The organism is Streptomyces sp. NPDC047108, assembly GCF_040643575.1.
Taxonomy (GTDB): Bacteria; Actinomycetota; Actinomycetes; order Streptomycetales; family Streptomycetaceae; genus Streptomyces.
Genome location: NZ_JBEYUP010000001.1, coordinates 684,304 through 798,030 on the forward strand (window position 1 = coordinate 684,304; position 113,727 = coordinate 798,030).

At 71.6% G+C, this 113,727-nt stretch carries 98 protein-coding genes, 1 tRNA gene, 1 pseudogene and 1 riboswitch (1 of these 101 only partly in view); of the genes and pseudogenes, 48 read left to right on the forward strand and 52 right to left on the reverse strand.

Annotation, left to right across the window (positions count from 1 at the left end):
- Both ABZ822_RS02995 and ABZ822_RS03000 read left to right on the forward strand, forming a co-directional pair.
- Positions 1–942: the 3' portion of a tetratricopeptide repeat protein gene (locus tag ABZ822_RS02995; protein WP_360846097.1), read on the forward strand. The gene continues 1,074 nt to the left of window position 1, outside the view; only the last 942 of its 2,016 coding nucleotides appear in the window; its start codon lies beyond the left edge, outside the window; it ends in the stop codon at positions 940–942.
- Between the two features lie 158 nt (positions 943–1,100).
- Positions 1,101–1,174, forward strand: a tRNA-Met gene (locus ABZ822_RS03000).
- 168 nt (positions 1,175–1,342) lie between these two features.
- Here ABZ822_RS03000 and ABZ822_RS03005 read toward each other — a convergent pair.
- A complete protein-coding gene (locus ABZ822_RS03005; protein ID WP_360846099.1) occupies positions 1,343–1,759 on the reverse strand; it encodes a Fur family transcriptional regulator in 417 nt (138 codons plus the stop codon).
- 155 nt (positions 1,760–1,914) lie between these two features.
- Between ABZ822_RS03005 and ABZ822_RS03010 the strand changes: the two genes are divergently transcribed.
- Positions 1,915–3,381, forward strand: a complete 1,467-nt coding sequence (locus ABZ822_RS03010; RefSeq protein ID WP_360846101.1) for a catalase — start codon at positions 1,915–1,917, stop codon at positions 3,379–3,381.
- A gap of 209 nt (positions 3,382–3,590) precedes the next feature.
- Here ABZ822_RS03010 and ABZ822_RS03015 read toward each other — a convergent pair whose 3' ends face one another.
- Together ABZ822_RS03015 and hisN are read right to left on the reverse strand one after the other, a co-directional pair.
- Positions 3,591–3,992: a CBS domain-containing protein gene (locus tag ABZ822_RS03015; protein WP_360846103.1), complete on the reverse strand. Its 402-nt coding sequence runs from the start codon at positions 3,990–3,992 to the stop codon at positions 3,591–3,593.
- Between the two features lie 195 nt (positions 3,993–4,187).
- A complete protein-coding gene (gene hisN / locus ABZ822_RS03020) occupies positions 4,188–4,988 on the reverse strand; it encodes a histidinol-phosphatase (protein WP_360846105.1) in 801 nt (266 codons plus the stop codon).
- A gap of 154 nt (positions 4,989–5,142) precedes the next feature.
- Between hisN and ABZ822_RS03025 the strand changes: the two genes are divergently transcribed.
- Complete coding sequence (locus ABZ822_RS03025; protein WP_360846107.1) at positions 5,143–5,838, forward strand: TetR family transcriptional regulator; 696 nt, start codon at positions 5,143–5,145, stop codon at positions 5,836–5,838.
- An 84-nt stretch (positions 5,839–5,922) separates the two neighbouring features.
- Here ABZ822_RS03025 and ABZ822_RS03030 read toward each other — a convergent pair whose 3' ends face one another.
- From ABZ822_RS03030 to ABZ822_RS03045, 4 genes are all read right to left on the reverse strand, one after another.
- Positions 5,923–6,246, reverse strand: coding sequence for a multidrug efflux SMR transporter (locus ABZ822_RS03030; protein ID WP_360846109.1), 324 nt, complete (start codon positions 6,244–6,246; stop codon positions 5,923–5,925).
- An 87-nt stretch (positions 6,247–6,333) separates the two neighbouring features.
- Entirely contained in the window at positions 6,334–7,341 is a 1,008-nt protein-coding gene (rsgA, locus tag ABZ822_RS03035) for a ribosome small subunit-dependent GTPase A (RefSeq protein WP_360846111.1), read from the reverse strand.
- Positions 7,342–7,354: 13 nt separating this feature from the next.
- A complete protein-coding gene (gene aroA / locus ABZ822_RS03040; protein ID WP_360846112.1) occupies positions 7,355–8,725 on the reverse strand; it encodes a 3-phosphoshikimate 1-carboxyvinyltransferase in 1,371 nt (456 codons plus the stop codon).
- A 99-nt stretch (positions 8,726–8,824) separates the two neighbouring features.
- Positions 8,825–9,538, reverse strand: a complete 714-nt coding sequence (locus ABZ822_RS03045) for a M50 family metallopeptidase (protein WP_360846114.1) — start codon at positions 9,536–9,538, stop codon at positions 8,825–8,827.
- Between the two features lie 96 nt (positions 9,539–9,634).
- Here ABZ822_RS03045 and ABZ822_RS03050 point away from each other — a divergent pair, with 96 nt between their 5' ends.
- Complete coding sequence (locus tag ABZ822_RS03050; RefSeq protein ID WP_360846116.1) at positions 9,635–10,459, forward strand: SOS response-associated peptidase; 825 nt, start codon at positions 9,635–9,637, stop codon at positions 10,457–10,459.
- A gap of 211 nt (positions 10,460–10,670) precedes the next feature.
- Here the strand turns inward: ABZ822_RS03050 and aceE are convergent, their stop codons facing one another.
- The gene (gene aceE / locus ABZ822_RS03055; protein WP_360846118.1) at positions 10,671–13,358 is read right to left on the reverse strand and encodes a pyruvate dehydrogenase (acetyl-transferring), homodimeric type; all 2,688 of its coding nucleotides are present in this window, start codon (positions 13,356–13,358) and stop codon (positions 10,671–10,673) included.
- 618 nt (positions 13,359–13,976) lie between these two features.
- Positions 13,977–14,600, reverse strand: a complete 624-nt coding sequence (locus ABZ822_RS03060) for a GntR family transcriptional regulator (RefSeq protein WP_360846120.1) — start codon at positions 14,598–14,600, stop codon at positions 13,977–13,979.
- A 179-nt stretch (positions 14,601–14,779) separates the two neighbouring features.
- Between ABZ822_RS03060 and ABZ822_RS03065 the strand changes: the two genes are divergently transcribed.
- The 7 genes from ABZ822_RS03065 to def all read left to right on the forward strand — a co-directional run bounded on the left by ABZ822_RS03065 (position 14,780) and on the right by def (position 22,426).
- A complete protein-coding gene (locus ABZ822_RS03065) occupies positions 14,780–15,436 on the forward strand; it encodes an alpha/beta family hydrolase (protein ID WP_360846122.1) in 657 nt (218 codons plus the stop codon).
- A 258-nt stretch (positions 15,437–15,694) separates the two neighbouring features.
- A complete protein-coding gene (locus ABZ822_RS03070) occupies positions 15,695–16,363 on the forward strand; it encodes a sigma-70 family RNA polymerase sigma factor (protein WP_360846988.1) in 669 nt (222 codons plus the stop codon).
- Entirely contained in the window at positions 16,360–16,719 is a 360-nt protein-coding gene (gene rsrA / locus ABZ822_RS03075; protein WP_360846124.1) for a mycothiol system anti-sigma-R factor, read from the forward strand. The genes ABZ822_RS03070 and rsrA overlap by 4 nt, the downstream gene beginning before the upstream one ends.
- 294 nt (positions 16,720–17,013) lie before the next feature.
- Positions 17,014–18,495 carry an HD-GYP domain-containing protein gene (locus tag ABZ822_RS03080; RefSeq protein ID WP_360846126.1) on the forward strand — a complete coding sequence of 494 codons (1,482 nt, stop codon included), beginning with the start codon at positions 17,014–17,016 and terminating at the stop codon, positions 18,493–18,495.
- A 395-nt stretch (positions 18,496–18,890) separates the two neighbouring features.
- Positions 18,891–20,270 (forward strand): HD domain-containing protein, encoded by a 1,380-nt coding sequence (locus tag ABZ822_RS03085; RefSeq protein ID WP_360846128.1) that lies wholly within the window; start codon positions 18,891–18,893, stop codon positions 20,268–20,270.
- A 329-nt stretch (positions 20,271–20,599) separates the two neighbouring features.
- Positions 20,600–21,583, forward strand: a complete 984-nt coding sequence (locus ABZ822_RS03090; RefSeq protein WP_360846130.1) for a hypothetical protein — start codon at positions 20,600–20,602, stop codon at positions 21,581–21,583.
- Between the two features lie 195 nt (positions 21,584–21,778).
- Positions 21,779–22,426, forward strand: coding sequence for a peptide deformylase (def, locus tag ABZ822_RS03095; RefSeq protein WP_360846132.1), 648 nt, complete (start codon positions 21,779–21,781; stop codon positions 22,424–22,426).
- Between the two features lie 345 nt (positions 22,427–22,771).
- On the opposite strand, the gene ABZ822_RS03100 is transcribed toward def, so the two are convergent.
- The 7 genes from ABZ822_RS03100 to ABZ822_RS03130 form a co-directional block, all read right to left on the reverse strand.
- Positions 22,772–23,806 (reverse strand): ribonucleotide-diphosphate reductase subunit beta, encoded by a 1,035-nt coding sequence (locus tag ABZ822_RS03100; RefSeq protein ID WP_360846134.1) that lies wholly within the window; start codon positions 23,804–23,806, stop codon positions 22,772–22,774.
- Positions 23,806–26,253 (reverse strand): ribonucleoside-diphosphate reductase subunit alpha, encoded by a 2,448-nt coding sequence (locus tag ABZ822_RS03105; protein ID WP_360846136.1) that lies wholly within the window; start codon positions 26,251–26,253, stop codon positions 23,806–23,808. The genes ABZ822_RS03100 and ABZ822_RS03105 overlap by 1 nt, the downstream gene beginning before the upstream one ends.
- A gap of 142 nt (positions 26,254–26,395) precedes the next feature.
- Positions 26,396–26,526: riboswitch (cobalamin riboswitch) on the reverse strand.
- 297 nt (positions 26,527–26,823) lie between these two features.
- Positions 26,824–27,342 carry a GNAT family N-acetyltransferase gene (locus tag ABZ822_RS03110; protein WP_360846138.1) on the reverse strand — a complete coding sequence of 173 codons (519 nt, stop codon included), beginning with the start codon at positions 27,340–27,342 and terminating at the stop codon, positions 26,824–26,826.
- 172 nt (positions 27,343–27,514) lie between these two features.
- A complete protein-coding gene (locus ABZ822_RS03115; RefSeq protein WP_360846140.1) occupies positions 27,515–29,134 on the reverse strand; it encodes an ATP-binding cassette domain-containing protein in 1,620 nt (539 codons plus the stop codon).
- Positions 29,135–29,517: 383 nt separating this feature from the next.
- Positions 29,518–29,724 carry a YbdD/YjiX family protein gene (locus ABZ822_RS03120; RefSeq protein ID WP_360846142.1) on the reverse strand — a complete coding sequence of 69 codons (207 nt, stop codon included), beginning with the start codon at positions 29,722–29,724 and terminating at the stop codon, positions 29,518–29,520.
- On the reverse strand, positions 29,721–31,934 hold the full coding sequence (locus tag ABZ822_RS03125; protein WP_360846144.1) for a carbon starvation CstA family protein: 2,214 nt from the start codon (positions 31,932–31,934) through the stop codon (positions 29,721–29,723). Before ABZ822_RS03125 ends, ABZ822_RS03120 begins: the two co-directional genes overlap by 4 nt.
- A 149-nt stretch (positions 31,935–32,083) precedes the next feature.
- Entirely contained in the window at positions 32,084–32,857 is a 774-nt protein-coding gene (locus ABZ822_RS03130) for a GntR family transcriptional regulator (protein WP_360846991.1), read from the reverse strand.
- A 307-nt stretch (positions 32,858–33,164) separates the two neighbouring features.
- Here ABZ822_RS03130 and ABZ822_RS03135 point away from each other — a divergent pair, with 307 nt between their 5' ends.
- From ABZ822_RS03135 to ABZ822_RS03160, 6 genes are all read left to right on the forward strand, one after another.
- Entirely contained in the window at positions 33,165–34,466 is a 1,302-nt protein-coding gene (locus ABZ822_RS03135; RefSeq protein WP_360846146.1) for a sugar ABC transporter substrate-binding protein, read from the forward strand.
- Positions 34,467–34,722: 256 nt separating this feature from the next.
- Positions 34,723–35,679 carry a sugar ABC transporter permease gene (locus tag ABZ822_RS03140; protein WP_360846994.1) on the forward strand — a complete coding sequence of 319 codons (957 nt, stop codon included), beginning with the start codon at positions 34,723–34,725 and terminating at the stop codon, positions 35,677–35,679.
- Positions 35,676–36,575 carry a carbohydrate ABC transporter permease gene (locus tag ABZ822_RS03145; protein WP_360846148.1) on the forward strand — a complete coding sequence of 300 codons (900 nt, stop codon included), beginning with the start codon at positions 35,676–35,678 and terminating at the stop codon, positions 36,573–36,575. The genes ABZ822_RS03140 and ABZ822_RS03145 overlap by 4 nt, the downstream gene beginning before the upstream one ends.
- A gap of 9 nt (positions 36,576–36,584) precedes the next feature.
- The gene (locus ABZ822_RS03150; RefSeq protein ID WP_360846150.1) at positions 36,585–38,126 is read left to right on the forward strand and encodes a glycoside hydrolase family 3 N-terminal domain-containing protein; all 1,542 of its coding nucleotides are present in this window, start codon (positions 36,585–36,587) and stop codon (positions 38,124–38,126) included.
- 43 nt (positions 38,127–38,169) lie between these two features.
- Positions 38,170–39,240 (forward strand): SIS domain-containing protein, encoded by a 1,071-nt coding sequence (locus ABZ822_RS03155; protein WP_360846152.1) that lies wholly within the window; start codon positions 38,170–38,172, stop codon positions 39,238–39,240.
- A gap of 360 nt (positions 39,241–39,600) precedes the next feature.
- Positions 39,601–41,070, forward strand: a complete 1,470-nt coding sequence (locus ABZ822_RS03160; protein ID WP_360846997.1) for a PAS domain-containing sensor histidine kinase — start codon at positions 39,601–39,603, stop codon at positions 41,068–41,070.
- Between the two features lie 292 nt (positions 41,071–41,362).
- On the opposite strand, the gene ABZ822_RS03165 is transcribed toward ABZ822_RS03160, so the two are convergent.
- Both ABZ822_RS03165 and ABZ822_RS03170 read right to left on the reverse strand, forming a co-directional pair.
- The gene (locus ABZ822_RS03165; protein ID WP_003983230.1) at positions 41,363–41,620 is read right to left on the reverse strand and encodes a WhiB family transcriptional regulator; all 258 of its coding nucleotides are present in this window, start codon (positions 41,618–41,620) and stop codon (positions 41,363–41,365) included.
- A 318-nt stretch (positions 41,621–41,938) separates the two neighbouring features.
- Complete coding sequence (locus tag ABZ822_RS03170; RefSeq protein ID WP_360846154.1) at positions 41,939–42,907, reverse strand: diacylglycerol kinase family protein; 969 nt, start codon at positions 42,905–42,907, stop codon at positions 41,939–41,941.
- Positions 42,908–42,985: 78 nt separating this feature from the next.
- Here ABZ822_RS03170 and ABZ822_RS03175 point away from each other — a divergent pair, with 78 nt between their 5' ends.
- A complete protein-coding gene (locus tag ABZ822_RS03175; protein WP_360846156.1) occupies positions 42,986–43,420 on the forward strand; it encodes a hypothetical protein in 435 nt (144 codons plus the stop codon).
- A 198-nt stretch (positions 43,421–43,618) separates the two neighbouring features.
- Here the strand turns inward: ABZ822_RS03175 and ABZ822_RS03180 are convergent, their stop codons facing one another.
- The 3 genes from ABZ822_RS03180 to ABZ822_RS03190 form a co-directional block, all read right to left on the reverse strand.
- The gene (locus ABZ822_RS03180) at positions 43,619–44,563 is read right to left on the reverse strand and encodes an RNA polymerase sigma factor SigF (RefSeq protein ID WP_360846158.1); all 945 of its coding nucleotides are present in this window, start codon (positions 44,561–44,563) and stop codon (positions 43,619–43,621) included.
- 20 nt (positions 44,564–44,583) lie between these two features.
- A complete protein-coding gene (locus ABZ822_RS03185; protein WP_360846160.1) occupies positions 44,584–44,997 on the reverse strand; it encodes an anti-sigma regulatory factor in 414 nt (137 codons plus the stop codon).
- A 240-nt stretch (positions 44,998–45,237) separates the two neighbouring features.
- Positions 45,238–45,498, reverse strand: a complete 261-nt coding sequence (locus tag ABZ822_RS03190; RefSeq protein ID WP_360846162.1) for a UBP-type zinc finger domain-containing protein — start codon at positions 45,496–45,498, stop codon at positions 45,238–45,240.
- 95 nt (positions 45,499–45,593) lie between these two features.
- On the opposite strand from ABZ822_RS03190, the gene ABZ822_RS03195 reads away from it, so the two are divergent.
- The gene (locus ABZ822_RS03195) at positions 45,594–47,183 is read left to right on the forward strand and encodes a Na+/H+ antiporter (RefSeq protein WP_360846164.1); all 1,590 of its coding nucleotides are present in this window, start codon (positions 45,594–45,596) and stop codon (positions 47,181–47,183) included.
- Positions 47,184–47,419: 236 nt separating this feature from the next.
- Here ABZ822_RS03195 and ABZ822_RS03200 read toward each other — a convergent pair whose 3' ends face one another.
- Positions 47,420–48,319: a pyridoxal-phosphate dependent enzyme gene (locus ABZ822_RS03200; protein ID WP_360847000.1), complete on the reverse strand. Its 900-nt coding sequence runs from the start codon at positions 48,317–48,319 to the stop codon at positions 47,420–47,422.
- Positions 48,320–48,653: 334 nt separating this feature from the next.
- Complete coding sequence (locus ABZ822_RS03205; protein ID WP_360846166.1) at positions 48,654–48,887, reverse strand: hypothetical protein; 234 nt, start codon at positions 48,885–48,887, stop codon at positions 48,654–48,656.
- Positions 48,888–49,259: 372 nt separating this feature from the next.
- Between ABZ822_RS03205 and ABZ822_RS03210 the strand changes: the two genes are divergently transcribed.
- Positions 49,260–50,300: a family 2 encapsulin nanocompartment cargo protein polyprenyl transferase gene (locus ABZ822_RS03210; RefSeq protein WP_360846168.1), complete on the forward strand. Its 1,041-nt coding sequence runs from the start codon at positions 49,260–49,262 to the stop codon at positions 50,298–50,300.
- A 309-nt stretch (positions 50,301–50,609) separates the two neighbouring features.
- On the opposite strand, the gene ABZ822_RS03215 is transcribed toward ABZ822_RS03210, so the two are convergent.
- Both ABZ822_RS03215 and ABZ822_RS03220 read right to left on the reverse strand, forming a co-directional pair.
- Complete coding sequence (locus ABZ822_RS03215) at positions 50,610–51,659, reverse strand: hypothetical protein (RefSeq protein WP_360846170.1); 1,050 nt, start codon at positions 51,657–51,659, stop codon at positions 50,610–50,612.
- A 58-nt stretch (positions 51,660–51,717) separates the two neighbouring features.
- A complete protein-coding gene (locus tag ABZ822_RS03220; RefSeq protein WP_360846172.1) occupies positions 51,718–52,962 on the reverse strand; it encodes a putative glycolipid-binding domain-containing protein in 1,245 nt (414 codons plus the stop codon).
- 343 nt (positions 52,963–53,305) lie between these two features.
- On the opposite strand from ABZ822_RS03220, the gene ABZ822_RS03225 reads away from it, so the two are divergent.
- A complete protein-coding gene (locus tag ABZ822_RS03225; RefSeq protein ID WP_360846174.1) occupies positions 53,306–53,719 on the forward strand; it encodes a YciI family protein in 414 nt (137 codons plus the stop codon).
- Between the two features lie 189 nt (positions 53,720–53,908).
- Positions 53,909–55,165, forward strand: coding sequence for a sigma-70 family RNA polymerase sigma factor (locus tag ABZ822_RS03230; protein WP_360846175.1), 1,257 nt, complete (start codon positions 53,909–53,911; stop codon positions 55,163–55,165).
- A 183-nt stretch (positions 55,166–55,348) separates the two neighbouring features.
- On the opposite strand, the gene sodN is transcribed toward ABZ822_RS03230, so the two are convergent.
- The gene (gene sodN / locus ABZ822_RS03235; RefSeq protein WP_360846177.1) at positions 55,349–55,744 is read right to left on the reverse strand and encodes a superoxide dismutase, Ni; all 396 of its coding nucleotides are present in this window, start codon (positions 55,742–55,744) and stop codon (positions 55,349–55,351) included.
- 149 nt (positions 55,745–55,893) lie between these two features.
- Here sodN and sodX point away from each other — a divergent pair.
- A pseudogene (sodX, locus tag ABZ822_RS03240) lies at positions 55,894–56,337 on the forward strand (nickel-type superoxide dismutase maturation protease); the annotation flags it as partial.
- Here sodX and ABZ822_RS03245 read toward each other — a convergent pair.
- A complete protein-coding gene (locus tag ABZ822_RS03245) occupies positions 56,271–56,945 on the reverse strand; it encodes a CGNR zinc finger domain-containing protein (protein WP_360846179.1) in 675 nt (224 codons plus the stop codon). The pseudogene sodX and the gene ABZ822_RS03245 sit on opposite strands and share 67 nt — an antisense overlap.
- 102 nt (positions 56,946–57,047) lie before the next feature.
- Between ABZ822_RS03245 and ABZ822_RS03250 the strand changes: the two genes are divergently transcribed.
- The gene (locus ABZ822_RS03250; RefSeq protein WP_360846181.1) at positions 57,048–57,824 is read left to right on the forward strand and encodes a class I SAM-dependent methyltransferase; all 777 of its coding nucleotides are present in this window, start codon (positions 57,048–57,050) and stop codon (positions 57,822–57,824) included.
- Between the two features lie 140 nt (positions 57,825–57,964).
- On the opposite strand, the gene ABZ822_RS03255 is transcribed toward ABZ822_RS03250, so the two are convergent.
- The 3 genes from ABZ822_RS03255 to ABZ822_RS03265 all read right to left on the reverse strand — a co-directional run bounded on the left by ABZ822_RS03255 (position 57,965) and on the right by ABZ822_RS03265 (position 60,691).
- The gene (locus tag ABZ822_RS03255; protein WP_360846183.1) at positions 57,965–58,726 is read right to left on the reverse strand and encodes an amino acid ABC transporter ATP-binding protein; all 762 of its coding nucleotides are present in this window, start codon (positions 58,724–58,726) and stop codon (positions 57,965–57,967) included.
- Positions 58,723–59,667 carry an amino acid ABC transporter permease gene (locus ABZ822_RS03260; protein WP_360846185.1) on the reverse strand — a complete coding sequence of 315 codons (945 nt, stop codon included), beginning with the start codon at positions 59,665–59,667 and terminating at the stop codon, positions 58,723–58,725. The genes ABZ822_RS03255 and ABZ822_RS03260 overlap by 4 nt, the downstream gene beginning before the upstream one ends.
- A gap of 61 nt (positions 59,668–59,728) precedes the next feature.
- A complete protein-coding gene (locus ABZ822_RS03265) occupies positions 59,729–60,691 on the reverse strand; it encodes an ABC transporter substrate-binding protein (RefSeq protein ID WP_360846187.1) in 963 nt (320 codons plus the stop codon).
- A gap of 503 nt (positions 60,692–61,194) precedes the next feature.
- Here ABZ822_RS03265 and ABZ822_RS03270 point away from each other — a divergent pair.
- Positions 61,195–62,403 carry an NADP-dependent malic enzyme gene (locus ABZ822_RS03270; protein WP_360846189.1) on the forward strand — a complete coding sequence of 403 codons (1,209 nt, stop codon included), beginning with the start codon at positions 61,195–61,197 and terminating at the stop codon, positions 62,401–62,403.
- 198 nt (positions 62,404–62,601) lie between these two features.
- On the opposite strand, the gene ABZ822_RS03275 is transcribed toward ABZ822_RS03270, so the two are convergent.
- Positions 62,602–62,766, reverse strand: coding sequence for a hypothetical protein (locus tag ABZ822_RS03275; RefSeq protein ID WP_360847096.1), 165 nt, complete (start codon positions 62,764–62,766; stop codon positions 62,602–62,604).
- On the opposite strand from ABZ822_RS03275, the gene ABZ822_RS03280 reads away from it, so the two are divergent.
- The 3 genes from ABZ822_RS03280 (at position 62,758) to ABZ822_RS03290 (ending at position 64,463) form a co-directional block, all read left to right on the forward strand.
- On the forward strand, positions 62,758–63,132 hold the full coding sequence (locus ABZ822_RS03280; protein WP_360847002.1) for a DUF4345 domain-containing protein: 375 nt from the start codon (positions 62,758–62,760) through the stop codon (positions 63,130–63,132). The two genes, ABZ822_RS03275 and ABZ822_RS03280, sit on opposite strands and share 9 nt — an antisense overlap.
- 10 nt (positions 63,133–63,142) lie before the next feature.
- Positions 63,143–64,105 carry a zinc-binding dehydrogenase gene (locus tag ABZ822_RS03285; protein ID WP_360846191.1) on the forward strand — a complete coding sequence of 321 codons (963 nt, stop codon included), beginning with the start codon at positions 63,143–63,145 and terminating at the stop codon, positions 64,103–64,105.
- A 127-nt stretch (positions 64,106–64,232) separates the two neighbouring features.
- The gene (locus tag ABZ822_RS03290) at positions 64,233–64,463 is read left to right on the forward strand and encodes a hypothetical protein (RefSeq protein WP_360846193.1); all 231 of its coding nucleotides are present in this window, start codon (positions 64,233–64,235) and stop codon (positions 64,461–64,463) included.
- Between the two features lie 113 nt (positions 64,464–64,576).
- On the opposite strand, the gene ABZ822_RS03295 is transcribed toward ABZ822_RS03290, so the two are convergent.
- From ABZ822_RS03295 to ABZ822_RS03325, 7 genes are all read right to left on the reverse strand, one after another.
- Positions 64,577–65,647 carry a helix-turn-helix transcriptional regulator gene (locus tag ABZ822_RS03295; RefSeq protein ID WP_360846195.1) on the reverse strand — a complete coding sequence of 357 codons (1,071 nt, stop codon included), beginning with the start codon at positions 65,645–65,647 and terminating at the stop codon, positions 64,577–64,579.
- On the reverse strand, positions 65,647–66,531 hold the full coding sequence (locus tag ABZ822_RS03300) for a DUF4097 family beta strand repeat-containing protein (RefSeq protein WP_360846197.1): 885 nt from the start codon (positions 66,529–66,531) through the stop codon (positions 65,647–65,649). Before ABZ822_RS03300 ends, ABZ822_RS03295 begins: the two co-directional genes overlap by 1 nt.
- 194 nt (positions 66,532–66,725) lie before the next feature.
- The gene (locus ABZ822_RS03305; protein ID WP_360846199.1) at positions 66,726–66,905 is read right to left on the reverse strand and encodes a DUF6104 family protein; all 180 of its coding nucleotides are present in this window, start codon (positions 66,903–66,905) and stop codon (positions 66,726–66,728) included.
- Between the two features lie 313 nt (positions 66,906–67,218).
- A complete protein-coding gene (locus ABZ822_RS03310; protein ID WP_360846201.1) occupies positions 67,219–71,043 on the reverse strand; it encodes a multifunctional oxoglutarate decarboxylase/oxoglutarate dehydrogenase thiamine pyrophosphate-binding subunit/dihydrolipoyllysine-residue succinyltransferase subunit in 3,825 nt (1,274 codons plus the stop codon).
- A 238-nt stretch (positions 71,044–71,281) separates the two neighbouring features.
- Positions 71,282–72,367: an ATP-binding protein gene (locus ABZ822_RS03315; protein WP_360847005.1), complete on the reverse strand. Its 1,086-nt coding sequence runs from the start codon at positions 72,365–72,367 to the stop codon at positions 71,282–71,284.
- Positions 72,368–72,429: 62 nt separating this feature from the next.
- Entirely contained in the window at positions 72,430–73,176 is a 747-nt protein-coding gene (locus ABZ822_RS03320) for a response regulator transcription factor (RefSeq protein WP_360846203.1), read from the reverse strand.
- Between the two features lie 93 nt (positions 73,177–73,269).
- Complete coding sequence (locus tag ABZ822_RS03325; RefSeq protein WP_360846205.1) at positions 73,270–73,989, reverse strand: spermidine synthase; 720 nt, start codon at positions 73,987–73,989, stop codon at positions 73,270–73,272.
- Between the two features lie 636 nt (positions 73,990–74,625).
- On the opposite strand from ABZ822_RS03325, the gene lon reads away from it, so the two are divergent.
- Entirely contained in the window at positions 74,626–77,037 is a 2,412-nt protein-coding gene (lon, locus tag ABZ822_RS03330) for an endopeptidase La (RefSeq protein WP_360846207.1), read from the forward strand.
- Positions 77,038–77,373: 336 nt separating this feature from the next.
- Here the strand turns inward: lon and ABZ822_RS03335 are convergent, their stop codons facing one another.
- Both ABZ822_RS03335 and ABZ822_RS03340 read right to left on the reverse strand, forming a co-directional pair.
- Entirely contained in the window at positions 77,374–78,966 is a 1,593-nt protein-coding gene (locus ABZ822_RS03335) for a HAMP domain-containing sensor histidine kinase (protein ID WP_360846209.1), read from the reverse strand.
- Complete coding sequence (locus tag ABZ822_RS03340; RefSeq protein ID WP_360846211.1) at positions 78,963–79,685, reverse strand: response regulator transcription factor; 723 nt, start codon at positions 79,683–79,685, stop codon at positions 78,963–78,965. Before ABZ822_RS03340 ends, ABZ822_RS03335 begins: the two co-directional genes overlap by 4 nt.
- Positions 79,686–79,865: 180 nt before the next feature.
- Here ABZ822_RS03340 and ABZ822_RS03345 point away from each other — a divergent pair, with 180 nt between their 5' ends.
- Positions 79,866–83,336, forward strand: a complete 3,471-nt coding sequence (locus ABZ822_RS03345; RefSeq protein WP_360846213.1) for an efflux RND transporter permease subunit — start codon at positions 79,866–79,868, stop codon at positions 83,334–83,336.
- Between the two features lie 93 nt (positions 83,337–83,429).
- A complete protein-coding gene (locus ABZ822_RS03350) occupies positions 83,430–83,864 on the forward strand; it encodes a hypothetical protein (protein WP_360846215.1) in 435 nt (144 codons plus the stop codon).
- Positions 83,865–83,962: 98 nt separating this feature from the next.
- Here ABZ822_RS03350 and ABZ822_RS03355 read toward each other — a convergent pair whose 3' ends face one another.
- Together ABZ822_RS03355 and ABZ822_RS03360 are read right to left on the reverse strand one after the other, a co-directional pair.
- The gene (locus ABZ822_RS03355; RefSeq protein WP_360846217.1) at positions 83,963–84,745 is read right to left on the reverse strand and encodes a lysozyme; all 783 of its coding nucleotides are present in this window, start codon (positions 84,743–84,745) and stop codon (positions 83,963–83,965) included.
- A gap of 144 nt (positions 84,746–84,889) precedes the next feature.
- Positions 84,890–85,732, reverse strand: a complete 843-nt coding sequence (locus ABZ822_RS03360) for a lysozyme (RefSeq protein ID WP_360846219.1) — start codon at positions 85,730–85,732, stop codon at positions 84,890–84,892.
- A gap of 195 nt (positions 85,733–85,927) precedes the next feature.
- On the opposite strand from ABZ822_RS03360, the gene ABZ822_RS03365 reads away from it, so the two are divergent.
- Positions 85,928–86,368 carry a MarR family transcriptional regulator gene (locus tag ABZ822_RS03365; RefSeq protein WP_360847008.1) on the forward strand — a complete coding sequence of 147 codons (441 nt, stop codon included), beginning with the start codon at positions 85,928–85,930 and terminating at the stop codon, positions 86,366–86,368.
- 77 nt (positions 86,369–86,445) lie between these two features.
- Here ABZ822_RS03365 and ABZ822_RS03370 read toward each other — a convergent pair whose 3' ends face one another.
- On the reverse strand, positions 86,446–87,924 hold the full coding sequence (locus ABZ822_RS03370; RefSeq protein WP_360846221.1) for a glycosyltransferase family 39 protein: 1,479 nt from the start codon (positions 87,922–87,924) through the stop codon (positions 86,446–86,448).
- Positions 87,925–88,225: 301 nt separating this feature from the next.
- Positions 88,226–88,996, reverse strand: coding sequence for a hypothetical protein (locus tag ABZ822_RS03375; protein WP_360846223.1), 771 nt, complete (start codon positions 88,994–88,996; stop codon positions 88,226–88,228).
- A gap of 435 nt (positions 88,997–89,431) precedes the next feature.
- Here ABZ822_RS03375 and ABZ822_RS03380 point away from each other — a divergent pair, with 435 nt between their 5' ends.
- The 5 genes from ABZ822_RS03380 to ABZ822_RS03400 all read left to right on the forward strand — a co-directional run bounded on the left by ABZ822_RS03380 (position 89,432) and on the right by ABZ822_RS03400 (position 95,381).
- On the forward strand, positions 89,432–92,455 hold the full coding sequence (locus tag ABZ822_RS03380; RefSeq protein WP_360846225.1) for a nitrate- and nitrite sensing domain-containing protein: 3,024 nt from the start codon (positions 89,432–89,434) through the stop codon (positions 92,453–92,455).
- Positions 92,452–93,003: a roadblock/LC7 domain-containing protein gene (locus ABZ822_RS03385; RefSeq protein WP_360846227.1), complete on the forward strand. Its 552-nt coding sequence runs from the start codon at positions 92,452–92,454 to the stop codon at positions 93,001–93,003. The genes ABZ822_RS03380 and ABZ822_RS03385 overlap by 4 nt, the downstream gene beginning before the upstream one ends.
- Entirely contained in the window at positions 93,000–93,413 is a 414-nt protein-coding gene (locus ABZ822_RS03390) for a DUF742 domain-containing protein (RefSeq protein ID WP_360846229.1), read from the forward strand. Before ABZ822_RS03385 ends, ABZ822_RS03390 begins: the two co-directional genes overlap by 4 nt.
- Positions 93,414–93,492: 79 nt before the next feature.
- The gene (locus ABZ822_RS03395; protein ID WP_360847011.1) at positions 93,493–94,068 is read left to right on the forward strand and encodes an ATP/GTP-binding protein; all 576 of its coding nucleotides are present in this window, start codon (positions 93,493–93,495) and stop codon (positions 94,066–94,068) included.
- Between the two features lie 62 nt (positions 94,069–94,130).
- Complete coding sequence (locus ABZ822_RS03400) at positions 94,131–95,381, forward strand: styrene monooxygenase/indole monooxygenase family protein (RefSeq protein ID WP_360846231.1); 1,251 nt, start codon at positions 94,131–94,133, stop codon at positions 95,379–95,381.
- Between the two features lie 132 nt (positions 95,382–95,513).
- On the opposite strand, the gene ABZ822_RS03405 is transcribed toward ABZ822_RS03400, so the two are convergent.
- Positions 95,514–96,662, reverse strand: a complete 1,149-nt coding sequence (locus tag ABZ822_RS03405; RefSeq protein WP_360846233.1) for an NlpC/P60 family protein — start codon at positions 96,660–96,662, stop codon at positions 95,514–95,516.
- A gap of 570 nt (positions 96,663–97,232) precedes the next feature.
- Here ABZ822_RS03405 and ABZ822_RS03410 point away from each other — a divergent pair.
- Entirely contained in the window at positions 97,233–97,643 is a 411-nt protein-coding gene (locus ABZ822_RS03410) for an ATP-binding protein (RefSeq protein WP_360846235.1), read from the forward strand.
- A gap of 615 nt (positions 97,644–98,258) precedes the next feature.
- Positions 98,259–99,140 (forward strand): RNA polymerase sigma factor SigF, encoded by an 882-nt coding sequence (locus tag ABZ822_RS03415; protein ID WP_360846237.1) that lies wholly within the window; start codon positions 98,259–98,261, stop codon positions 99,138–99,140.
- A 97-nt stretch (positions 99,141–99,237) separates the two neighbouring features.
- Here the strand turns inward: ABZ822_RS03415 and ABZ822_RS03420 are convergent, their stop codons facing one another.
- The 3 genes from ABZ822_RS03420 to ABZ822_RS03430 all read right to left on the reverse strand — a co-directional run bounded on the left by ABZ822_RS03420 (position 99,238) and on the right by ABZ822_RS03430 (position 101,365).
- Complete coding sequence (locus tag ABZ822_RS03420) at positions 99,238–99,504, reverse strand: hypothetical protein (RefSeq protein WP_360846239.1); 267 nt, start codon at positions 99,502–99,504, stop codon at positions 99,238–99,240.
- 10 nt (positions 99,505–99,514) lie between these two features.
- Positions 99,515–100,234 carry a TetR/AcrR family transcriptional regulator gene (locus ABZ822_RS03425; protein WP_360846241.1) on the reverse strand — a complete coding sequence of 240 codons (720 nt, stop codon included), beginning with the start codon at positions 100,232–100,234 and terminating at the stop codon, positions 99,515–99,517.
- A 195-nt stretch (positions 100,235–100,429) separates the two neighbouring features.
- Positions 100,430–101,365, reverse strand: coding sequence for a diiron oxygenase (locus tag ABZ822_RS03430; protein ID WP_360846243.1), 936 nt, complete (start codon positions 101,363–101,365; stop codon positions 100,430–100,432).
- 212 nt (positions 101,366–101,577) lie between these two features.
- Here ABZ822_RS03430 and ABZ822_RS03435 point away from each other — a divergent pair, with 212 nt between their 5' ends.
- Positions 101,578–102,711 carry a ferritin-like domain-containing protein gene (locus tag ABZ822_RS03435; RefSeq protein WP_360846245.1) on the forward strand — a complete coding sequence of 378 codons (1,134 nt, stop codon included), beginning with the start codon at positions 101,578–101,580 and terminating at the stop codon, positions 102,709–102,711.
- 114 nt (positions 102,712–102,825) lie between these two features.
- Here the strand turns inward: ABZ822_RS03435 and ABZ822_RS03440 are convergent, their stop codons facing one another.
- On the reverse strand, positions 102,826–103,116 hold the full coding sequence (locus tag ABZ822_RS03440; protein WP_360847014.1) for an SH3 domain-containing protein: 291 nt from the start codon (positions 103,114–103,116) through the stop codon (positions 102,826–102,828).
- A 350-nt stretch (positions 103,117–103,466) separates the two neighbouring features.
- Here ABZ822_RS03440 and ABZ822_RS03445 point away from each other — a divergent pair, with 350 nt between their 5' ends.
- Positions 103,467–103,955, forward strand: a complete 489-nt coding sequence (locus ABZ822_RS03445; protein ID WP_360846247.1) for a GyrI-like domain-containing protein — start codon at positions 103,467–103,469, stop codon at positions 103,953–103,955.
- 146 nt (positions 103,956–104,101) lie between these two features.
- Here ABZ822_RS03445 and ABZ822_RS03450 read toward each other — a convergent pair whose 3' ends face one another.
- A complete protein-coding gene (locus ABZ822_RS03450) occupies positions 104,102–105,337 on the reverse strand; it encodes an extracellular solute-binding protein (protein WP_360846249.1) in 1,236 nt (411 codons plus the stop codon).
- 399 nt (positions 105,338–105,736) lie between these two features.
- On the opposite strand from ABZ822_RS03450, the gene ABZ822_RS03455 reads away from it, so the two are divergent.
- On the forward strand, positions 105,737–108,532 hold the full coding sequence (locus ABZ822_RS03455) for a SpoIIE family protein phosphatase (protein WP_360846251.1): 2,796 nt from the start codon (positions 105,737–105,739) through the stop codon (positions 108,530–108,532).
- A gap of 117 nt (positions 108,533–108,649) precedes the next feature.
- Positions 108,650–109,129 carry a VOC family protein gene (locus ABZ822_RS03460; protein ID WP_360846253.1) on the forward strand — a complete coding sequence of 160 codons (480 nt, stop codon included), beginning with the start codon at positions 108,650–108,652 and terminating at the stop codon, positions 109,127–109,129.
- Positions 109,130–109,432: 303 nt separating this feature from the next.
- Here ABZ822_RS03460 and ABZ822_RS03465 read toward each other — a convergent pair whose 3' ends face one another.
- Positions 109,433–110,062 carry a DUF4232 domain-containing protein gene (locus ABZ822_RS03465; RefSeq protein ID WP_360846255.1) on the reverse strand — a complete coding sequence of 210 codons (630 nt, stop codon included), beginning with the start codon at positions 110,060–110,062 and terminating at the stop codon, positions 109,433–109,435.
- Positions 110,063–110,377: 315 nt separating this feature from the next.
- Here ABZ822_RS03465 and ABZ822_RS03470 point away from each other — a divergent pair, with 315 nt between their 5' ends.
- The 3 genes from ABZ822_RS03470 to ABZ822_RS03480 all read left to right on the forward strand — a co-directional run bounded on the left by ABZ822_RS03470 (position 110,378) and on the right by ABZ822_RS03480 (position 112,135).
- Positions 110,378–111,208 (forward strand): endonuclease, encoded by an 831-nt coding sequence (locus ABZ822_RS03470; protein WP_360846257.1) that lies wholly within the window; start codon positions 110,378–110,380, stop codon positions 111,206–111,208.
- A 260-nt stretch (positions 111,209–111,468) separates the two neighbouring features.
- The gene (locus ABZ822_RS03475; RefSeq protein WP_360846259.1) at positions 111,469–111,711 is read left to right on the forward strand and encodes a DUF6411 family protein; all 243 of its coding nucleotides are present in this window, start codon (positions 111,469–111,471) and stop codon (positions 111,709–111,711) included.
- Positions 111,712–111,820: 109 nt separating this feature from the next.
- A complete protein-coding gene (locus ABZ822_RS03480) occupies positions 111,821–112,135 on the forward strand; it encodes a hypothetical protein (protein ID WP_360846261.1) in 315 nt (104 codons plus the stop codon).
- Between the two features lie 24 nt (positions 112,136–112,159).
- Here ABZ822_RS03480 and ABZ822_RS03485 read toward each other — a convergent pair whose 3' ends face one another.
- Positions 112,160–112,585, reverse strand: coding sequence for a DUF6003 family protein (locus tag ABZ822_RS03485; protein WP_360846263.1), 426 nt, complete (start codon positions 112,583–112,585; stop codon positions 112,160–112,162).
- 306 nt (positions 112,586–112,891) lie between these two features.
- Between ABZ822_RS03485 and ABZ822_RS03490 the strand changes: the two genes are divergently transcribed.
- Positions 112,892–113,359, forward strand: coding sequence for a Pycsar system effector family protein (locus ABZ822_RS03490; RefSeq protein WP_360846265.1), 468 nt, complete (start codon positions 112,892–112,894; stop codon positions 113,357–113,359).
- Positions 113,360–113,727 lie beyond the last annotated feature (368 nt).

Below are 113,727 nucleotides of genomic sequence, written 5' to 3' on the forward strand. Positions count from 1 at the left end.
GCGGCCAACGCCCTCGGCGCGCTGCACGCCGACCGCGGTGAGCCGCAGACGGCGGAGCGCTGGTACCGCGCCGCGCTCGACGCAGGAGACGTCAACGGCGCGTACAACCTCGGGCTGCTCTGTGCCGAGCAGGGCCGCACGCCGCAGGCCGAGCAGTGGTACCGCCGTGCCGCCTACGCCGGGCACCGGGAGGCCGCCAATGCTCTGGCCGTTCTGCTGCTGCAGCGCAGCGATGCGGCGGGCGCCGAGCCGTGGTTCTCCAAGGCCGCCGAGGCGGGCAGCGTCGACGCGGCCTTCAACCTCGGGATCCTGCACGCCAGTCGGGACGACGACCGCACCGCCCTGCGGTGGTACGAGCGTGCCGCCGCGGCCGGCCACACCGATGCCGCGCTGCAGGTGGCGATCGCGCTGCTGAGGGACGGCAGCGAACAGGACGCCGAGCGGCACCTGCGGTGCGCGGCAGGCGGCGGCAGCGCCGAGGCCGCCTTCCGGCTGGGTGCGCTGCTCGAGCGGCGCCGGCGCCCCGAGGAGGGGGACGGCGGCACGACGGAGTGCGAGGAGTGGTACGAGCGGGCGGCCGAGCAGGGACACCGCAGGGCGCAGGTGCGCTGCGGGATGATCGCGGCGTTCCGCGGCGACACCGCCGAGGCGGCGCGGTGGTACCGCACCGCCGCCGAGGCGGGCAGCCGCAACGGCGCGTTCAACCTCGGCCTGCTTCTCGCGCGCGAGGGCAGCGAGCCGGAGGCGGCGCTCTGGTGGACCCGGGCTGCGTCGGCGGGGCACGGCCGCGCGGCGCTGCGGCTCGCGCTGCTCGCCGCGCGACGGGGCGAGCTGGCGGAGGCGCAGCACTGGTGCTCGCGTGCCGTCGAGAAGGGGCCGCCGGAGGTCGCCGAGCGTGCGGCCCGCCTGCGGGACGCCCTGCAGCAGGAGCTGACGGCCTAGCGCCCGCGGCCGGGCACCGACGAGCACGGCGCGCCCGCCCACCCGCGTTCCGGGGGTGGGCGCACGCCGTACGTGCCGGTCCCGGAAGCTCAGGCGGAGGGAGCCTCCGAGACGATTTGCGCTGGTCGATGGCGTGCGGCTAGAGTTGGGTTCACCGACGCGGGGTGGAGCAGCTCGGTAGCTCGCTGGGCTCATAACCCAGAGGTCGCAGGTTCAAATCCTGTCCCCGCTACGAGAACGAAGGCCCGGATCCCTCAAGGATCCGGGCCTTCGTCATGCGTGGGTCGCCGGTGGGTGACCGTTGCCGGTGGGTGACCGTACGAGGTGCGGCGACCGGGCGCCCTCGAGCGCCGCTCCGGAGAGTACGGCCCCGGAGCGGTCCAGGGGAACGAGCAGCGGCTCAGGCCGCGCGGCAGCTCGGGCAGAGACCGCGGTAGGTGACCTCGACATTCGAGACGGCGAAACCGAAGCGCTCGTCGTCGGGGAGGTCGGCGAGCGGATTGCCGCCGGGGTGTACGTCACGCACCGTGCCGCACTTCGCGCACACCAGGTGCTGATGCGGGTGGTGCGCGTTCGGGTCGTACCGCATCGCACGGCGGTCCGTGCTGACCTCGAGCACTTCGCCGAGTGTGACGAGCTCGCCCAGCGTGTTGTAGACGGTCGCGCGCGAGATCTCGGGCAGGCGCTCGGCGGCGCGTGCGTGGACCTCGTCGGCGGTCAGGTGGACGTGGTCCCCATCGAGAACCTCGGCCACGACTCGCCGCTGGGCGGTGAGCCGCCAGCCGCGTGCGCGAAGTCGCTCCAGCAGGTCGCTCATGACATTCAGCCTAACAGTGACGGGGACCGGGCCCTGAACGGGTACGGTCTTCGGCATCTTCTTGACTTGGACTAAGTCCAATGTAGGATCGTGTTCGATATTTCGCCAGGGGACCACAAGGGACCAAGGGACAGGACGACTCGCAGGAGGCGCGCGTGACCGTGCAGGCTGAGACGAACGGCCCGCTGACCACGGAGTCCGGTGCTCCGGTTGCGGACAACCAGAACAGTGAGACCGCGGGCCTCGGTGGTCCGGTCCTCGTCCAGGACCAGCACCTGCTCGAGAAGCTCGCCCACTTCAACCGCGAGCGCATCCCGGAGCGCATCGTCCACGCGCGCGGCGCGGGCGCCTACGGCACCTTCACCGTGACCGCGGATGTGACGAAGTACACCCGCGCGGCCTTTCTCTCCGAGGTCGGCAAGCAGACCGAGGTCTTCCTCCGCTTCTCCACGGTCGCGGGCAACCTCGGCTCGGCGGACGCGGTGCGCGACCCTCGCGGCTTCGCGCTGAAGTTCTACACCGAGGAGGGCAATTACGACCTCGTCGGCAACAACACCCCGGTGTTCTTCATCAAGGACGCCATCAAGTTCCCCGACTTCATCCACACCCAGAAGCGCGACCCGTACACCGGCTCGCAGGAGGCGGACAACGTCTGGGACTTCTGGGGTCTGTCGCCCGAGTCGACCCACCAGGTGACCTGGCTCTTCGGCGACCGCGGCATCCCCGCCTCGTACCGCCACATGAACGGCTACGGCTCGCACACCTTCCAGTGGAACAACGAGGCCGGGGAGGTGTTCTGGGTCAAGTACCACTTCAAGACCGACCAGGGCATCAAGAACCTCACCTCGGAAGAGGCCGCCGAGCTCGCCGGTCTCGACGCCGACAGCCACCAGCGCGATCTGCGCGAGTCCATCGAGCAGGGCGCGTTCCCGACCTGGACCGTGCAGGTGCAGATCATGCCCGCGGCGGAGGCGGCCGCGTACCGCTTCAACCCGTTCGACCTGACCAAGGTCTGGCCGCACGAGGACTACCCGCCGATCGAGATCGGCACGCTGGAGCTCAACCGCAATCCGCGCAACATCTTCGCCGAGGTCGAGCAGTCGATCTTCTCCCCGGCGCACTTCGTGCCGGGCATCGGCCCGTCCCCGGACAAGATGCTGCAGGGCCGTCTGTTCGCCTACGGCGACGCCCACCGCTACCGCGTCGGCATCAACGGCGACCACCTCCCGGTCAACCGCCCGCACGCCGCCGAGGCGCGTACCCACGGGCGGGACGGCGTGATGTACGACGGCCGCCACGGCGGTGCGAAGAACTACGAGCCGAACAGCTTCGGCGGCCCGGCCGAGACCGGCCGCCCGCTGTGGCAGCCCACCGCGGTCAGCGGCCCGACGGGTGACCACGTCGCCCCGTTGCACGCCGAGGACGACGACTTCGTCCAGGCGGGCACCCTCTACCGCCTGATGGCCGAGGACGAGAAGCAGCGGCTGATCGACAACCTCGCCGGCTTCATCGCCAAGGTCTCCCGCGACGGCATCGCGGAGCGCGCGATCGCCAACTTCCGCGCTGCGGACGAGGACTACGGCAAGCGGCTCGAGGCCGCGGTCCAGGCCCTGCGCGGCTGACCGCCGCCTGTCGTACGAGGAGCCGGACACCCCGATGGGGGTGTCCGGCTCCACGTCTCGTGCGGGTCGTCCCGTTCCGTGTGGTTCGTTCCGTGCGGGCTGTCCCGTCTCGTGCGGTCGTCTCGTTCCGGTCTCTCGTTACGGCGTTCTCGTCACGGTCGTGGGCGTGCGGCCGCCTCGGTCGGGGGGTCGCGGATCTCCGGGGCCGCTCAGCCCGCCAGTACGGAGGGCTGGGATCCGGCCGGCGCCCAGCAGCGGATGATGTCGCGGACGGAGACGACCCCGACGGGCTCGTGGTCGTCGAGGACGATCAGATGGCGGAATCCGCCGCGGCACATGGCGGCCGCCGCCTCCTCCAGGGTCCATTCGGGGGCCGCGAACACGACGTCCGTCGTGGTGTGCGCGTGTGCCGTCTCCTGGTCGGGGTCCTGTCCTGCGCCTACGGAATTGAGGATGTCGCGCTCGGTGATGATGCCGAGCCCGCTGGTGTCGGTGTCGAGGACCACGGCCGCCCCGACCCTGCGGCCGGCCATCAGCCGGGCCGCCTGGCGGAGCGTATGGGCCGGGCCGATGGTGAGGACCACCGTGCTCATGGCGTCACGGACGAGCATGGATGGAGCCACCTCTTTCGTGTCCGCCTGGACCCTGTGAATCCGCACGCCGCCGACCGGCGCGACAGCTTCCCCGTGCCCGCATTGCCACGTGAAGCGATTCACAAGTTCACAAGCTTGGGGACTCTCATATTCACATGCTCATGGAGCGGCAACAAGGGGGCGTGCGGAGCAGGCGTACGGAGCGCGAACGGATCAGTAGCGCTGATTGAGGTAGCCCAGCAGTTCGTTGTGGAGCAGACCGTTGGACGCGGCGGCGTTCGCGCCGCCCGGTCCGCGGACTCCGTCCAGGTCGGTGAACTCGCCGCCCGCCTCCTGGACGATGATCGCGTTCGCCGCCATGTCCCAGAGCGACAGCTCCGGCTCGGCGCACATGTCCACCGAGCCCTCGGCCACCATCATGTACGGCCAGAAGTCGCCGTACCCGCGCGTCCGCCAGCAGGCGCGGGTCAGGTCGAGGAAGCCGTCGAGGCGCCCCTGCTCCTCCCAGCCGCTGAGGGAGGAGTAGGCGAAGGACGAGTCCTCGATCTTGCCGACCTTCGAGACCCGCAGCCGGGACGCCGAGGTCAGGCTGCGCCCCGTGTACGCGCCCGCGCCCTGTGCCGCCCACCAGCGGCGCCCGAGTGCCGGGGCCGACACCACGCCCACGACCGGCTGGAAGCCGCTGCCGCCGGGCACCATCAGCGAGATCAGCGTGGCCCAGACGGGGACCCCGCGCACGTAGTTCTTGGTGCCGTCGATCGGGTCGATGATCCAGCGGCGCGGGCCCGCACCTTCGCTGCCGTACTCCTCGCCCAGGACGGCGTCGCGCGGCCGTGCGCGCGAGAGCGAGGAGCGGATCAACTCCTCGGCAGTCTTGTCGGCTTCACTCACCGGCGTCAGGTCCGGTTTGGTCTCGACCTTGAGGTCGAGGGCCTTGAACCGTTCCATGGTGGCGGCGTCCGCGGCGTCGGCGAGCACGTGGGCCAGACGCAGATCATCGTGATAGTCGGGCATGGGCGAACAGTATCCAGCGAGGTTCGGACCTACCACACGAGCGTGTCCGTATGGGTGTGATCGTGCTCCGTCGGAGCTATTGACACTCCCCGGCGGTCCGTCAATCCTCGTGCGCACGGCAGGCCATGTGAGCCGCATGGCCGGGGAGGCAACGGTGCCTACTGCGCGTGAATCCCTGCTGAACGCTGCGTTTGCGGCACTCGCGGGGCGGCCGTGGTCCGCTGTGCGGATGGTGGACGTCGCGGCGGCGGCAGGAGTGTCGAGACAGACCCTCTACAACGAGTTCGGCAGCAAGGACGGTCTGGCCAGAGCCCTCGTACGGCATGAGGCGGACCTCTATCTCGCCGGTGTCGACGGCGTGTTGACCGGCGCGCACGGACCGGGGGCGACGGCCCCGGACGGTGACGCCGACCCGGTCGCCCGCCTGGCCGCCGTCGCGGAGTGGACCGTCCGCAGTGCACGAAGAAGCCCTCTCCTGCGCGCCGTTCTGACCGGTTCCTACGGCGAGCGGCTGCCCGCGCCGGTCCGCACGGCGGCCCCCTCGTCGTCGTACGTGCCGGCGCAGCGGCGGGCCGACGCCGTGCCGCCGTCGCCGGGTGAGCTGCTGCGCCAGGTGCGCGAGCGCGCCCTGGCCGTGCTGGAGCGCGACCGGCCCGGCGAGGAGTCGCAACGGCTCGCCCGCGCCTGCGAGGTGGCCGTACGGCTGGCGCTGTCGTACGTGGTGGTGCCCGCCGGGGCGGACGATCCCGCGCTGCTCGTACGGCGCTGTGTGCCGGGTCTGCTGCCGTCGGGCCCGGCGCCCCGGCAGTCCGCGCCGGTGCCCGCCCGCGGCGAGCGTCAGCCCGCTTGAGGCGGCGGCCGGGCCGCGGCGCCCGCCGGACGTGCGCCCGATGCTGCGTCACTCGTGGTGTGCGGCCGCGCGGGTGACAGGGTGTCAGCGGACGCCGCCGGACAACTGCAGCCCCACCACGCCCACGATCACCAGCGTGATCGACACGATCTTCAGGGCGGAGACGAGGTCGCCGAGGAAGATCATGCCGTAGAGAGCGGTGCCGGCCGCGCCGATACCGGTCCAGACCGCGTACGCCGGACCGACGTCCAGGCGCTTGAGGGCGAGCGTCAGCAGTCCGAAGCTGCCGAGGGCGAAGGCGCAGAAGGCGACCGTCGGCCACAGCCGGGTGAAGCCGTGGGAGAGCTTGAGCCCGACCGCGAAGCCGACCTCCAGCAGGCCCGCGACGATCACCAGCAGCCACGCCATGTGTGAGCCTCCCCGTCGGCGACCGCTTTGCCTGTTCTGGCGCGATTATGCCCTTGCCGTCCTGATTGCTGGGCAAACGTCCGGTTATCAGTCTCCCTCGCGCCGCTCACGCGTCGCGAGCAACCGGCGCAGGGAGAACAGCCGGGCCGGGTCCGCGTGCCCCTCCGCCACCCAGGCGTCCAGGGCGCAGTCCTTCTCGTCGTGGCTGCAGGCGCGCGGGCACTCCACGGTGCCCGGTTCGAGGTCGGGGAAGGCGTGGATGACGCGCGAGGGGTCGATGTGGTTGAGGCCGAAGGACCGGACGCCCGGGGTGTCGATCACCCATCCTTCGCCGTCCGGCAGCGGCAGGGCCAGGGCCGATGTGGTGGTGTGACGGCCGCGTCCGGTCACCGCGTTGACGTCGCCCGTCGCCCGCTGGTGGTCCGGTACGAGCGCGTTGACCAGGGTCGTCTTGCCCACGCCCGAGTGGCCGACGAAGGCGGTGATCCGGCCGTTCAGGCGCTCCCGCACACGGTCCGCCGCGGCCCCGTCCACCAGCTCCTCGCGGCTGGTCACCACGAAGCGCACACCCAGCGGCTCGTACGTCTCGAGCAGCGTCTCGGCCGAGGCGAGGTCGGCCTTGGTGAGCACGAGCAGAGGCTCGAGACCGGCGTCGTAGGCGGCGACCAGGCAGCGGTCGATCAGCCGGGGGCGGGGCGGCGGGTCGGCGAGGGCGGTGACGATCGCGAGCTGGTCGGCGTTGGCCACGACCACCCGCTCGTACGGGTCGTCGTCGTCCGCCGTGCGCCGCAGCACCGACACGCGCTCCTCGACGCGGACGATCCGGGCCAGGGTGTCCTTGTCGCCGGAGAGATCGCCGACGATGCCGACGCGGTCGCCGACGACGACGGCCTTGCGGCCCAGTTCGCGGGCCTTCATCGCGGTGATCGTACGGTCCTCGACCAGGCAGGTCAGCCGCCCGCGGTCCACGGTGAGGACGAAGCCCTCGGTCGCGTCCTCGTGCTTGGGCCGGATGCTCGTACGGGGCCTGCTGCCCTTGCGGCCCGGGCGGACCCTGACGTCGTCCTCGTCGGTGTGTTTGCCGTAGCGGCGCATGACCCGACCGCTCTCAGGCTCTCCGCAGGGGAACTCGCCCCGCCGGTTCGCCGAGCATCGCGGTCCACAGGTCGGTGAAGTCGGGCAGGGTCTTGGCGGTGGTGGCGACGTTCTCCACCTCGACGCCGTCGACCGCCAGCCCGATGACCGCCGCGGCCGTGGCCAGCCGGTGGTCGTCGTAGGTGTGGAAGACCCCGCCGTGCAGCGGGCGCGGCCGGATACGCAGCCCGTCGGCGGTCTCGGTGACGTCGCCGCCGAGTGCGTTGATCTCCTTGGTCAGCGCGGCCAGGCGGTCGGTCTCGTGCATGCGCAGATGCGCGACGCCGCGCAGCACCGACTCGGAATCGGCCAGGGCCGCGACCGCGGCGATGCCCGGGGTCAGTTCGCCGACCTCGCCGAGGTCCACGTCGATGCCGGTGATGCGGCCGCTGCCCGTGAACGTCAGCCCCGCGTCGGTGAGTTCACAGGAACCGCCCATTTCGGTGAAGATGCGGCGCAGTGCGTCCCCGGGCTGAGTGGTGCGTTCCGGCCAGTCCGGGATGGTGACCCGTCCGCCGGTGACCAGGGCCGCGGCCAGGAACGGCTGGGCGTTGGACAGATCCGGCTCTACGACCAGGTCCCGGCCGAGCAGCGCGCTCGGCTTGACCCGCCAGACGTTCGGCTCGCCGCCGGACTCCGGGGTGTCCACCTGGGCGCCCGCGGTCCGCAGCATGTCCACGGTCATCCGGATGTGCGGCAGGGACGGCAGGGAGTCGCCGACGTGCCGCACCTCCACGCCCTGGTTGAAGCGCGGCGCGGACAGCAGCAGTGCGCTGACGAACTGCGAGGACGAGGAGGCGTCGATCTCGACCGGTCCGCCGTCCAGCGCCCCGCCTCCGAACACGGTCATGGGCAGCGCGCCGCGGTTGTCGTCGTCGATCCGGGCGCCCAGCGCGCGCAGCGCGTCGATCACGCCGTGCAGCGGCCGTTCGTAAGCCCGGGGGTCGCCGTCGAAGCGGACGGTTCCGTCGGCGAGAGTCGCGACCGGCGGCAGAAAGCGCATGACCGTACCGGCGTTGCCGACGTCGACCGTGGCCGGGCCCTGCAGTCCGGACGGGATGATCCGCCAGGCCTCGCCGCTGCCGGGGGCGCTGCCCGGGCCCGAGGTGGTGCTGGAGACGGTCTCCTCGATGCCGACGCCCAGCGCGCGCAGGCCCTCCGCCATGAGCAGGGTGTCGCGGGAACGCAACGGGCGGCGCAGCCAGCCCGGTTCCGAGGAGAGCGCGGCCAGGACGAGGCCGCGATTGGTGACCGACTTCGATCCGGGCACGGTGACGGTCGCGTCGACGGGGCCGGACGCGAGCGGGGCGGGCCAGTGGGCGGTGTGCACGGGGTTACCGGTCATGGCCTTCACTTTAGTGGTTCACGCAGGACGCAGATCTTGATCAAAATCGGAGAAACCCCCGCGAAATGCAACGGTGGTAGAGGGCGATGGTAGGAGGCGTCACAGCTCCAGCAGCCAGCGCCCGCCGCCGATGAGCGAGCTGATCGTGACGGCGTGGAAGAGGAACAGCCACAGGGCGGCGGGCACGTTGGTGAGCCGCGCGAGCTGGTCCGCGTCGGAGTCGGGCGCTCCGCCCCGGCGGCGCTTCGCCTGGAGTTCGAAGACCGGCCGGACGCCGCCGAAGAGCAGGAACCACACCACGCCGTACGCGAACGCCGCCTGGACGGCGGCCTCGGTGAGCCAGGAGACCAGGAAGAAGGCGGCGCCGGTGACGAGAAGGGTCAATACCCCGTACGCGTTCCTGATCATCACGAGCATCGCGAACAGCAGCACGATCGCGCCCCACAGGAGCAGCGTGATGTGCCCGGCGACCAGTAGCCAGGCCCCGCCCAGGCCCAGCAGGGAGGGCGCGATGTAGCCGGCGGCCGCCGTGAGGACCATGCCGATCCCGGTGGGCTTGCCGCGCGAGACGGTCAGGCCCGAGGTGTCGGAGTGCAGCCGGATGCCGTCCAGGCGGCGTCCGCTGAGCAGGGCGACGAGGCCGTGGCCGCCCTCGTGGGCGATCGTCACGGCGTTGCGGCTCAGCCGCCAGGCGGTCTGCGGCACCACGGCCGCGAGGGCGACGACCGCGGTCACGGCCACGAGCCAGAGCGAAGGGTCCGGCTGCGTGCCTATGACGCGGTCCCACAGATCGCCGATGTGCGTGGTGTCCATGGACGGGCGGCTCCCTCGTGGCGGTACGGATGTGCCGGCGGCGGATACGGCATCGGGCATGTCGTGTCGTCCGCGCGTCGTGGCAGTGTGGCACTTATGTGCGGTCGATACTCAGCGAGCCGGAGACCCGAGGACCTCGTCGGGCTGTTCGACGTGGCGAAGTGGGAGCCCGAGGAGGCCCTCGCCCCGGACTGGAACGTCGCTCCGACGAAGGACGTCTACGCCGTCCTGGAGCGCCGGGACAAGGAGACGGACGACCCCGCCCCGGTGCGCCAGCTGAGGATGCTGCGCTGGGGCCTGGTGCCGTCCTGGGCGAAGACGCCCGAGGTCGGGGTGAAGATGATCAACGCCAGGGCGGAGTCGGTCCACGAGAAGTCCTCGTTCAAGAAGGCGTTCTCCACGCGGCGCTGCCTGCTGCCCGCCGACGGCTACTACGAGTGGGTCACCGCCGGCTCCGAGCGCGCGCTGGAGGAGCAGGGCAAGCGCAAGCGGCCCCGGAAGCAGCCGTACTTCGTGACCCCGGCGGACGGGTCGGTCATGGCGATGGCCGGTCTGTACGAGTTCTGGCGCGACCGGACGCTGCCCCCGGAGCACCCGCGGTCGTGGTGGGTGACCTGCACGGTGGTCACCACCGAGGCGGAGACCACGCCGCTGGCCGGTGCGGAGGAGTCCGGCGGCGACGGGCCGAAGGCGCTGGCCGACATCCACCCGCGGATGCCGCTGGTGCTGCCCCGCGAGCGGTGGGCGGACTGGCTCGACCCCGCGCGGACCGACCCCGACGACCTGCGTTCGCTGCTCGCTGCGCCGCCGGCCGGGATGATGCGGGCGTACCCGGTGTCGACGGACGTCAGCAACGTCCGCAACAACGGTCCCGAACTGCTCGAGGAGCTCGAAGCCCCGCAGGAGGGGACGCTGTTCTGACTTCCCGGTGACGTTCCGCCGTCACTGCGGGGGTGACGTTCCGCCGTCACTTCGGGGGTGACGTTCCCTTCCCGGCCGGGGTGACGGTTCGCCGTCACCACAGGGGTGACGTTCCGTCCCCGGCCGGGGTGACGTTCCGCCGCCCTCCCCGTGTTGGGACGGCGGTGGTGGCCCGGCCGGGGCGTGACCGGCCGGACCCCACCGCCGCGTCTCAGAGCCCGTACCGCTCGCGGGCCTCGCGTACCGCCTCCTGCTTGACCTCGCCGCGCCGGGCCAGCGCCGCGAGCGCCGCGACGACGACGGACCGCGGGTCGACGCCGAAGTGACGGCGGGCGGCGTCGCGGGTGTCGGAGAGGCCGAAACCGTCCGTGCCCAGCGAGTTCCAGTCCTGCGGCACCCACTGGCTGATCTGGTCCGGGACCGCCCGCATCCAGTCGCTGACGGCGAGGACCGGGCCCGGTGCGCCTGCCAGGGCACGGGTGACGTACGGGACCCGGTCCTCGCCCGTGAGCTGCGCCGCGTCACAGGACAGGGCGTCACGGCGCAGCTCGCTCCAGGAGGTCGCCGACCAGACGTCGGCGGCCACACCCCACTCGTCAGCGAGCAGGCGCTGGGCGTCCAGGGCCCAGTGGATGGCGGTTCCGGAGGCCAGGAGCTGGAGGCGCGGGGCGTCGGACTCCGGCGCCCCCTCCACCACGTCGGCCTCCTGGTACCGGTACAGGCCCTTGAGGATGCCGTCCTCGACGTCCGTGCCCTGGGGCATGGGCGGCTGGACCTTCGTCTCGTTGTAGACGGTGAGGTAGTAGAAGACGTCCTCGGCCTCCGGCCCGTACATCCGGCGCAGGCCCTCGCGGACGATCACGCCCACCTCGTAGGCGAACGCGGGGTCGTAGGCGAGCGCCGCCGGGTTGGTGGAGGCGATCAGATGCGAGTGGCCGTCGGCGTGCTGGAGGCCCTCGCCGGTCATGGTCGTGCGTCCAGCGGTCGCGCCGATGAGGAAACCGCGACCCAACTGATCGGCGAGCGCCCACATCTGGTCGGCCGTCCGCTGCCATCCGAACATCGAGTAGAAGATGTAGAACGGGATCATCGGTTCGCCGTGCGTGGCGTACGCGGTGGCGGCCGCGGTGAAGTCGGCCATCGAACCGGCTTCCGTGATCCCCTCGTTGAGGATCTGACCGTTCTGCGCTTCCTTGTAGTAGAGAAGCTGATCGCGGTCGACCGGCTCGTAGGTCTGGCCGAGCGGGGAGTAGATGCCCGCGGTCGGGAACAGGGACTCCATGCCGAAGGTGCGCGCCTCGTCGGGGACGATCGGCACCCAGCGCCGGCCGGTCTCCTTCTCCCGCATCAGGTCCTTGACCAAGCGGACGAAGGCCATGGTCGTGGCGATCTCCTGGGTGCCCGACCCCTTGGCCAGCGCCTCGAAGGGTTTAGCCGACGGCTCGGGCAGCGCCACCGGGTGGACCCGGCGGGCCGGGGCCGGACCGCCGAGCGCGGCCTGCCGCTCCTGGAGGTAGCGGACCTCGGGGGAGTCGGGGCCGGGGTGGGCGTACGGCACCAGGTCCTCGCCCAGGGCGCTGTCGGGGATGGGGAGTTCGAGGAGGTCGCGCATCGCGCGGAACTCCACGCCCGTGAGCTTCTTCATCTGGTGGTTGGCGTTGCGCGACTCGAAGCCGGGACCGAGCGTGAAGCCCTTCACGGTCTGGGCGAGGATCACGGTCGGCGCGCCCTTGGCTTCGACGGCCGCACGGTAGGCCGCGTACACCTTGCGCGGCTCGTGGCCCGCGCGGGAGGTGTGGAAGCAGGCGGCGATCTGCGCGTCGGTCAGCACGTTCGCCATCTCGGCGAGTGCGGGGTCGCTGCCGAAGAAGTGCTCGCGGACGTAGGCGGCGTCCCGGGTGGCGTACGTCTGGAACTGGCCGTCGGGGACCTCGCGCAGCCGCCGTACGAGCGCGCCCGTGGTGTCGAGCGCGAACAGGGCGTCCCACTCCGTACCCCAGAGGGACTTCACGACGTTCCAGCCGGCGGCGCGGAACTGGGCCTCCAGCTCCTGCACGATCTTGAAGTTGGCGCGGACGGGACCGTCGAGCCGCTGCAGATTGCAGTTGATGACGAACGTGAGGTTGTCCAGGCCCTCGCGGCCGGCGAGGGCGAGTGCGGCGGTCGACTCCGGCTCGTCCATCTCGCCGTCGCCGAGGAACGCCCAGACGTGCGAGGCCGAGGTGTCCTTGATGCCGCGGTGCTGCAGATAGCGGTTGAAGCGCGCCTGGTGGATGGCGGAGAGAGGACCGAGGCCCATGGAGACGGTCGGGAACTCCCAGAGCCAGGGCAGCCGCCGCGGGTGCGGGTACGAGGGCAGGCCGTCGCCGCCGGCCTCCTGCCGGAACCGGTCGAGGTGGCCCTCGGTCAGGCGGCCGTCGAGGAAGGCGCGGGCGTAGATGCCGGGGGAGGCGTGGCCCTGGACGAAGAGCTGGTCGCCCGAGCCGTCACCCTCCTTGCCGTGGAAGAAGTGGTTGAAGCCGGTCTCGTACAGCCAGGCCGCGGAGGCATAGGTGGCGATGTGGCCGCCGAGACCGTAGCGGCTGCCGCGGGTCACCATCGCGGCCGCGTTCCAGCGGTTCCAGGCCGTGATCCGGCGCTCCAGGTCCTCGTCGCCGGGCAGGCCGGGCTCGGCGGAGGTCGGGACCGTGTTGACGTAGTCGGTCTCCAGCAGCCTCGGCAGGGCCAGGGCGCTGCCCTCGGCGTGCTCGAGCGTGCGGCGCATCAGGTACGCGGCGCGGTGCGGTCCGGCGGCGCGGGTGACGGCGTCGAGCGAGGCCGCCCACTCGGCGGTCTCCTCGGGGTCACGGTCGGGGAGCTGGTCGAGCCCGCTCGGCTGGTTGCGCACGACGTCGGTCATGGGTGGCCGCCTTCGACTGATGACTGGTCCCTCCTCCGGCCGCGCGTGGGCGGGGAGACGGGACGGTGAGCACGGTCCTGCCGGGGGGTGGGCAGGGCGAGGCCGGTGGGCCCGGGGAGTCAATGTAGATCTGATCGATGATCGATCAAAGTGGGGTGGGCGGAAAACTTCTCCGAACGGCAAAATTGGCATTCCGTGCCATGGAACCCGGCACCCGGTGCCCACCCGGCTGCCCCGGCACGCGGCGCCGGGGCCTGGGAGCCAGGCGGCCCGCAGCCACGCCGCCCCGGCGGACGGTCGCGAGGCGCTCCGCCGCGCCCGCATCTCGGCCAGGCCGCGCGGGCGCTGACGTACGTGGACACGGGGCACAAGCGCCTCCTTGTACCGGGCACGTGGGTCCTGAACCGGACGAGGCACCCGGTCCCGCGTTGCGTGGCGCGGCCACGCGCGGATCTCGACCGGGCCCGCGTACCGCCCGACCGGACCCGCACGTGCACGTCAACTCCCGCCGCCCACCCGGCGGCCGCGGCGCGCGGCCGGCACCGCGGGGCCCAGCCCGGGAATGTGCGTCAGCGCCTGCCCCAATCCGCGGGCGGGGCGCAGGGGGCCCGGGGCCCGTCAGGCGCGGGGCGCGCAGGAGAGGACGTGCTCCTTGACCAGCTCGCCGACCCGCGGGTCCTTGCGGCGGAAGGCGTCCACCACGGCCTCGTGCTCCTCCGCGTACGACTCCTGCCGGGTGCCCAGCCAGCGGATGGAGAGCGCCGTCCACACCTCGATGCCCAGCGACTCCCAGGTGTGCAGCAGGACGCTGTTCCCCGACGCGCGGACCAGCTCACGGTGGAAGGCGACCGTGTGGCGCACCTGCGCCTCCGCGTCGCCCGCGCGGTCCGCCTCGTACAGCGCGGCGACCTCCGGTTCCAGCACGGAGACGTCCGAGCCGAGCACGGGCGCGGCCAGCTCGGCCGCGATCTGCTCCAGACCGGCCCGCACCGGGTAGATCTCCTCGAGGTCGGCGACGGCCAGACTCCGTACGCGTACGCCCTTGTTGGGGGTGGACTCGATCAGCCGCAGCGCCTCCAGCTCGCGCAGCGCCTCCCGTACGGGTGCCTGGCTGACCTCCAGTTCGACGGCGATCCGCCGTTCCACGATCCGCTCGCCCGGCTTCCACCGCCCGCTGATGATCCCCGACACGATGTGCTCGCGGATCTGCTCGCGGAGGGAGTGGACGACGGGTGGGGCCATGGGGGAGCTGCTCCTCGGGAGTCGGCGGGCGCCCCCGACAATACGGCCGGGCCCGGTGCCGGGCGCCCCCGACGGCTCACGGAACGCCTCAGTGACGAGGAACACAGGCGAGGTGCACGGGTGGCGGAGCGGGGCGCGGGACACGGCGTGGGCGTCACGCGGCACGCGGGCGTCCGGCGATGCAGGATGGTGGGGTGATCGAGACCGAGGTTGTTCCCACACCGGCAGGCGACGCGCGGATCACCTGGTGCCGCGGCTCCAGGGAAGCGCGGCAGGTGCTGGCCGTCGGCCACGGCGCGGGCGGCGGCATCGAGGCGCGCGATCTCCAGGCGCTGGCCGGGGTCCTGCCCACGCGCGGCGTGACGGTCGCGCTCGTCGAGCAGCCCTGGCGCGTCGCGGGCAAGAAGGTCGCGCCCGCACCGAAGACCCTGGACGCGGGCTGGAACGCCCTGTGGCCCGCCCTGGAGAAGCCGGGCCTCCCGGTCGTCGCCGGCGGTCGCAGCGCGGGCGCGCGGGTCGCCTGCCGTACGGCGCGTTCGCTCGGCGCCCGTGCGGTGCTCGCGCTGTCGTTCCCCTTGCACCCGCCTGGCCGGCCGGAGAAGTCGCGGGCCGACGAGCTGACCGGGGCAGGGGTGCCCACCCTCGTCGTGCAGGGCGGCCGGGACCCGTTCGGGCACCCGGACGAGTTCCCCGCCGGCACCCGGATCGTGGAGGTGCCGCACGGCGACCACGGGTTCGCCGTCCCCAAGGCGGCGGCCCTGGGCCAGGAGGAGGCGCTCGCCCTGATCGTCGACGCGGTCGCCGAGTGGCTGGACGGACTGCCGGCCGACGGATGAGGGAGATCACTCCGGCGGCGGGGAATGTGCCGGGGCGGGGTCGCGTTGTGCGGGATGTCCTTAGAGATGGCATCAGCAGAGGGAGTCTCCCGCATGGGTTCGATCCAATGCCCGCCCCGTCCGCAGGCCACCGACGTGGTGTGGTCGCAGGTGGCGGTGGCGCAGCCTGCCCTGCACGGAGCGGCGGGCGGAGTGGATCGTCGTCTATCCTCCGATTCGAGCGGATCACCTTTCGGGTCCGCGCAGGCGTTGGAGGAGGTGGGTCCGGTCACCGGCACCGACGAAGGGACCGACGACGGCCGGTCCTCGGAGACGGCCGCCGAGCGCAATGCGCGCTTCGAGCGGGACGCCCTGGGCTTCCTCGACCAGATGTACTCCGCCGCGCTGCGTATGACGCGCAATCCGGCGGACGCCGAGGACCTGGTGCAGGAGACGTACGCCAAGGCGTACGGCTCGTTCCACCAGTTCCGTGAGGGCACCAATCTGAAGGCGTGGCTCTACCGGATCCTGACCAACACCTTCATCAACTCCTACCGGAAGAAGCAGCGCGAGCCGCAGCGCAGTGCCGCCGAGGACATCGAGGACTGGCAGCTCGCGCGCGCCGAGTCGCACATGTCGACCGGGCTGCGTTCCGCCGAGTCGCAGGCGCTCGACCACCTGCCCGACTCGGATGTGAAGGCGGCGCTGCAGGCCATCCCCGAGGAGTTCCGCATCGCCGTCTACCTCGCGGACGTGGAGGGCTTTGCGTACAAGGAGATCGCGGACATCATGGCTACACCCATCGGCACAGTGATGTCGCGGCTGCACCGCGGTCGCCGCCAACTGCGTGGTCTGCTGGAGGACTACGCCCGTGAGCGCGGGCTGGTCCCCGCCGGGGCGGGCGCTGCGTCGACCGAGTCGACCGATCGGAAAGGCGCGGGATCATGAGCTGCGGAGATCCGCACGAGACGGACTGCTCAGAGGTCCTCGACCACCTCTACGAGTTCCTCGACCGTGAGATGCCCGAGGTCGACAGCGCGAAGTTCAAGGAGCACTTCGACGACTGCTCGCCGTGCCTGGAGAAGTACGGCCTGGAGCAGGCCGTCAAGAAGCTCGTGAAGCGCTGCTGCGGTCACGACGACGTGCCGGCCGATCTGCGGTCCAAGGTGATGGGCCGGATCGAGCTCATCCGGGCCGGTGAGGCGGTACCCGAGCAGTCCGTGATGGAGCAGGCGGTGGCCGAGCAGCAGGCGCAGGAGGCGGACGCCTCCGCGCGGGCCACGCGCACCACCGAATCCGCCTGACGGCCCCTGCGGCGCCCCGGCTCACGCGCGAGCGGGCGGGCGCCCTGGCGCGATCCGTGACAGCCACGGGCCTCCGCGCACACGATGTGGATCCGGCCGGACCTGACCGGCCGCCGCGGCTTGTTTCCGGGCGTTTCATCGTCCTCGTGTCACCCGAAGGTGCGAATACGAACGCCTCGGAAGGCCTAATACGCGGATGACCCTTCCCCGGCCCTGATGCGGGCCTATTCTCCCCTTCCTGACGCCTGCGCCGGCAGGAGAACCGGCGCGCGGTGAGCAGGGGGAGGACCTGTCATGCGAGCTGTGCCGCCGGGCGCTCGCGCGTACATCCTGTGCGCCGTGCTCGCCGCCGTGGCCTGCGCCGTGCCCGCGGTGCGCCCCGGAGCCGGGACGCCGTGGACGGTGGTCGGCCTGCTCGCCCTGCTGTACGCGGCGTGCGAGCAGCTCACCCGCTGCCCCTTCATGGGGCATCGCGCGCCCACGGGCATGGGGTCGTTCGTCCCGGTCCTGCTGGCCGGGGCGTATCTGCTGCCGCCGTCGGCAGCCGCTCTCGTGGCCGTGCCCGGGGCGCTGTTCGGCCGTGTGGAGCAGCACCCGGTCTGGCTGCGGCGGGTGTGGCACGCGGCGCAGTTCCCGCTCGCCTCGTACTTCGCGGCGCTGGCCTTCAACGGCGGCGGATTCTCCGGCGGGGTCCCGAACGCCGTGTCGGCCGCGGACTTCCCCTACGCCCTGCTGCCCGCCGCAGCGGGCGCCGTCGCCTTCTGCCTGGTCCTCGCCGTCCTCGACGGCGGGATCCTGATCTTCGCCGAGCGCTGCCCGGCCCGCACCGCGTGGCGCGTCCCCGTGCTCGGCTCGCTCGCCCCCCATCTGGTGCACGGGCTGGCGGGCCTGATGATGGCGGTGCTGTGGCGCAGCCCGTACGGGCCGGTGGCCGCGCTGCTGGTGCTGCTGCCGATGTACGTCTCCTGCTGGGTGTTCGGGCAGTACCACCGGGAGCGCGCGGCTCATCAGGCCACCATCCGGGCCCTGGTCCAGGCCGTGGACATCAAGGACCGCTACACGCGCGGACACGGCGAGCGCGTCGGGCGCGCCTCGGTGATGATCGCCCGCGAACTCGGCATGGACGACGACCGGGTCGAGACGCTCCGGTTCGCCGGGATCCTGCACGACGTCGGCAAACTCGGCGTCCCCACACGGCTGTTGCGCAAGGACGGCCCACTCACCCCTGAGGAGCGGCGGGTCATCGAGCTGCACCCCGAGTACGGGCACGAGATGGTCCGGGGCATCGGCTTCCTGGGGGAGGCGCGCGCGGCGATCCTGCACCACCACGAGCGCCTGGACGGGCGCGGATACCCGTACGGGCTCTCCGGCGCCCGTATCCCCGAGTGCGCCCGGGTGGTCGCCGTCGCCGACGCCTTCGACGCGATGACCTCCACCCGCTCCTACAGGCGCGGGCGGCCGGTGTCCGTGGCGGTCGAGGAACTTCGGCGGTGCGCGGGGGCGCAGTTCGACCCGCGGATGGTGAGGGCGCTGGCCCGCGCGATCGACACCCACGGCTGGCACCCCGCCGTCACCGCGGACCAGACGACGGCCATGGACCCCTGCGGAAACGTGCCCGCACCGGGCCGCGAGACGGCCCGAGCCGAGGGAGCCGGAACGGCGGCGGCCCCGTACTCCGCCTCGGGGCCCGTCCCGGTCGCGGGGGCGGCGCGGCGGCCCGTCGGCTCGCACGGGCAGTCGGCGTCCGGCCGGGCGGACCGAGGAGGTTCCGGGTGAAGGGCAGGCCGTCCCCGGAACGGCCGTCGCGCGGACGGTCGGCCTCGTCCCGGCCCCCTGATCCCGGCTCGGCCTCGGCGTCGCCGGAGGCGGGCCCCGGGGACGGTGGCGAGGCGGCGCCCGGTAGCGGCGCCGCCCCGGATTCCGGCGGGTCCGCGTCCCGGCCGGAGAGCACCGCCGGTGCGGGCACCGAAGCGGGCGAGCGGGACCGGTCCGCCGGATCCTCCGGCGGGATCCCCGGGCCGTCCGGTTCCGAACCGCCGTCCGGCACAGGAGCGTCCGCCGCGCCCCCACCGAGTACAGGACTGTCCGCCAGTTCTGTGTCCTCGCCCCGTACCGGACCGTCCGTTCGTTCCGGACCGCGGGGTTCCGAACCGCCGCCCGCCGAGCGCCTGATGGCGGACTCCGCCGCAGCCGGCCGGACGGGCGGCGACCGCGCCGCGCCCCCGTCCGGGGCCGCCCCGCACGGCGGCCCCGGACACGCGGGACAGGCCGGATCCGCGGCCGAGCGCCACTACGGCGCCCCCGGAGCGCCGTCCGCCGCCGTGCCCTGGGCCGTCCTCGGCGTACGGATCCTCGGAGCGCTGCTCGGGTTCGGCGGATTCGCCTGGACGCTCTGGCACGGGATCCACGAGCCGGGTGCCGCACTGGCCTTCGGGGTCTTCATCACGGTCGGCGAACTCGTCCGCTGGGGCCCCGACGGACGCGAGGCCGCTCCGCTCGGTGCCGCGGGAGCCCTCGCCTACGCGCTGCTCGGCGAGATCGCCGGAACGCCCTCGACGCACGGCGTCCCGCAGGTCGTCACCGTCGTCGGGGCGGCCGCCCTGGCGGGCACGGCACCGCACGTCGCCCTCGGCCGCGGCCCCGTCCTCGACCACCTCGCGCGCCGGATCCTCACCGTCGCGTTCGCCGCCACCTGTTTCCAACCCCTGTACAACTCCGGCTCGTTGGACGAGTTGCTCGGCCAAGGCCCGTACTACGCCGTCCTGCTCGTCCTCCTGCTCGCCCTCACCTCCCTCTCCGACGCCGTCCTGTGCGCGGCCCTCGCGCGGGCCCGTACCGGCTGGCCGTTCGGCCCCTTCCTGCGGGAGGAACTCCGGGCCCTGCTGGGCATCGGCACGGCGATCTGCGCGACCGGGGTGGTGATCGCGCTCGCCGTGGCCGTCGCCGGGCTGTGGGCGCTGCCGGTGTTCTGCGTGCCGCTGCTGCTCACGCAGTTCTCGTTCCGCCGCTACGCGGCTGTGCGCAGCACCTACCGCCAGACGATCGCCTCGCTCGCCCGCGCCACCGAGATCGCGGGTTACACGCCCGCGGGTCACGCCCGCCGGGTCGCCGTCCTCAGCCGGGCGGTCGGCCGCGAGCTGGGGCTCGCCGAGCCCGACCTGACCGTGCTGGAGAACGCGGCGCTGATGCACGACATCGGCCAGCTCTCCCTCGTCGACCCGGTCCCCGCCGGTGCCACCGAGCCGCTGCCGCCCGACGAGCAGCGCCGTATCGCCCTGCTCGGCGGGGCGGTCGTCCGGCAGACCGGGGTTCCGGCGGAGGTCGCGGTGGTCGTCGAGCGCCAGGCCGATCCGTACCGGGAGCAGCCGCTGACGGCCCGCATCGTCCGGACCGTCAACGCCTTCGACGATCTCGCGGGCGGCGGCGGGTGCCTCGGCGGCCCGCTCAGCGCCCTCGAACGGCTGCGGCTCTCCACGGCACGGGACTACGAGCCGCGGGTCGTCGAGGCGCTGGCCCGGGTGCTCGCCCGCGGCGGCGGACCGCCGCCGTAGCGGCCCGGGAGTGATCAGGCCGACAGAGGGGGCCGCGGACGGGCAACAGCCGTCCCTGGAGCCGCAGAACCCGTGGGTAATGAGCGCGTGCCGAGACGTGCATGGTTGGATGCGGAGAAGAGGGGGATTCGGAGTTCACCCGGGTGGCAAGAAGCAGTGGTGAGCGTCCGGATCCGGGCTGAGATCGTGGGCGATGTGTGGCAGGTTGTCCTCAGGGGGAGGGCGGCGCCGGGGACGCCGTACAGGGAGGGACGTCCTGGCCGTCATCGGCCGGCCCGCGTACGGCATACACGGCAACGGACACGGAGCGAATCGGCAGGCGGGAAAACGTGAGGATCTTCGGCAAGGTACGGCACCGTCCCTCCGCCTCGTGGCGGCAGGCGACCGACCGGGCTTTCACCCTGATCGGCGACGGCCGGTACGAGGACGCCGGGGCGCTGCTCACCCAGGCCGCCGATCTCGAACCCTGGCTCTCCGAGTCCTGGTTCAACCTCGCGCTGCTCCACAAGTTCCGGCACGACTGGGAGCAGGCGCGGGCCGCGGGCCTGCGCGCCGTAGCGCTCCTCGACCGCGAGGCCGGTGCTCCGGACTGGTGGAACGTCGGCATCGCCGCGACCGCCCTCCAGGACTGGCCGCTGGCCCGCCGCGCCTGGCAGGCGTACGGGCTGAAGGTGCCCGGCGAGGGCGCCCCGGCCACCGAGCCCGTCGGCATGGAGCTGGGCAGCGCCGCCGTACGGCTCTCGCCCGAGGGCGAGGCCGAGGTCGTGTGGGGCCGCAGGCTCGACCCGGCACGCATCGAGGTGCTGTCCATTCCGCTGCCCTCGTCCGGGCGGCGCTGGGGCGAGGTCGTGCTGCACGACGGCGTGCCGCACGGCGAGCGGGTCACCTCCGCGGGCCCCTCGTACCCCGTCTTCGACGAGATCGAGCTGTGGGCGCCGTCCCCGGTACCGACCTGGGTCGTGCTGCTGGAGGCCGCCGGGGAGAGCGACCGGGACGCCCTGGAGCAGCTCGCCGCCGACGCCGGGTTCGCGGCCGAGGACTGGTCCTCGTCGGTGCGGCTGCTGTGCCGTTCGTGCTCGGAGAGCCGGATGCCCAGCGACGAGGGCGACGGCGAGCCGCATCTGGACCCGCACGACCACAGTGAGCCGGGCCACCCGGGACCGCTCGGGCACAGGACGGCCGGCGATTTGTGGGTGCCGGAGCGCGAGTGCGGGATCGCGGCGCCCTCCGGGCTGGTCCGCGGCCTGCTCGACAGCTGGGTGGCCGACAGCGCGGACACGCGCGCGTGGCGGGACCTCGAAGAGGTCTGCTGACCCGGGGCGGGAGGCGGCCGGGGTACGGCACCCCCGCCGCGAGGTGCACCGTCCCGGCCGCGGGATCCGGCGGGCCCGACGGGAGGCAGGCCCGGGCTCCGGCGACCCGGTCCGCGCGCCCCGTCGCTGCCCGTACCCTGTAGAGCAGCCCTGTCACGGGCATCGCATCAGGCATGAGGAAGGCGTACGGCTCAGATGGCGCAGCAGGAGAGCGGGCAGCAGGTGGCGGACGCCGAGGCACGGTCCTCGGAGTTCACCGATGACACGGTGGACGCCGAGGCACGGGAGCAGGCGCACCGCGAGCGCGGCACCGCCCGTCCGATCACCGTCGTGGGCAACCCGGTGCTGCACCGGCGCTGCCAGGATGTGACCGACTTCGACGAGAAGCTGGAGCAGCTCGTCGACGACATGTTCGCGAGCCAGCGGGCGGCGGAGGGCGTGGGCCTCGCGGCCAACCAGATCGGCGTCGACCGGCGGGTCTTCGTCTACGACTGCCCGGACGACGAGGGCGTGCGGCACGTGGGTGTGATCTGCAACCCGGTGATCGACGAACTGCCCGCCGAGCGCCGCGTCCTCGACGACTCCAACGAGGGCTGCCTGTCGGTCCCCACCGCCTACGCGTCGCTGGCCCGCCCGGACTACGCGATCTGCCGCGGCCAGGACCTCAAGGGCAACCCGGTGGTCGTCGAGGGCACCGGCTACTTCGCGCGCTGCCTGCAGCACGAGACCGACCACCTGAACGGCTACCTCTACATCGACCGGCTCTCCAAGCGCGACCGCAAGGACGCGCTCCGGCAGATGGAAGAGGGCACGCCGCGCTACGAGACGGTCCCCAACGACTGATTCCTGGCTTCGCACCACACGCTCGCACCAGCGGGGCGGCCTCCCTTGAGGCCGCCCCGCTGGTGTCCGATGCGGGCCCGCGCCCGCGATAGCTCGATCTCGCCGCCGTGGCTTGGTGCGGGGCCCGGCTGAGGGCCGGAGTGCCCGAGGGTGCGGCGCACGCCGCCTACCTCGCGCAGCGTCTGCCGAGTGGCCCGACGGATGCCCGGTGATCACTCGTGATCCTGGCGACCACAAGGGGATCGCGGGCGTGGCGGGCATCCCGCTGCGCTGAGCGGTCGGGGGCGGCCGACGAATCGGCCACCGCCGCAGACCCGGGGCACCGGGCCTGCGGCGGTGGGCCGATCAGAAGTCGTCGTCGAAGGCGACCGAGCCCTCGACCGCCACCTGGTACGCGGACGGGCGGCGCTCGAAGAAGTTCGTCAGCTCCTGGACGTTCTGCAGCTCCATGAAGGAGAACGGGTTCTCCGAGCCGTAGCGCGCGGGCAGGCCCAGCCGCCGCAGCCGCTGGTCGGCCACGCACTGCAGGTACTCGCGCATCGAGTCGGTGTTCATGCCCGGCAGGCCGTCACCGCACAGGTCGCGGGCGAACTGCAGCTCCGCCTCCACGGCCTCCTCCAGCATCGCCGTGACCTGCTTGCCCATGTCCTCGTCGAAGAGGTCCGGCTCCTCCTCGCGGACGGTGTCCACGACGGAGAACGCGAAGTCCATGTGCATCGACTCGTCGCGGAACACCCAGTTGGTGCCGGTGGCCAGGCCGTGGAGCAGACCGCGGGAGCGGAACCAGTACACGTAGGCGAACGCGCCGTAGAAGAACAGGCCCTCGATGCACGCGGCGAAGCAGATCAGGTTGAGCAGGAAGCGGCGCCGGTCCTCCTTCGTGCGCAGCCGGTCGATCTCCTCCACCGAGTCCATCCAGCGGAAGCAGAACTGGGCCTTCTCACGGATGGAGGGGATGTTCTCGACCGCGGCGAAGGCGGCCACCCGGTCGTCGTGGTCGGGGAGGTAGGTGTCCAGCAGCGTCAGATAGAACTGGACGTGCACGGCCTCCTCGAAGAGCTGGCGCGACAGATACAGCCGCGCCTCGGGGGAGTTGATGTGCTTGTAGAGCGTGAGGACCAGGTTGTTGGCCACGATCGAGTCGCCGGTCGCGAAGAAGGCGACCAGGCGTCCGATCATGTGCTGCTCGCCCGGCGACAGCTTGGCGAGGTCGGCCACGTCGGAGTGGAGGTCGACCTCCTCCACGGTCCAGGTGTTCTTGATGGCGTCCCGGTAGCGCTCGTAGAAGTCCGGGTAGCGCATCGGGCGCAGTGTCAGCTCGAAGCCCGGGTCGAGGAGGTTCTTCCCCCGCGCGGTGTTCGGGTCGGTCGGGGTGGTCATTACTGGCAGGCCTCGCAGGACTCGGGGTTTTCCAGGGAGCAGGCGACGGCCTCGTCGGCGGCGGCCGCCTGCTGGGCTGGGATGGGGGCGCTCGTGGCGGTGGCGGCGCGCGCGGACTGGGCGATCCGCGTCGCCGGACGGGACCGGAGGTAGTACGTCGTCTTCAGGCCCTTCTTCCACGCGTAGGCGTACATCGAGCTGAGCTTGCCGATGGTGGGGGAGGCCATGAAGAGGTTCAGCGACTGGCTCTGGTCGAGGTAGGGCGTACGGGCCGCGGCCATGTCGATCAGCGCGCGCTGCGGGATCTCCCACGCCGTGCGGTACAGGCGGCGTACGTCCTCAGGGATCCATCCCAGGTCCTGCACCGAGCCGTTGGACTCGCGCAGCGCCTCACGGGTCTGGCCGTCCCACACCCCGAGCCGCTTCAGCTCGGCGACCAGGTAGGAGTTGACCTGGAGGAACTCTCCGGAGAGCGTCTCGCGCTTGAAGAGGTTCGACACCTGCGGCTCGATGCACTCGTACACGCCCGCGATCGAGGCGATCGTGGCCGTCGGCGCGATGGCCAGGAGCAGCGAATTGCGCATGCCCGTACGGGAGATGCGGGCGCGCAGCTCCTCCCACCGCTCGCCCCACTGCGTCTCCACGCCGAAGTGGTCGGGGTGCAGGACGCCGCGGGCGGCGCGGGTGGAGGACCAGGCCGGGTGCGGGCCGTGGCGCTCGGCGAGGTCGCACGACGCCTCGTACGCGGCCAGCATGATGCGCTCGGCGATCCGGGTGGAGAGCCCCGCGGCCTCGGGCGAGTCGAAGGCCAGGCCCAGCCGGAAGAAGACGTCCTGAAGGCCCATCACGCCGAGGCCCACCGGACGCCAGCGCTGGTTGGAGGTCGCGGCCTGGGTGGTCGGGTAGAAGTTGATGTCCACGACCCGGTCGAGGAAGGTCACGGCGGTACGGACGGTGGCGTCCAGCCGCTCCCAGTCCATCGAGCCGTCCTCGCCCAGGTGGGCGGCGAGGTTGACCGAGCCCAGGTTGCAGACGGCGGTCTCGCCGTCGTCGGTGACCTCCAGGATCTCCGTGCAGAGGTTGGAGGAGTGGACGACGCGGCCGGGCTCGGCGGTCTGGTTGGCCGTGCGGTTGGCGGCGTCCTTGAACGTCATCCAGCCGTTCCCGGTCTGCGCGAGGGTGCGCATCATCCGGGAGTAGATCTGGCGGGCCGGGAGCTGCTTGACGTAGCGGCCCTCGGCCTCGGCCTTGCGGTACGCGGCGTCGAACTCCTCACCCCAGAGGTCCACCAGTTCCGGCACCTCGGAGGGGGAGAACAGCGACCACGGCCGGTCCGCCTCGACGCGGCGCATGAACTCGTCCGGGATCCAGTGCGCCAGGTTGAGGTTGTGCGTACGGCGGGCGTCCTCACCGGTGTTGTCGCGCAGTTCGAGGAACTCCTCGATGTCCGCGTGCCAGGACTCCAGGTAGACACAGGCCGCGCCCTTGCGCCGGCCGCCCTGGTTGACCGCGGCCACGGAGGCGTCGAGGGTGCGCAGGAACGGCACGATGCCGTTGGAGTGCCCGTTGGTGCCGCGGATCAGTGAACCGCGGGACCGGATACGGCTGTACGGCAGCCCGATGCCGCCCGCGTGCTTGGAGAGCCGGGCGACCTGGTGGTAGCGGTCGTAGATCGAGTCCAGTTCGTCCAGCGGGGAGTCCAGCAGATAGCAGGAGGACATCTGCGGGTGACGGGTGCCGGAGTTGAAGAGGGTGGGCGAGCTGGGGAGGTAGTCCAGCCGGCTCATCAGGCCGTAGAGCGCGGCGACCTCGCCGATGGCGCGCTCGGAGCCGTCCTCCGCCAGACCGCAGGCCACGCGCAGCATGAAGTGCTGCGGGGTCTCGATGACCTGACGGGTGATGGGGTGGCGCAGCAGATAGCGGCTGTGCAGGGTGCGCAGGCCGAAGTAGCCGAACCGGTCGTCGGCGCCTTCCGCCAGCGCGGCGTCGACGAGGGCGTCGAGCCGGGCGGCGTGGTCGCGGACGAACTCCGCGGTCCCGTCGGCGATCAGGCCCTCGCGGTGGCCGGTGGCGACCGACGCCGAGAAGGAGACGGCGCCCTGGCCCGCTGCCTCGTCCGCGATGGCCCGCGTGAGCAGCCGCGCCGCGAGCCGGGAGTACTCGGGGTCCTCGGAGATGAGACCGGCCGCCGCCTCGGTGGCCAGCTCCCGCAACTCGGCCTCGTCCGAACCCGCGTGACGGCCCCGCAGGGCGGCCGTCGTGACGCGGCCGGCGTCGGTCGCGGGCAGGTCGGCGGTGAGGTCGGTCAGGGTGCGCAGCAGCGCGGCACCGAGGGCGTCGGCACCGTCCGCGGACGTGCCCCGGTCCACGGGCGCGGTGGTCACCGCGGCGGTGGCGGGCTCCGATACGGACTCGCGTGACGCAGGATCTGCGGGCGCGACGGTCACGTGGTTCTCCCTCGCTCGGCTGGGGGCCGCGAGGGCGGTCTGCCTGCGGGCGCACGCGAACCCACCCCCCGTCAGGGCGCAGCACAGCGCGACGTCCCGCAGGCCCAACCCACGAGGCCCGGACGTGTCGTGGCCCGGTTCGGTCGAGCCGGGCGTCACCGGCAGGTTTTCGGACTCGGACGGGCGCAGATGCCCCTATCCAGACCGTTGCGGGACAGTTCCGGATTCCCACCGGATTCCCCTGCTGCGGCAACGGGGACGAGCATACATCTAGTGGTGCCGTACGCATGCACCCCCACATGTTGTGTCGTGCGCTCAAAGGATCGCGGTGGTGGGCAGGTTGAGCGGAGGCCCGGCAGACCCGGGATCCAAGCCTGGAGCGGCCTGCGGGGCCCTGCGCGGACGTGCCGCGGCAGTGGCCGGATCCGGGTGCCCGGAGGGGCTGCGGGACGGCGGAGAGGGCCGGTGAGACTTCTCACTCCGGGGGCGCCGCGCAACTCCTCGGCGCGCCGCGATACTTCGCGCCCCGGTCCCGACCACGCGCCCGGACCGTCGCCCGCGCCCGGCGGTTCACGCCGTTTCCTGTCCCAAGTCCCGTGTGAACACCCACAGCGGGTCGAGGTCCCGTACGGGCGACCAGTCCCGCTCCGGTGCCCGTACGAACCCCAGCCGCTCGTACAGCCGGTGGGCCGCGGTCATCCGCTGGTGGCTGGAGAGCACCATGCTGTCCAGGCCCTGTTCCCGGGCGAGGTCGAGGCAGGCCCGTACGAGCCGGTCGGCCGCCCCTCGCCGCCGCGCGGCCGGAGCGACGGCGAGCATGCGGAACTCGCCCTCGCCGGGCCGGGCCACGTTCGCGTACCGGCTGCCGGGTGTCACGAAGGCCACGCCGCCGAGCAGTTCACCGCTCCCGCCGTCCACCGCGACCAGCACCCGGGTGTGCCCCGCCCGGCCCCTGACGTCCCGCAGGTGCTCCAGATACGGGTCGGTGTCCCCGAAGTCGAGGAGCCCGTCCGTGAGATAGGCACGGGCCGTGATCTCCCCGAGGGGTTCGTACTCCTCCGCGCGGGCGGCTCGGATCACGACGTCCATGTACGTCAGTCTGCAGCAGTTCCGCGCCACCCGTCACCCGAGATTCGGTGACGCGAGAGCCGGCCCCCGTACGCGGGCGACCTGGACGTCCTCGGCCCCTGCCGCCGTTGAGCACGTACCCCGCTGCCGCGACCGCCCTTCCGGGGAGCCGCCATGACCGCCGCCCGGCCCCTCATGCTTCTCCTGAGGTTTCCCCAGCCACATCGGCGTCGAGGTCCAGCCGGCGCGTGATGCCGATACGGTCGAGGAACGCGAGGTCGTGGCTGACCACGATCAGCGAACCCCGGTAGCCGGCCAGGGCCTCGGCGAGCCGGCTGACGCTGTCCATGTCGAGATTGTTGGTGGGCTCGTCCAGCAGGAGGAGCTGAGGAGCGGGGTCCGCCAGCAGCAGCGCGGCCAGCGTCGCGCGGAAGAGCTCTCCTCCCGAGAGCGTTTCCACGAGCTGATCGGCGCGACCGCCCTTGAACAGGAAACGGGCCAGCTGGGCGCGGATCCGGTTTCCGGTGGCATGAGGGCTGAGATGCGCGATGTTGTCGACGATCGACCGCCGGCCGTCGAGCAGGTCCAGGCGCTGCGGCAGGTAGCGCAGCGGGACATGGACCGTGACGTCGCCTTCCGCGGGCGGGAGTTGCCCTGCGACGGTGCGCAGGAGTGTGGTCTTGCCTGTGCCGTTGCGGCCGGTGAGCGCGATGCGCTCGGGCCCGTGGACGCGCAGGTCGTCAACCCTGCGGCCGGTGCGCAGGCGGGTGTGCTCGATGGTGAGGACGGTGCGGTGGGGCGGGACGGCGGTGCCGGGCAGGTCGATGCGGATGGCGTCGTCGTCGCGGAGCCGGTGCTCGGCCGCGTCCAGGCGGTCCTGGGCGTCGGCCAGGCGCTGGTCGTGGACGGCCTGCTGCTTGCCGCGCGATACCTGGGCGGCGCGCTTCATGGTCTGGGCAGAGGTCTTGTCCAGGCGGTTGTCGGCGTACATCTGCTTGCCGTAGCGGGCGCTGCGGGCCTGCCGGGTGTGCGCGGCGGCCAGGTCACGGCGCTGCCGGGCGAGGTCGGCGCGGGCGGTGACGTGGGCCCGCTCGGCGGCTTCCTGCTCGGTGGCGATGGCGGTCTCGTACGCGGTCAGGTTGCCGCCGAAGGTGCGCACGGCGCCGGCGCGCAGCTCGGCGATCTGGTCGACACGCTCCAGCAGTTCGCGGTCGTGGGTCACGACGATCACGGCGCCCCGGTACTCGGTGACGGCGTCGTAGAGGCGGTGGCGGGCAGGGCGGTCGAGGTTGTTGGTCGGCTCGTCCAGCAGCAGGACGCCGGGGCGGGCCAGCAGAAGGGCCGCCAGGCGCAGCAGGACGGCTTCACCGCCGGAGATCTCGCCGACGGTGCGGTCCAGTCCGATGTGGCCCAGGCCCAGGCGGTCCAGGGCGGCCTCGGTGAGTTCCTCCACGTCCCACCGGTCACCCAGGGCGGTGAAGTGGTCCTCATCGGTGTCCCCGGCTTCGATCGCGTGCAGGGCGGCGCGGGCCGAGGCCACGCCCAGCACCTCGTCCACACGCAGGGCAGGGGCGAGGGTGAGGTCCTGGGGCAGGTAGCCGGGATCGCCGGCGACGTGCACGGAGCCCGAGGAGGGAACGAGCCGCCCGGCGATCAGCCGCAGAAGGGTGGATTTCCCGCTGCCGTTGCGCCCGATGAGGCCGGTACGGCCTTCACCGGCTGCCCAGGAAAGGCCGTCCAGGACCGGCGTGCCGTCCGGCCAGGCGAACGACAGCCCGGTGCACAGGACGGGTGCGGTGGCGCGGATGCTCATATCGGGTGTCTCCCGTGGACGTACTGGTGAAGGGGGCCGGCATGTGGAGACACCGCACCCGCGGAGAACCGCGGATTTCGTGAAGTAAGGCGCCGGACCGGGCATGACGTGCCGGGTCTGCAGGCAGCTCGCTTCCGAGGTCGCACTCATGGGCGCCACGTCTCGGGCGCACGGTGTCTCAGACCTCAGACGAGCACTGGCCTCTCCCGACGGCGACAACAGATACGTATCGACGGTACGCGACCCCCGCACGCGGCACCATCAGGTTTCGCCGGCAGCCGTCCCGAACCGCTCACCCGGCCGCGACGGACACGGCAGCGGGCCGCCGCCCCCTGACGGGGGCGGCGGCCCGCGCACCGGCGGGACCGCCGGTCAGCCTGTGCTCAGCAGCAGCGGAAGCCGTCCCTGGGGTCGGCCTCCCGCGCGTCGGTGCGCTGCCGCTCGAACTCCCTGCGGCTGAGCACCTCCGCCTCCGGATCGTGCGACCGGGCGTGTGCGACGTACCGGTCGTACGTCGCCTCGCCCGACGCCTCGCGCCAGAACCAGCGGATCCGCGCAGCCGCCCTGCGGATACCGGCCGCGGTGCTCATGGCCGGGGCTCCGGCGTACGGTCGGTGCCCTCCGCGTCGCCGTCCCCGGCACCGACTCCGGCCGCGACCAGCTCCGCCTTCTCCTCCTTGGTGGCGAACAGCCCGGCGGGTGCGACGAGCGTCGACTTCTCGTACGGCACCTCCTGCAGCTGCGCGCTCTCGGGGTTGCGGATCGCCTTGTAGCAGACCCGTGCCGCGTCGAGGATCACCACGATGATCAGCAGCGCGAACAGGGCGGCGAGCACACCGTCGACCGTGGCGTTGGTGACGATGGTGTGCATGTCGTCCATGTTCTTGGCGGGCGGCAGGACCTTGCCCGCGTCGATGGCGTCCTGATTGACGCTCACCTGCTTGAAGAAGCCGATCTTGGGGTCGTCCGAGAAGACCTTCTGCCAGCTCGCGGTGAGCGTGACCGCCACGTCCCACGCCAGTGGAACGGCCGTCACCCAGGCCCACTTGAGGCGTCCGGACTTGATCAGCAGCGTGGTGCAGACGGCCAGCGCGACCGCCGCGAGGAGCTGGTTGGCGATGCCGAAGAGCGGGAAGAGCTGGTTGATGCCGCCGAGCGGGTCGTGGACGCCGACCCACAGGAAGTAGCCCCAGCCGCCGACGACGACGGCGCTGGCGATCCAGACACCCGGCTTCCAGCTCACCTGGCGGAAGGGCTTGTAGACGTTGCCCAGCATGTCCTGGAGCATGAAGCGCCCGACCCGGGTGCCCGCGTCCACCGTGGTGAGGATGAACAGCGCCTCGAACATGATCGCGAAGTGGTACCAGAACGCCTTCAGGCCCGCGCCGCCCACGACCGAGGAGAAGATCTCCGACATGCCGAGGGCGAAGGTCGGGGCACCGCCCGTACGGGACAGCAGGCTCGCCTCGTCCACCGACTTGGCCGCCGCGGCCAGTTCCTCGGGCGAGATGGTGAATCCGAACCCGGCGACGGCCTGCGAGGCGGACTCGACCGTCGAACCGATCACGCCGGCAGGCGAGTTGACCGCGAAGAACAGACCCGGATCGATGATGCAGGCCGTGATCATCGCCATCACGGCGACGAAGGACTCGGTCAGCATGGCGCCGTAGCCGACCATCCGGACCTGCGTCTCCTTCTGGATCATCTTCGGGGTGGTGCCCGAGGAGACCAGGGCGTGGAAGCCGGAGAGCGCGCCGCACGCGATGGTGATGAAGACGAACGGGAAGAGCGACCCGGCGAAGACCGGGCCGGCCCCGCTGGAGGCGAACGGCGTGACCGCCTCCATCTTCATCGTCGGCAGGGCGATGATGACGCCGAGCGCGAGCAGGGCGATGGTGCCGACCTTCATGAAGGTCGAGAGGTAGTCACGCGGGGCCAGCAGCATCCACACCGGCAGGACCGAGGCCACGAAGCCGTAGATGACCATCCAGACGACCAGCGCGCCCGGCGAGAGCGTGAAGAAGTCGGCGAGTGAGGACTCGGCGACCCAGCCGCCCGCGACGATGGCGAGGAGCAGCAGCGCGACACCGATCACGGAGACCTCGGTGACCCTTCCCGGCCGCAGCACCCGCAGGTAGAAGCCCATGAACAGGGCGATCGGAATGGTCATGCCGATGGAGAAGACACCCCACGGCGAGTGGGCCAGGGCGTTGACGATCACCAGCGCCAGCACGGCCAGCAGAATGATCATGATCGCGAAGACCGCGACCAGGGCGGCGGCACCGCCGAACGGGCCGATCTCGTCCCGCGCCATCTGGCCCAGCGAGCGGCCGTTGCGGCGCATGGAGAAGAACAGCGTGACCATGTCCTGCACGGCACCGGCGAAGATCACGCCGACGATGATCCAGATCGTGCCGGGCAGGTAGCCCATCTGTGCCGCGAGGACCGGACCGACCAGCGGGCCCGCACCCGCCACCGCGGCGAAGTGGTGACCGAACAGCACGCGCCGGTCGGTGGGGTGGAAGTCGACACCGTTGTCGAGTCGTTCCGCCGGCGTGGCCCGGGTCTTGTCGACCTTCAGGACCTTCCGGGTGATGAAGCGAGCGTAGAAGCGGTACGCGATGGCGTACGAGCCGAGCGCCGCCGCCACCATCCACGCCGCCGAGATCTCTTCGCCCCGGGAGAGCGCCAGCACGGCCCAGCCGGACGCACCGACCAGGGCGACGACCGACCAGAGGGCTATGGCCTGCGGGGAGAGTCTGCGCTGGGGTGCCTGCGGTGGTGCTGCTGGATCTGGCATGGCAACGTTCTCCGTCCCTCCGGCGACTCATGTGCAACGCGCAGGAAATCTAAGCCCGGAGAGAGGGAACCGTCACCACCCGTCCTCATACCGGAACGGATACGTTTGCTGAACCCACTGGTCACGGGCGTACGGCGGGGGGTGGTTGATCAGTTGTGCGGACGCTTGAGGCGGGCCACGAACTTGTACCGGTCGCCTCGGTAGACCGACCGCACCCACTCCACGGGCCGCCCTTCCGCGTCGAGCGAGTGCCGCGACAGCATCAGCATCGGCAGGCCCACGTCCGTGCCGAGCAGACCGGCTTCGCGCGGTGTGGCCAGCGAGGTCTCGATGGTCTCCTCGGCCTCGGCGAGGCGGACGTCGTAGACCTCGGCGAGCGCCGTGTAGAGCGAGGTGTACTTCACCAGGCTGCGGCGCAGTGCCGGGAAGCGCTTGGCCGAGAGATGGGTGGTCTCGATGGCCATCGGTTCGCCGTTGGCGAGCCGCAGCCGCTCGATGCGCAGCACGCGTCCGCCGGGCGCGATGTCGAGCAGGCCCGCGAGGCGGTCGTCGGCGGTGACGTAGCCGATGTCCAGGAGCTGGGAGGCCGGTTCGAGGCCCTGGGCCTTCATGTCCTCGGTGTACGAGGTCAGTTGGAGGGCCTGGGAGACCTTGGGCTTGGCGACGAACGTGCCCTTGCCCTGGATCCGCTCCAGCCGGCCTTCGACGACGAGTTCCTGCAGGGCCTGGCGGACCGTGGTGCGCGAGGTGTCGAACTCGGCGGCCAGCGTCCGCTCCGGGGGGACGGGCGTGCCGGGCGGCAGGGTCTCGGTCATGTCGAGCAAGTGGCGCTTGAGCCGGTAGTACTTGGGCACGCGGGCGCTGCGTGCGGGCACGGCGCCGTTGGTGCCGTTGCTCCCGGCGTTCTCCCCGTCCGTCTCCATGGCCAGCCTTCCCGGGTGCGCTCCTGCTGCCGTCACCGGCTCCTCCGTCCTCAGCGGCTCACATCGTGGCACGGCCCCGGCCTCAGGCGGCCATTCGGCTCAGGTGTCGGTCCGGTAACGGAGCCGACAGCGACTCTTATACACCCTTGACACCCCCTAAAGGTCTAGGCCAAGCTCTCGAGCACTGGTCTAAACCATTAAAGACCACGTCCCCGAGCCACACACGGTGCGCGCCCGTAACGAGTCGATCTCGGCTCGGCGGCCTCAAGGGGGTGGGGGAGTCCGGCATCCCTTGAAGGAGGGTGGCGTGAGACGCAAACTCATCGCGGCTGTTGGCGTCGCGGCATTGGTCACCGGAGCGGCGGCCTGCGGGTCCGGGGACTCCGCGGCATCGAAGAACCCCAAGGAGCGCGACGAGACGCTGACCGTCTGGCTGATGGTCGACGCGCAGAGCACCTGGCCCGAACTGGTCAAGGACGTCAACGCGCAGTTCAAGAAGAAGTACCCGAAGGTCACGGTCAAGGTGCAGTACCAGCAGTGGGCCGACAAGGCCAAGAAGCTGGACACCGCCCTCGGCGGCGACAAGTTCCCGGACGTGGTCGAACTCGGCAACACCGAGACGATGACGTACATCCTGGGCGGGGCCCTCGCCGAGATCGACCCAAAGAAGTACGACAACTCCGACACCTGGATCCAGGGCCTCAAGGACACCTGCGCGTTCGAGGGCAAGCAGTACTGCGTCCCGTACTACGCGGGGGCGCGGGTCGCCGTCTACAACGCGGAGATGTTCCGGAAGGCCACCGGCTCGGACACGCTCCCGCAGAGCGAGGACGCCCTGCTGAAGGCCGCCGACAAGGTCCGGGACGCGTACGGGGCGAAGGACAAGCGCTTCTCCTCCCTCTACCTGCCCGGCCGTTACTGGTACGCCGCGATGTCCTACGTCGCCGCCTACGGCGGCCGCATCGCCGAGTACGACGAGGGCTCCGAGGAGTGGAAGGCCACGCTCTCCACCCCCGAGGCACAGCAGGGCATCGCCCATTTCATCGACCTGGTCAAGCGGTACAACAAGGGTGACCAGACCAAGGACGAGCAGGACCACGCCAATGTGATGGCCAACGAGAAGGCCGCCCTCCTCTACGGCAACGGCTGGGAGGCCGGCAGCGTCATCGACGGCAAGGCCAACGGCAACCCGAAGCTCAAGGGCAAGATCAGGACGGCGGGGATGCCCGGCCCGAACGGCAAGGCCCTGCCGTCCTTCATCGGCGGCTCCGACCTCGCCGTGGTCTCCAAGTCCCAGGTGCAGGACCTCGGCGAAGAGTGGATCTCCCTGTTCACCAGTGAGAAGTCGCAGGAGGTCCTGGCCTCCAAGGACATCCTCCCCAACAACACCCGGCAACTGGAGCCGCTGAAGCGGAAGGCGTCCACCGCGCCGATCGCGAACGCCGTTCCGGACGCCTGGTTCACCCCGATCGCCCCCGGCTGGACGGCCATCGAGAAGGAGGAGGTCCTCGAGGTCATGCTGCTCGACATCCTCAAGGGCTCCTCGGTGGCCGACGCCACGAAGAAGGCCGACCGGAAGATCAACGAGCTGATCAACCAGGGGTCTTGAGCATCCCCGCCGTCCCTCGTGCCGTCCCTGGCGGCGGGTGAGGGCCCGTGCCCCGGGCCCTCACCCGTCCCGCCCCTCCCGTGCAGACGACGAACGGAAGGCCAGCACCGTGACTGCCGCCGACACACGAGCCACGGGTTCCCCGCCGGGCACGGCCCGGGCCTCCGCAGCCCCGGAGCACCGCCGGTCCGCGACCCCTACCTCCGCCGGGACCCGTACGCCTTCCGCACCCCGTACGGTCTCCGGGATCCGGAAGCTGTACGGGAGCGGGGGGCCGTACGGGAGCGGTCCCGGTGCGGGCAGAGAGCCGCGCCGCCGCGGACGGGCGGGCGCCGCGCTCCCGTATCTGCTGATCGCCCCGGCGATCGTGGCGATCGGCGCGGTCTTCGCCTTCCCCCTCGTCAAGACCGTGATCATGTCTTTCCAGGACATGGGCCGCCGGGAACTGTGGACCGGGGACGCCCCGCCGTGGGTGGGGTTCGACCAGTTCACGCGCATCCTCGGCGACGCCGAGTTCTGGACGGTCACCGGCCGCACGGTGCTCTTCATGGCCGTCTGTGTCGCCCTCACCATGGGACTCGGGCTGCTGGGCGCGCTGCTGATGCAACGTCTGTCGGCCTGGGTGCGGCTGCTGCTGACCGGCGCGCTCGTCGCGGCCTGGTCGATGCCGCTGCTGGTGGCGACCTCCATCTTCCGCTGGCTGGCCGACTCCGACTACGGCCTCGTCAACACGCTCATCGACGCGCTGCCCGGGGTCGAATTCCTCGGTCACAACTGGTTCCTCGACCCCTGGCAGGGATTCACGATCATCGTGGCGCTGGTGGTCTGGGGCGCCCTCCCCTTCGTCTCGATCACGCTGTACGCGGCGCTCACCCAGGTCCCCGCCGAACTCGAGGAGGCGGCCCAACTCGACGGTGCCGGCACCTTCGGAGTCCTCCGCTTCGTCACCTGGCCCGTCATCAGGCCCGTCTTCCAGATGGTCGCCACGCTCTCGGTCATCTGGGACTTCAACGTCTTCGGCCAGATCTTCCTGCTGCGCGGCAACAAGCCGGAGCCGGAGTACGAGACCCTCGGCCTCTACTCGTTCAGCAAGGCCTTCGAGTCCACCTCCTTCAGCCAGGGCACCGCGATCGCGCTGGTCACCGTGGGCCTGCTGTCCGGCGTGGCCGTCCACTACGTGCGCCGGCTCATGAAGTCAGGAGAGGTCGAGTGACCGCACCCGCCCCTGCCGCCCCCGCCGCGTCCGCGGCCCCCGCGCCCGCCGCCCCGCAGGTCCTGCGTCCGGACCGGAAGAAGCACCGGAGGGTCTACGACCTCCTCGGGCTCGGCGCGTTCGTCGTGATGGCCTTCCCCGTCTATTGGCTGGTGGTCAGCGCCGTCCGCCCCAACCACCAGATCCGCAGCTACGACCAGACGCTGTGGCCGTCCTCCTTCACGCTGGACAACTTCGCGCGGGCCGTCCGGCAGGAGAACTTCGCCACCGCGGTCCAGTCCAGCCTGATCATCTGCGTCACGGCGGTGGCCGGGGGAATGCTGATCGCCACGCTCGCCGCTTTCGCCGTCGGCCGCTTCCGGTTCAGGGGCCGCAAGGCCCTGCTGATCGTGCTGATCACGGTCCAGATGCTGCCGCCCACGGCGATGCTGATCCCCCTCTACATCCAGCTCAACGCGATGGGCGCGCTCAACGAGTACTGGGGCGTGATCATCGTCTACCTGGTCTCCACGCTGCCGTTCGCGGTCATCATGATCCGCGGCTTCGTCGTCAACATCCCGGTGGAGCTGGAGGAGGCCGCGATGGTCGACGGCTGCACCCGGATGGGAGCATTCGCTCGGGTGGTCCTCCCGCTGCTGGCCCCGGGACTCGCCGCGGCGTCGATCTTCGCCCTGGTCAACGCGTGGAACGAGTACCTCTTCGCGTACGTCCTGATGAACGACAACGACAAGTACACACTCAACGTGTGGCTGATGACCTTCACCACCGAGCGCGGTACCGACTACGGCGCGCTCATGGCCGCCTCCGTACTCATCGCCCTCCCGGTGGTGATCTTCTTCATGGTCATCCAGAAGAAGATGGCAGCGGGCCTCACCTCCGGCGCAGTGAAGGGATAACGGCACTCCATGACGACCCTCGCTCCAGGAACCAGCACCCTCGTCCGCGACGCCCTCGCCGTCCTCCAGCCGGGTTTCACCGGCACGCGCGCCCCCGACTGGGTGCTGCGGCGGCTCGGGGAAGGACTGGCCGCCGTGGGCCTGTTCGGCCGGAACATCGCCTCTCCGGACCAACTCGCCGACCTCACCGCGCAGTTGCGCGCCGAACGCGGGGACGTGCTCGTCGCCGTCGACGAGGAGGGCGGGGACGTCACCCGGCTGGAGGTCCGTACGGGCTCCTCCTTCCCCGGCAACCTCGCCCTCGGCGCCGTCGACGACACCGCGTTGACCCGGTCCGTGGCCCGTGAGCTGGGCCGGCGGCTGGCCGAGTGCGGCGTCAACCTCGACTGGGCGCCATCCGCTGACGTCAACTCCAATCCGGACAACCCCGTCATCGGCGTGCGTTCCTTCGGCGCGGAACCGGACCTCGTAGCCCGCCACACCGCGGCGTACATCGAGGGCCTCCAGTCCGCGGGGGTGGCTGCCTGCGCCAAGCACTTCCCCGGCCACGGCGACACCGACGTCGACTCCCACCACGACCTGCCGCGCGTCGCCGCGGACCTGCCCACCCTGCGCGACCGCGAGCTCGTACCGTTCCGCGCCGCCGTACGGGCCGGGGCCAAGGCCGTGATGAGCGCGCACATCCTGCTGCCCGCCCTGGACCCCGACCGGCCCGCCACCCTCAGCCCGGAGGTGCTGCACGGCCTGCTCCGCGCGCCCGCCCACGAGGGCGGTCTCGGCTTCGACGGCCTGATCGTCACCGACGGCATGGAGATGCGGGCCGTCTCGGCGGCCTACGGCCTCGAACACGGCAGCGTCCTGGCCGTCGCGGCCGGTGCGGACGCCATCTGCGTCGGCGGCGGTCTCGCGGACGAGGACACGGTGCTCCGGCTGCGCGACGCCCTCGTGAAGGCCGTACGGGAGGGGCGGCTCGCCGAGGAGCGGCTCGCGGACGCCGCCGCCCGGGTCCGCGCGCTGGCGGACTGGACGACCACGGCCGCGCCGGCTCGCGGTGCCGGGGTCGCCGCGGAGCCCGCGGTGGGTCTGGACGCCGCCCGACGGGCCCTGCGCGTCACGGGCGCGGGCCAGTACGACCCTGCCCGCGGGCCCGTGTTCGTCGCCGCGTTCACCCCCGTCGCGAACATCGCCGTCGGCGCCGAGACCCCGTGGGGCGTAGGGGCGGAGCTGGAGCGGATGCTGCCCGGCACCGGCACGGGCGCGTACGGCCGCCCGGAGCCGGGGGAGGAGGAGCCGTCCGCGCTGATCGCGCGTGTGCTGGCCGAGGCGGCGGACCGTAGGATCGTCGCTGTGGTCCGCGACGTCCACCGGCACCCCTGGATGGCCGGCGCACTGGCCTCCCTCGTCGCGGCCCGCCCGGACACGGTCGTGGTCGAGATGGGGGTCCCTCAGGCACCGCCGGCCGGAGCCCTGCACATCGCGACGCACGGCGCCGCCCGGGTCTGCGGCCTGGCCGCCGCGGAGGTCGTGACCGGCAAGGGCGCCGGGCACTGACGCCGACGGGCAGCGACACGACAGCCGACTGGAGGCACCCAGCATGTCCGCCACGACTCCGGCCCAGCCGAGTTCCCAGCCGGGCCGGATCATGTCCGGCGAGATGGCCGAGCAGCCCGCGGTGCTGCAGCGGATCCTGGACGAAGGGGCGCCGCGGATCCGGGAGATCGCGGAGCGGATCGCCGCCCGCAACCCGCGCTTCGTCCTGCTCACCGCCCGCGGCACGTCCGACAACGCGGCCCTGTACGCCAAGTACCTGCTGGAGGTGCAGCTCGGCAAGCCGTGCGGTCTGACGTCCATGTCCACCACCACCGCGTACGGCGCGACGCCGGACCTGACCGACGTGCTGGTCGTCACCGTCAGCCAGTCCGGGGGTTCACCGGACCTGGTGGCGTCCACCGAGGCAGCCCGCGCGGCCGGAGCGATCACCCTGGCGGTCACCAACAACGCCGACTCGGCGCTGGCCCAGGTGTCCGAGTTCCACATCGACGTCCTCGCCGGCCCGGAGAAGGCACTCCCGGCGACGAAGACGTACACGGCCGAACTCCTAGCCCTCTACCTCTTCGTGGAGGGGCTGCGCGGCGGCGAGGGCTCCGCGGCCAAGGTGCTGCCCGAACTCGCGCGCCAGATCCTGGACCGCAAGGACGAGGTCAGGGCGCTGGCCGGCCGGTACCGCTTCGCCGAGCGCATGGTCCTCACCTCCCGCGGCTACGGCTACCCGACCGCGAAGGAGGCCGCGCTGAAGCTGATGGAGACCAGCTACATCCCGGCGCTCTCGTACTCCGGCGCCGATCTGCTGCACGGACCGCTCGCCATGATCGACAACATCTCGCCTGTCATCGCCATCGTCACCGAGGGCAAGGGCGGCGAGGCCCTGCAGCCCGTCCTGGACCGGCTCAGCAGCCGCGGCGCGGATCTGGTCGTGATCGGCAGCCAGGAGAAGGTGGACCAGGCGACCGCGGGCTTCGCGCTCCCCACGGCGGGGGTGGCGGAGGAGGTCCAGCCGATCCTGGAGATCCTGCCACTGCAGATGCTGGCGTACGAGGTCACCATCGCGCGCGGGCAGGACCCGGACGCGCCGCGCGCCCTCGCGAAGGTCACCGAGACGCGGTAGGAGCCGTCCGGCGGACCACGGCGCCACCGGCCACGGGAGGCGCCACCGGCCCCGGAAACACCCGCGGGCCGCGGCGCCGGGACAGGACCCTCAACCTGTCCGGCACCGCAGCCCGGAGCTGACGCCGGCGGACCGGGCCGCGGGGTGTGCGGTTCCTCGCGGGGGCCGTACCGGCAACGAGGCCGCGGCGCAGTCAGGGCAGAGAGCACCGAGCCTCTTTCCACCCTCCTGTGCGGGGAGGATGGACGTTTTTACTGTTGCATTGTGGACTAGACCATTCTTGTCTGTCTATGAGTTGGCCCAGGATTCGCGCGAGATTCGCACGAGCGCAACACCGGTAGGCTCGCACACGTGCCCTCCATGAACGACCTCGTCCGCCAGCACACCGCGCTCACCGAGTCCGACCTCGAGTGGCTGCACCTGCTGGTCTCGGAGTGGCAACTGCTCTCCGACCTCTCCTTCGCCGACCTGGTGCTGTGGGTGCCCACCCTTGACGGCACCCGCTACGTCTCCGTCGCGCAGATGCGGCCCAACACCGGCCCCACCTCCTATCAGGACGACATGGTGGGCCATCTCGTTCCCCGCGGCCGGCGCCCGATGCTGGACACCGCTGTCGACGAGGGCCGGATCGTGCGCGAGGGCGACCCGGAGTGGCGCGAAGAGGTCCCCGTCCGGGTCGAGTCCATCCCCGTACGCCGGGAGAGCCGGGTCCTCGGGGTGATCGCACGCAACACCAATCTGCTGACCGTACGGACCCCCAGCCGGCTCGAACTCACCTATCTCCAGAGCGCGTCGGACCTCGCCCAGATGATCGCAGCGGGCTCGTTCCCCTTCCCGGGGCAGCAGGTCGACATGGACGCCTCGCCGCGCGTCGGGGACGGCCTGATCCGCCTGGACGCCGAGGGCATCGTCCAGTACGCCAGCCCCAACGCCCTCTCCGCGTACCACCGGCTGGGGCTCGCCGCCGATCTCGTCGGCTGCCATCTGGGCCAGACCACCGCCGAACTGGCCCCGTCCCGCGGGCCTGTGGACGAGGCCCTGGTGAAGCTCGCGAGCGGCTGGGCACCGCGTGAGACCGAGGTGGAGGGCAACGGCGGCGTCATCCAGCTCCGCGCCATCCCGCTCAAGCCCAAGGGCACCCGCATCGGCTCGCTCGTCCTCCTCCGCGACGTGACCGAACTGCGCCGCCGCGAGCGCGAGTTGATCACCAAGGACGCCACCATCCGGGAGATCCACCACCGGGTGAAGAACAACCTCCAGACCGTGGCGGCCCTGCTGCGGCTGCAGGCGCGGCGGATGGACTCCGACCAGGGCCGGGAGGCGCTGGAGGAGGCCGTGCGCCGGGTCGGCTCGATCGCCATCGTCCACGAGACGCTGTCCCAGAACCTGGACGAGCGCGTGGAGTTCGACGACATCGCGGACCGGGTGCTGGCCATGGTGGCGGAGATCTCACCGGGCCGGGTCGCCGGCCGCCGTACGGGCCGCTTCGGCATTCTCGACGCCGAGGTCGCCACCCCGCTGTCCATGGTGCTCACCGAAATTCTGCAGAATGCCCTGGAACACGGCTTCGGGCCGGGGGAGTCCGGCACGGTCGAGGTGTCGGCCGTCCGCGGCGGGACCCGCACGGAGGGGCGGCTCCTGGTGACGGTCCAGGACGACGGGCGCGGGCTGCCCGAGGGCTTCAGCGCGAAGGAGCAGGGCAATCTGGGCCTGCAGATCGTACGGACCCTGGTGGAGGGGGAGTTGGGCGGGACGTTCGACATGGTGCCCGCGCCCGAGCGTGGCACGCGTGTCGTCCTGGACATCCCGGTCGGGGCGGGGAAGCGCTGAACGGGGTCAACGCGGAGGGAACGCAGGACCGATCCAGGACTGCTGATCGAGGACCGATCCAGGACTGGCTGTGCGGGGCAGGCCCCCTCGGTGCCCCGAACGGGGGCGATTCGAAGCGGACTTGACCGCTCCGCACGCCAGTGCTCCGCGGGGCCTCCGCCGATGTGGCATCGCACACAGCAAGAAGCCCCGGACCGATCGGTCCGGGGCTCAGTGCGTGCTGCGCGCTGCGACTCGGGGGGCGGGAGGTGCGCACACGCCGTACGCGCCGCCCTGGCACAGGGGCTTGCTGTCAGGCGCTGGCGTTGCGCGCCCGGTTGCGAGCGGCGCGGCGCTTCATCGCGCGGCGCTCGTCCTCGCTGAGGCCACCCCACACGCCGGAGTCCTGGCCGGACTCCAGCGCCCACTGCAGGCACTGCTCCATCACGGGGCAGCGACGGCAGACGGCCTTGGCTTCCTCGATCTGCAGCAGCGCAGGACCGGTGTTGCCGATGGGGAAGAAGAGCTCGGGGTCTTCCTCGCGGCAAACGGCGCGGTGACGCCAGTCCATGGCTGCTCCATCTCCTTGTATTACCAGCTGATTGCTTGTGAATGTGAACGCTTTCACGAATCCCTACACAAGGGAAGGGGCCGTCTTCCAGTTACCTGGTGCGGTCCCAGGGGGAGTGAGGGGGATTCGGGCTCTCAAGGGGGCCGCCTTGCGGGGCCGTCCCGATCGCCATGAAGAGACTCGCAAACCTCGGCGGCGGATACAACCCCTTCTGGAAAGTTTTTTTTGATTCCTTGGTGTCGCCTCGGTCACAGCCGTACTTCCGAGGGGTGGAAGCTGGCCTAAACGTTCGAGTGGAAGGACTTTTGCCTCTTCCGCTCACACAATCACACGCAGTGCACGGCGTACGCCTGTGAACGTCACGCTCGTACGCAGTCCCAGGTGGTCACCGTCCATCTGAAATGGCAGCGGCGCCTGCGAATGCAAGGTGAAGTCCGTCAGATCGTGGAGCGAGACGGCGTGCTTGCCGCGGGGGCCGCGCTCGGGCGACGACATCAGGAGCTGGACGGCATAACGGCTGACCGCGGCGGTGGAGAGACGGCTCAGTCCGAGCACGTCGAGGGCGGTGTCGAAGGACGCGGCGGGGGCCGCGTACACCGGGCGATTGCCCAGGTAGGTCCAGGGCGCGGTGTTGCAGACTATGGACAGCACAAGATCGTGAACGGGTTCCGCGCCGTCGCGTTCCAGCGTGATCGTTCCGTGGGTGCGATGGGGTTCGCCGATGAACTGCCGTAGGACTTGGCGCACATAAAGGGAATGTGTGGAACGGCGGCCGCGCTCGCGATGCTGTTCGACACGTCCCACAACTCCGGCGTCGAATCCGAATCCCGCGCAAAAGGTGAACCAGCGGGCAGGCACTTCGGCATCGCCGGTTCCGGGAGTTCCGGACGCGAGGCCCAGTCCCACGGTCCGTTCGGAGCGCCGGTGGAGAGCGTCCAGCAGGGCGCCGGTCGCCTCGATCGCGTCGTTCGGCAGCCCGAGGGCGCGCGCGAACACATTGGTGGAGCCGCCCGGCACCACCGCGAGCCCCGGCAGTGATTCGGGCGCGGGGCCGTGATGCAGCAGCCCGTTGACGACCTCGTTGACGGTGCCGTCGCCGCCGAGCGCGACGACGAGTTCGGTCTCGCCGCCCTCGGCCGCCTGCCGTGCCAGGTCCCGGGCGTGGCCCCGGTACTCCGTCATCGCGACATCGAGTTTGAGATCACTCGCCAGCGCGTGGATCAGGACGTCCCGGGTGCGTCCACTGGTGGTGGTTGCCGCCGGATTGACCACGAGGAGCGCGCGCATGCGCAGCAGACTACCCACCCCGTGGTACCAGGCCCAGCCCGGGAAAAGATCACATCTGCCGCGGGCTACCCTGCTGGGGTGAGCAGCGAGCAGAAGCAGGCCCCCGACGAGGCCCCCACCGGCCCCCGCCCGGCACGGCTGACGGCCGCCGCGGCGCTGGCGGCGGTGGAGGGCGTGGCCCTCGCCGCGTTCGGCGCCTACCTGCTCGTCATGGGACTGCTCGGCGACCCGGACAGCCCGCAGCAGGCGGAGATGGGCGGGCTCACCCTGCTCGCGCTCGGAGCGCTGCCGCTGGCCGCCGCCCGCGGGCTCCGCTTGCGGCGCCGCTGGAGCCGGGGGCCGGCGCTGATCGTCCAGATCATGGCCGTACCCGTGGCGTGGACGCTGATCAGCACGGGCGGAGCGATGATCGCTGCGGGGGTCGCCCTCGCCGCCGTCGCCGTGGCCGTCCTGGTGCTGCTGGTGAACCCCACGGCGACCGAGGCGCTGGGGATCGCGCCCCGCGACGCCTGAGCCTCTTCCTGACGCACGATCTCGTTCGTCCCCGCGTGCGACGCCCCTGACGCCTCTTCTCGCATCGGCGTCCGAGTCCGCTCCTCATGCCTCGGGCCCGGCTCCCGTCCCGCTGTGGCGGGATCGGGGGCGCCGGGCCCGTAGCGGTGCGTGCAGCCGTCGCGGTGTGCGGGCGCCACGCGACCGCACACGCGAGACCTACTCCTCGACCAGGAGCCGGTCGCGCAGCTGGGCCAGAGTGCGGGCCAGCAGCCGCGACACGTGCATCTGCGAGATGCCGACCTCCGCCGCGATCTGCGACTGGGTCATGTTCCCGAAGAAGCGCAGCAGGAGGATCTTCTTCTCCCGCGGCGGCAGTTCCTCCAGGAGCGGCTTGAGCGACTCCCGGTACTCCACGCCCTCCAGGGCGTCGTCCTCGGCGCCCAGGGTGTCGGCGACGGCCGGCGACTCGTCGTCGGTGTCCGGTACGTCCAGTGACAGCGTGCTGTAGGCGTTGGCGGACTCCAGGCCCTCCAGTACCTCCTCCTCCGAGATGCCGAGGTGCTCGGCCAGCTCGTGGACCGTGGGCGACCGCCCGTGACGCTGCGACAGCTCCGCCGTCGCGGTCGTCAGCGAGAGCCGCAGCTCCTGGAGCCGGCGCGGCACGCGCACCGCCCAGCCCTTGTCGCGGAAGTGCCGCTTGATCTCGCCGACCACCGTCGGGGTCGCGTACGTGGAGAACTCCACGCCGCGGTCCGGGTCGAACCGGTCCACCGACTTGATCAGACCGATCGTGGCGACCTGGGTCAGGTCGTCCAGCGGCTCTCCGCGGTTGCGGAACCGGCGGGCCAGATGCTCGACCAGTGGCAGGTGCATCCGCACCAGGTGGTTGCGCAGCTCGGCACGCTCCGGAGACCCGTCGGGCAGCTCGCGCAGCTCGATGAACATGGCGCGGGCGCCGCTGCGGTCGTGCGGATCCGGGAGCTGGCCGTGCTCGTGCTCGTAGGCATGCTCCGGCTCCGGCCGGCGGTGCTCGTGCTCGCGCTGCTCGCCCGGGTGCTTCTCGCGCTGGTGCTGGTCCATGTGGTCCGCCCGCTCTGCCTGCGGCTGCTCGGGAATGGCCGTGCCCGGCGCAACCCGCGAGACATGCCTCTCGTCATGCATCGGCCTGCCCGTCCCGTCCGTCACGGCTGTCCGGGACCCGCGCCGCGCTTCTTGTGCAGGCTGATGCTGACGGTGCGGTCCTCGGCGACCGTCGACTCGACCTCACCGGCCAGTGCGGAGAGCACCGTCCAGGCGAAGGTGTCGCGCTCGGGCGCTCTGCCGTCCGTGGTCGGCGCCGACACGGTGACCCGCAGCGCGTCGCCCACCAGGCGGAAGACGCAACTGAGCACGGATCCCGGCACCGCTTGCTGGAGCAGGATCGCGCACGCCTCGTCGACCGCGATGCGCAGATCCTCGATTTCGTCGAGGGTGAAGTCCAAGCGCGCTGCAAGACCGGCCGTGGCCGTACGCAGCACCGAAAGGTAGGCACCCGCAGCCGGCAGCCGGACTTCCACGAAGTCCTGGGTCCCGGGCTCGCCTGCGATCTGGGACACCCTCACCTCCAAGGTGGCACAAGCTCGTTGAGCTGGTATGAACGCCGTCTCGCACCCCGCTCGGAAGCGGGGACGGGCCGACGCGGCACATGGTTCGGCTGCGACGCTATCGCGATCCGCGGGTCAAGGTCCCACGGACCGGGGTGCGTCACTCATTGTAAGTCTGCGGGTACGGACAGTGGCTAGAGGGTCGGCGGACCCAATTCAAAGAGATGCAACTCCGGTTGGAGCGGCGTCCGGTCAGATGATCGTCTGGTCCAGGAAGCACCATCGCCAGCTCTCGCCCGGCTCGTAGGACCGCATCACCGGGTGCCCCGTGTCCTCGAAGTGCCGCGTCGCGTGCCGCGCGGGCGACGAGTCACAGCATCCCACGTGACCGCACTGCAGACACAGGCGCAGATGGACGTAGTCGCTGCCGTCCGCCCGGCAGTCCAGGCAGGTCTCGCCGACCGCCGTCGGCTCGGGGCGCGGCAGTCCGGGAACATGGGGGCACTCGCTCATGATGGCCAAGGTTAAAACCTCCGCGAGCGGAACGCGGAGGCCCGGCCTTGCCGTACGGCGACGGGCTGTGACGGACAAGGACGGAACGGGTATCGATGGACGCAACTCCGCTTCTGCTGCTGGTCGCCGCGAGCGCGGCCGTCGCGGGCGCCGCCCGCCGCACCCCCGTACCGCCCCCGCTGGTGCTGGTCGCCGTCGGACTCGCCGCGAGCTTCCTGCCCGGAGTGCCGGACTACACGCTCGACCCGGACATCGTGCTGCCGCTGGTGCTGCCCCCGCTGCTCCACGTGGCGGCGCTCGACAGCTCGTATCTCGACCTGCGCGCCCAGGTGCGCCACGTCCTGCTGCTGTCGGTGGGGTACGTGCTCTTCTCGACGGTGGTCGTCGGCTGGGTCGTCCACACCATGGTGCCCGGGCTGTCCCTGACGGCCGCGCTCGTGCTGGGCGCGATCGTCGCCCCGCCGGACGCCGTCGCGGCCACCGCCGTCGCCCGCAGGATCGGGCTCCCGGCCAAGATCACGACGATCCTCAAGGGCGAGTCCCTCTTCAACGACGCCACCTCGATCACCGCGTACAAGGTCGCGCTCGCCGCGACGGTGGGCGCGGGGGCGACGTGGGCGGGCGGGCTGGCCGAGTTCGCGGTCGCGGCCGTCGGCGGCGTGGGGGTCGGCCTGGTGCTCATGGGGCCGCTGCAGTGGCTGCGGACGCGGCTGCGCGACCCGCTGCTGCTCAACACGGTGTCGCTGCTCATCCCGTTCGTGGCGTACGCGGTGGCGGAGGAGGTGCACGCCTCGGGTGTGCTCGCGGTCGTGGTGGTCGGCCTCTACCTCGGGCACCGCGCCTGGCAGGTCGACTTCGCGACCCGCCTCCAGGAGGCGGCGGTGTGGCGGATGGCCGCGTTCCTGCTGGAGTCGTCGGTGTTCGCGCTCATCGGGCTCCAGCTGCGGGTCGTGCTGGGCGATGTCGGCGACTACGGCGCGGGCGAGGTCGCGGTCTACGCGGCCGTGGTGTTCCTCGCGGTCGTCGCCGGGCGCTTCGCCTGGGTCTACGTCACGGTGTACCTGCCGGGGGTGCGCGATCCGGGCGGGACCCCGCCGTGGACGTACCCGTTCGTGGTGTCCTGGACCGGCATGCGGGGCGTGGTCTCGCTGGCGATCGCCTTCGCGATCCCCCTGACGGTCGACGACGGAGACCCTTTCCCCGGCCGGAACCTGCTGCTGTTCCTGACGTTCACGACCGTGATCGGGACGCTCGTGGTGCAGGGCCTCACCCTCACGCCTCTGATCCGGGTCCTGGGGCTGCCGGGCCGCGACAGCTACCAGGAGACGCTGGCGGAGGCGCAGGCGCAGAACGAGGCGTCGCGCGCCGCGGAGCAGCGGCTCGAGGAACTCCTCGCCGATCCGCGCAACACGCTGCCGCAGCCCTTGGTGAACCGGTTGCGCTCGGTGCTGGAGCGGCGCAGGAACGCGGTCTGGGAGCGGCTCGGCACCGTCAACGAGACGACGGGGGAGTCGGCCGACGAGACGTACCGGCGGCTGACACGGGAGGTCATCGCCACCGAACGGGAGTCGTTCGTACGGCAGCGGGACGAGCGGCGGATCGACGACGAGATGCTGCGGACGCTGCTGCGCCGGCTGGACCTGGAGGAGGCGGCGGCGCTCTACCAGGAGGACGCGGCGCAGTGAGGGCTGTCCTCCGCTCGCGAGTCCGGGAGGAACCGGGGCGGTCGTACGGACGGAGGCGGTCGTGCGGGCCGGGCCGCGCGGGGTGCCGGGCCGCGGCGGTCGTACGGGCCGGGGCGGTCGCACGGACGGAGGCGGTCGTACGCGCGACCGGGAGGGCAACGGCAGGAGGAGGGGGCGCGCGGGTCGCCGCGGCGCGCGGGGCCGTGCGGTGATCCCGGTACGGGCCGCTTCGTGGGTCAGGACGGGGGCCCTGTGACGACCGCGGCGACCGTGGTCCCCGGCGCGAACGCCCCTTCCGCGGCAAGGGTGGTGAGGCCGAGCAGCATCTTGGCGACGTAGAGACGCTCGACGGGCACACCGTGCCGCGCCTCGAAGTCCTCGGCGAATGCCAGCAGTTCAGGGGTCGTACGGCCGTATCCGCCGCAGTGGAAGCGCGGGTCGAGCCGCCAGTGGCCGGTCCGGGCTCCGAACGCCTCGCGCTGGAGCCGCTCCGTCTCCCGCTCCAGGAAGTCCCCGCGCAGGACGGGGAAGCCGATGGCCCTCTGCGTGGCGCCGAGTCCCGCGGCCAGCCCTGCCAGGGTGCCGCCGGTGCCGCAGGCGACGGCCACGCTGTCGGCGGCGCCGCGCAGTTCGCGGCCGAGGCGGGCGCAGCCGCGGGCCGCCAGGGCGTTGCTGCCGCCCTCGGGTATCAGGAAGAAGTCCCCGAACCGCTCGCGCAGCGCGTCCAGCACGTCGGGCTCCGTCTTGCGGCGGTAGGTGGCGCGATCGAGGAACGTGAGGCGCATGCCGTCCGCGGCGCAGCGGGTGAGGGACGGGTTGAGCGGGCGGTCGGCGAGTTCCGCGCCGCGCACCACTCCGATCGTGGAGAGGCCGAGCAGCCGTCCCGCGGCCGCGGTGGCGCGCAGGTGGTTGGAGTAGGCGCCGCCGAAGGTGAGCAGCGCGGTGCGGCCCTGTTCGGCGGCGGCGCGCAGGTTGGGCGTCAGCTTGCGCCACTTGTTGCCGGGGAGCAGCGGGTGGATGAGGTCGTCCCGCTTGAGTAGAAGCCGGATGCCTGCCCGGGCGAACCGTTCGTCCTCGATCTCCTGCAACGGTGACGGCAGCCGTGCGTCGAGCCCTTCCGGGCCGGGGGAGGTCACCGGTACGCGGTCGCCTGGGGAGCTGCTCACCGGGCCATTGTCACGTGCGGCGGGGCAGGCGGGCACGGCACGTGGGGCAGCCGGACGCGGTCAGGGGGCGTGGGGCGCGTGCGCGGCCGAGGACGCGGCCGTACGAGGGCACGACGCCATGCCCGTACGGCGTGGTGCGCCGTACGGGCATGCGCGAGCCGGATCCGGCGCGGCGCCCGCCGCTGGGGCCCTTCGGGCTGTGCGGGACGTCGTGCGGCATCTCCGGCGACCACGCCGACGGCCGGGACGGCGGGACTCGTCGGTGGTGGCGGGATGTGACGCGGACGCGGGCCGGTGGGGGCTCTCAGCCGCGCAGGAAGCCGTCTCCGTGCGTGGCGGCGAAGTTCTCGACGGCCTCCATGGCGCGCTGCGTCTCGTCGGGGGAGCCCTTGCCGTGCTGCTGCGCGTAGTACGCGGAGCCCAGCTTCTTCAGCAGGTCGCCTCCGGCCCGCTGGGCCTGCACCTCGTCGAGCTTCTGCTTGCCCTGCTCGAGCCCGCGCTGGGCCTGCTCCTTGGCGCGGTCCAGGAACCCTGCCATGACTGCCTCCTGCTGATCGGTGCGGCCGGGACGGAGCAAACCCGCCCTCGTCCCTCAGTCCGGACAACGGCTGCGTCGGCGTCCGGGTTCCCCGGGGCTTGACCGGTATGCCGGAATTCGTGACCTTTGGTGTGTTCGGTGCGTGGCGGGGTACGGCTCGCGCGGGCGTGCCCGGGCGCGGGGGAGGGTCCGCCCGAGGCCGAAGCGGAACCGTCGGCCGATGGAAACGGGGGCGGGAACTCCGGATCAGGGCTCTCCCCGGACCGGGGCCATCTATTCCCACTCATTTGTGTAATGGCAGGCCGATGAGCGCGGCTGCCACGATGAACCGGCAGGTGAGAGGCCTGCGTTGAACATGGGGGAGGCGGGGACATGAACACCTTCACTCGGCGCCGCGAGCGTTCCGAGGCCGCGGATCTGCTCGCGAGGTCGCGCAAGGAGGTCGATCCGGAACTGCGGGCGGCGGTGGACTCACTGCCCGCCGCGATGCGGCGCGTGGCTGCCTATCACCTGGGCTGGCAGGACCCGGACGGCATGCCGGGCCCCGGCCATGCGGGTAAGGCGATCCGGCCGGCGCTCGTCCTGGCGGCGACGGAAGCGCTGGGCGGAAGACCTCAGGACGCGGTGCGGGCCGCGGCGGCGGTGGAACTGGTCCACAACTTCACGCTTCTCCACGACGACGTCATCGACCGTGACCACACGCGTCGTCACCGGCCCACCGCCTGGACGGTGTTCGGGGTGTCCGACGCGATCCTCGCGGGGGACGCGCTGCAGTCGCTCGCGCTGCGCATCCTCGCCGGGGATCCGCATCCGGCCGGCGCCGCGGCAGCCGCCCGGCTCGCGGACTGCGTCATCGAACTCTGCGAAGGCCAGCACGACGACTGCGCGTTCGAGCACCGGACCGATGTGACGCTCGAGGAGAGCCTGGCCATGGCGGAGGCCAAGACGGGGGCCCTGCTCGGCTGCGCCTGCGCTCTCGGCGCCCTGTACGCGGGAGCGGACGGCCCCGCCGCCGACGCGATGGACCAGTTCGGCAGACAGGCCGGGCTCGCCTTCCAGCTCATCGACGACCTGATCGGGATCTGGGGCGATCCGGCGACCACGGGCAAACCGGCCGGTGCCGACCTCTCCGCCCGCAAGAAATCACTGCCCGTGGTCGCGGCGCTGACCTCCGGCAGGCCGGGCTCCGCCGAGCTGGCCCGCATGTACGCGGGGGAGGACCCGATGGACGGCGTCGCGCTGCGGAGAGCGGCGGAGGCGGTCGAGCGCGCGGGCGGCCGGGACTGGGCGCAGAGCGAAGCGAGCGTACGGATGGCGGGGGCCATGGACGACCTGGCGATCGCCGTTCCGGATCTCGCACGGGCCGAGGACCTGCTGACACTCGCCGAGTTCGTCACGCGCCGGAACTGCTGAGCGCGCGGCGGCCGGGCGGGGCGCCAGGACGAGGAGGGGGCAAGGACAGAAGCCGGGGAGCCGAGGCCCGGACCGAAACGGGCTGAAAGCAGGGGCTGAAGAGGGCCGGAGCAGGGCGCGCAGAAGGGTGGGCAGAGGGGGCCGGAGCAGGGCGCCGAAGAGGCTGGGAGAGGGCGGGAGCAGGGCTGAGTGAGAGGGCCGGAGGGCTGAACAAGAGGGCCGGAGCAGGCCGATGAGGCGGCCCATGGAGGTGCCGACAGAGGGGGCAAGGACCGGAGGCGGGGCGTCCATCGTCCCGGGGAGGTGATGTCAGTCGCCGCCCCCGCCTCCACCACCTCCGCCGTCACCGCCGCCCCCGCCTCCATCGCTTCCTCCTCCGCCTCCGTCCCAGCCTCCGACGGAGTCCCATTCCCCGCCGCCACCTGGGCCGTTGTCGTACGTGCCGGAGCCCAGGTTGCTGTACCAGGGGTCCGACCAGACCGACTCGCCACGGGAGGGGACGGGGCGGGTGCGGAAGCGCACCGCGCCCGTGCCGTCGCCGAGGCCGAAGGCCGCCGCGACGGCGTGTGCCATGACGGCATCGAGGGGGTCACCGCCCTGATGCCATACGTCGGCGAGCGGCTGGAGCGGCGTGCCCCGGGCCCTGCCGGGCTGCGGCCGGCCGAGGAAGGCGACGGGGCGGCCGTTGCACAGCAGGCGGGAGGTGCGGGCGTCCTCGCGTCTCAACTCCCAGCGCCGGTACGGGATGTCCACGGTGACGGCGCATCTCGACCTCCTCCGGTCCGCCGTGACGGCAAGTGAGGCCGGCACCTCGCCGACGGTGAGCACCAGGCCCCGGTCGCGGATCCGGCGGTCGGGCGAGACGCCGTACGGGGCGCGGAGCCGTACGGCGGGGGCGGACGCGGACCAGACGTCGACCCGTGCCGAGCGGCGGTCGACGGCCACGGCGATCGTGCCCGCGGGCCCCGGGGCGATGCGGCGCGCGATCCACAGGGGCACGCCCTCCGTCCGTGCCACCTCGGTCAGGGCCGCCACGGCTCCCGGCCCGCCGACCCGGCGGACCGCCAACTCGCCCAGGGCATGGGCGAACTCGGCGGCCCGGCGCACCCTGACCGGATGCGTGGAGCCGGAGATGCGCGTGACCGGCACGATCGCGGTGGCCGGACCCAGCGCTGCCAGTGCGCGCACCGTGCCCCCGCCGCCCAGCCAGTGCCCGCTCAGAAAGGCCTCGGCCATGGCGGCCAGGTTCAGCTCCGGCACCGGCGTGTGCCGGCCGCCGATGCGCAGCCGGTCCTCGGTCAGTTCCACGGTCCTGGCCAGTGGATTCCAGGACTCTTCCGCGTAGAGGACTCCACTCATGCCGACCGCCCCCCGATGCCGTCGGGCTCCGCCACTCAGCGCCCGCACGTCGTTGCGTTCAGGGTGCCACGCCGGGGCCGGGACGTCTGGTCTGCGTCACCCGCCACAGCTGCCGCGGCAGGGTGCCCTCCTCGAAGGGATGCACTTCGCGCAGCTCCCACCCTTCCGCGAGGGAGTCGACGAGCTCGCGGTCGAAGAAGTGGACGGTGAAACCGCCGTGCTCGTAGCGGGAGTCACCGTGCGACGTGCCCATGCCGTGGTGCGCGTCGCCGGTGTGCCGGACCGTGTAGACGAAGACCCCTCCAGGACGCAGGACGCGCGCCACCTCGGCGACGAGGGCGCGGATCTCCTCGGTCGAGAGCGCCATGGACAGCAGCATGTGCGCGTGGACCGCGTCGACGGAGGCGTCGGGCAGCGGAAGGGGATCCCGTACGTCGTGTTCCAGGGTCTCCACGCGTTCGGCCAGGCCCTCCGCCTCAGCACGCTCGCGCAGCAGCCCGAGGCCGGCGGAGCTGAAGTCGGCGGCGGTGACGTCGAATCCGGCGCGCGCCAGATAGAGCGCGTCGCGCCCGTGCCCGGCGCCCAGCTCCAGGACCGTACGGGCCCCGGCCTTGCGGAAGGTGATGGCGGCGTGGACGGCCGGCTCGGAGGGCTGCTGCCCGTAGAGGTCCGGGTGCGCCTGGTACGTCTCCTGCCAGTGCCGGTGCTGATCCGCGACGCGTTCGGTTCCGGGCCCGTGCGAGCGGAAGGCGAGCCCGGGGTAGGTGACGACCAGCCCGTCCCGGTCGAGCTCCAGGTCGGCCGTGAAGTCCTCCGAGGTGAACCGCACCAGCGCGCCGTGCTCCGTGGCCTCCAGGTGCGTGTACGTCTGGGGCGACGGCGTCACGGTCAGGTCGGGGACGGACACCCAGGCCATCAGGAAGTCGTGCTCCCCGGGACCCGTGTGCAGCCCGTGCCGCAGGACGGGCATGGCGTTGGTCAGCGGGGACAGCCCGAGATCGCAGTCGTCGGCGCCCGTCACATCGGGCAGCGGCTCCCCGTTCGCCGTCCACCGGCCGTCCTCGTCACGCCGCAGGTCCAGGCTGCGGGACGCGCCGGACGCGGTGTCGGAGGTGACGAACAGACGGCGCGTCACATAGGCGTCGCCGGTCTCCAGCTCGTAGGTCATCCAGTAGGGCTCGGGCACGGTGCCGACGACGCGGCCGCGGGCGCGCAGGACGGTTCCCGAGACCTCGGTCCATGCCGTCTCGAACCCTCCGCTCCCGGTGACCCGCCAGGTCACCCCGTGCGGCCGACCGGTCATCGTGCCCTCCCTCTCCGTCCGTGCGGTGCCTGGCCGCCGTGCTCGTGGTCCACAGGTCCGATGCTCGCACCACCGGACGCGGAATGCGTGTGGCTGCTGCGACGGAAAGTGCCGGTTGGATACGTTCTGCGCGGGCGGGGCCGACGGCCCACGTTCCGGAATTCGAGAACGCCGGACGACGGGAACTCCGCGAACACCGGGAACCCCGGAACCCCGGAGCTCCGGGAACGCCGGGGAATCGTCTGCCGCCCGGATGTCGAGGACGGGCCCCCGGCTCCGACGTCTCCTTGAGAGAGGCGCCCCGGGAGGGCGCCGCCACGGACGAGGGTTGAGGAGAGAGACCATGAAGTACCTGGTGATGGTGCTCGCCAAGCAGTCCGACTACGACGCGATGCAGGGCAAGGGCCAGGACGGGCCCGCCTGGACGCAGTCCGAGCTCACGGCGATGTTCGAGCACATGGGGGCGATCAACAACGACCTGGCCGAGGCGGGCGAACTGGTCGACGCGAACGGCCTGGCCGAGCCCGCCCAGGCCAAGCTGGTGACGGCGTCGCAGGACGGCCGGCCCGTGGTGACGGACGGGCCGTACGGGGAGAGCAAGGAAGTGCTGGCCGGGTACTGGGTCATCGACGTCGAGAACATCGACCGCGCCACCGAGATCGCTGCCCGTGCGTACTCCTGCCCCCAGCCCGAGGGCGTCCCGTACTACCCCGTGATCGTGCACCCGCTCGACGAGGGCGGCGGCACCGAGATGTGAGCCGAACGCGAGCGGCAGCGGCCGTACACGCGCACGGTGACCAGCAGGCGTACGAGCGGGGCCGCACGCGCGCACGGTCACGAGCGGCCGTACGAGCGTGCCGTACCAGCAGCCGTACGACCGCCGGTGACGAGCGAGCCAGGGACGACGCGGGGAGCGAGGACGCATGAACCGATCACGGAGCGGGACATGACCGGGCCGGACGGCGGCGGGGCCGAGGATCTGATGCGGGCCCTGGCGCCGCAGGTCCTCGGCGCCCTCGTACGGCGGTACGGGCACTTCGACACCGCGGAGGACGCCGTGCAGGAGGCGCTGCTCGCCGCGTCCGTGCAGTGGCCGGAGGAGGGCGTTCCGGCCAACCCCCGCGGCTGGCTGATCCGGGTGGCCTCACGCCGCCTGACCGATCTGCTGCGGAGCGAGCAGGCGCGCCGCCGCCGCGAGGAGAACGCCGCGGCGCTGACCCCGCAGGACGAGTTCGTGGCCCCGCCCCCGGGCGAGGCCCGTGCCCCGAGCGAGGAGGACACCCTCACCCTCCTCTTCCTGTGCTGTCATCCCGCGCTCACCCAGTCCTCGCGGATCGCGCTCACCCTGCGGGCGGTCGGCGGTCTGACGACGGCGGAGATCGCCCGCGCGTTCCTCGTGCCCGAGGCGACGATGGCCCAGCGCATCAGCCGCGCGAAGCAGCGCATCAAGGCATCGGGCGCCCGCTTCCGGCAGCCGGAGGAGGGCGAGGAGCGCACGGAACGGCTCGCCGCCGTCCTCCACGTCCTCTACCTGATATTCAACGAGGGCTACACGGCGACCTCCGGTACCAGCCTGCACCGCACCGACCTGGCCGTGGAGGCGATCCGCCTCACCCGCTCCGTCCGCGCGCTGCTGCCGCACGACGGTGAAGTGACCGCGCTCCTGGCGCTGATGCTGCTCACCGACGCCCGGCGCCCGGCCCGTACGGAGAGCGACGGGTCCCTGGTCCCGCTGGCCGACCAGGACCGGACCCTGTGGAGCCGTGAGGCGATCGACGAGGGGCTGGCTCTGCTCACCGCGGCCGCGTCCCTCCGCGGCGAGCCCGTCGGCCCGTACCAGCTCCAGGCGGCGATCGCCGCGGTCCACGACGAGGCGGTGCACGCCGAGGACACCGACTGGCAGGAGATCCTGGCGCTCTACGCGTTGCTGGCGCGACTCTCACCGGGCCCCATGGTGACGCTGAACCATGCCGTCGCCGTCGCGATGGTGGACGGTCCGCGGGCGGGTCTCGCGATGCTCCGGTCGATCGAGGCCGACGACCGTCTGGCGGGCCATCACCGCCTGGAGGCCGTCCGCGCCCACCTGTTGGAGATGGCGGGGGAGACGGAGGCGGCGCGCGCGGCGTACGGGAACGCCGCCCGTCTGACGCTGAGCACGCCCGAACGCCGTTACCTCCAGGCCCGTGCGGCCCGCCTGGCCTGAGCCGGGCCCCGTGCCCACGCGCCCGGTACGCGGGCCCCGACGCCCCCCCATGAAAGAGCCCCCGCACATGACCGCACCCGGACCGCGCGGACCGAAGGGGTAGGAGTCCGCGTGGTCCGGGTGCGGACCGTGTGGGTTCTGCGGTACGAAGGACCGCAGGTCTGCTGGTGCGACCTCGCCCGATCAGGCGTTCTTGGTCTCCCAGAAGATCTTGTCGATCTCGGCGATCAGGTCCAGCAGCTTCTGGCCGGTGGCCGGGTCGGACGAACCCTTGGTGGCGCTGGCGGCCTTCAGGGCGTCGTTCACCAGCTGGTGGAGCTGCGGGTACTTCTCGAAGTGCGGCGGCTTGAAGTAGTCGCTCCACAGCACGGAGATGTGGTGCTTCGCGAGCTCCGCGCGCTGCTCCTTGATGACAATGGCGCGGGCCCGGAACTGCTGGTCCTCGTTGGCCTGGTACTTCTCCTGGATGGCCTTGACGGACTCGGCCTCGATCCGGGCCTGTGCCGGGTCGTAGACACCGCAGGGCAGGTCGCAGTGGGCACTGACCCGCACCTTCGGGGCGAACAGGCGGGAGAGCATAGAGCTGTCCTTCCTCGTGATCGTCTTCTCATGGGGGAGATTACTCCCTGGGAGAGTTGATTTTGCGAGTGCCCCAGGGGGCCTAGGACAAAAGTCCGGTGCCAGGCTGGGTACTGGTGGAGGAACGGACAGGAGCCGGGAGGTGCCGGATGCCGGAAGGTGGCCGGTGGCAGGGCTATGAGGACGGGCGCGAGCCGGAGCAGGGCGGCGACCGGCGGTCGGCCACGCCCTTCGGGCTGGCCGATGTGGTCGGCCCCTCGATGGTTCCGACCCTGCGGCCGGGCGACCGGCTCGTGATCCAGTACGGTGCGCCGGTCCGCCCCGGCGACGTCATCGTGCTCCGCCATCCGATGCAGCAGGACCTGCTGATCGTCAAACGCGCCGCCGAGCGGCGCGACGGCGGCTGGTGGGTGCTGGGCGACAACCCGTACGCGGAGAGCGACAGCCGCGAATTCGGCACCGTGCCCGAGGAGTTCGTGCTCGCCCGCGCGCGGGTGCGGCTGCGCCCGCCCGGCGTGCGGAACGGTCAGCGGTCGCCGGTGGCGCTCCTCGCCTGGGTCTTCTCGGCCGTCCGCCCCGTACGGTCCGCCCGCCGGCTGCGGTCGGCCGCGTCCGCGTCCGCGCGCGAGGCCCGCTCCTCGGTCTCCAAGCGCTTGCGGGCGCGGTAGGCGGCGACGTTGGCGCGGGTCGCGCAGCGGTCGGAGCAGTAGCGCCGTGACCGGTTCGTCGAGGTGTCGAGGTAGGCGTTGCGGCAAGGCGCGGCCCGGCAGATGCCCAGTCGGTCGACGCCCAGATCGGTGAGCTGGAAGGCGAGCCCCATGGCGGCGGTGGCGGCATAGCCGGCGGTCGCGTTCGCGGGGTGGTCGGCGATGTGCATGTGCCACTTGGGGCGGCCGTCGTCGTCGCGGAACTCGTGCCCGGAGACCTGCGGGCTCACCGGGAACTCCATCAGCAGGGCGTTGAGCAGGTCCACCGCCCGTACCTCGTCGCCCTCGTCGGCGGCCTCGAAGACCGAGCGGAGCCGGGCCCGTACGGCACGCAGCCGGGTCACGTCGGACTCGTTCGCGCGGCGGGCCGCCTGGGAGGCGGCGCCGAAGAGAGCCCGGACCGCATCGACCGAGGTCAGCTCGTCCTGGCCGCGGGCGGGGTCCTCGCTGTTGACGAGGCGCACCGCGTAGTCCGAGTAATAGGCCAGTTCCACTTGTAGTCCTTACGGATGCGGTCTAGTGTCGGGCGCGGCCGACGTAACGGCCGATGATGCTTCGAGGGTATTACGTCTGCGCGCGAGGTGGAGGGGTACGGCATGACGGAGACAGCGGCCCGCGCCGACTGGGGGGCCTGGCAGGCCAGTTGGGACCGCCAGCAGGAGTGGTACATCCCGGACCGCGAGGAGCGGTTCCGGGTGATGCTCGACATGGTCGAGGCGCTCGTGGGTCCCGAACCCAGGGTGCTGGACCTCGCGTGCGGGACGGGCTCCATCTCCGCCCGCGTGCTGCGCCGCTTCCCCGGCGCCGTCACCACCGGCGTCGACCTCGACCCGGCGCTCCTGGCCATCGCCCGCGGCACCTTCGAGGGCGAGCCCCGCGCGGAGTTCGTCACCGCCGACCTCACCGACCCTGCCTGGACGGAGAAGCTCCCGCACGGCGGTTACGACGCCGTCCTCACCGCGACCGCGCTGCACTGGCTGCGCACCGACCCGCTCCGGACGCTGTACGGGCAGATCGCCGGCGTCCTCCGCGACGGCGGGGCCTTCCTCAACGCCGACCACATGCCCGAGCCGTCCACGCCCCGTATCAACGAGGCCGAGCGGGCGTTCCGGCATGCGCGGCAGGAGCGGGAGAGGGCGACGGGCGTCCAGGACTGGGCCGACTGGTGGCGCGACGTGGCGGCCGATCCGGTCCTGGCCGGTCCGGCGGCCGAGCGCTTCACGATCTTCGGCAACCCGATCGAGGGCGACCACGCGGACGGGGAGGTGCAGCCCGCCTCCTGGCACGCAGAGGCCCTGCGCGCGGCGGGCTTCGCCGAGGCGCGGCAGGTGTGGTGCTCCCCGGCGGACGCGCTCGTCCTCGGGCTGAAGTAGCGGAACGGCCGGAGCGGCCGACTCACCGAACGCTTCTCCGGCAGCCCCTGGACGGGCAGGACCACGCCGGAGCGGCGCAACGCGAGGAGCCCTCCGCGGCACACGCTGCGGAGGGCTCCCTGTGCATTCCGTACCGGCGGCTACAGCACCTTCGAGAGGAACGACTTGGTGCGCTCGTGCTGGGGGTCGGTGAGGACGTCGCGCGGGTGGCCCGACTCGACCACCACACCGTCGTCCATGAACACCAGCGCGTCGCCGACCTCGCGGGCGAAGCCCATCTCGTGGGTCACCACGATCATGGTCATGCCGTCCTCGGCCAGCCCGCGCATGACGTCCAGGACGTCACCCACCAGCTCCGGGTCCAGCGCCGACGTCGGCTCGTCGAAGAGCATCAGCTTCGGCTCCATGGCCAGGGCCCGGGCGATGGCCACCCGCTGCTGCTGGCCGCCGGAGAGCTGGGACGGGTAGTTGGAAGCCTTGTCGCTCAGGCCCACCCGGTCCAGCAGAGCCACGGCCCGCTCCCGCGCCACCGCCCTGGTCTCGCCCTTCACCTGCATCGGGGCTTCCATGACGTTGGCCAGGGCGGTCATGTGCGGGAACAGGTTGAAGCGCTGGAAGACCATGCCGATGTCGCGCCGCTTGAGGGCGACTTCGCTGTCCTTCAGCTCGTAGAGCTTGTCGCCCTTCTGCCGGTAGCCGACCAGTTCGCCGTCGACGTAGAGCCGCCCGGCGTTGATCTTCTCCAGGTGGTTGATGCACCGCAGGAAGGTCGACTTGCCGGAACCGGACGGACCGATCAGGCAGAACACCTCACGGGGCGCGACCTCGAGGTCGATGCCCTTCAGGATGTGCGCCGGGCCGAACGACTTGTGCACGCCCTCGGCCTTGACCATCGCGCTCATGCGCCACCTCCGGCCGGACGGCCCTTGAAAAGCGCCAGATTCGTCTTGATCTTCTGGAACGGGGTGGGCGGCAGGCTGCGCACGGTACCCCGAGCGTAGTACCGCTCCAGGTAGTACTGACCGACGCTGAAGACGCTGGTCAGGACCAGGTACCAGAACACGGCGAGGAAGAGCATCTCCACCACGGCGCCCGAGGTCTGGCCGATGTCCTGGGTGGACCGCAGCAACTCGGGGTACTGACAGGCGCTCGCCGCGAGCGACGAGGTCTTCAGCATGTTCAGGAACTCGTTGCCGGTCGGCGGCACGATGACGCGCATCGCCTGCGGCAGCACGACCCGGCGCAGCGTCTTGCCGTGGGTCATGCCCAGCGCGTGCGACGCCTCGCTCTGGCCTTCGTCGACCGACTGGATGCCGGCCCGGACGATCTCCGACATGTACGCGGCCTCGTTCAGGCCGAGACCGAGCAGAGCGGCCATGAACGGGGTCATGAAGTCGCTCATCTCGTCCCGGTAGAACCCCAGGTTGATGTAGGGGAAGACCAGGGCGAGGTTGAACCACAGGATGAGCTGGACGAACACCGGGGTGCCGCGGAAGAACCAGATGTAGCCCCAGGCCACCGAGGAGGTGACCGGGTTCTTGGACAGCCGCATCACGGCCAGCACGATGCCCAGCACGAGGCCGACCGCCATGGACAGGACCGAGATGAGCACGGTCCGCCACAGGCCCTCCAGCACGCTGGAGTCGAACATGAAGTCCGGGATGGCCGCCCAGTTGATGTCGGCGCCGGCGAAGGCGTTGATCAGCAGCGCCAGCAGGCCGAGTACGATGAGGCCGGAAACCCAGCGGCCGTAGTGCCGGACGGGGATCGCCTTGATGGTTTCAGGCTGCGGGCCCGGCGGCGGGGTGTCCTCCGGGCCCGTTTTGTCGAGGGGAACAGTCACGGGTGATGCCTTTCAGCGTTCCTTCGGGCCGTACGAATCCTTCAGGAAGGTCGTACGGGTGTCAGGAGCCGCCGTTGATCTTGATCTCCTTGATCGCGCCGTCCTGGACCGCCCACTTCTTCATGATCTTGTCGTACTCGCCGTTCTTGATGGTCGCTTCCAGGGCGGCCTTGAGGGCGTCGCGGAGCTGGGTGTTCTTCTTGCCGACCGCGATGCCGTACGGCGCGGCCTCGACCTGCTCGCCGACGATCTCGAAGTCCTTGCCGCCGCCGGAGGTCTTCACCGCGTAGGCCGCGACGGGGAAGTCGCTGGCGCCCGCGTCGGCGCCGCCCGCGCGCAGGCGGGTCTGGGCCTCGACGTCGGTGTCGAACGCCTCGATCGGGATGGCCTTGTCGCCGGCCTTGGTGCACTTCTGCGACTGGCTCTTGGCGAGGTCGTGCGAGACGGTGCCGCGCTGGACGACGATCGTCTTTCCGCAGAGGTCCTCCCAGGTCTTGATCCCCTGGGTCTGGCCCTTCTTGGTGTAGATCGAAACACCGGCGGAGAAGTAGTCGACGAAGTCGACGCCCTCGAAGATCTTCTTTCCGGTCTCCGGGTCGATTCCGTTCTGCCGGTCCTTGGTGTCCGTCATGGCGGACATGGCGACCTGGTACCGGCCGGAACGCATACCGGTGAGCAGAGTGTCGAAGGTGCCGTTCTGGAACTCGAACTTCACGCCGAGTTCCTTGCCCATCGCGTCGGCCAGGTCGGGGTCGATCCCGACCGTCTTGCCGCCCTCCTTGAACTCCACCGGCGGGTAGGCGATGTCCGAGCCGACCTGGATGACCTTGGACTTCTGGATGTCCTCGGGCAGCTTGGAGAACAGGGGCGCTTCGGCGCCCGAGGCGGTCGAGTCGCCGCTGCCGCCGCTTTCCGTCTGGTCGCCGCATGCGGTGAGCAGCAGGGCGCCCGCGACCGCGATCGCGCCGGCGGCGGCCATCCGGGACCTGGCAGCGGCCGTACGACCAGTGTTGCTTGCGGTCATTGCTGGTTCCTCCTGCGAGTGAGGGAGTAGCCGATAGGTCGGGGCACACATCATCGAGTGTCGCGACCTCGTGTGATTGAGGCATCTTGCCATCCGGACGGCTCCGAACAGGGGGCCAGCCATGTCAAAATCGGATAACGGGCGTTCCCGTCACCAGGTCCACGTAAGCGCAATTCGTGCGCGGCTCGCGACTGTCCGGAGTGGTGGCCGACGAGGGCGACTCCATTGCGTGATATGTCTCCCGGCCGGATGGCGGGGCCGAAAGAGTTGAGGTCGTACCGCCGCGTGACGAAAGCGACTCGTCCATGTCAGCGGTCGTGCGGTAGAAACGGTGGTTACACCCCTCACCCGGGGCTCAGGGCGCGTGTGCGGCGTGCCCGGCGTCCGTTTCGATTCCGCGCAGCGGCTCATCCGCCGCGTAGGACTTCCGGACGCGTGCCCGCCCGCTCCTCAATCCTGGGGCGGCTACCCTCGCTAGAAAACAGACATAAGGGGTCAAAAAAGTGGCAGCGGAGATCGTGAATCCTCGCAGCGATAGCGATTCGACGGATGACGGCGAGCCTTTCGATCCGGCTTTCGCCCTCCACCGCGGCGGCAAGATGGCCGTCCAGGCGACCGTTCCGGTCCGCGACAAGGACGATCTGTCCCTCGCCTACACGCCCGGTGTGGCCAAGGTGTGCAGCGCCATCGCGGAGAAGCCGGAACTCGTCCACGAATACACGTGGAAGTCTCAGGTCGTGGCCGTCGTCACCGACGGCAGTGCGGTGCTCGGGCTGGGTGACATCGGGCCCGAGGCGTCGCTTCCGGTGATGGAGGGCAAGGCGATCCTCTTCAAGCAGTTCGGCGGCGTGGACGCGGTCCCGATCGCCCTGGACTGCCGGGACGCCGACGACATCGTGGAGACGGTCGTCCGCATGGCGCCGTCCTTCGGCGGGGTGAACCTCGAGGACATCTCCGCGCCGCGCTGCTTCGAGATCGAGCGCAAGCTCCAGGAGCGCCTGGACATCCCGGTTTTCCACGACGACCAGCACGGCACGGCCGTCGTCACGCTCGCCGCACTGCGCAACGCCGCCCAGATCACCGGGCGTACGCTCGGGCAGCTGAAGGCCGTGATCTCCGGCGCCGGCGCCGCGGGCGTCGCGATCGCCCGGATCCTGATCGAGGCGGGCATCGGCGACGTCGTCGTCTGCGACCGCAAGGGCGTCGTCAGCGCGGACCGCGAGGACCTCACGGATGTGAAGCGGGAGCTGTCCGGCTTCACCAACAAGGCGGGAATCACCGGCTCGCTGGAGTCGGCGCTCGAGGGGGCCGACGTCTTCATCGGGGTCTCCGGCGGCACGGTCCCGGAGTCGGCTGTCGCCACGATGGCGAAGGACTCGCTCATCTTCGCCATGGCCAACCCGAACCCGGAGATCCACCCGGACGTCGCGCACAAGTACGCGGCCGTGGTCGCCACCGGCCGCAGCGACTTCCCGAACCAGATCAACAACGTGCTGGCCTTCCCCGGGATCTTCGCGGGCGCCCTGCAGGTGCGCGCCTCGCGGATCACGGAGGGCATGAAGCTGGCCGCGGCCGAGGCTCTGGCGGCCGTGGTGGCGGACGAGCTGAGCGCGGAGAAGGTCATTCCGTCGCCGTTCGACGAGCGTGTGGCCCCCGCGGTCACCGCGGCGGTGGCCGCGGCCGCCCGCGCGGAGGGCGTCGCCCGCCGCTAGCGGTCACGCGCGCAGCAGGTCCTCGGGCCGTGGCCCGCTCTTCGGGGCGGTCCACGGCCCGAGGCGTTCCGGTGCCGGGGCGCACCTGCGGGGTCAGCTGCCCATGCCGGAGGGGGCCGGGGCAGGTCCTCGCCCTCGACCGCGCCCAGCGCGTCCCGCGGGGCGCCCATGCCCATGGTGTGCAGGGCCGCGCGCGCGTCACGCCTGGTGCGTCAGCCGGTCCACGCACCGGACCCGGACGAACACCAGCCACCCCATCAGCGCGGCCGACGCCGCCTCCCGCGAACACCCGGAGAGGCGGGAGGCGGCGAGCAGGAGCCGCCCCAGGACGGCCAGTTCGTCGTCGATGACCGCCTGGATCACCGGGCCGCACGGCAGTCGCCCGTCCCGGCCGCCGCGGTCCTGCGGCTGGCCGCGATCGTGTTCCTCGGGGGCGTCGGACGGCTGCTGTCGGCGGCCGTCGCCGGCCCCCCGCTCTGGTTCCGGACGCCCCTCATGGCGATCGAACTCGCCCTGCCTCCACTGCACTTCCGGTCGGCCGGCGCCGACGAGCGAGCGGTCCGCGCGCGATCCGGCGCGTGGACCCGGACCCGCCGATCCTGCCCGGAGCCCCGCGCCCGCGGCCCTCTGAACGGCCGGGGCGGCCCGTCTGCGACCGTACGAGAGGTGCGGCGGCGCGGCGCGATTCACACCGGTGGACGGTTCCGTCGCGTCCCGCGCGCGTCCTAGTCTCGGGATCATGTTCGCTGCCTATGCCGCCCGAATCGACCGTGACCAGCCGCTCAGCGGCCTCGAGCTGGGGGAGCGCCCCGCGCCGGAGGAGCGACCCGGCTGGACGACCGTCAACGTCCGCGCCGCCTCGCTCAACCACCACGACCTGTGGTCGCTGCGCGGCGTCGGCCTCGGTGAGGAGTCGCTCCCGATGATCCTCGGCTGCGACGCGGCCGGGACGGACCAGGACGGCAACGAGGTCGTCCTCCACTCCGTCATCGGCCAGAGCGGCCACGGCGTCGGCCCGAAGGAACCCCGCTCGATCCTGACCGAGCGCTACCAGGGCACGTTCGCCGAGCAGGTCACCGTCCCGACCTGGAATCTCCTGCCGAAGCCGAAGGACCTGTCCTTCGAGGAGGCCGCCTGCCTGCCGACCGCGTGGCTGACGGCGTACCGGATGCTGTTCACCAACGCGGGCGTACGGCCCGGCGACAGCGTCCTCGTCCAGGGCGCGGGCGGCGGCGTCGCGACCGCCGCGATCGTCCTCGCCAAGGCGGCGGGGCTGCGGGTGTACGCCACCAGCCGCGACGAGGCCAAGCGCAAGCGGGCCGTGGACCTCGGTGCGATCGACGCGTTCGAGCCGGGCGCGCGGCTGCCGGAGCGCGTGGACGCGGTGATCGAGACGGTCGGCGCGGCCACCTGGTCGCACTCGGTCAAGTCGCTGAAGCCGGGCGGCACTCTGGTCATCTCGGGTGCCACCTCCGGCCCCAACCCCAAGGCCGCCGAACTGAACCGCATCTTCTTCCTGGAGCTGAAGGTCGTCGGCTCGACCATGGGCACCAAGGACGAGCTGGAGGACCTGCTCAACTTCTGTGCGGCCACCGGTGTCCGGCCCGTCGTCGACTCCGTGCTTCCGCTGGACCGCGCGCGCGAGGGCTTCGAGAAGATGGCGGGCGGCGACCTCTTCGGCAAGATCGTCCTCACCGTCTGAGCGATCACCCGTAACCTCCCGGTCCGTCCATCGGATGAGCAGGTCAGCGGCGGCCCGTCCGGGCCGCCGGTGCCGCGCGGCACCCCGGTGCGGCGCGGCACGGACGACCGACCGAGGACGGAGACAGGTGGACAACAAGCGGACGCGTGCGAGGACTTGGGCTCGGTGGGCGGGCGTCGCCGGTACGGCGGCGGTCGTGGCGGGCCTTCCGGCCGGAGCCGCCCACGCCGACGAGACGCACCGCAACTCGCACAACGCACCCCATATGGCGTTGGTCTCCACGGGCCAGATCGACGACCCGATGGAGGATGTGCTGGAGCACACCCTCCTGCTCGGGGACGGCTACCGCTGGGACTGACGCGCCGCCGGGACTGATGCCCCGGGCCCTGGGGCCGGTGCCTCAGGGCCCGAGGGCCGGTGCCTCGGGGCCTTGGGCCCTGAGGCACCGGCCCCAGGGCCGGGCGTGATCCCTCAGTGGCGCGGTGCGCGCAGCACGGCACCGATGTGGGCCGCCGCCGTCGAGAGATGGCGGCGCGCCTCCTTCAACTGCTCGGCGCCCACCCCGTGGTCACGGGCCGCGTCGCGGATGTCGTCGCGGAAGCGGTCGAGCAGGCGCTCCAGATCGCGGGCCGGATCGGCGGAGGCGGCACCGGGTTCCCTGGCCCACTCCGGCTCGGCTCCCTCCGGTGCCGCGCTCGCGGTGCGCCCCGCGGCCGGACCGGAGCCCGCGGCCGAACCTGCCCCCGGCGCCGGACCCGTCCCCGCTTGCGGCTTGCCCAGGTCCACCCGCTCGACCGTCACATCCGCGCCGGCCCCGGCTCCCGCCTGCTGCGTCACCCGGCGCATCTCCCGGGTGACTTCGGTGAGCGCGTCGCGCACGGCGCCCTGCCAGTCGCCGCTGCGGATCTGCCCCTGGGTCTGCTCCTGGACGCGCTTGACGATCCGCTGGATCTCCTCGCGCGCGACCGTCTGCGCGTCCCGCGCCTGCTGACGGGCCCGCTGCGCGTCCTCCTTGGCGCGCCGGCTCTCCTCCTTCGCCCGGCGGGCCTGCTCCTTCCACTCCTCCTTGGCGCGCCGCAGCTCCTCCTTGGCCTGGCGCCACGCCTCGCGGTCGCCCAGGGCGCCCTCCCAGCCTTCGGCGGCGGGCCGCTCGGCGCGGGCCTGACGCGCGGCCGCCCGCATCTCGCGGCGGAGGTCACCGGCCACGTCGCGGACGTCCTCGCGGATCTCCGCGGCCAGTTCGGACACGGACTCGCGGATCTCCAGCTCCAGGTCGGCGAGTTCGCCCTGCCGGCCGGCGAGTTCGGCGCGCCCGGCGTCGGTGATCGAGTAGACCTTGCGGCCGCCCTCGGAGGCGTGGGTGACCAGGCCCTCGGCCTCGAGCTTGGCCAGCCGGGGGTAGACGGTGCCGGCGGAGGGCGCGTACAGCCCCTGGAAGCGCTCCTCCAGCAGACGGATCACCTCGTAGCCGTGGCGCGGGGCCTCGTCCAGCAGCTTCAGGAGGTAGAGCCGCAGCCGGCCGTGGGCGAAGACGGGAGGCATCAGAGGACCTTTCCTGAGTTGGCGGGGGAGTCGGTCTGCGGTCCTTCGCCCTCGCCGTACGGGGGTTCGTCCTCCGTCCGCGGGCGGCGCAGCAGGGCGATGGCGCCGGAGACCGTGCTCGCCTTGAGCCGCCCGCTGCCCTCGCCGAGCGTGCCGGTGAGCTGCTTGGTGCCCCACTGCCCTGTCACCTTCAGCTCCTCGAAGGCGTTGGAGACCGCGCCGCTCGCGGTGCTGGCCTCGACGCGGGCGTCGGCCGGGTGCGGGATGCGAATCGCGATCTCACCGGAGACCGTGGAGAGGGCGAGATCGGCGGTCCGGCCGTCCACATCGACGATCATGTTGCCGCTGACGGACTCCGCCCGCACCGCCGAGCCGTACGCCTCGATCACCGTGAGGTCGCCGGATACGGAGGCGAACGTGAGCCGTCCGGTGAGCCCTTGGGCGTCGACGCCACCGGAGACCGTCTCGGCACGGACGTCGCCGGTGAGCCCGACGAGCGTGGTGTCACCGGTGACGCCGCAGATGTGGGCGGGTCCCTCGATGCCGGAGACCACGGCGCCGGCCCCGACCACGCCCACCTCGACCCGCGCCCCGGCGGGTACGGCGAGCGAGACGGCGGCGCTGCGGCGGCGGCCCTTGGGGTCCAGCCACTTGAGGAAGCCCTTCCAGGGCAGGTCGTCGTACGTGACGGTGAGGGCGCCGTCCTCATGGGTGACGGTCAGGGGCGGGCCCTCGACCGAGCCGACCTCCAGCCGCGTCGAGTCGGCGTCGGTGCCGACGACGTCGACCGTGCCGCCGACGATGCGGACGTTGACCCGGTCGACCGGTCCCGCCAGGTCGAGCGTGCGTGGCCCGGAGAGCGACCACTCGTTGCCGGTTTCCACTGCTGCGGCCTCCCTGGGGATGGGCGTACGACGACATATCGCGTTGCCGTTGACAACACGATATATCGCGGACCGGGGAAGTCAAGGGAGGCGGATCCGCCGGAATCGCGGCGGCACCGGCCCGACGGGGGCCCGGGGGCGGGGCGGGACGCGTGACGCGCACGCCGGACGCGTACTACTCGTCCGGCCCGGCCCTACTCGTCGTCCTCGTCGTCGAGGCGCGCCAGCCATGTCGCGAGCCGCTCGACCGGGACCTCGAAGTCCGGGTTGAGATCGACGAACGTACGGAGCTGCTCGGCCAGCCACTCGAGGGTGACCTCCTCCTGGCCTCGCCGCTGCTCCAGTTCCTCGATACCGCGGTCGGTGAAGTACACGGGACGCTCCTGATCCTTCCGGAGATGTTCGCCTCCCAGGGTATGCGGGCGGCGGTCCGCGCCCGTCCCCCGGCCGCCGGGGTCTCGCCCGCCGTCGGCGCAGGCCAGTGCCTTTGCGGGGCTCAAGTGGAAGCCGGGGAAGGCGAGTTGCTGTCAGGGGCGGGGGGAACCGTGGCACGCATCCAGAGGATCGAGCTGCCCGTGGGGGCCGAAGTACTCGCCCGTGCCACAGGAGTGCAACGGCCGGCGTCGTGCGGAGGCCCGGCCCCGCGGGATGCGGGACCGGGCCTCGCCTACGGTGCGTGGGCGCCGGTCAGACGTCGAAGACCTCGCTGACCAGGGCCTGCTGCTCCGCCTGGTGGCGCTTGGCCGAACCGACCGCGGGCGAGGAGGAGTGCGGCCGGGAGATCCGGCGCAGCCGCTCCTTGTGCGGGACGTCGGCACCGACGGCCAGGTCCAGGTAGTCGATCAGGTTGATGGCGACGAACGGCCACGCACCCTGGTTCGCGGGCTCCTCCTGGGCCCAGACGAACTTCTCCGCGTTCGGGAACTTCGCCATCTCCGCCTGGAGTTCCGCACCCGGCAGCGGGTACAGCCGCTCGAGGCGGATGATCGCCGTGTCGGTCGAACCGCGCTTCTCCCGCTCCGCCGCCAGGTCGTAGTAGACCTTGCCGGAGCAGAAGACGACCTTGCGGACCGCGCTCGCGTCCACCGTGTCGTCCCCGATGACCGGCCGGAAGCCGCCCTCCAGGAACTCCTCCGTCTTCGACGCCGCGGCCTTGAGTCGGAGCATCGACTTCGGGGTGAAGACGACCAGCGGCTTGTGGTGCGGGTTGTGGACCTGCCAGCGCAGCAGGTGGAAGTAGTTCGACGGCAGGGTCGGTGCGGCGACCGTCATGTTGTTCTGCCCGCAGACCTGGAGGAAGCGCTCGATCCGGGCCGAGGAGTGGTCCGGGCCCTGTCCCTCGTAGCCGTGCGGCAGGAGCAGCGTGACGCCGGAGGTCTGGCCCCACTTCTGCTCGGCGGAGGAGATGAACTCGTCCACGACGGTCTGGGCGCCGTTGACGAAGTCACCGAACTGCGCCTCCCACATGACCAGCGCGTCCGGCCGGGCCAGGGAGTAGCCGTACTCGAAGCCCATCGCCGCGTACTCGCTGAGGAGCGAGTCGTAGACGTTGTACCGGGCCTGGTCCTCGGCGAGGTAGAGCAGCGGCGTGTAGTCGTGGCCGGTCTCGCGGTCCACCAGCACCGCGTGGCGCTGGCCGAAGGTGCCGCGGCGGGAGTCCTGGCCGGCGAGCCGGACCGGGGTGCCCTCCACGAGCAGCGAGCCGATGGCCAGGGTCTCGCCCATGCCCCAGTCGATCGTGCCGTCCTCCACCATGCTCACGCGGCGCTGGAGCTGCGGCAGCAGGCGGGGGTGGACGGTGATCCGGTCGGGGATGTTGACCTGCGACTCGGCGATCCGCTTGACGACCTCGCGGGAGATACCGGTGTCCACGGCGACCGGGAACTCGGCCTGCGGCTCCGGCACATGGGCCGGGCCGGGGTTCGAGACGGCGTCGCGGACCTCGGTGAAGACCTTCTCCAGCTGGCCCTGGAAGTCCTGCAGCGCCTGCTCGGCCTCTTCCAGCGTGATGTCGCCGCGACCGATCAGGGACTCGGTGTAGAGCTTGCGCACCGAGCGCTTCTTGTCGATCAGGTCGTACATCAGCGGCTGGGTGAAGCCGGGGTTGTCGGTCTCGTTGTGACCGCGGCGGCGGTAGCAGATCAGGTCGATGACCACGTCCTTGTTGAACGCCTGGCGGAACTCGAACGCCAGCCGCGCCACGCGGACGACGGCCTCCGGGTCGTCGCCGTTGACGTGGAAGATCGGGGCCTCGATCATGCGCGCCACGTCGGTGCAGTACATCGACGAGCGGGACGCGGCCGGGGCGGCGGTGAAGCCGACCTGGTTGTTGATCACGATGTGCACGGTGCCGCCCGTGCGGTAGCCGCGCAGCTGCGACATGTTGAGCGTCTCGGCCACCACGCCCTGGCCCGCGAAGGCCGCGTCGCCGTGGAGCTGGATCGGCAGGACCGTGAAGTCCGTGCCGGCCTTGCCGATGATGTCCTGCTTGGCGCGGGCGACACCCTCGACGACCGGGTCGACGGCCTCCAGGTGGGAGGGGTTGGCGGTGAGGGAGACCTTGATCTGCTCGCCGTCCAGACCGGTGAAGGTGCCCTCGGCGCCCAGGTGGTACTTCACGTCGCCGGAGCCGTGCATCGACTTCGGGTCGAGGTTGCCCTCGAACTCGCGGAAGATCTGGGCGTACGACTTGCCGACGATGTTCGCCAGGACGTTGAGACGGCCGCGGTGGGCCATGCCGATGACGACCTCGTCCAGGCGCGACTCGGCGGCCGAGTCCAGGACGGCGTCGAGCATCGGGATGACGGACTCGCCGCCCTCCAGGGAGAACCGCTTCTGCCCGACGTACTTGGTCTGCAGGAAGGTCTCGAAGGCCTCCGCCGCGTTCAGCCTGCGCAGGATCCGCAGCTGCTCCTCGCGCTCCGGCTTGGTGTGCGGACGCTCGACGCGGTCCTGGATCCACTTGCGCTGCTTGGGGTCCTGGATGTGCATGAACTCGATGCCGGTGGTGCGGCAGTACGAGTCACGCAGCACGCCCAGGATGTCGCGCAGCTTCATCATCGACTTGCCGGCGAAGCCGCCGACCGCGAACTCGCGCTCGAGGTCCCACAGCGTGAGCCCGTGCTCGGTGATGTCGAGATCGGGGTGCTTGCGCTGCTTGTACTCCAGCGGGTCGGTGTCGGCCATGACGTGGCCGCGGACCCGGTAGGAGTGGATCAGCTCGAAGACGCGGGCGGCCTTGGTGACGTCGTCGTCGTGCGAGGCGTCGATGTCCCGGAGCCAGCGGACCGGCTCGTACGGGATACGCAGGGCCTGGAAGATCTCGTCGTAGAAGTCGTTCTCACCGAGCAGCAGCTGGTGCATGATCCGCAGGAACTCGCCGGAGGCGGCGCCCTGGATCACGCGGTGGTCGTAGGTGCTGGTCAGCGTCATGACCTTGGAGACGCCCAGGCGGTTCAGGGTGTCCTGCGAGGTGCCCTGGAACTCGGCCGGGTAGTCCATCGCGCCGACGCCGATGATGACGCCCTGGCCCGGCATGAGGCGCGGCACGGAGTGGACGGTGCCGATGCCGCCGGGGTTGGTCAGGGAGGCGGTGACGCCGGTGAAGTCCTCCATCGTCAGCTTGTTCGCGCGGGCGCGGCGGACGATGTCCTCGTACGCCTGCCAGAACTCGAAGAAGTTGAGCGTCTCGGCCTTCTTGATGGCCGCGACGACGAGCTGGCGCTCGCCGTTGGACTTCACCAGGTCGATGGCCAGGCCGAGGTTGACGTGCTCGGGCTTGACCAGCGTGGGCTTGCCGTCCTTCTCGGTGAAGGCGTTGTTCATCGACGGCATCGCCTTCAGCGCCTGCACCATCGCGTAGCCGATGAGGTGCGTGAAGGACACCTTGCCGCCGCGGGCGCGCTTGAGGTGGTTGTTGATGACGATGCGGTTGTCGAACAGCAGCTTCACGGGCACGGCCCGGACGCTCGTCGCGGTCGGCAGCTCGAGGCTGGCGTTCATGTTCTTCGCGACGGCGGCGGAGGGGCCGCGCAGCGTGACGAACTCGGTGTCCGCGGGCGCCGCGGGCGCGGCGGCCTTGGCGGCCGGCTTCGCCGGCGCGGCCTCCGGCTTGGCCGGGGCGGCGTGCTTCGGCCCGGACGGCTTGGCCGGGGCGGGCGCGGGGGCGGCGGGCGCGGCCTGGGCGGCTGCGCCGTTCGCACCGGAGGGCGCGCTCTTGGCGGCCGGCTCCGCCGCCTTCGGCGCCGCGGCGGGCTGCTCGCCCGCGGGGGCCTGCGTCCCGGCCGCCGCCTGTGGCGGCGAGGCGACCGCGGAGCCGGTGTCATGCCCCGGCTTGTAGTCGGCGAAGAAGTCCCACCAGGCTCGGTCTACCGAGTTCGGGTCCTGGAGGTACTGCTGGTAGATCTCGTCGACGAGCCACTCGTTGGGGCCGAACGCTTCTGCAGGGGAGGACTTCCCCTGTCCGTCTTCGTCGGTCGAGAGGCTCGAGGTATTGGGGGACTGTGGCGACACGGCGGCAACCGCCCTCTTCCGCTTCCTTAGATGGTGGACAGCGGAAATAAAGGCTACGCCTCTTGCCGGGCTGGTTGCAGGCCGGGCGGGCCAGTCGTCGTGCAAGTCACATTGATCGACTGGTTTCGGGGCGCGATGTGGCGGGAAACACGTCAGGTTATGCCCGGTCGGGGACCGCGGCATCGCGGGTGCGGCCGTATGACCGCAACCGTTTCGCAACCTGACGTTCGAGCCTACGTCAAGCGTGCGCCTTGGGAGTGCCCGGGAGTGTGACGCGGATCCGGCAGCCCCGAGGCGATTCGGCCACCCCGATGCTGCCGCCGTGGAGATCCACCGCCCAGCGGGCGATGGCCAGCCCCAGACCCGTACCGCCGTCGCTGCCCGGGCCGTGCGGGGTGGAGACGCCGCCGCGGTTGAAGCGCTCGAAGATGCGGTGCCGCTCGGACTCCGGAATGCCGGGGCCCTCGTCCAGGACCTCCAGGTTCAGGCTGCCGGATCCGCCGGAGCCCCGCCGTGCGCGCAGCGTGACGCGGCCGTGCGGCGGGCTGTGCTTGACCGCGTTGTCGATCAGGTTGGCCACGACCTGGTGGAGCCGCTCGGCGTCGGCGTGCGCGGTCAGCTCCGGCGGCGAGACGTCGAGGTGCAGATGGACGTCGGCCCGGGCGCCCGGTCCGCCGATGTGGGCCCGGGCCGCGGCGGCCATGTTGGCCTCCTTCAGCACCCCGGACAGATACGGCCACACCTCGAAGCGCCGGGCCCGTAGCGGGACGACGCCGTTGTCCAGCCGGGAGAGGTCGAGCAGGGTCTCCACCAGCCGTCCCAGCCGCTCGGTCTGCCGCAGCGCCGTCCGCATCGTCTCCGGATCGGCCTCCGAGACGCCGTCGACGACGTTCTCCAGCACCGCCCGCAGCCCCGCGATGGGGGTGCGCAGCTCGTGCGAGACGTTGGCGACCAGCTCCTTGCGGTGCCGGTCGACGGCCTCGAGGTCGGCCGCCATGTGGTTGAAGGCCTCGGCCAGATCGCCGAGCTCGTCCCGCCGTACGGCCTGGACCCGGCGGCTGTAGTCGCCGTTCGCCATCGCGCGGGCGACGGTCTTCATCTCGTCCAGCGGCGAGGTCAGCCCGTGCGCGACGAACTGGGTGATCAGCATGGTGGCGATGATCGAGAAGATGGTGACGATCCGCAGCTCCGTGGAGGTGCGGATGGCGACGAAGACCAGCAGCGTGGTGATGGTCACCGAGACGATGACCAGGGCACCGAGGGCGGCCTTGACCGAGCGGTACGGGTCGAAGGGGCGCAGCCCGTCCCAGACCCGGGCCCACATCCGGGACCAGAGGCCGGGGTCCACGGGTTCGGGCGGCCGGTTGTCCATGGGGGCGGCGCCGGTCAGGACGCCGGGGTCGCCGGGGTCTCCAGCGCGTAGCCGACTCCGTGGACGGTACGGATCCGCTCGGCGCCGATCTTGCGTCGCAGGGCCTTGATGTGGCTGTCGACGGTCCGGGTGCCGGACGCGTCGGCCCAGTCCCAGACCTCGGCGAGAAGCTGCTCGCGGGAGAGGACGGCGCGCGGGGTGTTGGCCAGGCAGACCAGGAGGTCGAACTCGGTGGGCGTCAGATGGACGTCCTCGCCGCGCACCCGCACGCGGCGCTGTGCGTGGTCGACCTCCAGCTCACCGAGGCGGAGTATGCCGGTGCGCGGGGTGCTGGCGGCCTGGGTGGCCCGCTCCACGCGTCGCAGCAGCACATGCACGCGGGCGGCCAGCTCGCGCATCGAGAACGGCTTGGTCATGTAGTCGTCCGCACCGACGCCGAGGCCGACGAGCATGTCCGTCTCGTCGTCCCGCGCGGTGAGCATGAGGACCGGAACGGGCCGTGAGGCCTGGACTCGCCGGCACACCTCGAGCCCGTCGAAGCCCGGCAGCATCACGTCGAGGACCAGCAGGTCGGGCTGCCATGCCTCGGCGGTGTCCACGGCGGAGGGGCCGTCCTGTGCCGTCTGCACCTGGAAGCCCTCGGCGCGCAGCCGCACCGCAATGGCGTCGACGATCGTCTGGTCGTCCTCGACGACCAGGACGCGGCGCTGAGCGCCGGGAGCGGCCGTGTTGCCCGCCGCGCCGTTGTGAGTCTGCTCCATCGCCCGCCCCTGCATTTTCCCCGTGTACCTGCCGAGCCTTGCCTGCGTTCCGTCACTGCACGGAGCAGGGTACGGGCACGGTGCGTACCTCGGCTACGCAGGCGTACGGGGCTCTACGGCGAGGTGGACGGCATCCGGGACACCTCGGGCAACGATGATCTCTTCCGTACGTACGTCGGTGAACCCGGCATTTCGCAGGGCATCCTCGAAGGCGGAGGACGGCTGCGCCGACCACACGGCGAGGACGCCGCCGGGCGCGAGCCGGTCGCGGCAACTGGCAAGCCCCGACGGTCCGTAGAGGCTGTCGTTGTCCTCGGTGACGGTCCAGTCGGGGCCGTTGTCGATGTCCAGGCACAGGGCGTCGTACCCGCCCACCGTCTCGGCGGCGTGCGGCCGGGGGCTGTTCCTCAAGTGGTCGACCAGGTCGGTGCGGAGGATCCGGCTCCGCGGGTCGGCGAGGGCGTCGGCGGAGATGCGCGCCAGCGGTCCCGAGCGGTGCCAGTCGATGACGGCCTGCTCCCGTTCCACGACGTCGATGCGGCCCCAGCGCGGTTCCGCGGCGGCGTGGGCGAGGGAGAAGCCGACGCCCAGACCGCCGATGAGCAGGGAGGGTTGGGCGCGGTCCGCGGGCAGGGCGGCGAGTGCGGCGTCGATCAGCAGCCGCTCCGACCGGCCGTCGGAGGTGTCCATCAGGAAGCAGCCGTTGGCGATGATTTCGAAGTGCTCGCCGCGCTGACGGAGCACCACCTCGCCGTACGGGCCCTCGCGGCGGTCGAGGGTGACCGGTGCGGCGGGGACGTCGGGCAGGAGCATGGCGCGCGGTCTTCCTCGGGTCGGGTCGGGGGTGCGGCGGGACGCCGGTGCCACCCAGGGTAACGAGACGGTGCCACAGCGGCCGGTGGCCGCGGTTCCGGTCGCCCCCCGCGGGCCCAACGGGGCGGTGTGGCACGGCTGTTGCCGGGAGCGGTGCGGCCGGGAGGCGGGTGGGCGGGGTGCACGGTGTGCGCGCCGCCCGACGTGACGGAAGTCATAGGGGCATCTCCCCCCTGATGAGGGGGGTGGGAGGGGTGCGGTGGGTGGCGCCGTCACGCTCCGGAACCGGCCGTGCGCGCGGGGGCTGTGCGTCGCCCCGTGTGCGTTCGTGACGGTGGCGTCGCGGCGTCGGTGCCTTCGGTGGGAGGCCCGTGCGGACGGTCACCGGCCCGGCGGTGACACCCGCGGCCGGCGGTCCGGATGTGCCGGAGTGGGGTGGGTGATCGTCGGAGCGGCCCGGACGTCGGAGGGGGCGCTGGATGTCCACCCGTCCCGACCTGCGCGAACGGCGTCCTCCGGGCGTGTGTGCCGCCGCGTAGGGAGGTGATCGCTCACAGCGAACACCCCTCGGGGAACAGCCGGACCCCCTCGCGCATTGAGTCAGTAACGCTCAACTTGAATGCCGAAGGGGAGATCATGGCTTCGACGTCCACATCGCTCACACTGCCCGTGCTGCCGCTCGACGACGAGGTCGTCCTGCCCGGCATGGTGGTGCCCCTCGACCTGTCCGACGCCGAGGTACGGGCCGCCGTCGAGGCCGCTCAGGCCGCCGCACGCTCGTCCGGCGGCAAGCCACGGGTGCTGCTGGTCCCACGGACCGACGGCACCTACGCGGCGGTCGGCACGCTCGGCACGATCGAGCAGGTCGGCCGGCTCTCCGACGGCGACCCCGGCGCGCTGATCCGCGGCGTGAGCCGGGTCCGCGTCGGTGCCGGGACGACCGGTCCGGGGGCGGCGCTCTGGATCGAGGGCACCCGGATCGAGGAGGCAGTCCCCGATCCGCTGCCCGGCTCGGTCACCGAGCTGATGAAGGAGTACAAGGCGCTGGCCACGAGCTGGCTGCGCAAGCGCGGCGCCTGGCAGGTGGTGGACCGTGTCCAGCAGATCGACGACCCGGGCCAGCTCGCCGACAACTCCGGCTACTCGCCGTTCCTCACCCCCGAGCAGCGCGTCCAGCTCCTGGAGACCACCGATCCGGTCGCCCGGCTGAAGCTGGCCACCGGCTGGCTCGGCGAGCACATGGCCGAGCAGGACGTGGCCGAGTCCATCGCCAAGGACGTTCAGGAGGGCGTGGACAAGCAGCAGCGCGAGTTCCTGCTCCGCCGCCAGCTCGAGGCCGTCCGCAAGGAGCTGGCCGAGCTGAACGGCGACACCGAGGACGAGTCCGACGACTACCGGACCCGTGTCGAGGCCGCCGACCTGCCCGACCACGTGCGCGAGGCCGCCCTCAAGGAGGTCGACAAGCTGGAGCGCGCCTCCGACCAGAGCCCCGAGGGCGGCTGGATCCGCACCTGGCTCGACACCGTTCTGGAGATGCCCTGGAGCGAGCGCACCGAGGACGCGTACGACATCCCCGGCGCCAAGTCCGTGCTCGACGCGGACCACGCGGGTCTGGAGGACGTGAAGGAGCGCATCACCGAGTACCTGGCCGTGCGCAAGCGGCGTACGGACCGCGGCCTGGGTGTCGTGGGCGGTCGCCGCGGAGGCGCGGTGCTGGCCCTCGTCGGCCCGCCCGGTGTCGGAAAGACCTCGCTCGGCGAGTCCGTCGCACGGGCCATGGGGCGGAAGTTCGTCCGCGTCGCGCTCGGCGGTGTCCGGGACGAGGCGGAGATCCGCGGCCACCGGCGTACGTACGTCGGTGCCCTGCCGGGCCGGATCGTCCGCGCCATCAAGGAGGCCGGGTCCATGAACCCGGTCGTGCTGCTCGACGAGATCGACAAGGTCGGCTCCGACTTCCGCGGCGACCCGGCCGCGGCGCTGCTCGAAGTCCTCGACCCGGCGCAGAACCACACCTTCCGGGACCACTACCTGGAGGTCGAACTCGACCTCTCCGACGTGGTGTTCCTCGCCACGGCCAACGTCCTGGAGGCGATCCCGGAAGCGCTGCTCGACCGGATGGAGCTGGTCAGGCTCGACGGCTACACCGAGGACGAGAAGGTCGTCATCGCCCGTGACCACCTGCTCGGTCGCCAGCTCGACCGGGCGGGCTTGGAGCCCGGCGAGGTAGTGCTGGAGGACGGCGCGCTGCGCCGGCTCGCGGGGGAGTACACCCGTGAGGCGGGCGTACGGAACCTGGAACGGGCCGTGGCCCGGCTGCTCCGCAAGGTCGCGGCGAAGCACGAACTCGGCCGGCAGGAGCTGCCGGTGACCGTGGGTCCGGGCGATCTGCGGCAGTGGATCGGGCGTCCGCACCACGTCCCGGAGTCGGCGCAGGACCCGGAGGAGCGGCGCACCGCCGTACCGGGTGTGGCCACCGGCCTGGCGGTCACGGGCGCGGGTGGCGACGTCCTCTACATCGAGGCGTCGCTGGCCGATCCGGAGACCGGCGGCAGCGGGTTGCAGCTCACCGGGCAGCTCGGCGAGGTCATGAAGGAGTCCGCGCAGATCGCGCTCTCCTTCCTGCGCTCGCACGGCGCGGAACTCGAACTGCCCGTCGGGGACCTGAAGGAGCGGGGCGTGCACCTGCACGTGCCGGCCGGAGCGGTTCCCAAGGACGGGCCGAGTGCGGGCATCACGATGACCACCGCTCTGGCGTCGCTGCTGTCGGGGCGGAAGGCCCGCACCGATGTGGCGATGACGGGTGAGGTGTCGCTGACCGGCCGGGTGCTGCCGATCGGCGGGGTGAAGCAGAAGCTCCTGGCCGCGCACCGTGCCGGTGTCACCACCGTGGTGATCCCCAAGCGGAACGAGGCGGATCTGGACGACGTACCCGCCGAGGTGCTGGAGAGGCTCGACGTGCACCCCGTCAGCGACGTCCGGCAGGTGTTGAAGCTGGCTCTGGAGCCCGCGCACAGCGAGCAGGAACCGGAGGTTCCGGTCGCGGCGTGACGGACGTCGGCCGGAGCGACGCGGCCCCTTCCCCGTAGCCGGGAGGGGGCCGCGTCCGTGCCTGTCGGTGAGACCGTGCCCTCCGGATCGGCTCGGATCAGCCGGGGCGTCCGGCGCCGGGGGCACCCCGCTGACCGCGGGAAGGGGGCGTGGCGGGGTGTCCCCGCAGGGCGGCGAAACACCCCCGGGAGGCCGAACAACAACCTGCACGTTCGCCGCCCGAGGAGACACCCCGGCTCGCCCCCGACCCCACAACGCACGCGGCGCACCCCCAGGCGAAGCTCTGCGGGAGTCGTGCCAGGCGCCGTAGGCCCGAGGTGATCCGGAAGACACGGGCTACGACGCCGACTCCCGCAGCGGCAACCGGACTTCGAACGTCGCGCCGCCCCCCGGCGTCGGCAGGCAGCGCACCGTGCCGCCGTGCGCCGTGACGATCGCGGCGACGATCGACAGCCCCAGCCCGGTGCCGCCGCTGGCGCGGTCCCGTCCGTCGCCGACGCGGTGGAAGCGGTCGAAGATGCGCTCGGCCTCCTCCGGCGGCACGCCGGGCCCGGCGTCGGCGACCTCGACGACGGCCTGCCCCGCCGCCTCGTCCGTCCCGATGCGGAGGGCCACCGGCGTGCCCGAGGGCGTGTGCCGCAGGGCGTTGGACACCAGATTGGTCAGGACGCGGGCGAGCCGTACGTCGTCCCCGACGACCGTGGGCTGCGGGCCGTCGTCCTCGTCGCCCGGCGGCAGGTCGAGCCGGAGTGGACGGTCCGGTTCCGTCGCACGGGCGGTGGCGAGCGCGTCGACGGCCAGCGGTACGAGGTCGACCGGTTCGCTCGCCTGCGGGCGCTCCTGGTCGAGCCGCGCGAGCAGCAGCAGATCCTCCACGAGCAGCCGCATCCTCCGCCCCTCGGCCTCGATCCCGTCGAGCAGCGCGGTGATGTCCTGGGCTCCGGCGAACTCCTCGGCCCGGGGCGCTTCCTTCGCTCCGGCCGCGCCCTTCGCTCCGGCCCGGTCCTGCCCCGCTCCGGACGCGGCTCCGCTGCGGTGCAGTTCGACGAGACCGAGCACGGCGGCCAGCGGTGTCCGCAGCTCGTGCCCGGCGTCGGCGACGAAGCGGCGCAGCCGCTCCTGGGCCGCCGAACTCTCCGCGAACGACTGGTCGATGCGGCCCAGCATGGTGTTGAGCGTCGCCGACAGCCGCCCGATCTCAGTGGTCGGCGGTGCGCGTTCGGGGACGCGGCGGGACAGGTCGTCGCCGTCGATGATCGCCTCGGCCGTCGCCTCCACGTCCGCCAGGGGCTTCAGCCCGATCCGCACGACCGCGGAGCCGAGGAGCGCGAGGCCGGTCAGCACGACGGCGGTGACGATGATCTCGATGCGGATCAGGCGCCGGGTCGTGTCGTTGAGCGGGTTCAGATCGATGGCGGCGGCCACGGTCCCGCCGCCCGGCCGCTCCCGTACGAGGACGCGGTAGCGCTGGCCGTCGTCGGGATCCGACGTCCCCGTCGTGAACGGCTCGTCGACGGGGGTCGACCGGGCGGGGGGCAGCTCGGGCGGGGGAGCGGACTCGTCCGACGTACTGAACCGGAGCTGGGTCCTCCCCGAGGCGTCGCGGAACTCCACGACCGCGTGGGTGCCGACGGCCCCGGTCCGCACCAGCACGCTGCGCAGATCGTCCGGGATCCGGTTCACGCGCGGAGCCAGGACCTCCAGCAGCCCCAGCCGGTTCTGCAGGACGCGCGCCTGGTCGTCCGTGCGGTCCATCAGATAGCCGCGGAAGAGCTGGGTGCACACCACCTCGGCCGACACCAGACCGACCGCGCACAGCAGCAGCGCCCCGACGAGCAGCCGCGCCCGGATGGAACGGGCGGCGAGCCACGCGCGCACGCGGCGCGCGCCCCGCGCGAGACGCGTGCCGGACGCCAGGCCGGACGTCATGCCGGACGCCGCAGGCTGTAGCCGAAGCCCCGCAGCGTGTGGATCAACTGCGGCTCCACGGTGTCGATCTTGCGCCGCAGCAGGCTGATGTACGACTCGACGATCCGGGTGTCGCCCGCGAAGTCGTAGGCCCACACCTCGTCCAGGATCTGCGCCTTGCTGACCACGCGCCCGGCGTTGAGCAGCAGATACCGCAGCAGCTTGTACTCGGTGGGCGACAGCCGTACGGGCAGCCCGGCCCGCCGTACGTCGCAGGTCTCCTCGTCGAGTTCGAGGTCGGCGAACCGCAGCACCGGGTCGGCGGCCTCCTGCGGCTGCGGTCCGCGGGTGCGCCGCAGGACGGCGCGGATCCGCGCGACGACCTCGTCCAGGCTGAACGGCTTGGTCACGTAGTCGTCCCCGCCCGCGCCCAGACCGACGATCTTGTCGTGCGTCGTGTCCCGGGCGGTGAGGAAGACGACGGGCATGTGGAGCCCGCGGGCGCGCAGCGTGCGGGTCAGCTCGAAGCCGTTCAGGTCGGGCAGCATCACGTCCAGCACGATCAGATGCGGCCGCCGGCGCTGCGCCTCCTCCAGCGCCTCCTTGCCCGTACCGGCCGTCGTGACGTCGAAGCCGACATGGCGCAGGCTCGCGGCGAGCAGCCCGGCAATGGTCGCCTCGTCGTCGACGACGAGCAGCCGGGTCGGGCTCTCCTGGGACGGGGCGGTCGGTGCGGGCACGGCGGTCTTCCTCGTTCGGGGGGCAGGGCTTCTTCCTACGTGGTGCCGTACCGGCCGGGCAAAGGGTGAGCCCGGATTTTCAGGGTTCTTTCAGGTTGCTTGCACCCTGCCTGCGCACCGGCTTGCTGGGATCCCTCGCGTCGGACGCCATCGCGTGACGCACAGGAAGAGAACTCATCGATGATCAAGCTGACCTCGTTCAGCATGCGGAACCGCGCCCTGGTCGCGTTCGTCATGCTGGCGATCACCGGGGTGGGGCTGCTGGCCCTCCCTTCGCTGCGGCAGCAGATGATGCCGGACGTCTCCTTTCCGAAGGTCTCGGTCACGGCCTCCTACCCGGGCGCTTCGCCGCAGGTCGTCGAGGACCAGGTCGCGGTGGTGCTGGAGCAGGCCGTACGGGACGCGGACGGCGTCCTGTCGGTGACCACGACATCGCGGTCCGGATCCGCCTCGGTCGTCGCGGAGTTCGACTACGGCGTCTCGGCGGACGACAGCACCGCGACCCTGCGGGACGCCGTGAACGAGGTCGAGTCCCAGCTGCCCGACGGGGTGGAGACAGGGGTCGTGGCCGGGTCCACGGAGGACCTGCCCGCGGTCCAGCTCGCGGCCGCGCGAGGCGCCGGGGACGGAGGGAAGACCGACGGCAAGGGCGCCAAGGACGGCACGGGCCCGGAGGACGACAAGGGCTCGGAGGACGCCAAGGACGGCGACGCCAAGGACGGCGACGGCAAGGACGGCGAGGACGACGGGGAGGACGTGGACGGCGAGAAGGCGTTCGCCGACCGCCTCGACTCCGCCGTCGTACCGGAGCTGGAGTCCCTCGACGGTGTCCGCGAGGTGGAGGTCACCGGTGTCCGCGACGAGCGCGTGACCGTGACGCTCGACAGCGACGCCCTCGCCGACGCCGGGCTCACCCCGGCCGACGTCACCCAGTCCCTGCAGAACGCCGGGGCCGTCCTTCCCTCCGGGGCCCTCACCGAGGACGACACGAGCTACGCGGTGTCCGTCGACGGCGCACTGGGTTCGGTGAAGGACCTGCGCGCGCTGTACGTCACTCCGTCCGGCAGCGGGGCATCGACCGGCAACCCGTCCGGCGGCGCGAGCGGTTCGGGCGGCGCCTCTCCCTCCGGCGACCGGTCCGGCAGGCAGTCGGGCACGCCGTCCGGCGCGCGGAGCGGTGCCGCACCGGCCGCCGGGGCGGGGAAGTCCGCCGCTCCCGTGCGCCTGGAGGACGTCGCCACCGTCCGGCAGGATCTCGCCCCGTCCACCACCCTCACGCGTACCAACGGCGAACCCACTCTCGGCGTCGCCGTGACCCCGCAGCCCGACGCCGACACCGTCGGCATCTCCCACGCCGTACGCGACGCCCTGCCGGGACTGGAGAAGAAGCTCGGTGACGGCGCCGATCTGACCGTGGTCTTCGACCAGGCCCCGGCGGTCGAGAAGTCCATCGACGATCTGACCACCGAGGGCGGGCTCGGCCTCGCGTTCGCCGTCGTGGTGATCCTGGTCTTCCTGGTGTCCGTGCGGTCCACGCTCGTCACCGCGGTCTCCATACCGCTGTCCGTGCTCATCGCCCTGATCGCGCTGTGGGCCTGGGACTACACGCTCAACCTCCTCACCCTGGGCGCGCTCACCGTCGCAGTCGGCCGGGTGGTCGACGACTCGATCGTCGTCCTGGAGAACATCAAGCGGCACCTCGGCCTCACCCGGGACAAGGGCAGGGCCGTGATCGACGCGGTGCGCGAAGTCGCGGGCGCCGTCACGTCGTCCACGGTGACGACGGTCGCGGTGTTCCTGCCCATCGCGTTCGTCGGCGGCATCGTCGGCCAGCTCTTCGGCCCGTTCGCGATCACGGTGACGGTCGCCCTGCTCGCGTCCCTGCTCGTCTCGCTGACCGTGGTGCCGGTCCTCGCGTACTGGTTCCTCAAGGCCGAGCCGGAGCGCGACGCGAAGGGCGCGGGAAGGAGCGAGGACGACGAGGAGCACCGCACCACGGACCGGAAGACGCCGCTCCTCCAGCGCGCCTACCTCCCCCTCCTGGGCACCGCCCTCCGCTTCCGCGCCCTCACCCTGCTCGCCGCCGTCGCGATCCTCGGCGCCACGGTCGCCCTGGTGCCGCTGCTGAGCACCAACTTCCTGGGCAGCTCGGGCCAGAACACCTTCACCATCCGCCAGACGATGCCCCCGGGCAGCAGCCTGGAGAACACCAGCGACGCGGCGAAGAAGGTCGAGGCCGCGCTCGCCGACGTGGACGACGTCGACACTTACCAGCTGACCGTCGGCGGACAGGCGGGCGTCCAGCTCCGCGGCGGCGGCGCGGCCTCCGACGCCGGCTCCGCCACGTACAGCGTCACCGCGGACCCCGATGCCGACCAGGCCGCCGTCGAGCGCGAGTTGCGCGACGCCGTCGGGTCCGTGAAGGGCGCGGGCGAGATCGCCGTCGAGGCCACCGAGGCGGGCGGTCTGGGCGGTTCGAGCCTGGAGGTCCTGGTCCAGGCGCCCGACGACGCGACCCTGAGGAAGGCCACCGAGCAGGTACGCCGTACGGTCCGGGACACTCCGCACACCGAGGACGTCACCACGGACCTGACGGAGGACATGCCGCAGGTGACCGTCACCCCGGACGAGCGGGCGGCCGCCGAGAAGGGGATCGGCGCGGACCGGATCAACCAGGCGGTCACCCAGGCCCTGGACGGTACGCGTCTCGGCGACGTCACCCTCGGCGGCGAGAGCTCCGAACTCGTCGTCCGCACCGGCGACCCCACCCGCGCCGTCGACGCGCTGGACGACACGACCGTCTTCACCCCGCAGGGCCGGGTCCGCCTCGACTCGGTCGCGGACGTGAAGGTGACGCACGCCCCGGCGAGCGTCAAGCGGATCGACGGCGCCCGCGCGGCCACCGTCACCGCCCGGGCGACGACCGAGGACACCGGAGCCGTCAGCAAGGACCTGGAGCAGGCCCTCGACGCGCTCGAACTCCCCGGCGGTGCGACCTACTCGATGGGCGGCACCACCAGCCAGCAGGACGAGGCGTTCGGCGACATGGGGCTGGCACTGGGCGTCGCCGTCCTCCTGGTCTTCGTGATCATGGTGGCCACGTTCCGCAGCCTGCTGCAGCCGCTGATCCTCATGGTGTCCGTGCCGTTCGCGGCCACCGGTGCGCTCGGGCTGCTGGTCGCGACCGGCACACCGCTCGGACTGCCCGCGCTGATCGGCCTGTTGATGCTCGTCGGCATCGTCGTCACCAACGCGATCGTGCTCATCGACCTGGTCAACCAGAAGCGCGGGGCGGGCCTGTCCGCCCACCGCGCGATCACCGAGGGCGCGCGTCTGCGGCTGCGGCCGATCCTGATGACGGCCCTGGCCACCATCTGCGCACTGCTGCCGATGGCCTTCGGGCTGACCGGCGGCGGGGCGTTCATCTCCCAGCCCCTGGCGATCGTCGTGATCGGCGGCCTGGTGAGTTCCACGCTGCTGACACTGATCCTCGTCCCGGTCCTGTACTCCCTCGCCGACTCCGTACGGAACCGGACGCGCCGTCGCCGTCCGGTGTCCGGCACAGGGGACGGCGCGGAGGACGGGGCGGAGGACGGGGCGAAGGAGCCCGGTCGTACCGGAGCCGGTGAGACGCCGGTCGCCGTGCACTGATCCCGTCCGGAGGCCGGGGCGGACAGGCCGCTCGCCCACCGCCCGCCCCGGCGCCACCACTGTTCACCGCTACGACCCGAGGAGAGAGCTTCCATGGTTGCGTCCCCGACCAGCAGCACCACGGCCCGTCCCGGCCGCCCCGACCGGCCCCGTACGGTGCCCGGTCCCCCCGGTTTCGCCCGGCGCCATCGCCGCCTTCTGCACGTGCTCGCCGGTGTGCTGGCCGCCGTCGTCATCTTTCTGGCGGGCGTCGGCACCGCGGGCATCGTGATCGTCGGGCAGATGAAGTCGACGATGCGGTCCGTCCTGGCCGGGGGCGGCGGACTGCCCGGGGGATCGTCCGCAGGCTCCGGCGGCGCGGGTCCGTCCGCGCCGGGCACCGGTGACGAGGATCTGCAGGATTGGGCCAAGAAGCAGGGCCTGCCCGAGGGGCTGCCGGACCAGGCGCTCAAGCTGCTCAAGCAGCGGTACCCCGACGGCGTCCCGCCGGAGATCAAGGACCGGATCGAGGAACGCCTCGGCGGCTGAGGGGGTCCTCCCCGCGGGGCACGGCGCGAGTGCCTCTGCGTGGCGCAACGCGTCATGCCCCGCGGGTAGTCCGGGTCCAGAGATCCGGAGGAGTCGGATCAGCCCTTGGCCAGGGCCTCCAGCTCCTCCTGCGTGCCGTTGAACCAGTTCTGGTCACCGGGGAAGGTGCCCGAGTCCGAGTACTGCCAGAAGGTGTAGTCGGACCAGCCCGCCGGCAGCGTGCCGGGCGAGGCCGCGTAGCGCGCGATCCACAGGGGGTTGGTGGAGCCGAAGCTCGCGTCGTTACCCGTGCACTGCGTCCACCAGTCGGTGGTGGAGTAGATCGCCGGGTGGCGCCCGGTGAGTTCGTGGACGGTGTCGCTGAACTCCCGTATCCAGGCGACCATGTCGCTCTGGCTCCGCCCGTAGCAGACGTCGCCGCCGTTCGGGTTGTACTCGATGTCGAGCGCGGGCGGCAGGGTCCGCCCGTCGTCGGTCCACTTGCCGCCGTGGTCGACGAGGTTCCGCGCCTGCTCGGCGGCGCCGGAGGTGTCGGGGCGCCCGAAGTGGTACGCGCCGCGGATCATGCCCACGTCGTACGCGCCCTGGAACTGCTCGGTGAACGTGGGGCTCTGGAAGTCGGTGCCTTCCGTTGCCTTGACGTAGGCCCAGCGGGCGCCGCTGTCCCAGGCGCCCTGCCAGTCGACGGTGCCCTGGTGTCGGCTGACGTCCATGCCGGGCACCTGGTCGGCTCTCGCGTCGGCGCCGCGAGCGGGGGAGGACGCGGGGTCCGCGGCCGAGGCGGACACGGCGATCGGGGACAGCACGCACAGCAGCGCGGTGGCGGCGGTGAGGACGGCGGCGCGCAGGGTGGGGGGTCGGCGAAGCCGGGACACGGGCATGTGGGGGATGCCTCCGGGTGTCGGGGCCGGTGGGGCGGCCCGATGGGTGTGGGGATGTTCCCCCTCCCGCGGAGACGAAGTGCCCTCGCAGGAGGGGACATTGCACGCGTGGTTCGTTCGAACGGTCCGACCGTAGAGGCGCCGCTAACCGTTGGCCAGAGTCTGCAACTGCTCAAATGTGCCGTTGAACCGGTTGTGGTCGCCGACGATCGGCCCGGTGGAGGTGTACTGCCAGAAGGTCTGGTACGCCCAGCCGTTCGGCAGCGTGCCCGGCGTGGTGTTGTAGCGGGCGATCCACAGAGGGTTGGTGGCGCCGAAGGAGCCGGTGTTGCCCGTGCACTGCGTCCACCAGTCGGTCGTCGTGTAGATGACCGCGTCGCGCCCGGTCCGCGCCCGGTAGGTGTCGGTGAAGTCGCGGATCCAGCTCACCATCGCGGACCGGCTGAGCCCGTAGCAGGTGTCCCCGTACGGGTTGTACTCGATGTCGAGCACACCCGGCAGCGTCCTGCCGTCTGCCGACCAGCCGCCCCCGCGGTCGGCGAAGTAGCGGGCCTGTTCGGCGCCGCCGGAGTCGTTCGGTGTCGCGAAGTGGTAGGCGCCGCGGATCATCCCGATCCCGTACGAGCCGTTGTACTGCTGCCCGAAGGACGGGTTCTGGTAGTAGTTGCCCTCGGTCGCCTTGACGTAGGCGAAGCGGACGCCGCTGTTCCACAGAGCCGCCCATTCGACGGCACCCTGGTGGCCGCTGACGTCCACGCCTTCGACGCCCGCTGCGGCCGGCCCCGGCGCGGGGACCGGATCGGGGATGCCCGGTTCGTGGATCCGGACGGTCGATCCCATCCAGGTGCGCTCCGGGTGACGGCCGGGCGGCGAGGGGCGGTCGGCGGCGCCCGCGACGGAGGCCGTGCCGGGCAGGGCGATCAGCAGGGCGGACAGGGCGACGAACGCGGCGACGCACAGGCGGCGCAGGGAAGGGTGCACGGGCATACGTGCCTCCGATGGCCTCGAGCGGGGGAGGGTTGGTGTGGCCATGCCAGAAGTGGCATACCCGTCCTCCACTTCGCCGAAAGGGCCCCGGAGTGCTGCCGTTGGTCTACTCCTGCGAAATACTGGGCGAACTGCGGCAACGGCAGCCGCTGAAAGAAATCGGCCACGGGGAAAGGTGCGGAGACCGTGACAGGAGTGGACCGGGAGTTTCTGGCCCTCGAACGGGAATTGGCCGTCTTCCTGCGCCGCGCCCGCGCCTCCTCCGGCGAGATGGCCCGCGAGATCCACCCGGATCTCGAGCCCGCCGCCTACGGTCTCCTCGTCCGCCTGGAGGAGACCGGAGAACAGCGCGCCACCGCCCTCGCCGCCTACTTCGGCGTCGGAAAGGCGACGATGAGCCGCCAGCTCCGGGCGCTCGAAACCCTCGGCCTCATCACCCGGCGCCCTGACCCCGACGACGGCCGGGCCTCCCTCGTCGCCCTCACCGGTGAAGGACGGACCCGCTTCTCCGCCGTCCGCAACGCCCGCCGCGAGAGCTATGTGAAGAAGCTGGAGGGCTGGGACAGCGCGGAGATCGCCGAACTGGCGCGGCTGCTGCACCGGTTGAACAGCCTGCAGGGCGGCGCGGAGGACTGAGCGCGGGCGGCCGTTCCGCGCGTCCGGCGTGCGGGTCACCCACGGGGTGTCACCCGTCGGCCGTCAGCCGCGCGAGATCACCCGCTGTCGGCCGCCTTCGCGCAGTGCCCCTCCCGCGCCCATACGGTGACGCGGCCGCCCCTCACCTCCGTCCGGGAGCACACCGCGAAGTGCTCCCGGAGGACCGCCCGTTTGACGACCTCCCGCTCCACGGTGTCCAGCGCCGCACCCGCCGGGTCGCTCGCCGTGACGATCCGCCGCTCCGCCAGCATGCGCGCACGGATCTCCCGCGCCGGCAGCTCCGAGCCATGGAGGCTGTGCGACGCGACCGGCTCGCGGTCCAGCGCGATGTCCCGGACCTTCCCGTACCGCGGCGCGTACGACAGGCGCCACTCGCGTCGCCTGGACGGCATGAACAGGATCGCGTCCCCCGGCTCGGCCGACGCCTGCACGGCCAGGGCGACGCCCGTCACGTCGTCCTTGCGGCTTCCCGGCTCCCGCACCTTCAGGTGGGAGGGGATCAGGAGGGCCGACGCCCCCGCCACGACGAGGGCGACCGTCGCGTACCGGAGTCCGTCCGACGGCATGAGCTGCCGGAGGTGACCCGGCCGCAGCAGCCGGTCCAGGGCCGTGCCGGTGATCAGCGCGAAGCCGATGGCGGAGTAGAGCACATAGCGGTCGAGGTAGAGCGGCGTGACCAGGGAGGCGGTCATGAGGAGGGCCGCCGGGAGGGCGAGCAGGGGCATCGCCAGGGCCCACGGGCCGACCGGGCCCCTGCCCCGTACGGGCACACGGCAGAGTGCCGCCCAGGTCAGCACCGCCGCGTACCAGGTCCAGTGGCTCCACGAGGGGCGGCCCAGCCACGACAGTTGCTCCTGCTGTCCCGTACTCACCACGACCAGCGGGAGGACGCCCGCGGTCACGGCGCTCGCCGCGACCGTCCACGCCCTGCGGGTGCCACGCCCCACGCGGCGGCGGGAGATGTACAGCGTGGCGCCGTGCGCGAGCAGCGCCAGGATCGCGAACTCGTGCAGCAGGCACGCCACCCACGTCACCACCGCGTAGGCGGTCCACCCCGTGACGGACCGGCGCCCGCCGGGCGTGCCGACGGCCCGCAGGAACAGGCAGGTCGAGGTGGCGACGGCGGCACAGACGAGCGCGTAGGACCTGCCCTCCTGGGCGTACATCTGCACCGGGGGCAGGACGGCGAGGACGAGTCCCGCGAACACTCCGGCCCGCCGGCCCACAAGGTGCTGTCCCAGCCACGCGACGGCACCGGCCGCCGCTGCCATGGCCAGGAGGGACGGCAGACGGAGTGCGAGCAGCCCGCCGTCCCAGACCGCGAACCACCCGTGCATGAGGAGGTAGTAGAGGCCGTGGACCGCGTCGACGTTCCCCAGGGTCGCCCACAGCTCGGACAGGCCGCGATGGGCCATCTGGTACGTGACGGACTCGTCCCGCCACATCGTCCCCTCGCGCCGGATGCCCCACAGCCCGAGCGCCAGTGCCACGACGACCGGTAGGGCGACGATCCGCGCGCGCCGCACCAGCGGCACGTCACCGTACGGGGGTGAGCCACGGTCCGGGGGCCGCGTGCTGACCGCCGGGCCCGGCCGTTCCCGGACGGATGCGCTGCAGGTGTCCTGGGGCCGATCTGCGGAAGCGATGGTGTCCCCCGTCGTTCCGCCCGGTGCCGACGGGCGCCGGGAGGTGGTCGTGCGGTGGCGGTACGCCGGGATCCTCCTCCTGCCGCACGTCCGAGGACGCGCGACCCGCCGTCCGCGTCGACTCCGCCCGGAGACTTTCCCCCGCCCTGCCCTCTCCCCGCCTTCTCCCTCGAACGCCCCGCCTTCTCCCTCAGAGTTCGACGAAGACCGCCGCCTTGTCGTCGCGGGGCTTGCCGCGGCGGAAGGCCGTGCCGTCGGGGTCGGCCGCCTCCGCCGCCCGTACGCGGTCCAGCAGCGACCGGGTGCCGTCCTTGCGCAGCACGGCGAAGCAGTCCGTCCAGTCGCCCTCGTGGAAGATCTCCACCCACCGCGAGGCGCCGTCGGTCAGCGCGGCCAGGGCCCGTACGTCCGCGCGCGGGGTCGTGCCCGTGACCGCGCGCCGCGCCACGTCCGGGTCGGCGGCCGCGGTGAAGAAGCCGCCCTCGGTGTTCCGCAGGGGCGCGACGCGCCGGCCCGCGGCGCGCAGGCGGTCGATGCGGTCGTCGAGGACGGCGGTGACCTGGCCGTCCGTGCCCTCGATCAGCAGGGCGGAGTCGGAGAGGACGAGGTGTTCCACGCGCTCCGCGTCCCACCGTGCGGCGACCACTGTTGACTGCGGTGTCAGTAGGTGAGAAAGGTCACAAGTGGCCTGATGGGCCTCCGCGGTGCGCCGGACCGACTCGGCGAGGCAGCGTGCCAGCGTCATATCCCGTCGAGATCCGGACAGTTCGAGCATCGCCCCGCCGAGCCGCGCGGTGAACCACGGCACTCCGTGGACGCATCCCGTACCGCCATCGGGCGGTGTCACGCCGTCGAGGAGTACGAGCGCCCCGCCCTGTCCCGACGCTGGTAGGGCGACGGATACATAGTCCTCGTTGAGGCGTTGGGGATCACCCGGCTCGGTGCTGAGATCGACGCGCATGCGGTCAGTCTGCCGGACAGCGGGGTGATCGGCGGATGTCCGGCGGACGACGTCGGGCCGACCGTGGAGGCGTCCCTGACCTGCGGTCGAGGGGAAATGAGGGGGCGTCAACCGTGCCGGAATTACCCGGAATTGCCGACTCCGGTCCGCTGTGAGGGCGCATCCTGCCAGTCCCTCTGGGGTTTTCCAACCGTCTTCGCGGGGAACACAGCGGCGCCGCGAAGGCAAGAGTTGTTTGCCAACTCCGGAGTGATGTTCACTCGTTCAGGTGGCCAAGCGGATGAGGGCCGCCTCGCCCAAAGCGGTACTGGAATGGTCAGTTTCGTACCAAAGGGTGGGGGTGGGTGTTCGTCGGCGCTCCGCGACGCGCGGCCGGCACGAGTGAACTGTTGACACCTCGGCCATGGCAGACGAGAAAACAGATTGCGAGCACCGGTGCAGAAAAGGTGGCCTCGGGGCATCAAGCGTGGTTCGGCACAGCCCGCGGGCGGCGCCTCCGACGGCGCGTCTGCGCCACAGCGACGCAAGGCCCTGGTCCGCAACCGGCTGGTCGGCGCCGTCGCCGTGGTGGGCGTAGCGGTCCTGGCCGCGGGAGCCCCAGGCATCGCCGCCGCCTCGGGTGATCTGACCGAGTCCCAGCGGCTGGTGTCCCTGTCGGAGGTCAACTCGACTGCGGTCGTACTCGTCCACTCGCTGGCCGATGAACGCGACTCCATGACCGAATTCGTCGCTGCGGGGCGTACCACCGCTTCGGGTGCCGACGTCGTGTCCGAGGGCCGGCGGGCCCGCGTCGACCGCCAGATCGCCGAGATACGCCCCGACGCGCCCGCCGCGCTGCGCCGCGCCCTCTCCGGACTGCCGAAGATCCGTCAGGAGGCGATCTCCGGGCGGGGCAGCGCCACCAAGACCTTCCAGGCGTACACCGCAACTCTCGACGCGGTCCGCACCCTCGTCGCCGACCTCGCCCGGCGCGTCCCGCCGCGCGCCTCCGGTCCCGCCGAGGCCCTGCCCGTGCTCGGCCGCGCCGTCGACCACGCCTCCGCCACCCGCGGCCTCCTGCTCGCCGCGCTCTCCGGCAGCAGCAGTCGGGCGACACTCACCGCGGCGGCGCAACGCACGCACGTCCAGTCCGAGGCGGCACTCGCCGACTTCGGGCAGACGGCCCCCGAGTCCGCGGTCGAGCGGTACGCGAACACGGTCAACGGCACCGAGGTCAGCAGCGCCGACCGCTACCTGGCCCGGCTCACCGACCAGCCCCAGCTCTCCGCGTCCGACCTCCGGCTCGGCCGGGGACGCGTCGAGGCCGCGCTGTCCGGCCGCATCGACCGTATGCGCGCCGCCGAATCCGCGCTCACCCGCGCCGAGACCGAGCGCTTCGCGGCCCTGCGTGACGACGATGTCACCGTGCTGGAGCTGGAGATCGCGCTCGCCGCGGTCTGCCTGCTGCTGGCCGTCGGCATCAGCATCTCGGCCGCCCGCTCCATGACCCACCCGCTGGCCGTGCTGCGGCGCGGCGCCCGGCGCGTCGCGGAGAACCCGGCGGAGCAGGAGCCGGTCCGCTGGAACGGCCGCAACGACGAGTTCGCCGAGGTCGTCACGGCCGTCAACGAGCTGCACCAGAACGCCGTACGGATGCACGCGCGCGTGGAGCGGCTCGGCGAGGACCGGACCCGGCTCGTCGGTGAACGGCAGCGGCTGGTCGAGGAGCGCGACGGACTGCGGCGCCTGCACGAGGAACTCACCGAACGCCTCGAGGGCGTCCATGAGCGGGCCCAGGCCGGCCACGTCAGCCTCGCCGTGCGAACGCTCGGACTCGTCGAGCGTCAGCTCGGCATCATCGAGGGCCTGGAGGACCGCGAGGCGGACCCGGAGCGCCTCGACACGCTCTTCAAACTCGACCACCTCGCCACCCGCATGCGCCGCAACAGCGAGAACCTCCTCGTCCTCGCCGGTGCCGAGCACAGCGGCGGCCAGATCGGCGCGCCCGTACCGCTGCTGGACGTGCTGCGCGCCGCGGTCAGCGAGATCGAGCGCTACGACCGTGTGGCCATCCACTCCCTGCCGCCGCACGCGCAGGTCGCGGGCTTCGCGGCGGACGCGATCAGCCACCTGGTCGCCGAACTGCTCGAGAACGCCACGGCGTTCTCCCCGCCGGACGCCCAGGTCGAGCTGTCCGGATGGCTGATGCAGAACGGCGAGATCATGCTCTCCGTCCAGGACGAGGGCATCGGCGTCCCCGAGGAGCGGATCGAGGCGGTCAACGCCCGCCTGGCGGAGCCGGATCCGGCCTCCGGCGACGAGGACGACGGAGCACTGGGACTGGGCCTCTACGTCGTGGCACGGCTGGCGTCCCGGCACGGCGTACGTGTGCAGCTCCGGGCGCAGAAGTCCGGCGGAACCGCGGCCGTGGCCGTCCTGCCCAAGTCGATCCTGCCGACACGGCCCGCCCCCGCGGGCTCGGGCGGCGCCGGTGGGCCGGAGCGGCCGGCGGTCAGCCTGCCCGGCTCGATCGCCGAAGCCAACTCCAACACCCTGCCCGTGCGTACGCCGGCCCCGCGGAGCCCGCAGCAGCTGCCGGGTGCGAGCCCGGCCGAGGATCCGGTGGTGGCCGCGGCCGAACGGGCCATCGCGGCGGGCGAGTCGACGGCGGGTACGGATGCCGCGGCCGCGGGTGCTCCTGGCGCGGACGCCGAGCCCGCAGTCGCGGAGCCGCCCGCCACGCCGCCATCCGAAGTGACCGGGACGTTCCCGCTCCCCAAGCTCCCGGCCGAGCCGCCCGCGGACGAGCCGTCCCCGGCCGAGCCGCCCGCGGACGTGGCGCAGCCGGACGCCGGACAGCCGCCCGCCACCGACGGGACATCCGCCCCCGCGGAGCCCGTCACTCCCGCACCCGCGCAGGCCGGCGGGCCCGGGCCGTACGCCATCGGGCCCGACCAGCACACCCATGCCGAGGACGAAGCCGGTGCCTCCGCCGACCAGGCGACGCGCGATCTGCGCCAGCCTCCCTCGCCCGGCGGCCCCACCGCCCACGCCACGGGCGCTCTCACCGCACCCGGCGGACCGGACGAAACCGAGGAGCCGGCGGGTCACGGCGGGGAACCGCAGTGGGAGCGGGTCACCGACAAGGGCCTGCCCAAGCGCACTCCCAAGACCGTGGCGCCGACCGCGTCCGCGGCACAGGAGCGGACCGGCCCCGTCAACGCCGAGGAACTGCGGCGCAGGCTCGGCGGCTTCCAGCGAGGAGCGCGGGACGGCCACCGGGTCGCCGCGCAGGAGATCGCAGGACACGACTCACCGGACCACGGCACGGCCGCGCAGGCCACCCCCGCGCACGGCACGCCCGCCCGGAGCGCGACCCCCCACGCGACCACGGCAGAGGAAGAAGCACCGCAAGGCGCCGGAGAACGACGGACGGGGGCGCCGAACGAGGGTGGCACAGTCGAGGAGGCACGCGGTTGAACGCGTACACCCAGCCGAGCACGGACCGGGACAGCAGGATCGCGCCGGCGTACGGACTGAGCGCCCAGGCCCGTAACCTGGCCTGGCTGCTGAACAACCTCGTCGACGAAGTGCCCGGCGTCCGTTCGGTCGCCGTCGTCTCCTCCGACGGACTGCTCCTGCTCTCCTCGGACGCGGAGCCGGGTGAGGAGGCGAACCCCGGCGCCGACGCCCCCGCCGTCCCCGGGCAGAACGCCGGAGCCCCCCGGGGGCCCAGGGGTTCCTCCGCCGACCTCGCCACCATCGTCTCCGGACTCGCCGCCCTCACCATCGGCGCCGCCAAGCTGATGGACGGCGGATCCGTCAAGCAGACGATGGTGACGATGAACGAGGGCAGCGTCTTCGTCATGTCGATCAGCGACGGCTCGCTGCTCGGCGTGCACGCCATGCCGGACTGCGACATGAGCGTCGTCGCCTACCACATGGCCCTGTTCGTCGGCCGCGCCGGCCACGTTCTCACCCCCGAGCTCCGCAGTGAACTGCGCAAGTCCATGGAGAGGCACCAGTGACCTCCTCGCCCAAGCTGCCGCGTCGCGGCGCGGATCCGGCGCCCGGCAAACGGCCGGCGCGTGTCCGTCCGTACTCGCTGACCGGCGGTCGCACCCGCTTCGGCCACGTCCTGCTCGTCGAGACCTTCGTCGCCGCCCTCGACGGCCCCGAGGAGCGGCGCGAGTTGACCTCCGGCGGATGGGCCGAGCGCGTCATGCCGGAGATGCTCGCCATCGTCGAACTGTGCCGCCGGATGCGGACGGTGGCGGAGATCTCCGCGCTGCTGAGCATGCCGCTGGGCGTGGTCCGGGTGCTGCTCAGCGACCTGGCCGACCAGGGAATGATCCGCGTCTACGGCACCGGGCACGGCACCGGCCGCCCCGAACGCGCGCTGCTGGAAAGGGTGCTGGGTGGACTTCGCAGGCTCTGACCAGGCAGGCTCCGGGCCGGTCGGCGGAAGCGCGACCGACCGGGCCGGGGAGGACGGCGCCGTCGCGGCCGAGGACGGTCTGCAGAGCTGGCAGACGGACCGCAGCCGCGCACCGATAGCCACGAAGATCGTGGTGGCGGGCGGCTTCGGCGTCGGCAAGACGACGTTCGTCGGCTCGGTGTCGGAGATCGCGCCGCTGAGGACCGAGGCCCTGATGACCCGGGCCTCCGAGGACGTCGACGACACCGAGGCGACCCCGGACAAGACCACGACCACCGTCGCCATGGACTTCGGCCGGATCACGCTCGACTCCGACCTGGTCCTCTATCTCTTCGGTACGCCCGGCCAGCAGCGGTTCTGGTTCATGTGGGACGACCTGGTGCGCGGTGCGATCGGCGCGGTCGTCATGGCCGACACGCGCCGGCTGCCCGACTGCTTCCCCGTTCTGGACTACTTCGAGAGCTGCGGCCTGCCGTACGTCGTGGCGGTCAACCACTTCGAGGGGACCCCGGAGTACGCGGCCGAGGACGTACGGGACGCCCTCTCGGTCCCGGCCGAGGTCCCCGTCGTCGTGATGGACGCGCGCAAGCGGATCACCGTCGTCGAGTCGCTGCTGGCCCTGGTGGGCCACGCCCTTGACCTGACGCCCGAGTGACGTAGCCTCAGCCGCTGCCGCCCCCGATCTCCACGCGCCAACCGAGAGAGAAGACCCCTGTCATGCGGAAGATACTCGTCGTGGGGGCCGGCCAGTCCGGTCTCCAGCTCGCCCTCGGCCTGCAGTCCCACGGGTACGAGGTCACCCTGATGTCGAACCGGACGGCCGACGAGATCCGTGCCGGACGGGTCATGTCCACGCAGTGCATGTTCCACACCGCGCTCCAGCACGAGCGTGATCTGCAGATCAACTTCTGGGAGAGCCAGGCGCCGAACATCGAGGGCCTCGGCGTCTCCGTCGCGGGACCTGAGGCCCAGAGGGTGATCGACTGGGTCGGCAAGCTCGACGGCTACGCGCAGTCCGTCGACCAGCGTCTGAAGATGGCCGGCTGGATGGAGACCTTCGCGCAGCGCGGCGGCCAGGTCGTCATCCACGGCGCGGCCGTTTCCGATCTGGACTTCTTCGCCCGCCGGTACGACCTGGTGCTGGTCTCCGCGGGCAAGGGCGAGCTGGTGTCGATGTTCGGCCGGGACGCCTCCCGTTCGCCGTACGATGCCCCGCAGCGCGCGCTCGCCGTCTCCTATGTGCACGGCCTCGGCCCGCGCCCCGAGCACCCCGACTTCGACGCCGTCCGCTGCAACCTCGTGCCCGGCGTGGGCGAGCTGTTCATCATGCCGACGCTGACCAACACCGGTCGCGCGGACATCCTCTTCTGGGAGGGCATCCCCGGCGGTCCGCTGGACGTCTTCCAGAGCGTCAAGGACCCCAACGAGCACCTCGCGCTGACCCTGGAGCTGATGGAGCGCTTCACGCCCTGGGAGTACGCGCGCGCCACCAAGGTCGAACTCACCGACGTGAACGGCACGCTGGCCGGCCGCTACGCCCCGACCGTGCGCAACCCGATCGGGACGCTGCCGGGCGGCGGGCTCGTGCTCGGCGTCGCCGACGTGGTGGTGGCCAACGACCCGATCACGGGCCAGGGCTCGAACTCCGCGTCCAAGTGCGCCGCCTCCTACCTCGCCTCGATCCTGGAGCAGGGCGACCGGCCGTTCGACGAGGCGTGGATGCGGGCCACGTTCGACCGCTACTGGGAGACCGCGCAGCACGTCACCAAGTGGACGAACGCGATGCTGGCGCCCCCGCCGGAGCACGTGCTGAACCTCATCGGCGCCGCGGGCGGGCTGCAGCCGGTCGCCGACCGCTTCGCCAACGGCTTCAACGACCCGGCGGACTTCGAGAACTTCTTCTTCGAGCCGGAGAAGGCCGAGGCGTACCTCGGCGAGGTCGCGGCCGCCCAAGGGGCCGGCGCCTGACCCTGCTTCCGTCATCGCCGCCCGCCCCGCCGTGCCGTACGCGGGGCGGGCGGCGGCGCGTTCAGCGCCGTGACGGCCGGGACGCGCCGTGGCCCCTCATGCCGGGGCGGCCCCTCACGCCGGGACGGCCCCTCATGCCGGGGCGGTCTCGGAGCCGTAACCGGTGTCGTTGCCCGACTTCGAGCCCTTCGGCAGTTTCGGCCGCGCGTACCGCTGCAATGACTTGGACCCCTCGTCGGGGCGTACGGCGCCGAGGATCGGATTCGCCGCGATCGGCGATACCTTGACCACGCCGCCGGGGCGGGGCGCCTGCACGACCATGCCGTTGCCGACGTAGAGCGCGACGTGCGTGGCGCCCTCGTAGTAGATGACCAGGTCGCCCGGGCGCAGCTCCTTGACCGGCACGCGCGGCAGGTTCCGCCACTGGAGCTGGCTCGTCCGCGGGATCTTCCTCCCGGCGTGCGCCCACGCCTGGGAGGTGAGCCCGGAGCAGTCGAAGGAGGCCGGGCCCTCCGCGCCCCACTCGTACGGCTTGCCGAGCTGGCTGAAGGCGTACGCGATCGCGAGCGCGCCCGCGCGGGACGGCTTGCGCGTCCCGCGTACGGCCTTCAGCCCGGAGGACCCCATGAAGGCGCGCTGCGCGGTGGCGACGAGGGACTGCTCGAGCTGTCCCACCTGCGTGAGCTGCTGCGGGGACAGTGACGCGAGCGCGCGCTCGACATCGGAGAGGCGCCGCTGCGCGGTGGCGCGCAGGGTCAGCCGCTTCTTCGCGAGCGTCTGCTGCTTGTCGAGGGCGGTACGGGCCCGGGTGGTCACGCCGTCGAGCCGGCGCTCGGTCCCGGCCAGCCGGATCACGGCGTGGTTCCGCTCGTTCGCGGCCCGCTGGAGCATGTGGCCCTGGTCGAGCGCGCCGCGCAGGCTGCGGCTCATCAGCAGCTGCAGATAGGGGGAGACGGCACCGGCGGAATTCTGGTACTGCTGCCGGGCCAGCCGTCCCGCGTCGTTGCGGCCTGCGGCTAGCTGCCCTCGCGCCTGCGCGAGCTGGGTGCCCAGGCGCCGGACCTGCTGGTGCTGCCGCCGGAGGTCCTCGTCGGCCGACTTGTACGCCTCGCCGGCCTCCTCCGCGCGCTGGTACAACGACTGAAGCTGCGTCAGCAGATCGCGCACCGACCGGTCGGCGGGGTCCGCGACGACGGCGGGTGCGGGGGGCACGGCCACCGCCAGCGCCGTACCCGCGGCCACCGCCGCCGTGCGGACCGACCCTACGAACCGTCTGGACACCGACTCACCTCCGTTGATGGGGGTGCGCGTGAGTGCTCGCCTTCGCGCGCGTGACGATCTTCGGAGTCGGTCGTATTGTCGGCAAACCGGACTGCGCGGAACCGACCAAGGAAGTCACTCGCAGGGTGCCGGGACGCCGGGGCCCCGGCGGTGCTCCCACGCGTACGGGAGGGTCCGTGCTATGGCCACCCGAGCGGCCGTCCGCCCTCCCGGGGATCTGCGGGCCCGTGTCGCGGGGGCGCTTCGCCGGGTACGCGGGTCGTGGAGAGCCGCCGCGCGGCGGACCGCCGAGCCCGGCGGGACCTGCCAGTGGTCCACACCACTTCACCACGGGCGGCCCCGTGTGCGCGCGTCGGCGCGGGGGTGATCCGGACTCTCCGTGACGCCGCGGGCACGGAGGGCCCTGGCCCCGGCCGGGAGGCGGGGGGAACTTTCCGCTCAACTCGAGCCGGAACAGTCCCACTTGCCGAATGCTTCCAATTGGGGTCTGGTTTGTGTAATGGGGTCCGGCTTTCTGGGCACGCTTCTCCTTCGATGGCATGAGTCGGCAAAGGGACGGAGGGTGACTGCATGGATGACATCGGCGTACGCGCCACCGTGCCGTCCACCCTGGCCGTCCTGGACATCAGCTCCGAAACGCCCGCCCGGGCCCGCCGAATTGCCGACCGCTTCATGCGCGGCCTCATTCCGCCCCCCGCTCCCGAGACCGCGTCCGCGGTCGAACTGGTCATCTCCGAACTGATCACCAACGCCGTCCGGCATGCGGGTGGGACCTCGTGTTCGATAACGCTGTCCGTGCGGCCCGAGGGCATCGAGGTGGCCGTCACCGACGACAGCCCCGTCCCTCCCAGTGAGCGCGTCCCCGACTTCTCGGGCGCCAAGGGAGGATTCGGCTGGCGCATGGTCTGCCGCCTCGCCCGCTCGGTCACCGTGGACGCCGGAGCGCAGGGCAAGACCATCCGCGTCCTCATGGCCCGCTGAGCCGCCAGGTCCCTCTCCCCTCTTCCGCCGGTCCGTGCCTTCCGCATGGACCGCCGCGGCGTGAGGACCTGTTCGCCGATGCGGACTCCGCACCGTCTCCGTCCTTGTCCTGCCGGGGACTTCCGCATTTCCGGAACCGCCCGTGCGTGATGTGCTGCTCCCTTTTCTCCCTCGAATGGCGCACGTTTATGGGTTGGGGCCCCGGGCATTCGACTCACTATCAGGCCGTCGATCATGAAGGGAGTTCCGTGGCGTGGCCATGAAGGAAGTCCGGATGAGCGCTGGAAGAGACGGACACCGGGATCGAGCAAGCCGCCGGCCATAACCGGCCGGAGAAATCCATCGGGTTGGTTCCGTGCGCAACAGGCCAGGTCACGTCCTCCTGGCCGCTGATTCGAAGAAAGGGGGAATGTCGGCGATGAGACCATGAAAGCCGGGGAGAACGCCATCTCGGGGACCGGGCGGGAAGAAGTCGCGCAAGGGCTTCTTCCCGCCCCCCGGCGGACATTCGGTCTTCATCTCGTCCAGGGGTTCGGCATCTTCCGTGAGTTCCCGACACCGCACGGAAATGCCGGAAGGAACCGTTTGCGTCAACGTGGCCCAGAGGAGAGCGACATGAGCACAGCGGAAACCATCGTTCCCGTCGCACCGCAGAAGTGCGGGCCGGTGCGGGCGGATTCCGGAGCCGTTCCGGATCTGCCGCAGATCGACGATCCGCTCCATGTCGCCCCCAAGGACGCGCGGGCCCTCTCGAAGGTGTTCCTCGACCGTCTCGCCCAGGTCCAGGAGGGCACCCGCGAGCACGCCTACGTGCGCAACACCCTCATCGAGATGAACCTGTCCCTCGTCAGATACATCGCCGCCCGGTTCCACGGGCGGGCCGATCAGACGGACGACATCGTCCAGGTCGGCACCATCGGGCTGATCAAGGCCATCGACCGGTTCGACCTCACGCGGCAGGTGGAGTTCGCCACCTTCGCCGTCCCGCACATCGCGGGCGAGATCAAACGCCACTTCCGTAACACCGCCTGGGCCGTGCACGTCCCGCGCCGGCTGCAGGAGCTGCGCGTCGACATCGCCCGGTCGACGGACGAACTCTCGCAGCGGCTCGACCGCGCACCCACCACGGCCGAACTCGCGGAGCACCTCGGCATGAGCAGGGAGGAGATCGAGGAGGGGATCGTGGCCGCCAACGGCTTCACCGCGACCTCACTCGACGCACCCTCCGACGAATCGCCGGGCGAGGCCGGCGAAGGCTTCGCCGACCGCCTCGGCGATGTGGACCAGGCTCTGGAGAGCGTCGAGGACGTCGAGGCACTCCGGCCCCTCGTCGCCCGGCTGGCCGAGCGCGAGCGGACCATTCTGCGGATGCGCTTCGGGGAGGAGCTCACCCAGGCGCAGATCGGCGCCGAACTGGGCATCTCCCAGATGCAGGTGTCACGGCTGCTCGCCCGCACGCTGTCCCGTCTGCGCGACCAGCTGCTGCCGCGCTCCTAGCGGCGCGGCACGCCCGGTCGGGCTCGCTCCCGCGGACGCCGCGGGACCCGCGGCCCGGAGGCCCCTCCGGCCCCCTCGTGCCGGCGGCCGGTCCGGCTCAGTCCGGCTTGGACCAGGGCCACTTGGGGCCGCCCTTCGGCTTCCCCTCCGGGTCGTACGCGTACTTCCAGCCGCGCTGCAGCCCCAGCCGCTTCGAATACCCGGCCGGTACGCGGCGGTAGACGTGGACGGTCGGTTCGCCTCCGTGCGGGTCCGGCACCGGGACCTCGTACACCTTCGGCGGATGGCCGGTCGCTCCCACCAGCACCGGGAGCACCCGGCCGTCCAGGGGGCCGCCCACGAAGGGTGTGTCCTCGCTTCTCATGACTCCGGCCTCACAGCAGATGCGCCGCGTCGCCGACCACGGGCAGAACGCGGCGGGCCAGCGCCCCCGCCGCACCGTCCGGGGTCTCGATCGCCAGGGCGGAGCGGGCGACCTCCGCCGTCTGCGGATCGCTCGCGGCGGTCACGGTGAACAGGGCGATGAAGTGGTCGACGAGCCAGTCGCGCAGTTCGCCGATCGGCGGCTGCTTGTCCTCGTCGAGCCAGATGAGGGAGGCCGCCTCGACCGCCGTGATCCACATGCGCACCATCATCCGGAGCCGCGGACCGGGCTCCGGCACCTCCATGTGCAGCAGGATCTGTTCGGCCCCCGTGCGCCGCACCTCGTCGACGATCGCGGACGTCCGGGACGTCTCGGCGACGCTGCCGCCCTGCAGCAGAGCGGTGAATCCGGGTGAGTGCTCGTCGACGAAGGAGAGGTAGCGGTCCAGGGCGCGCGAGAGGCGCTGGGTGAGCGGGCCGGTCTGGGGCTCGGCGAAGCGCTGCTCGAGTTCGTCGGCCGCGGTGCGCAGCGCGGCCTCGTAGAGTTGCTGCTTGCCACCGGGGAAGTAGCGGTAGACGAGCGGACGCGAGACCTCGGCGGCGTGTGCGACGTCGTCCAGGGAGACGTCCTCCGGTGCGGCGTGCGCGAAGAGTTCCAGAGCCGCCCCGATGAGCTGCGCCCGTCGCTGCTCGACGGACATTCTGCGGTACGCGACCTCGCTGCCTCTCATGTCCGGCAGCGTATCGGTCCACGTCATACGCGGCAGTCGGGGCGATCCACGCCGTGTCCGGCTGACCGCGTCGCCGCCCCGGCGACCGCCCGGGCCACCGGCGCCCCGGTCGCCGCCGGCTCCGGCGCGGCCGTAACGGTCACGCACCGGCCGCCCCTCGCTCCGTACCCGTCAGGCGTTCCGAACGGTCACACCTCACGCCAGCAGGCCCGAGCTGCGCCACATCCGGCGCCCCACGCCCCGCAGGATGCCGACGTCGTCGAGGAATTCGGTGAGGCGCTTCGCCCCGGTCTGCATGACCTCGCGCCGGTGCCCGCTGGCCCGCACCTGGGCGACGGCCTCGCGCCGGTCGAGTCCGACGTTCGTGTAGACCTGCGGATTGACGAAGGAGATCGAGAAGGCCCGGGCGGCCTCACCGCAGGTGATGCGGGTCAGTTCGCGCTCCCAGCGGGGGGCGGTCGCCATCTGCCGGCGCAGCTCCTCACGGGCGTACCGGACGTGCCGCGCCTCCTCCACCACGTGGATGCGGCTCGCGCCGCGGGCCAGGGTCTGGATCCGCTCGTCCGGGAAGGTCAGCCGCTGCATCCAGTCCAGGATCTCCTCGCCGAGCAGGGTGCAGGCGAAGGAACTGGGCGTCGTGGACATGGTCTTCAGGATGCGGCCGAGGTTGTGGTGGGTGGGCTTGACCCGGTACTCCGGGACGCCGGCCTTGTCGATCAGCCGGGCGAACATCTTGGAGTGGCGGCACTCGTCGGCGATCTCGGTGAGCGCGTACCGCACATGCGAACTGAGCAGGCTCTTGTCGTAGACGTGCCGCAGCAGCAACTGCATCAGGATGACCTCGAGCCAGATGCCGAGGGAGAGGAGCGCGCAGATCTCGTGCCGCGCCAGGTCCATGCGCTGCTCCTCGGACATCCGGTGCCACATGGGGGTGTCGTAGAGCGAGATCAGCTCCGGCGGCCAGAACCATTTGCCCTCTTCGAGCGGTGCGTCCCAGTCGAGTTCGGTGTCAGGGTCGAAGGAGTGCTTGGCGGAGGACTCCAGCAGGCGCTCGGCGACCTGTTCGCGGTCCTTGAGCAGCCCGAGCGCGTCGCGCAGCGGCGGGCGGGTTCCGATCAGGGACGTCGTCATGGCTCAGTGCTCCTTGCTGGTGAAGTGCCGCCGGTGCCGGCGACTTACCACCGGTCACCGCTTATGAGACTGCTTGTCAGTAAGCTCGTCAATCCCCTGTGCACGAGTTCTCGCGCGACTTGTTGACTGGGCGGTAACAGACGTGTGAGCCTGCCAACTATCCGCCCCCCACGGAGGTTTCCGGTCTGATCCGCGAAGCGAAGGAGGCGTCAGTGTCGACGCACGATCTCTACGCGCAAGATCCTGGGGAAGAGCTGTGGCAGGTGCCGGCGTCGGGCTCGGCCCGCTTCAGCTGGGAGTACGACGACGGCCGTGACCGGCTCCTCGCCCTGTACCAGAAGGGCAAGGACAAGCAGTGGGACGGCGCGAAGCGGATCGACTGGGACCTGGAGGTCGACCCCTACGACGCACTCGGCACCCCCGACGAATCGCTCGCCCTCCACGGCACCCCGTACTGGGCGAAGATGAGCGAGAAGGACAAGGGCGATCTGCGACGGCACTACACCTCCTGGCAGTTCAGCCAGTTCCTCCACGGCGAGCAGGGCGCGATGGTGTGCGCCGCGCGGATCGTGGAGTCCGTCCCCGACCTCGACGCGAAGTTCTACTCCGCGACCCAGACCATGGACGAGGCGCGGCACGCCGAGATCTACGGCCGCTTCCTCCACGAGAAGGTCGGGATGCTGTACCCGATCAACGACAACCTTCAGGCCCTGCTGGGCGACACGCTCCGCGACTCCCGCTGGGACATGCCGTACCTCGGCATGCAGGTGCTCATCGAAGGCCTGGCGCTCGCCGCGTTCGGCATGATCCGCGACACCACCACCAAGCCGCTGCCGAAACAGATCCTCGCCTACGTGATGCAGGACGAGGCCCGGCACGTCGCGTTCGGGCGCATGGCGCTCCGCGACTACTACCAGCAGCTCAGCGACGCCGAACTCCGTGAGCGCGAGGAGTTCGTGATCGAGGGCTGCTATCTGATGCGGGACCGGCTGCGCGGCACCGAGGTCCTGGAGAACTTCGGCATCCCGGCCGCCGAGGCCGCCGAGTTCACCGAGCAGTCCGAATTCCTGCACCTCTTCCGGAAGTTGCTGTTCAGCCGGATCGTGCCGTGCGTCAAGGACATCGGCCTGTGGGGCGAGCGCCTGCAGCGGGCCTATGTCGACCTGGGCGTCTTCGAACTCGGCGACTCCAACCTCGACCTGCTCATGGCCCAGGACGAGGAACTGGCCGAGAAGCTGGACGCGGAGCGGTTCGCCGAGGAGGAGGCGGCCCGTACGGCGGAGGTGACCGAGGCCATCGCGGCGGGCGCGGGCCTCGGCGCCGCGGGGGACGGGACCGGGACGTAGCCGGCGGGAATCGCGCCGGCGCCCAGGGGCTGGGGGAACCGGCGGGTTTCACAGGCGTGCTCCCCGTACGCGGTGCGCACGGGGAGCACGGTCAGCCGGTGTTGCGCAGGGGCGTCAGCACCAGTGGGGCGCGGCGCCGATGTTCTCGATGTAGCGTGCGGAGGCCCAGGCCCAGTGGCCGCTCGCGAGCAGGTACCACCGCGGGTTGCCGTCGATGTTCTGGCTGTTCACCTTGCAGTGGATACCGACGATCTTGCCGTAGTCGACGCTGCCGACGACGCGCGAGTTCGTGTTGGGGGCATCCCGCAGGAGCAGGCCGGTCCGTGCGATCACGCGGCCCTTGTACGGGGCACGGTCGTCGCGGTCGCCCGTCGGAGCCGCGATCGCGGGGCCGGCGGCGGTCATGGTGGCGAGGATGCCGGTAGCAGCGAAGACGGCGAGCTTGCTGAACTTGGACTGCAGCATCTTTGTCCTCCTGTGGAGGTGAGAACCCATGGAGAGCCCATGGGGGACTCGGGGCGCCGGGCGTCGGTTCGACGTCGGCCAGGCCCTGCACCCGGGAGGGGCGGCATCGTGGCCTTCCCGGCGGCGAGTTGCGGTGAATTGAACCGTTATCCGACTCGCACACATCACGCTACGGCTGTCGCCCATTGCGCGCAACTCATCACTCTCCGTATTCATCGGCGGGGGAGCGATGAGTTCCGGCGGCCCGCTCGGTCTCCTACGGCATGAATGCGAACACGCAGGCGGAGCCCATGATCGTAGAACGTCCCGAGCAGAGTTACGTGGCGGTGCGGAAGGCGGTCACGATGACCACCATCGGCGAGATCGCCGACCGCCTTCCGGAGATCTTCGGCTGGCTCGCGGCCCGGGGTGTCCAGCCCGCGGGGCCGCCGTTCTTCCGGTACCGGCTCATCGACATGGACCGGAAGCTGGACATCGAGGCGGGCTTCCCGGTCGCCACCGCCCCCGAGACCGAGGGCGACCTCTACGCGGACGTCCTGCCCGCGGGCCGCTACGTGACCGTCACCCACATCGGCCACCCCGACCGGCTCCGCGACGTCCACGCGTCCCTGCTGGACTGGGCGGCGCGGCACGACCTGAGGTGGGACATGGCGGAGACGGGCGAGGGCGAGGAGTGGGGCTGCCGCCTGGAGATCTACCGTACGGATCCGCGGGAGCAGCCCGACATGAACGCCTGGGAGACCGAGGTGGCCTTCCGCCTGGCCGACCGGGTGCGATAGCCGGACGCGCGGGGCGGACGCGGGCGCCGGGCGTGGCCGGGGAGTTCGGGCCGCCCGGTGGACACGGTGTGCCGTACTCCCGTGCGCGCGGGGGCAGTTGCGGTCTGCGGCCCGGCCGTGGTCGTGCGTGCCACAGCCGTCACGCCTTACCTCGGCGCCGCCGCGTTCTCGGTGGTCTCCGCCTCACGCTGCAGCGACCCCAGCACGCTCGCCGGATCGCCGTCCTTCCTGACCGCGTCGCCGATCTCCGACTTGAGCCGGGTCACGACTCCGCCCCACGACTTCTTGCCCACCGGGTAGCTCCGGGCCGTCGGCAGCTCGTCGAGGAACTTCCAGACCGCCTTGTTGTTCCTGTCCGCGCGCATCGCCTCCGAGGCCTCGACGGTCACGGGCAGGAGGTCGTACTGGTCCGCGAACTTCAGCACGTTCTTCTTGCTGTACGCGAAGTCGAGGAACTTCCCGACCTCCTCGCGGTGGCCGTTCTGCCGGAAGGCCATCATCCAGTCGGCGACCCCCGTGGTCGCCTCGGACGGGCCGGTGCGGCCGGGGAGCGGCGCCATCCCGAAGTCGATGCCGTTCTCCTGCGCGAGCTGCATCAGCGTCGGGTGCCCGTTGAGCATCGCGACGTCGCCGCGGGTGAAGGCGCTGAACGCCTCCTGCCGGTTCAGGGAACCGGGGTCGCGGTTGGTGAGGCCCTTGCCGACCATCTCGTCCCGCAGCCAGGTGAACGTCCTGATGTTGTCGGGGGAGTCGATCGTGTAGCTGCCGATGTCGTCGTGGTAGGCGCCGCCGCCGCTGAGCATCCAGTTCAGCGTCTCGGCCTGCGGCTCCTCCGGGCCCAGCGGCAGGGCGTACGGCGTCTTGACCCCGGCCTGCTCGAGCGCCCTGGCGTCCGAGGCCAGTTCGTCCCAGGTCTTCGGCGGGCCGGACAGGCCGGCCTTGGCCAACAGGTCCTTGTTGTAGAAAAGGACGCGCGTGCTCGCGACGAACGGCAGCCCGTACTGGCTCCGCCGGACCTTTCCGGCGTCGGCGAGCGCGGGAACGAACGAGGCCTGAGTGGGGATCGAGAGCAATTCGTCGGCCCGGTACAGCTTGTTCTGCGCGGCATAGCCGGCGTACGAACCGATCTGCGCGATGTCCGGCGCGTGACCCGCTTTCACCATCGCCGCGACCTTTTTGTCGACCTCGCTCCAGGTGTAGACGTCGACGTCCACCGATATGCCGGGGTGCTGGAATTCGAATTCCCCGGCGAGCTGGTCCCAGTACCGCTTGGAGCTGTTGCCCGACCGGTCGCCGTACTCCGCCGCCACCAGCTTGACGGTGACCTCGTCGGAGCCGGCTGCCTCGCTCTTTCCGCAGGCCGAGAGGGTGGACGCCAGCATGGCGGCGACACCGGCCGCCACTGTTCCCAAGTACCGCCGCTGCACTGCCAATACCGCCTTTTTCTTCTCAATCCCGTGCGCCGCACCGTTCTTCTGCGGGGGACGGCGCGACGGTGCAGTCTCTCCTGTTCCCCCGTGTGACGTCCACTTCACGCCGTGTATCGCTTCGGTTCCGACGCCGGGGGACACGGGGTCGACGGAGGTATTCCGGTGCCCGCGCCCGTTCTTCTCCGTAGGGCCTTCTTCGTACGGCCGCCGGCCTTCTCCGTACCGCCGCCCGCACCTCCGCACGTCCGCGCCGAACACCGGGCGGCGGTACGGTGGAAGAAGGCCGGCGCCGAGAGGAAGCGGGTCGCGAAAAGGCGTCCCGCGGACATTGCGCCGGCCGGGACGGCCGCCATGGACACACCTGAACGCATCCGTTCTCCGGAAGGTGCCGGGCCCTTCGAGTTCGCCCGGACCGCGGTGCTGCTGATCGACGACGACGCCGTGGTGCGCGGCTGGACCGAGGGTGCCGAGACGCTGCTCGGGCACCCGGCGTCCGAGACGCTCGGACGGCGGCTGGCCGAGGTCCTCGTGGCCGCCGACGAGCCCGCCGCGGACACACGGCCCGGCGGCCCGCCGGAGGACATCGCCTCGCCCGACGGCGGGTCCCGCGCGACGCTGCTGCCCCGGACCGCCCCGCGCGCCGGGGACGCGCCGCCTGCCGTGACGCCGGAGGAGCCCGGCCGCCGCCCGCGCGGGGCGGCCCCGGAGACCGGAGAGGACGCGGGGCCCGAGCGCGGCCGTCCGGTCAGCCCCGGCGGGGACGGCGCACCCGCACCCACCCTCACCGAGCGGCTGGGCTCGCCCGAGGGCTGGGGTGGCATCCACGCCGTACGGCACCGGGACGGCCACCGGCTCGACCTGGAGATCAGGATCCTGCCGCTGCACGCCGCCGACGGCCGCCCCTTCCGTCTCCTCCTCGCCGCCGACACCACGAGGACGCCCTGGTCGGGGGCGGGCCGCTCGCTGCTGGACGGGATCGCCGCCATGGCACCGGTCGGCGTGGCGATCATGAACACCGACCTGCGGTACGTCTGGATGAACGAGGCCCTGGAGCGCATGGGCGGCATCCCCAACGACCGCCGCATCGGCCGGACGCTGGGCGAGGTGCAGCCGGGCCTGGCGGTGCAGGCCGTCGAGGCGGAGATGCGGAGGGTGCTGGAGAGCGGCGAGCCCACGGTCGGGTACGAGTACCTCGGCCGGCCCCAGTCGGACCTGCAGCAGGAGCACGCGTACTCCACGTCGTTCTTCCGCCTGGAGGACGGCGACGGCGCGCCGCTGGGCGTCTGCTACATGGTGCTCGACATCACCGAGAGCTACCGGGCCCGCCAGAAGCTCGCCCTGCTCAACCGCGCGGGCGAACGCATCGGCAGCACCCTGGACGTCCTGCGGACCGCCCAGGAACTGGCAGAGATGGCGGTCCCCGAACTCGCCGACTTCGTCACCGTCGACCTCCTCGACTCCGTCCTCACCGGCGACGAACCGCAGCCCGGCCCCGTCGACACCGCTGCCCTCGCCTCGCTGCGCCGCGCGGCCCAGCAGTCCGTACGGGACGACGTCCCGGAGGCGGTCGTCGACGTGGGCAGGCCGAGCGGCTACCCCCACACCTCGCACGTCGTGCTCACCCTGCTCAGCGGCACCTCGTCTCTGGTCCAGTCACTCGACGCGGACCTGGAGGAGAGCGCCTGGGCGGCGGAGGACCCGACCCGGGCCGGGGTGATGCGCCGGCACGGGTTCCACACGCTGATGGTGGTGCCCGTACGGGCCCGCGGGATCTTCCTCGGCGCGGCCGCGTTCTACCGCTGGCAGCCCAAGGGCTCGTTCCAGCCGGACGACCTGCTGCTGGCGGAGGAGTTCGTCACGCGCGCCGCGGTCGCGATCGACAACGCGCGCCGGTACACCCGCGAGCACTCCGCCGCCCTGACCCTCCAGCGCAGCCTGCTCCCGAACGAGCTGCCCGGGCTGAGCGCGGTCGAGGCCGCAGGCCGCTACCTGCCCGCCGACACCGGCGCGGGCGTCGGCGGCGACTGGTACGACGTGATCCCGCTCTCCGGCGCCCGGGTGGGCCTGGTCGTGGGCGACGTGGTCGGCCAGGGCATCCACGCCGCGGCCACCATGGGACGCGTCCGCGCCTCCGTCCAGACCCTGGCCGACATGGACCTGGCGCCCGACGAGCTCCTGGGGCGGCTGGACGACATGGCGGGGCGGATCGCCGGCGAGAACCAGGGCGGCCCGGGCCTGACCGGGGCCACCTGCCTCTACGCGATCTACGACCCGGTCACCGGACTGTGCACCATGGCCCGCGCCGGCCACCCGCCGCCGATCGTCGTCTCGCCCGCGGGCGCGGCGCGGGTCGTCGACCTCCCGGCGGGGCCACCGCTGGGCCTGGGCGGGACGCCGTTCGAGGCCACCTCGCTCAAGGTGCCGGAGAACAGCCTGCTCGTCTTCTACACCAACGGCCTGATCCTGGGGCAGGGCCTCGACACCGACCAGGGGCTCGCCCGTCTGCAGATGGCCCTGTCGGCGCCGGAGGCTCCGCTGGAGGAACTCTGCGACGCCCTGGTCAACGGCATGCCCGTCAACCGGCCGGTCGACGACGTGGCGCTGCTGCTGGCCCGCACCCGGGCCCTGGCCCCGCAGACCACCGTCACCTGGGAGATTCCCGCGGAACCCGCCTCCGTACGGCAGGCACGGGCCTCCGCGGCCCGGCAGCTCGCGGACTGGGGCCTGGAGCACCTGACGTTCTGCACGGAACTCGTCGTCAGCGAACTGGTGACCAACGCCCTCACCCATGCGTCCGAGCCGATCAGCCTGCGGATGATCCGCGACGAGAGCCTCATCTGCGAGGTCTCCGACGGCAGCAGCACCGCGCCGCACCTGCGCCACGCACGGACGACGGACGAAGGGGGCCGCGGGCTGTTCCTCGTCGCGCAGTGCACCAAGCGCTGGGGCACCCGGTACGACTCGGAGGGCGGCAAGACCACCTGGACCGAGCAGTCCCTCCGCCCCGAGGGCGCGGAGGAGTCCGGCTTCGGTGGTACGGGTGCGTTCGCGGACCTGACGGACGCGGCGCGCATCGCGGTCGGGGAGCCGCAGCCTGACCCCGGCGCCTCGGGGCACGGCGCCCGTCCGGGGAGCGGGGCGGTCTGAGCGCGTCCACGGGACGGCCCGGGTCCCGCGGGGCGCGCCGGCGGCCCCGCACCGATGAGTTTCGTCGGCGGCACCGGTCTGTACAGGTGAGCCAAGGAGCGACGCGAGGAGGAACCCATGGCCACGGACCGATTCACCACCTGCCTCTGGTTCGACGGACAGGCGGAGGAGGCGGCGCACCACTATCTCTCGATCTTCAAGGACTCCGCGCTCGGGAGAATCGGCCGCTACACCGAAGCGGGACCGGGGCCCGCCGGTTCGGTGATGGTCGTGGAATTCGAGCTGAACGGACAGAAGTTCATCGCCCTGAACGGCGGACCGCAGTTCACCTTCAACGAAGCCGTGTCGTTCCAGATCCCCTGCGCCGACCAGAGCGAGGTCGACTACTACTGGGACCGGCTCACCGAGGGCGGCGAAGGCGTTGCCTGCGGCTGGCTGAAGGACAAGTTCGGGGTGTCCTGGCAGGTGGTCCCGACCCGGCTCATCGAGCTGATCGGCGACGAGGACCAGGAGAAGGCGCGGCGTACGACCGAGGCGATGTACGGGATGAAGAAGTTCGACATCGCGGCGCTGGAGAAGGCGTACGCGGGGGAGTAGGGGGAGCAGGGGGACACCAACTGCCGGGCGCGGACGCCGGGTCGACGGAGCACACCGCTTCGGGCGCACCGACCGGGCCGACGTGTCCCGGTGGCCTGTGAAGGCGTCCGGGGCGGCGGGGGGCTCGCATCCTCCGCCGCCCCGGACGCAAGCGACACGATCCGCTCAGACGTGCCGCCGCTCAGGGGGCCGGTGCCCGCTCACAGGGAGGGCGTACGCGGCTCCGGTACCGGTCCGCCCGGGGGCGTTCGCGGTGCCGGGCTCACACCCCCGCACCGGCCGGGTCAGGGGTGGGACCGCGCGTCAGTCGTGGAAGGGCCCCACGGTGGACGCCGGGTCGCACACGATCATGGCGCCTGGCACCGAGTTCTCGGAGCCGCCCGACTCATTGGTGCGGATCTCGGCCTCCCACCGCTGGTCCTTCCAGGAGACGAGGGCTCTGACCGCCTCGCTCCCGCAGGAGATCCCGTTCCTGGAGCCGCCCTCGCTCACCGTGCCGCCCTCGTAGGTCAGCTCGGCGACGGCGACGCCGCTGCCGTCCACCTGGATCACGTGGGTCTCCTGGTCCCGCGACTCGGCGGCCTTGGTGTTGAGGGTCTTCCGCTTGACCGACTGCAGTTCGACGGTGGGTGCGCCGACGACCGAGCACGGGGTGTCGCCGTCGTTCACGAGCTTGACGTCGGCCTTGCCGGTGCCGTTGGACGCGACGACGGTCACCGTGGAGTTCTCGTCGGTGCAAGGAGGCGCGTCGGCCCCGTGGTTGCTCCCGGAGTTGCCGCCCGCGTAACCGTTCTCCTTGCTTCCGCCGTCCTGTTCCGCTTGCCGGGAGGAGACGGATGCGGCGGTGCCCTCGTCCGTGGTGCAGCCGGTCAGAACGAGACTGCATGCGGCGAGAACCGTGCCTGCGGCGCAGAGCGGGAGACGAGAACGCATCGCAGTTCCTTGAGCATTCGATGAGCGGTCGTGGTGACGGCGGAGACGCCCGCAGGATGCACACGTCGTCACGCATGCCGGTCTCCGCCGTACCACATGAGCCCACCATGCGGCACTGAGCACGGTCGTGAGCAGTCGGTACCTAGATGGGGAGTCACCTCAGTCTCGACACAGAACCGTTTCATCACGTACACACAGTGAGCCTCGGGCCATGGAAAGCTCTCAGGTGTTCGATTTACCGTCACTTCGCGTCCCCCACCGCGAGTTGTCACGGGTGGACGGGCGCGCCTGTCTGGGAGAGGACACCCCCCACATATGTCCGTCCTTCGCCCGCAGCGGCTGAAGCCGCTGCCGCTCATAGCCGCAGGTGCCGTGATCGCCGGGATCGCCGTGCCCGCGTCCGCGATCGCCACCCAGGCACCGGAGAAGTCGCCGACCGCTGTTCGGCAGACGGTCGACGCGCCCGACGACTACTACAAGGACGCCGAGGGCAAGACCGGACCGGAGCTCAAGAAGGCCCTCCACACGATCATCAGCGAGCAGAAGAAGCTGACGTACGACGAGGTCTGGGACGCGCTGAAGGTCACCGACGAGGACCCCGAGAACGCGTCGAACGTGATCCTGATCTACTCCGGCAAGTCGCAGAGCAAGGACAGCAACGGCACCGGGAACGACGACTGGAACCGCGAGCACGTCTGGGCCAAGTCGCACGGTGACTTCGGTACCGCGACCGGCCCGGGCACCGACATCCACCACCTGCGTCCCTCGGACGTGACGGTCAACAGCACCCGTAACAACAAGGACTTCGACGAGGGCGGCGAGGAGGTCGAGGAGGCCCCGGGCAACCGCACCGACCAGGACTCCTGGGAGCCGCGCGACGAGGACAAGGGCGACGTCGCCCGCATGATCCTCTACATGGGCGTCCGCTACGACGGCGAGGACGACTTCCCCGACCTCGAGCCCAACGACAAGGTCGACAACGGCAAGGAGCCCCACATCGGCCGTCTGTCGGTCCTGAAGAAGTGGAGCAAGGAAGACCCGCCGAGCGACTTCGAGAAGAAGCGCAACGACCTGATATTCGAGAAGTTCCAGAACAACCGGAACCCGTTCATCGACCACCCCGAGTGGGTCGACGAGGTCTACTAGGCGGCCCTCACCACGGACGCCCGCGGCGTCCTTCGAGCCGGAAGGCACCCGGCTCGAAGGACGCCGCGGCGTTTTCCCGGGTCGGTCCCGCCCATGGCGAGGACGGCGCTCCTCGCACCGTCACCTGACATCGGCCGGGCCGGGGCGGGTAGGCGGCAGCACAGAGACACAGCCGGCCCGGCCGGGCCGGCGAACCTGGCCGGCCGAGGCCGGCACCGAACCACCCGGTGCGAGAACCGGCCGGGGAAAGGAGACTCGTCATGGTGATCGTCGCCGTCGCCGGAGTCTGCGTCGTACTCCTGGTCCTGGCGTTCCTGGCGCCCAGGCTGTCCCACCACCCGCAGCGCGGCGCCCAGAAGTCGCTCGGCCTGGGCGCACGAGGCGCCGGCAAGGCGCCCGGCCGCCTCGGACGCTGGCTGAGCAAGCCGTTCCACACCAGCAACCGCGCCGTGAGCCGCAGCGGAAGGGCCGGACGCAAGGGCCGCTTCCACATGCCGTTCTGACGCGACGGCCGTCCTCATGCCGTTCTGAGAGGACCGGCGCCCTCCGGCGCAGGGCGCCGGTCGGGCGATTGGATGAGCGTGCGGCCGGACTTCGGGTAGGGGCAGTGACATGACCAACTTCATCGTCTCCGTCCCCGGAACCTTCACCGAGCCCCTGCAGCCCGACGCGAGAACACGGCTGCTCACCGCCCTCCAGGGAGCCGACCCGGAAGAAGTCGGCGACGTACCACCGCAACTGGACGTCCTCAGCGTGGACGACGCCAACCGGACGTTCACCCTGCGCCTCGAAGTGGACGCCGAGGACAGCGAGGCCGCGCGCCTGGAGGTGCTGTCCATCGCCGACGAAGCCCTGAAGGAAGCGGGCTACGACGAACGAACCGCCCCGCTGGGCGACCCGTTTCTGACGGCCATCGACACGGAGTGAGGGCGGGCCTTTCGCGCGGGCCCGCTACGACCCGGCGATCCGGGCCACGACGCTGGGGTCGAGGCCGGTGAGCGATGCGATCCGGTGCGGCGGCACGCCGCCGTCCACGGCCCGGCTGATGAGCCGGTCCCGGTCGGCATTCGTATGCCGGAACGCTCGCAGCTCCGCCTCGACCTCCGCCACGGCCCGCGGCGCGCACGCGCTCCGCAACCGGGCCGTCTCCTCCTCGCTGAGGGGTACCGGAAGGCGCTCGGCGTCCTCCGGGACGGTCTCCTCCGCCTCCCCGGGCACGATCCGGAGCCGCTCGTCGCCGGCGGAGATGTTGTGGGCCTGCAGCCAGGCCATGACGGCAGGCGTCTCCAAGCAGTCCAGCCGACCGACCGCAGCCACCGGAGCACCGGGATGAGGCCCGGATTCGGGCAGGGCGAACAGAAAGGCGGTCTCGGCCATGATGGGGTGGATGTCCTCTCGGGCGTGACGGTCCGCCGATGCTAGCCGCACCCTCTGACGTCATGCCCCTGCGCCGTACGCCGCACCGAGTTCGGCGGCGCCGGTCACCAACTGCCCGATGCCACGCCCGCGTTGAGCCGGGATGCCGGGCCGGAGCCGGAGATCGCCTGTTCACGCCCCTTGAGGAAACCGCGCGGACAGCTACGGCGTCCTGGACCTCAGGTACTCCGCGGAGTCCCTGCCGAGGCTGAACAGAGCCCCGGGAAAAGGTGAGTTCGAGTGATGATCCGGGAGAAGGCAGGGCTGATGCCACCCTCCGCACGAAACCCCCAGCAGGACAGGTCCCAGGACCGACTGGCCGCGACGGTGACCGCCCTCCAAGGGGATCTGGCCCGCTCCGAAGGCAAGGCGAGCCTGCTGCTGGCCTTGTCCGGAGCCGCGCTGGTGGGGCTCGTGTCGGCCGCCACGAATCTGCATCCGCCACTCCCGGCCGCGGTGTTCGGGGCGCTGGGCGCCGCTGCGCTGCTGGCCGCGACGCTGCTGCTGTTACTCGCGGTCCGTCCGCAACTCGGAGGAACAGGCTGGCCGAGCTGGCCCCGACTGAGCGCCGAGCAGCTGAACGACGAGCTCGCCTCCGGCTACCAACCGGACCATCTGAGGTTCATGGCCGCGCTGGCCACCCGCAAATTCTGCCTCATCCGGGCGGCAGTTGACGCCATGGTCGCCGGAATCAGCCTCCTGGCCGTCGCGGCGGCGCTCGGCGTCATGATGTGAGGCCGTACGCGATCGGTGCCGCACCATGAGAAAGAGCGGGACCAGTGAAACCGGCTCCCGCTCTCGCATGGAATCTGCGCCGGTCAACGGAGTGATCACGTTGGTTGCGGCAAAGTGCCCCCGGCAGGATTCGAACCTGCGCACACGGCTCCGGAGGGCGTCGCTCGGTGTCGCCGAATAAGGGTCTGAACTGCATAAATGTGTGGGTGTTGCGTGGGGTGCACGTCGCTCACCCACCACTCACTCGGAGGCCCACCCCGAGATTGCGATGGAAGTGGGCAGCTGAGCGGCGGCAGCGCCGCTCAGCCGGTCTCTCCTGGCGCTCCAGGCCGGCGGCGAGCTGCTGGACGACGATGCCCGACAGGTGT

Bases quoted from the DNA above. Each gene is read 5' to 3' on its own strand.
- ABZ822_RS03005 (WP_360846099.1), bottom strand. From the start codon at position 1,759: ATGAGCGACCTGCTGGAGCGACTTCGCGCACGCGGCTGGCGGCTCACC.
- ABZ822_RS03015 (WP_360846103.1), bottom strand. From the start codon at position 3,992: ATGCTCGTCCGTGACGCCATGAGCACGGTGGTCCTCACCATCGGCCCG.
- hisN (WP_360846105.1), bottom strand. From the start codon at position 4,988: ATGCCCGACTATCACGATGATCTGCGTCTGGCCCACGTGCTCGCCGAC.
- ABZ822_RS03030 (WP_360846109.1), bottom strand. From the start codon at position 6,246: ATGGCGTGGCTGCTGGTGATCGTCGCGGGCCTGCTGGAGGTCGGCTTC.
- rsgA (WP_360846111.1), bottom strand. From the start codon at position 7,341: ATGCGCCGCTACGGCAAACACACCGACGAGGACGACGTCAGGGTCCGC.
- aroA (WP_360846112.1), bottom strand. From the start codon at position 8,725: ATGACCGGTAACCCCGTGCACACCGCCCACTGGCCCGCCCCGCTCGCG.
- ABZ822_RS03045 (WP_360846114.1), bottom strand. From the start codon at position 9,538: ATGGACACCACGCACATCGGCGATCTGTGGGACCGCGTCATAGGCACG.
- ABZ822_RS03050 (WP_360846116.1), top strand. From the start codon at position 9,635: ATGTGCGGTCGATACTCAGCGAGCCGGAGACCCGAGGACCTCGTCGGG.
- aceE (WP_360846118.1), bottom strand. From the start codon at position 13,358: ATGACCGACGTCGTGCGCAACCAGCCGAGCGGGCTCGACCAGCTCCCC.
- ABZ822_RS03060 (WP_360846120.1), bottom strand. From the start codon at position 14,600: ATGGCCCCACCCGTCGTCCACTCCCTCCGCGAGCAGATCCGCGAGCAC.
- ABZ822_RS03065 (WP_360846122.1), top strand. From the start codon at position 14,780: ATGCAGGATGGTGGGGTGATCGAGACCGAGGTTGTTCCCACACCGGCA.
- rsrA (WP_360846124.1), top strand. From the start codon at position 16,360: ATGAGCTGCGGAGATCCGCACGAGACGGACTGCTCAGAGGTCCTCGAC.
- ABZ822_RS03080 (WP_360846126.1), top strand. From the start codon at position 17,014: ATGCGAGCTGTGCCGCCGGGCGCTCGCGCGTACATCCTGTGCGCCGTG.
- ABZ822_RS03085 (WP_360846128.1), top strand. From the start codon at position 18,891: ATGGCGGACTCCGCCGCAGCCGGCCGGACGGGCGGCGACCGCGCCGCG.
- def (WP_360846132.1), top strand. From the start codon at position 21,779: ATGGCGCAGCAGGAGAGCGGGCAGCAGGTGGCGGACGCCGAGGCACGG.
- ABZ822_RS03100 (WP_360846134.1), bottom strand. From the start codon at position 23,806: ATGACCACCCCGACCGACCCGAACACCGCGCGGGGGAAGAACCTCCTC.
- ABZ822_RS03110 (WP_360846138.1), bottom strand. From the start codon at position 27,342: ATGGACGTCGTGATCCGAGCCGCCCGCGCGGAGGAGTACGAACCCCTC.
- ABZ822_RS03115 (WP_360846140.1), bottom strand. From the start codon at position 29,134: ATGAGCATCCGCGCCACCGCACCCGTCCTGTGCACCGGGCTGTCGTTC.
- ABZ822_RS03120 (WP_360846142.1), bottom strand. From the start codon at position 29,724: ATGAGCACCGCGGCCGGTATCCGCAGGGCGGCTGCGCGGATCCGCTGG.
- ABZ822_RS03125 (WP_360846144.1), bottom strand. From the start codon at position 31,934: ATGCCAGATCCAGCAGCACCACCGCAGGCACCCCAGCGCAGACTCTCC.
- ABZ822_RS03130 (WP_360846991.1), bottom strand. From the start codon at position 32,857: ATGGAGACGGACGGGGAGAACGCCGGGAGCAACGGCACCAACGGCGCC.
- ABZ822_RS03150 (WP_360846150.1), top strand. From the start codon at position 36,585: ATGACGACCCTCGCTCCAGGAACCAGCACCCTCGTCCGCGACGCCCTC.
- ABZ822_RS03155 (WP_360846152.1), top strand. From the start codon at position 38,170: ATGTCCGCCACGACTCCGGCCCAGCCGAGTTCCCAGCCGGGCCGGATC.
- ABZ822_RS03160 (WP_360846997.1), top strand. From the start codon at position 39,601: ATGAACGACCTCGTCCGCCAGCACACCGCGCTCACCGAGTCCGACCTC.
- ABZ822_RS03165 (WP_003983230.1), bottom strand. From the start codon at position 41,620: ATGGACTGGCGTCACCGCGCCGTTTGCCGCGAGGAAGACCCCGAGCTC.
- ABZ822_RS03170 (WP_360846154.1), bottom strand. From the start codon at position 42,907: ATGCGCGCGCTCCTCGTGGTCAATCCGGCGGCAACCACCACCAGTGGA.
- ABZ822_RS03180 (WP_360846158.1), bottom strand. From the start codon at position 44,563: ATGCATGACGAGAGGCATGTCTCGCGGGTTGCGCCGGGCACGGCCATT.
- ABZ822_RS03190 (WP_360846162.1), bottom strand. From the start codon at position 45,498: ATGAGCGAGTGCCCCCATGTTCCCGGACTGCCGCGCCCCGAGCCGACG.
- ABZ822_RS03195 (WP_360846164.1), top strand. From the start codon at position 45,594: ATGGACGCAACTCCGCTTCTGCTGCTGGTCGCCGCGAGCGCGGCCGTC.
- ABZ822_RS03205 (WP_360846166.1), bottom strand. From the start codon at position 48,887: ATGGCAGGGTTCCTGGACCGCGCCAAGGAGCAGGCCCAGCGCGGGCTC.
- ABZ822_RS03210 (WP_360846168.1), top strand. From the start codon at position 49,260: ATGAACACCTTCACTCGGCGCCGCGAGCGTTCCGAGGCCGCGGATCTG.
- ABZ822_RS03215 (WP_360846170.1), bottom strand. From the start codon at position 51,659: ATGAGTGGAGTCCTCTACGCGGAAGAGTCCTGGAATCCACTGGCCAGG.
- ABZ822_RS03220 (WP_360846172.1), bottom strand. From the start codon at position 52,962: ATGACCGGTCGGCCGCACGGGGTGACCTGGCGGGTCACCGGGAGCGGA.
- ABZ822_RS03225 (WP_360846174.1), top strand. From the start codon at position 53,306: ATGAAGTACCTGGTGATGGTGCTCGCCAAGCAGTCCGACTACGACGCG.
- ABZ822_RS03230 (WP_360846175.1), top strand. From the start codon at position 53,909: ATGACCGGGCCGGACGGCGGCGGGGCCGAGGATCTGATGCGGGCCCTG.
- sodN (WP_360846177.1), bottom strand. From the start codon at position 55,744: ATGCTCTCCCGCCTGTTCGCCCCGAAGGTGCGGGTCAGTGCCCACTGC.
- ABZ822_RS03250 (WP_360846181.1), top strand. From the start codon at position 57,048: ATGACGGAGACAGCGGCCCGCGCCGACTGGGGGGCCTGGCAGGCCAGT.
- ABZ822_RS03255 (WP_360846183.1), bottom strand. From the start codon at position 58,726: ATGAGCGCGATGGTCAAGGCCGAGGGCGTGCACAAGTCGTTCGGCCCG.
- ABZ822_RS03265 (WP_360846187.1), bottom strand. From the start codon at position 60,691: ATGACCGCAAGCAACACTGGTCGTACGGCCGCTGCCAGGTCCCGGATG.
- ABZ822_RS03285 (WP_360846191.1), top strand. From the start codon at position 63,143: ATGTTCGCTGCCTATGCCGCCCGAATCGACCGTGACCAGCCGCTCAGC.
- ABZ822_RS03295 (WP_360846195.1), bottom strand. From the start codon at position 65,647: ATGCCTCCCGTCTTCGCCCACGGCCGGCTGCGGCTCTACCTCCTGAAG.
- ABZ822_RS03315 (WP_360847005.1), bottom strand. From the start codon at position 72,367: ATGTGGGCCCGGGTCTGGGACGGGCTGCGCCCCTTCGACCCGTACCGC.
- ABZ822_RS03320 (WP_360846203.1), bottom strand. From the start codon at position 73,176: ATGGAGCAGACTCACAACGGCGCGGCGGGCAACACGGCCGCTCCCGGC.
- ABZ822_RS03325 (WP_360846205.1), bottom strand. From the start codon at position 73,989: ATGCTCCTGCCCGACGTCCCCGCCGCACCGGTCACCCTCGACCGCCGC.
- lon (WP_360846207.1), top strand. From the start codon at position 74,626: ATGGCTTCGACGTCCACATCGCTCACACTGCCCGTGCTGCCGCTCGAC.
- ABZ822_RS03335 (WP_360846209.1), bottom strand. From the start codon at position 78,966: ATGACGTCCGGCCTGGCGTCCGGCACGCGTCTCGCGCGGGGCGCGCGC.
- ABZ822_RS03345 (WP_360846213.1), top strand. From the start codon at position 79,866: ATGATCAAGCTGACCTCGTTCAGCATGCGGAACCGCGCCCTGGTCGCG.
- ABZ822_RS03350 (WP_360846215.1), top strand. From the start codon at position 83,430: ATGGTTGCGTCCCCGACCAGCAGCACCACGGCCCGTCCCGGCCGCCCC.
- ABZ822_RS03355 (WP_360846217.1), bottom strand. From the start codon at position 84,745: ATGCCCGTGTCCCGGCTTCGCCGACCCCCCACCCTGCGCGCCGCCGTC.
- ABZ822_RS03360 (WP_360846219.1), bottom strand. From the start codon at position 85,732: ATGCCCGTGCACCCTTCCCTGCGCCGCCTGTGCGTCGCCGCGTTCGTC.
- ABZ822_RS03375 (WP_360846223.1), bottom strand. From the start codon at position 88,996: ATGCGCGTCGATCTCAGCACCGAGCCGGGTGATCCCCAACGCCTCAAC.
- ABZ822_RS03400 (WP_360846231.1), top strand. From the start codon at position 94,131: ATGCGGAAGATACTCGTCGTGGGGGCCGGCCAGTCCGGTCTCCAGCTC.
- ABZ822_RS03410 (WP_360846235.1), top strand. From the start codon at position 97,233: ATGGATGACATCGGCGTACGCGCCACCGTGCCGTCCACCCTGGCCGTC.
- ABZ822_RS03415 (WP_360846237.1), top strand. From the start codon at position 98,259: ATGAGCACAGCGGAAACCATCGTTCCCGTCGCACCGCAGAAGTGCGGG.
- ABZ822_RS03420 (WP_360846239.1), bottom strand. From the start codon at position 99,504: ATGAGAAGCGAGGACACACCCTTCGTGGGCGGCCCCCTGGACGGCCGG.
- ABZ822_RS03425 (WP_360846241.1), bottom strand. From the start codon at position 100,234: ATGAGAGGCAGCGAGGTCGCGTACCGCAGAATGTCCGTCGAGCAGCGA.
- ABZ822_RS03430 (WP_360846243.1), bottom strand. From the start codon at position 101,365: ATGACGACGTCCCTGATCGGAACCCGCCCGCCGCTGCGCGACGCGCTC.
- ABZ822_RS03440 (WP_360847014.1), bottom strand. From the start codon at position 103,116: ATGACCGCCGCCGGCCCCGCGATCGCGGCTCCGACGGGCGACCGCGAC.
- ABZ822_RS03445 (WP_360846247.1), top strand. From the start codon at position 103,467: ATGATCGTAGAACGTCCCGAGCAGAGTTACGTGGCGGTGCGGAAGGCG.
- ABZ822_RS03450 (WP_360846249.1), bottom strand. From the start codon at position 105,337: ATGCTGGCGTCCACCCTCTCGGCCTGCGGAAAGAGCGAGGCAGCCGGC.
- ABZ822_RS03455 (WP_360846251.1), top strand. From the start codon at position 105,737: ATGGACACACCTGAACGCATCCGTTCTCCGGAAGGTGCCGGGCCCTTC.
- ABZ822_RS03460 (WP_360846253.1), top strand. From the start codon at position 108,650: ATGGCCACGGACCGATTCACCACCTGCCTCTGGTTCGACGGACAGGCG.
- ABZ822_RS03465 (WP_360846255.1), bottom strand. From the start codon at position 110,062: ATGCGTTCTCGTCTCCCGCTCTGCGCCGCAGGCACGGTTCTCGCCGCA.
- ABZ822_RS03470 (WP_360846257.1), top strand. From the start codon at position 110,378: ATGTCCGTCCTTCGCCCGCAGCGGCTGAAGCCGCTGCCGCTCATAGCC.
- ABZ822_RS03475 (WP_360846259.1), top strand. From the start codon at position 111,469: ATGGTGATCGTCGCCGTCGCCGGAGTCTGCGTCGTACTCCTGGTCCTG.
- ABZ822_RS03480 (WP_360846261.1), top strand. From the start codon at position 111,821: ATGACCAACTTCATCGTCTCCGTCCCCGGAACCTTCACCGAGCCCCTG.
- ABZ822_RS03485 (WP_360846263.1), bottom strand. From the start codon at position 112,585: ATGGCCGAGACCGCCTTTCTGTTCGCCCTGCCCGAATCCGGGCCTCAT.
- ABZ822_RS03490 (WP_360846265.1), top strand. From the start codon at position 112,892: ATGCCACCCTCCGCACGAAACCCCCAGCAGGACAGGTCCCAGGACCGA.